At 45.2% G+C, this 115,343-nt stretch carries 92 protein-coding genes, 2 tRNA genes and 1 pseudogene (1 of these 95 cut by a window edge); 65 read left to right on the top strand and 30 right to left on the bottom strand.

Annotated features, from left to right (window positions below):
- The 6 genes from rpoD to VX730_02715 form a co-directional block, all read left to right on the top strand.
- A protein-coding gene (gene rpoD, locus VX730_02740) for an RNA polymerase sigma factor RpoD (protein MEC9291296.1) crosses the window boundary here: on the top strand, positions 1–920 show its end. 1,066 nt of this gene lie to the left of the window's left edge; the window shows 920 of its 1,986 coding nt (coding positions 1,067–1,986); the start codon falls outside the window, past its left edge; its stop codon occupies positions 918–920.
- A 151-nt stretch (positions 921–1,071) separates the two neighbouring features.
- Positions 1,072–2,355: an AI-2E family transporter gene (locus VX730_02735; protein MEC9291295.1), complete on the top strand. Its 1,284-nt coding sequence runs from the start codon at positions 1,072–1,074 to the stop codon at positions 2,353–2,355.
- A gap of 134 nt (positions 2,356–2,489) precedes the next feature.
- Positions 2,490–3,239 (top strand): electron transfer flavoprotein subunit beta/FixA family protein, encoded by a 750-nt coding sequence (locus tag VX730_02730; GenBank protein ID MEC9291294.1) that lies wholly within the window; start codon positions 2,490–2,492, stop codon positions 3,237–3,239.
- A complete protein-coding gene (locus VX730_02725) occupies positions 3,239–4,171 on the top strand; it encodes an FAD-binding protein (GenBank protein MEC9291293.1) in 933 nt (310 codons plus the stop codon). The genes VX730_02730 and VX730_02725 overlap by 1 nt, the downstream gene beginning before the upstream one ends.
- A 13-nt stretch (positions 4,172–4,184) precedes the next feature.
- Positions 4,185–5,810 (top strand): electron transfer flavoprotein-ubiquinone oxidoreductase, encoded by a 1,626-nt coding sequence (locus tag VX730_02720; GenBank protein ID MEC9291292.1) that lies wholly within the window; start codon positions 4,185–4,187, stop codon positions 5,808–5,810.
- 339 nt (positions 5,811–6,149) lie between these two features.
- Positions 6,150–6,404: a hypothetical protein gene (locus VX730_02715; GenBank protein MEC9291291.1), complete on the top strand. Its 255-nt coding sequence runs from the start codon at positions 6,150–6,152 to the stop codon at positions 6,402–6,404.
- 34 nt (positions 6,405–6,438) lie between these two features.
- Here the strand turns inward: VX730_02715 and VX730_02710 are convergent, their stop codons facing one another.
- The 5 genes from VX730_02710 to VX730_02690 form a co-directional block, all read right to left on the bottom strand.
- Positions 6,439–6,933 (bottom strand): CMP deaminase, encoded by a 495-nt coding sequence (locus tag VX730_02710; protein ID MEC9291290.1) that lies wholly within the window; start codon positions 6,931–6,933, stop codon positions 6,439–6,441.
- Positions 6,934–7,018: 85 nt separating this feature from the next.
- The gene (locus tag VX730_02705) at positions 7,019–7,660 is read right to left on the bottom strand and encodes a hypothetical protein (GenBank protein MEC9291289.1); all 642 of its coding nucleotides are present in this window, start codon (positions 7,658–7,660) and stop codon (positions 7,019–7,021) included.
- 11 nt (positions 7,661–7,671) lie between these two features.
- On the bottom strand, positions 7,672–8,841 hold the full coding sequence (locus tag VX730_02700; protein ID MEC9291288.1) for an acyl-CoA dehydrogenase: 1,170 nt from the start codon (positions 8,839–8,841) through the stop codon (positions 7,672–7,674).
- 84 nt (positions 8,842–8,925) lie between these two features.
- On the bottom strand, positions 8,926–18,018 hold the full coding sequence (locus tag VX730_02695; GenBank protein MEC9291287.1) for a tandem-95 repeat protein: 9,093 nt from the start codon (positions 18,016–18,018) through the stop codon (positions 8,926–8,928).
- Between the two features lie 95 nt (positions 18,019–18,113).
- The gene (locus VX730_02690; protein ID MEC9291286.1) at positions 18,114–18,593 is read right to left on the bottom strand and encodes a MaoC family dehydratase; all 480 of its coding nucleotides are present in this window, start codon (positions 18,591–18,593) and stop codon (positions 18,114–18,116) included.
- Between the two features lie 85 nt (positions 18,594–18,678).
- On the opposite strand from VX730_02690, the gene VX730_02685 reads away from it, so the two are divergent.
- The gene (locus VX730_02685) at positions 18,679–19,863 is read left to right on the top strand and encodes an acetyl-CoA C-acyltransferase (protein MEC9291285.1); all 1,185 of its coding nucleotides are present in this window, start codon (positions 18,679–18,681) and stop codon (positions 19,861–19,863) included.
- A gap of 187 nt (positions 19,864–20,050) precedes the next feature.
- On the opposite strand, the gene VX730_02680 is transcribed toward VX730_02685, so the two are convergent.
- The 3 genes from VX730_02680 to VX730_02670 form a co-directional block, all read right to left on the bottom strand.
- On the bottom strand, positions 20,051–21,040 hold the full coding sequence (locus VX730_02680) for a hypothetical protein (GenBank protein ID MEC9291284.1): 990 nt from the start codon (positions 21,038–21,040) through the stop codon (positions 20,051–20,053).
- A 156-nt stretch (positions 21,041–21,196) separates the two neighbouring features.
- The gene (locus tag VX730_02675; GenBank protein ID MEC9291283.1) at positions 21,197–28,690 is read right to left on the bottom strand and encodes an Ig-like domain-containing protein; all 7,494 of its coding nucleotides are present in this window, start codon (positions 28,688–28,690) and stop codon (positions 21,197–21,199) included.
- A gap of 282 nt (positions 28,691–28,972) precedes the next feature.
- Positions 28,973–30,298: a TolC family outer membrane protein gene (locus tag VX730_02670; GenBank protein ID MEC9291282.1), complete on the bottom strand. Its 1,326-nt coding sequence runs from the start codon at positions 30,296–30,298 to the stop codon at positions 28,973–28,975.
- A 244-nt stretch (positions 30,299–30,542) separates the two neighbouring features.
- Between VX730_02670 and VX730_02665 the strand changes: the two genes are divergently transcribed.
- From VX730_02665 to lpdA, 10 genes and pseudogenes are all read left to right on the top strand, one after another.
- Positions 30,543–32,744 (top strand): type I secretion system permease/ATPase, encoded by a 2,202-nt coding sequence (locus VX730_02665; protein MEC9291281.1) that lies wholly within the window; start codon positions 30,543–30,545, stop codon positions 32,742–32,744.
- Positions 32,745–32,757: 13 nt separating this feature from the next.
- A complete protein-coding gene (locus VX730_02660; protein MEC9291280.1) occupies positions 32,758–34,230 on the top strand; it encodes an HlyD family type I secretion periplasmic adaptor subunit in 1,473 nt (490 codons plus the stop codon).
- 8 nt (positions 34,231–34,238) lie between these two features.
- The gene (locus VX730_02655; GenBank protein MEC9291279.1) at positions 34,239–34,895 is read left to right on the top strand and encodes a transglutaminase-like cysteine peptidase; all 657 of its coding nucleotides are present in this window, start codon (positions 34,239–34,241) and stop codon (positions 34,893–34,895) included.
- 12 nt (positions 34,896–34,907) lie between these two features.
- Positions 34,908–36,533, top strand: coding sequence for an HD domain-containing phosphohydrolase (locus VX730_02650; GenBank protein ID MEC9291278.1), 1,626 nt, complete (start codon positions 34,908–34,910; stop codon positions 36,531–36,533).
- Between the two features lie 7 nt (positions 36,534–36,540).
- A complete protein-coding gene (pdhA, locus tag VX730_02645; GenBank protein ID MEC9291277.1) occupies positions 36,541–37,575 on the top strand; it encodes a pyruvate dehydrogenase (acetyl-transferring) E1 component subunit alpha in 1,035 nt (344 codons plus the stop codon).
- 11 nt (positions 37,576–37,586) lie between these two features.
- Positions 37,587–38,549, top strand: a pseudogene (locus VX730_02640) (pyruvate dehydrogenase complex E1 component subunit beta).
- Positions 38,549–39,853, top strand: coding sequence for an FAD-binding oxidoreductase (locus VX730_02635; protein MEC9291276.1), 1,305 nt, complete (start codon positions 38,549–38,551; stop codon positions 39,851–39,853). The pseudogene VX730_02640 and the gene VX730_02635 overlap by 1 nt, the downstream one beginning before the upstream one ends.
- A gap of 5 nt (positions 39,854–39,858) precedes the next feature.
- Positions 39,859–41,160, top strand: a complete 1,302-nt coding sequence (locus tag VX730_02630; GenBank protein ID MEC9291275.1) for a pyruvate dehydrogenase complex dihydrolipoamide acetyltransferase — start codon at positions 39,859–39,861, stop codon at positions 41,158–41,160.
- Positions 41,161–41,288: 128 nt separating this feature from the next.
- Complete coding sequence (locus tag VX730_02625) at positions 41,289–41,777, top strand: NUDIX domain-containing protein (protein ID MEC9291274.1); 489 nt, start codon at positions 41,289–41,291, stop codon at positions 41,775–41,777.
- Positions 41,778–41,782: 5 nt separating this feature from the next.
- Positions 41,783–43,186: a dihydrolipoyl dehydrogenase gene (lpdA, locus tag VX730_02620; protein MEC9291273.1), complete on the top strand. Its 1,404-nt coding sequence runs from the start codon at positions 41,783–41,785 to the stop codon at positions 43,184–43,186.
- A gap of 211 nt (positions 43,187–43,397) precedes the next feature.
- On the opposite strand, the gene VX730_02615 is transcribed toward lpdA, so the two are convergent.
- Both VX730_02615 and VX730_02610 read right to left on the bottom strand, forming a co-directional pair.
- Entirely contained in the window at positions 43,398–43,799 is a 402-nt protein-coding gene (locus tag VX730_02615; protein ID MEC9291272.1) for a response regulator, read from the bottom strand.
- Positions 43,786–44,178 (bottom strand): hypothetical protein, encoded by a 393-nt coding sequence (locus tag VX730_02610; GenBank protein MEC9291271.1) that lies wholly within the window; start codon positions 44,176–44,178, stop codon positions 43,786–43,788. Before VX730_02610 ends, VX730_02615 begins: the two co-directional genes overlap by 14 nt.
- 52 nt (positions 44,179–44,230) lie before the next feature.
- Here VX730_02610 and VX730_02605 point away from each other — a divergent pair, with 52 nt between their 5' ends.
- The 10 genes from VX730_02605 (at position 44,231) to VX730_02560 (ending at position 58,502) form a co-directional block, all read left to right on the top strand.
- Complete coding sequence (locus VX730_02605) at positions 44,231–46,603, top strand: PAS domain S-box protein (GenBank protein MEC9291270.1); 2,373 nt, start codon at positions 44,231–44,233, stop codon at positions 46,601–46,603.
- Between the two features lie 67 nt (positions 46,604–46,670).
- Positions 46,671–49,307, top strand: a complete 2,637-nt coding sequence (gene alaS, locus VX730_02600; protein ID MEC9291269.1) for an alanine--tRNA ligase — start codon at positions 46,671–46,673, stop codon at positions 49,305–49,307.
- 67 nt (positions 49,308–49,374) lie between these two features.
- Positions 49,375–50,658, top strand: coding sequence for a hypothetical protein (locus tag VX730_02595; GenBank protein MEC9291268.1), 1,284 nt, complete (start codon positions 49,375–49,377; stop codon positions 50,656–50,658).
- Positions 50,659–52,098 carry an NADP-dependent isocitrate dehydrogenase gene (locus VX730_02590; GenBank protein ID MEC9291267.1) on the top strand — a complete coding sequence of 480 codons (1,440 nt, stop codon included), beginning with the start codon at positions 50,659–50,661 and terminating at the stop codon, positions 52,096–52,098.
- A gap of 110 nt (positions 52,099–52,208) precedes the next feature.
- On the top strand, positions 52,209–52,715 hold the full coding sequence (pal, locus tag VX730_02585; GenBank protein ID MEC9291266.1) for a peptidoglycan-associated lipoprotein Pal: 507 nt from the start codon (positions 52,209–52,211) through the stop codon (positions 52,713–52,715).
- Between the two features lie 92 nt (positions 52,716–52,807).
- On the top strand, positions 52,808–53,626 hold the full coding sequence (gene ybgF, locus VX730_02580) for a tol-pal system protein YbgF (protein MEC9291265.1): 819 nt from the start codon (positions 52,808–52,810) through the stop codon (positions 53,624–53,626).
- The gene (gene tilS / locus VX730_02575) at positions 53,616–54,572 is read left to right on the top strand and encodes a tRNA lysidine(34) synthetase TilS (GenBank protein ID MEC9291264.1); all 957 of its coding nucleotides are present in this window, start codon (positions 53,616–53,618) and stop codon (positions 54,570–54,572) included. Before ybgF ends, tilS begins: the two co-directional genes overlap by 11 nt.
- A 220-nt stretch (positions 54,573–54,792) precedes the next feature.
- Positions 54,793–56,742 (top strand): ATP-dependent zinc metalloprotease FtsH, encoded by a 1,950-nt coding sequence (gene ftsH / locus VX730_02570; GenBank protein MEC9291263.1) that lies wholly within the window; start codon positions 54,793–54,795, stop codon positions 56,740–56,742.
- Positions 56,742–58,094: a phosphoglucosamine mutase gene (gene glmM, locus VX730_02565; protein ID MEC9291262.1), complete on the top strand. Its 1,353-nt coding sequence runs from the start codon at positions 56,742–56,744 to the stop codon at positions 58,092–58,094. The genes ftsH and glmM overlap by 1 nt, the downstream gene beginning before the upstream one ends.
- Positions 58,095–58,178: 84 nt before the next feature.
- Positions 58,179–58,502, top strand: coding sequence for a hypothetical protein (locus VX730_02560; GenBank protein ID MEC9291261.1), 324 nt, complete (start codon positions 58,179–58,181; stop codon positions 58,500–58,502).
- 47 nt (positions 58,503–58,549) lie between these two features.
- Here VX730_02560 and VX730_02555 read toward each other — a convergent pair whose 3' ends face one another.
- The gene (locus VX730_02555; protein ID MEC9291260.1) at positions 58,550–59,644 is read right to left on the bottom strand and encodes an LOG family protein; all 1,095 of its coding nucleotides are present in this window, start codon (positions 59,642–59,644) and stop codon (positions 58,550–58,552) included.
- Positions 59,645–59,962: 318 nt separating this feature from the next.
- Between VX730_02555 and VX730_02550 the strand changes: the two genes are divergently transcribed.
- The 5 genes from VX730_02550 to VX730_02530 all read left to right on the top strand — a co-directional run bounded on the left by VX730_02550 (position 59,963) and on the right by VX730_02530 (position 65,770).
- The gene (locus VX730_02550; GenBank protein MEC9291259.1) at positions 59,963–60,850 is read left to right on the top strand and encodes a DUF2497 domain-containing protein; all 888 of its coding nucleotides are present in this window, start codon (positions 59,963–59,965) and stop codon (positions 60,848–60,850) included.
- A 299-nt stretch (positions 60,851–61,149) separates the two neighbouring features.
- Positions 61,150–63,786 (top strand): valine--tRNA ligase, encoded by a 2,637-nt coding sequence (locus VX730_02545; GenBank protein ID MEC9291258.1) that lies wholly within the window; start codon positions 61,150–61,152, stop codon positions 63,784–63,786.
- Positions 63,787–63,806: 20 nt separating this feature from the next.
- Positions 63,807–64,634 (top strand): inositol monophosphatase family protein, encoded by an 828-nt coding sequence (locus tag VX730_02540; GenBank protein MEC9291257.1) that lies wholly within the window; start codon positions 63,807–63,809, stop codon positions 64,632–64,634.
- 123 nt (positions 64,635–64,757) lie between these two features.
- Entirely contained in the window at positions 64,758–65,093 is a 336-nt protein-coding gene (locus tag VX730_02535; GenBank protein MEC9291256.1) for a hypothetical protein, read from the top strand.
- Between the two features lie 125 nt (positions 65,094–65,218).
- Positions 65,219–65,770, top strand: a complete 552-nt coding sequence (locus VX730_02530; GenBank protein ID MEC9291255.1) for a hypothetical protein — start codon at positions 65,219–65,221, stop codon at positions 65,768–65,770.
- A 43-nt stretch (positions 65,771–65,813) separates the two neighbouring features.
- Here VX730_02530 and erpA read toward each other — a convergent pair whose 3' ends face one another.
- A complete protein-coding gene (gene erpA, locus VX730_02525; protein ID MEC9291254.1) occupies positions 65,814–66,188 on the bottom strand; it encodes an iron-sulfur cluster insertion protein ErpA in 375 nt (124 codons plus the stop codon).
- Positions 66,189–66,469: 281 nt separating this feature from the next.
- Here erpA and VX730_02520 point away from each other — a divergent pair, with 281 nt between their 5' ends.
- The 14 genes from VX730_02520 to VX730_02455 all read left to right on the top strand — a co-directional run bounded on the left by VX730_02520 (position 66,470) and on the right by VX730_02455 (position 78,530).
- The gene (locus tag VX730_02520) at positions 66,470–67,645 is read left to right on the top strand and encodes a deoxyguanosinetriphosphate triphosphohydrolase (GenBank protein ID MEC9291253.1); all 1,176 of its coding nucleotides are present in this window, start codon (positions 66,470–66,472) and stop codon (positions 67,643–67,645) included.
- Positions 67,646–67,676: 31 nt separating this feature from the next.
- Positions 67,677–69,380 (top strand): arginine--tRNA ligase, encoded by a 1,704-nt coding sequence (gene argS / locus VX730_02515; GenBank protein MEC9291252.1) that lies wholly within the window; start codon positions 67,677–67,679, stop codon positions 69,378–69,380.
- 74 nt (positions 69,381–69,454) lie between these two features.
- Complete coding sequence (locus tag VX730_02510; protein MEC9291251.1) at positions 69,455–70,285, top strand: SPOR domain-containing protein; 831 nt, start codon at positions 69,455–69,457, stop codon at positions 70,283–70,285.
- A complete protein-coding gene (locus VX730_02505) occupies positions 70,282–71,367 on the top strand; it encodes a glycoside hydrolase family 3 N-terminal domain-containing protein (protein MEC9291250.1) in 1,086 nt (361 codons plus the stop codon). Before VX730_02510 ends, VX730_02505 begins: the two co-directional genes overlap by 4 nt.
- A 158-nt stretch (positions 71,368–71,525) precedes the next feature.
- Positions 71,526–72,209, top strand: coding sequence for a site-2 protease family protein (locus tag VX730_02500; GenBank protein MEC9291249.1), 684 nt, complete (start codon positions 71,526–71,528; stop codon positions 72,207–72,209).
- Between the two features lie 10 nt (positions 72,210–72,219).
- The gene (locus VX730_02495) at positions 72,220–72,990 is read left to right on the top strand and encodes a YdcF family protein (GenBank protein ID MEC9291248.1); all 771 of its coding nucleotides are present in this window, start codon (positions 72,220–72,222) and stop codon (positions 72,988–72,990) included.
- Positions 72,991–73,017: 27 nt separating this feature from the next.
- Complete coding sequence (gene tatA / locus VX730_02490; GenBank protein MEC9291247.1) at positions 73,018–73,215, top strand: twin-arginine translocase TatA/TatE family subunit; 198 nt, start codon at positions 73,018–73,020, stop codon at positions 73,213–73,215.
- Between the two features lie 3 nt (positions 73,216–73,218).
- Positions 73,219–73,449, top strand: coding sequence for a twin-arginine translocase TatA/TatE family subunit (locus VX730_02485; GenBank protein ID MEC9291246.1), 231 nt, complete (start codon positions 73,219–73,221; stop codon positions 73,447–73,449).
- Entirely contained in the window at positions 73,449–74,207 is a 759-nt protein-coding gene (gene tatC / locus VX730_02480) for a twin-arginine translocase subunit TatC (GenBank protein ID MEC9291245.1), read from the top strand. Before VX730_02485 ends, tatC begins: the two co-directional genes overlap by 1 nt.
- A gap of 68 nt (positions 74,208–74,275) precedes the next feature.
- On the top strand, positions 74,276–75,544 hold the full coding sequence (gene serS, locus VX730_02475) for a serine--tRNA ligase (protein ID MEC9291244.1): 1,269 nt from the start codon (positions 74,276–74,278) through the stop codon (positions 75,542–75,544).
- Positions 75,545–75,547: 3 nt separating this feature from the next.
- Positions 75,548–76,219: a protein-L-isoaspartate(D-aspartate) O-methyltransferase gene (locus VX730_02470; GenBank protein MEC9291243.1), complete on the top strand. Its 672-nt coding sequence runs from the start codon at positions 75,548–75,550 to the stop codon at positions 76,217–76,219.
- Between the two features lie 12 nt (positions 76,220–76,231).
- Positions 76,232–76,819, top strand: coding sequence for a YqaA family protein (locus VX730_02465; GenBank protein MEC9291242.1), 588 nt, complete (start codon positions 76,232–76,234; stop codon positions 76,817–76,819).
- Between the two features lie 86 nt (positions 76,820–76,905).
- Entirely contained in the window at positions 76,906–78,111 is a 1,206-nt protein-coding gene (locus VX730_02460) for a peptidoglycan DD-metalloendopeptidase family protein (GenBank protein ID MEC9291241.1), read from the top strand.
- A gap of 122 nt (positions 78,112–78,233) precedes the next feature.
- A complete protein-coding gene (locus tag VX730_02455) occupies positions 78,234–78,530 on the top strand; it encodes a hypothetical protein (protein MEC9291240.1) in 297 nt (98 codons plus the stop codon).
- 40 nt (positions 78,531–78,570) lie between these two features.
- Here the strand turns inward: VX730_02455 and gltA are convergent, their stop codons facing one another.
- Positions 78,571–79,857: a citrate synthase gene (gltA, locus tag VX730_02450; GenBank protein ID MEC9291239.1), complete on the bottom strand. Its 1,287-nt coding sequence runs from the start codon at positions 79,855–79,857 to the stop codon at positions 78,571–78,573.
- Positions 79,858–79,939: 82 nt separating this feature from the next.
- Positions 79,940–80,644, bottom strand: coding sequence for a pirin family protein (locus VX730_02445; GenBank protein ID MEC9291238.1), 705 nt, complete (start codon positions 80,642–80,644; stop codon positions 79,940–79,942).
- 139 nt (positions 80,645–80,783) lie between these two features.
- On the opposite strand from VX730_02445, the gene sbmA reads away from it, so the two are divergent.
- The 6 genes from sbmA to VX730_02415 all read left to right on the top strand — a co-directional run bounded on the left by sbmA (position 80,784) and on the right by VX730_02415 (position 87,736).
- Entirely contained in the window at positions 80,784–82,034 is a 1,251-nt protein-coding gene (gene sbmA / locus VX730_02440; protein MEC9291237.1) for a peptide antibiotic transporter SbmA, read from the top strand.
- Between the two features lie 154 nt (positions 82,035–82,188).
- Positions 82,189–82,265 (top strand) — tRNA-Asp (locus VX730_02435).
- A 135-nt stretch (positions 82,266–82,400) separates the two neighbouring features.
- The gene (cysQ, locus tag VX730_02430) at positions 82,401–83,171 is read left to right on the top strand and encodes a 3'(2'),5'-bisphosphate nucleotidase CysQ (protein MEC9291236.1); all 771 of its coding nucleotides are present in this window, start codon (positions 82,401–82,403) and stop codon (positions 83,169–83,171) included.
- A 23-nt stretch (positions 83,172–83,194) separates the two neighbouring features.
- Positions 83,195–84,949 carry a bifunctional sulfate adenylyltransferase/adenylylsulfate kinase gene (locus VX730_02425; GenBank protein ID MEC9291235.1) on the top strand — a complete coding sequence of 585 codons (1,755 nt, stop codon included), beginning with the start codon at positions 83,195–83,197 and terminating at the stop codon, positions 84,947–84,949.
- A gap of 11 nt (positions 84,950–84,960) precedes the next feature.
- Positions 84,961–85,917: an SPFH domain-containing protein gene (locus VX730_02420; GenBank protein MEC9291234.1), complete on the top strand. Its 957-nt coding sequence runs from the start codon at positions 84,961–84,963 to the stop codon at positions 85,915–85,917.
- Between the two features lie 16 nt (positions 85,918–85,933).
- On the top strand, positions 85,934–87,736 hold the full coding sequence (locus VX730_02415; GenBank protein ID MEC9291233.1) for an ABC transporter ATP-binding protein: 1,803 nt from the start codon (positions 85,934–85,936) through the stop codon (positions 87,734–87,736).
- Positions 87,737–87,742: 6 nt separating this feature from the next.
- On the opposite strand, the gene VX730_02410 is transcribed toward VX730_02415, so the two are convergent.
- The 7 genes from VX730_02410 to gspG all read right to left on the bottom strand — a co-directional run bounded on the left by VX730_02410 (position 87,743) and on the right by gspG (position 92,559).
- Positions 87,743–88,240, bottom strand: a complete 498-nt coding sequence (locus VX730_02410) for an N-acetyltransferase (GenBank protein ID MEC9291232.1) — start codon at positions 88,238–88,240, stop codon at positions 87,743–87,745.
- A gap of 7 nt (positions 88,241–88,247) precedes the next feature.
- Positions 88,248–88,802, bottom strand: a complete 555-nt coding sequence (locus tag VX730_02405) for a hypothetical protein (protein ID MEC9291231.1) — start codon at positions 88,800–88,802, stop codon at positions 88,248–88,250.
- A gap of 1 nt (position 88,803) precedes the next feature.
- Positions 88,804–90,051 carry a hypothetical protein gene (locus tag VX730_02400; protein ID MEC9291230.1) on the bottom strand — a complete coding sequence of 416 codons (1,248 nt, stop codon included), beginning with the start codon at positions 90,049–90,051 and terminating at the stop codon, positions 88,804–88,806.
- 3 nt (positions 90,052–90,054) lie between these two features.
- Complete coding sequence (gene gspK, locus VX730_02395; GenBank protein ID MEC9291229.1) at positions 90,055–90,960, bottom strand: type II secretion system minor pseudopilin GspK; 906 nt, start codon at positions 90,958–90,960, stop codon at positions 90,055–90,057.
- On the bottom strand, positions 90,957–91,532 hold the full coding sequence (locus VX730_02390) for a type II secretion system protein (protein MEC9291228.1): 576 nt from the start codon (positions 91,530–91,532) through the stop codon (positions 90,957–90,959). Before VX730_02390 ends, gspK begins: the two co-directional genes overlap by 4 nt.
- Positions 91,529–92,011 (bottom strand): prepilin-type N-terminal cleavage/methylation domain-containing protein, encoded by a 483-nt coding sequence (locus VX730_02385; GenBank protein MEC9291227.1) that lies wholly within the window; start codon positions 92,009–92,011, stop codon positions 91,529–91,531. The genes VX730_02390 and VX730_02385 overlap by 4 nt, the downstream gene beginning before the upstream one ends.
- A 128-nt stretch (positions 92,012–92,139) precedes the next feature.
- Positions 92,140–92,559 (bottom strand): type II secretion system major pseudopilin GspG, encoded by a 420-nt coding sequence (gene gspG / locus VX730_02380; GenBank protein ID MEC9291226.1) that lies wholly within the window; start codon positions 92,557–92,559, stop codon positions 92,140–92,142.
- Between the two features lie 172 nt (positions 92,560–92,731).
- Here gspG and VX730_02375 point away from each other — a divergent pair, with 172 nt between their 5' ends.
- Positions 92,732–93,247 (top strand): NUDIX domain-containing protein, encoded by a 516-nt coding sequence (locus tag VX730_02375; GenBank protein ID MEC9291225.1) that lies wholly within the window; start codon positions 92,732–92,734, stop codon positions 93,245–93,247.
- Between the two features lie 41 nt (positions 93,248–93,288).
- On the opposite strand, the gene VX730_02370 is transcribed toward VX730_02375, so the two are convergent.
- The 6 genes from VX730_02370 to efp form a co-directional block, all read right to left on the bottom strand.
- Positions 93,289–94,539 carry a type II secretion system F family protein gene (locus VX730_02370; GenBank protein ID MEC9291224.1) on the bottom strand — a complete coding sequence of 417 codons (1,251 nt, stop codon included), beginning with the start codon at positions 94,537–94,539 and terminating at the stop codon, positions 93,289–93,291.
- 39 nt (positions 94,540–94,578) lie between these two features.
- Positions 94,579–95,091, bottom strand: coding sequence for a cyclic-phosphate processing receiver domain-containing protein (locus VX730_02365; GenBank protein ID MEC9291223.1), 513 nt, complete (start codon positions 95,089–95,091; stop codon positions 94,579–94,581).
- Between the two features lie 58 nt (positions 95,092–95,149).
- Positions 95,150–96,835 (bottom strand): ATPase, T2SS/T4P/T4SS family, encoded by a 1,686-nt coding sequence (locus VX730_02360; GenBank protein ID MEC9291222.1) that lies wholly within the window; start codon positions 96,833–96,835, stop codon positions 95,150–95,152.
- Between the two features lie 75 nt (positions 96,836–96,910).
- The gene (gene gspD, locus VX730_02355) at positions 96,911–99,055 is read right to left on the bottom strand and encodes a type II secretion system secretin GspD (GenBank protein MEC9291221.1); all 2,145 of its coding nucleotides are present in this window, start codon (positions 99,053–99,055) and stop codon (positions 96,911–96,913) included.
- Positions 99,056–99,201: 146 nt separating this feature from the next.
- On the bottom strand, positions 99,202–99,984 hold the full coding sequence (locus VX730_02350) for an inositol monophosphatase family protein (protein MEC9291220.1): 783 nt from the start codon (positions 99,982–99,984) through the stop codon (positions 99,202–99,204).
- Between the two features lie 42 nt (positions 99,985–100,026).
- Positions 100,027–100,587, bottom strand: a complete 561-nt coding sequence (gene efp / locus VX730_02345; protein ID MEC9291219.1) for an elongation factor P — start codon at positions 100,585–100,587, stop codon at positions 100,027–100,029.
- Positions 100,588–100,803: 216 nt separating this feature from the next.
- Here efp and VX730_02340 point away from each other — a divergent pair, with 216 nt between their 5' ends.
- Positions 100,804–101,631 carry a hypothetical protein gene (locus VX730_02340; protein ID MEC9291218.1) on the top strand — a complete coding sequence of 276 codons (828 nt, stop codon included), beginning with the start codon at positions 100,804–100,806 and terminating at the stop codon, positions 101,629–101,631.
- 54 nt (positions 101,632–101,685) lie between these two features.
- On the opposite strand, the gene VX730_02335 is transcribed toward VX730_02340, so the two are convergent.
- On the bottom strand, positions 101,686–103,434 hold the full coding sequence (locus VX730_02335; GenBank protein MEC9291217.1) for a trypsin-like peptidase domain-containing protein: 1,749 nt from the start codon (positions 103,432–103,434) through the stop codon (positions 101,686–101,688).
- A gap of 135 nt (positions 103,435–103,569) precedes the next feature.
- Positions 103,570–104,289, bottom strand: a complete 720-nt coding sequence (locus VX730_02330; GenBank protein ID MEC9291216.1) for an FkbM family methyltransferase — start codon at positions 104,287–104,289, stop codon at positions 103,570–103,572.
- A 103-nt stretch (positions 104,290–104,392) separates the two neighbouring features.
- Here VX730_02330 and VX730_02325 point away from each other — a divergent pair.
- Positions 104,393–104,469, top strand: a tRNA-Met gene (locus VX730_02325).
- 220 nt (positions 104,470–104,689) lie between these two features.
- Here VX730_02325 and VX730_02320 read toward each other — a convergent pair.
- A complete protein-coding gene (locus VX730_02320) occupies positions 104,690–104,839 on the bottom strand; it encodes a hypothetical protein (GenBank protein ID MEC9291215.1) in 150 nt (49 codons plus the stop codon).
- A 149-nt stretch (positions 104,840–104,988) separates the two neighbouring features.
- On the opposite strand from VX730_02320, the gene proS reads away from it, so the two are divergent.
- The 10 genes from proS (at position 104,989) to VX730_02270 (ending at position 115,300) form a co-directional block, all read left to right on the top strand.
- Positions 104,989–106,245 carry a proline--tRNA ligase gene (gene proS / locus VX730_02315; GenBank protein MEC9291214.1) on the top strand — a complete coding sequence of 419 codons (1,257 nt, stop codon included), beginning with the start codon at positions 104,989–104,991 and terminating at the stop codon, positions 106,243–106,245.
- 98 nt (positions 106,246–106,343) lie between these two features.
- The gene (locus VX730_02310; protein ID MEC9291213.1) at positions 106,344–106,775 is read left to right on the top strand and encodes a hypothetical protein; all 432 of its coding nucleotides are present in this window, start codon (positions 106,344–106,346) and stop codon (positions 106,773–106,775) included.
- 119 nt (positions 106,776–106,894) lie between these two features.
- Complete coding sequence (locus VX730_02305; GenBank protein MEC9291212.1) at positions 106,895–107,518, top strand: hypothetical protein; 624 nt, start codon at positions 106,895–106,897, stop codon at positions 107,516–107,518.
- Between the two features lie 76 nt (positions 107,519–107,594).
- Positions 107,595–108,836, top strand: a complete 1,242-nt coding sequence (locus tag VX730_02300; protein MEC9291211.1) for a lipoprotein-releasing ABC transporter permease subunit — start codon at positions 107,595–107,597, stop codon at positions 108,834–108,836.
- Positions 108,833–109,513, top strand: coding sequence for an ABC transporter ATP-binding protein (locus tag VX730_02295; protein ID MEC9291210.1), 681 nt, complete (start codon positions 108,833–108,835; stop codon positions 109,511–109,513). Before VX730_02300 ends, VX730_02295 begins: the two co-directional genes overlap by 4 nt.
- 94 nt (positions 109,514–109,607) lie before the next feature.
- On the top strand, positions 109,608–110,093 hold the full coding sequence (locus VX730_02290; protein MEC9291209.1) for an NUDIX domain-containing protein: 486 nt from the start codon (positions 109,608–109,610) through the stop codon (positions 110,091–110,093).
- Between the two features lie 146 nt (positions 110,094–110,239).
- Complete coding sequence (locus tag VX730_02285) at positions 110,240–110,731, top strand: NUDIX hydrolase (GenBank protein MEC9291208.1); 492 nt, start codon at positions 110,240–110,242, stop codon at positions 110,729–110,731.
- A gap of 2 nt (positions 110,732–110,733) precedes the next feature.
- Complete coding sequence (locus tag VX730_02280) at positions 110,734–111,183, top strand: NUDIX domain-containing protein (GenBank protein ID MEC9291207.1); 450 nt, start codon at positions 110,734–110,736, stop codon at positions 111,181–111,183.
- A 90-nt stretch (positions 111,184–111,273) separates the two neighbouring features.
- Positions 111,274–114,777, top strand: a complete 3,504-nt coding sequence (gene dnaE / locus VX730_02275; GenBank protein ID MEC9291206.1) for a DNA polymerase III subunit alpha — start codon at positions 111,274–111,276, stop codon at positions 114,775–114,777.
- A gap of 166 nt (positions 114,778–114,943) precedes the next feature.
- Positions 114,944–115,300 (top strand): NADH-quinone oxidoreductase subunit A, encoded by a 357-nt coding sequence (locus tag VX730_02270; protein ID MEC9291205.1) that lies wholly within the window; start codon positions 114,944–114,946, stop codon positions 115,298–115,300.
- Positions 115,301–115,343 lie beyond the last annotated feature (43 nt).

The following is a 115,343-nucleotide window of genomic DNA, read 5'->3' as shown; positions in this document are numbered from 1 at the left end:
ACATCGGTAACGAAGAGAACAACCCGTTTGCAGCTCTTGAAAAAGAGTACAAAGAGTTCTTTGCTGAGCACGGTGAACACGCTGAAGCTGAACGCCAAGAAGTTCTTAAAGCAGCACATGGCCTTGGCCTGAAAGTAGACGAATTTAAGCAACTTGTTGCTCGTGTACGTAAAGGTGAGCGTGAAGCACGTGTTGCGAAGAAAGAAATGATTGAAGCAAACCTTCGTCTTGTAATTTCTATCGCGAAGAAATACGTGAACCGTGGTCTACAGTTCCTTGATTTGATTCAGGAAGGGAACATTGGTCTTATGAAAGCGGTCGATAAGTTTGAATACCGCCGAGGATACAAGTTCTCGACATACGCAACATGGTGGATTCGTCAGGCGATTACACGTTCTATCGCTGACCAAGCCCGCACAATTCGTATTCCTGTGCACATGATTGAGACAATTAACAAGCTCAGCCGTACACAACGTGAAATGATGACTGAACTTGGCCGTGAGCCAACGCCAGAAGAGCTATCTGTGAAAATGCAGATGCCGGTGGAGAAGGTACGTAAAGTACAGAAGATCGCGAAAGAGCCGATTTCTCTTGAAACGCCAGTAGGTGATGAGGATGACTCAACACTTGGGGACTTCATTGAAGATACAAATGCGGTTCTGCCAATCGATGCAGCAGTACAAAAGAACCTACGTGACTCAACTACGCAGATTCTTGCAACACTGACGCCTCGTGAGGAGCGTGTGCTACGTATGCGTTTCGGTATTGGTATGTCAACAGATCACACACTTGAGGAAGTTGGTCAGCAGTTTAACGTAACACGTGAGCGTATTCGTCAGATTGAGGCGAAAGCGCTTAAGAAACTGCGCCACCCATCACGCGCAAGATCAATGAAATCTTACTCTGAAACTGAAGAGTAGTAGAGATCTCAGAAAAAGCTCCCAGAATTGGGAGCTTTTTTGTATTTAACCCTTGTAAATCATCTTCTTTCTCCCCATATAAAATACACTACGTAAACTTCCCTAAATTAGGGCTTCTCTTTTCTCTCTTATCCTTGAGGAGGATATATCAATGAAACCTTCACCATATCAGTGGGCAGGACTTATTGCCCTCGGTGTTTTGGCAGTGACTGCCTACAAGATGCCAACCATTCTGGTTGATATCATTTTCCTGTCATTCTTGGCGTATCTTGTGACGCCAATCGTGCGCGGGCTTTGCAGTGGCATTCCCATTGGGGGCTTTACTGTCCCTGTGGCAAATGTCAAAGTGCCTCGGCTATTTCAGCTGCGCATGTCCAAGAAACTCTCCATTCCGCTGTTGACCATCTTGATGCCTTTGCTCTTGATGGTCGGGCTGGGTGCGTATCTGGTCACTGTTGTTGGCAAGCTGGAAAGCTTGTTTGCAGGGCTGGGTGGGTTTTCTGAAGACACCCTTCGGCCTCTCATCAATGGCTGGATGCTCAGTGTTCAGGAGTATGTCAAAGGCACTCCTCTGGAGCGCATTGACATCAATGGTGTCACCAACTGGCTGGTAAATGTTCCGGCTTGGATTGGTGATATGCTGGTCGGCAACTTGAAAAACGTGCTTGGCATTGCACCAACCGTTGTGCACTGGGGCGTTTTCCTGATCATGCTGTGGATTGCCACGACTGAATGGGAAAAAGATGTTTCTCCCTTCATTGTGGAGTTTGTGCATCTGGTGACACCTGACAGCTGGGAAGGACCTGTGGATCGCACCTTTGCGAGCATTGATAATTCCTTGAAAAACCTGCTTGTGGGTTGGGCTAAAATTGGCCTGACTTTGGCAGCCATCATTATGGTGGTACTGTTGATTGCAGGCTTCAGTGTAACGATGGCAATCTTCCTTGGCTTGGTTGCAGGCTTTTTGTCGGTCGTGCCATTTATCGGGTCTTGGATTGCTCTGTCTGTGAGCCTTGTTGTGACCTTTGCAACGTTCTTGAACGAATCCTTGTACCCGTACATCGTTGTACTGGTTGGGGTTGGTGCTGTGAACTTTGTTCTGGAATCTAAAATCCTGACTCCGAAATATGTGGGCGATAGCCTGCGTGTTTGGAAAATTGGTGTGATCCTGGCTGTTATTGCTGGCGGTAAACTGTTTGGTGGTATTGGCTTTGTTGCCGCTCTGCCCATGCTGGCTGTCATCAAGGCGTTTGCAGTTGAAGGGATCTTGCAGATTTACTTCTATAAGCGCAAGCATGGCCACAAGCGTGGCAGCGACTTCTTCAAGCCGCTGATTGACCGTCACCATGACGCCCATCGTGTGCTGAAGCGCAAAATGTGGCAAAACCAACAGCAAGCGGCAGAAGAGAAGCAAACCTCTCCTGCTAAAGCATAATACTCGAAAATTGGAACAGCCCCTTAACGGGGGCTGTTTCTTTTTGCCTGGTGTTTGTAAAAACGACAGGACTTTTCCTCAAAATATGGTATGATACGCGCGTAAATTTAAATAAGAAAAGGGGAATCGTTCTCGTGAAAGCCCTCGTTGCGATTAAGCACACTATTAACGCTTACGTAAAACCGACCGTCAAGAATGACGGCTCTGGTGTTGACCTGTCTACGGTTAAAATGTCTATGAACCCATTTGATGAAATTGCTGTGGAAGAGGCGGTACGCCTTAAAGAAGCTGGTAAGATTGATGAAATTATTGTGGTTTCTATTGGTAAGGCAAACGTAACAGAAAGCCTGCGTAAAGCCCTTGGTATGGGTGCTGACCGCGGTATTCATGTGCTCACAGACGATGATATGCATCCCCTCGCTGTTGCGCGCGTACTCCGCGTACTTGTTGAGAAAGAAGGCACAGATGTTGTGCTTATGGGTAAGCAAGCGATTGATGGCGATAACAACCAAGCCTCTCAAATGCTTTCAGGTATGATGGGCTGGTCACAGGCTATGTTTGCTTCAAAAGTGGATATTACAGACGGTAAAGCCGAAGTCACACGTGAAGTAGATGGTGGTCTTGAAACGCTTTCAGTAAACCTTCCAACTGTAATTTCAACTGACCTTCGTTTGAATGAGCCACGTAACGTGACCCTTCCAAACCTAATGAAGGCGAAGCAAAAGCCAATTGAAGAGATGCCTCTTGCTGATCTTAACATTGATACAAAATCAAAAATCTCTGTACTGACTGTAGAAGAGCCAAAACCACGTGAAGGTGGTGTGAAGGTCACAAGCGTTGCAGAGCTGGTTCAAAAACTTAAAGATGAAGCGAGGGTGATCTAATGGCTGTACTTGTTATTGCGGAACACACTGGCGGTTCTCTTAAAACATCAACACATGCAACAATTGAAGCTGCCAGCATGCTCGGTGCAGTTTCTGTACTTGTTATGGGCGGTGAAGCTGTAGGTGCAGCTGAGGAAGCCTCAAAGCTAGAACATGTTGCTGAAGTGATGCTGATGGAAGCACCGCATCTTGAAAACCTTCTTGCAGAAGAGCTTGCTCCTCAAGTGGTTGAGCTTGCAGACAAGTTTGAGCATGTGTTGTTCCCTGCGACAACATTTGGTAAAAACCTTATGGGCCGTGTTGCGGGTATGATGGAAATTTCAGCGGTTTCTGATGTGATGGAAATTATTGATGATAAAACCTTTAAGCGTCCTACATATGCAGGTAACGCAATTGCGACTGTACAAACTGCAGAAACAAAAGTACTGGCGACGATTCGCCCAACAGCGTTTGAATCTGTTGGTGAAAGCGGGAAAGAAGCAACTGTCACAGTTATTGGCGCGCAGGCGCCTGTCGGCCTAAGTAGCTTTATGAAGGCAGAGCTTTCTGATAGCTCAAGACCTCAACTGGGTAGTGCAAAAGTGGTTGTCTCTGGTGGTCGTGGTCTTAAAGAAGCAGATAACTTTGGTATGCTAGAAGAGCTTGCAAGCAAGCTTGGTGGGGGTGCTGTTGGAGCAACACGCGCAGCGGTAGACCTTGGCTGGGTGCCAAATGACTATCAAGTTGGCCAAACAGGTAAGGTGGTTGCACCTGATATCTACTTTGCCGTGGGTATTTCAGGTGCGATTCAGCACCTTGCAGGTATGAAGGATTCAAAAGTAATTGTTGCGATCAACAAAGATGAGAATGCACCAATCTTTGATATTGCGACATATGGTTTGGTGGCAGATCTATTTGATGCCATTCCTGAGCTGATTAAGGAGCTATCGTAATCCCATGAGAGAGATGGCCTTCCGCAGCGATAGAGAGTTTATGCCATATGATGTGGTGATTGTTGGAGCAGGGCCTTCAGGATTGTCTGCTGCCATAAAAATCAAACAATTAAACTCAGAACTTAATGTATGTGTTTTAGAGAAGGGGAGCGAGGTCGGTTCGCACCTTCTGTCTGGCGCTGTATTTGAACCGCGTGCTCTAAATGAGCTGATTCCTGATTGGAAAGAGAAGGAAGCGCCGCTTAAAGTTCCTGTGACAAGTGATGCGTTTTACTTTATGACGAAGAAGCTTTCTGTGAGGCTTCCAACGCCTCCACAAATGAAGAACCATAATAACTATATTATCTCTCTTGGCATTTTTGCGCGCTGGTTGGCTCTGCAAGCTGAGCAGCTTGGCGTAGAGATCTTCCCAGGGTTTGCTGCTGCTGAAGTGCTTTACAATGAAGATGGCTCTGTTGCAGGTATTGCGACAGGGGACATGGGTATTGGTAAAGACGGCGAGAAGACAGAGAACTACGCTGCTGGTATGGAAATCCATGCACGGCAAACAATCTTTGCTGAAGGGTGCCGTGGTTCTTGTTCTAAAGAGATTATCTCTAAATTTGAGCTAGATAAAGACAGTGAGCCGCAAACTTACGGCCTTGGTGTGAAAGAGATTTGGGAAGTGAAGCCTGAAAATCATAATGAAGGCCATGCAATTCATACAATTGGTTGGCCGCTAGATACAAAAACTTATGGTGGTAGTTGGCTTTATCATATGGGTGATAACAAGGTTTCTGTTGGTTTTGTTGTGGGGCTTGATTATGAAAACCCAACGCTTTCTCCATTTGAGGAAATGCAACGTTTTAAGCATCACCCTAAAATTGCTAAAGTTTTAGAAGGTGGGCGCCGTATTAGCTATGGTGCAAGAACGCTTGTTGAAGGCGGCTTCCAAAGTTTACCTAAGCTTACATTTCCGGGCGGTGTGCTTGTTGGGGATAGTGCAGGTTTCCTAAATGTCGCTAAGATTAAGGGTAACCATACAGCGATGAAGAGCGGTATGCTTGCAGCCGAAGCTGTGGTTGAGCTACTTGCATCTGAAGAAGCTGGAAACGAGGCAACGTCTTACACAGATAAATATAAAGATTCATGGGTATATCGTGAACTTCACGGTGTACGTAACATTCGCCCAGGCTTTAAAAAAGGTCTTTTTGCTGGTCTTATTAACGCTGCAAAAGAAACGTATCTTTCAGGTAGTAAAAAAACGCTCTCTCATCATGCTGACCATGGTGCGACAAAGCCATTGAGTGCTGTTGAACCTATTGAGTATCCAAAGCCAGATAATAAGCTTAGCTTTGATCGTCTGTCTTCAGTGTTCCTTGCGGGAACATTTCATGAAGAAAATCAGCCTGCTCACTTGAAACTCAAAGATGAGAAGGTTGCGATTGATGTGAACTATAAAGAGTTTGGCTCACCTGAGACAAAGTATTGCCCTGCAGGCGTTTATGAAATTCTAGAAGAGGGCGAGGGTGGCCCTAAGCTGCAAATTAATGCGCAGAACTGCATCCATTGTAAAGCTTGCGATATTAAAGATCCTAAGCAGAACATCAACTGGACAACGCCGGAAGGTGCAGGTGGCCCTAACTACGGTGAAATGTAAAATTCTACTCTACAGATCTGCAAATGTATTTGCATGGCAGTGCTCGTGCTCATGTATCTTTAATACACATCGCTCTGCGCACTTTATGCCAACACATTTTCGATGGCTGTAGAGCGAACTTTATACTTAAATTTTTCCAAGATAGCTGAGCAAGTTTAATGGTTCTCTTGCCTGATTAAGCTATTCTTGCTATAAAACTGTATTCAATTCTATCTTACTGTTTCTTCAATCTTCAAAAGGAGAGCTTATGCCTAAGCATAAAGCCCGTTGGCATAGCCAACGCTAGGGCATAGGGGATAGCCCTTATGCCTGCTAGCGTTTATCTGAAAGGATAATGCTATGCCCCGTACTCGTGCTGAACGTCGCCATAATACGGCTAAATATAAAGCTAAGGCGCTTCGCCGTGAGAATGCTGTTCACCCTGAAGCTCGTCGTGAGTTGACGGATCGTGATATTGCAATTCTGGCCAATAATGCCACCATCTGCAGCTGCTGGATGTGTGGAAATCCGCGCCGTTATTATGGCAATGCGCCTCAGACTCTTCAGGAGATTCGTGCTAACGATTCTTTTAAAGATGTTCTCAGCGAGATGTAAAACGAAAAAATCCCCCGCAAATGCGGGGGATTTTTTAAATGTCGCGACTGGTGAGGAAGGTCACTTCAACGCCAGCCTCATCAAGAAGAGCAAAGACGCGTTTGAAACCTTCTTCCCATTTGGCGGCGTTGCCGTCAATGTAGAACTCGGTGAAGTCGTAATCAATGTACAAACGCTTGATACCTGAGCAAGCAATACCACGTGCACAATCAATACAAGGCATACACAAAGCAAACATGGTTGCGCCATTAAGGGCGAGCCCATATTTAGCCGAGTCATAAATTGCATTACGCTCAGCATGCTCAATCCAGTGATATTTCTCAGGACGGACAAGACGCTCAGCATCTTTAAGGATACCAAGGGGCATTGCATTTGCCTTAGAGACTTTTGTTTTCAGGTCTTTTGAAAGAATGATGGCAGTCATTTGTGTGTCAGGATCATCGCTCTTTTTTTGTAGGTCACGCAAAGCTTTCAGGTATGTATCTCTGATGCCTTTTTTAGCAACCACGGGAGTAGGTAGGGTAAACATAGGAGCAAAACTCCGTCTAAGGAAAAGGAATGAAGAGGAGTATGTGGAAATTGTATACCTGTAGAATGTTTGGGGTCAATAGTTTTTAGAAGTTTGCAGATTTTAAAGGTTTTAACTGGTTGAGGTACTGATAAGGTGTCCAGCCGCCCTTTGTGCAGTTCTCCATAGGGTTTTTAATAAACTTAGCGAGTGTTTTATTCTCAAAGCCGCCAGGGTATAGGCCTAGATGGTAAACACGTCCTTTGTGGTCACCAATTTTAGGGAAGTACTCAATGTAGTAGCGCTTATCTTTAAAGTCATGCAGCTGAGGAGAAAAGTATGTGTTGCCATCTGTGAGAGCGATGTAGCCATCTTCACCACAGTAGAACAGGTGATCAGCTTCACTTTTTGCGCGAGCGAGCTCTTGCTTTTGGTAACCGTAGAGCTCTTGCTTTTTAAGTGCTGTTTCCCAGTGCACATCGTAATGGAAAACAGTTAGGAAAGAGGCCATCGCAATAATTGTACAAGAGATAAACGCAAAGATATTGAAATAGAGAGAGGCCATAACTGCCCCCAGTACGGCAACAGGTCCAATAATAAGTACGGGTTTTGTAACCCATAGTTCATTCAGTTCAACACTGCTTGAAAAATAACCAAACCAAGTCCACGCACCCATAAAAATAAGAAATCCAAAGAGAGAGCCTGCAATGTGCAGAAACATTTTTGTGGTTGGGTGAACTGGTTTCATAAGCTTACATCCTACATAAAGGCTTGGATATCTGTGAGGGCACGTCCAATGATAAGAGCGTGAATGTCTGATGTGCCTTCATAGGTATTTACAGCTTCAAGGTTCATAAGGTGACGCATGACTTTGTATTCGTCACTTACACCATTACCGCCATGCATATCACGGGCAATGCGAGAAATTTCGAGTGCTTTACCGACATTGTTACGCTTTGCGTAGCTTGTCATGTTGTGATCATCTTTACCTTCATCTTTAAGACGGCCAAGCTGAAGCGCGAGTAGGCGACCAAGCGTAATTTCTGTACTCATATTTGCGAGTTTAAACTGGATAAGCTGTTTGCTTGCGAGAGGTTTGCCAAACTGTTGACGTTCAAGGCTGTAGTCACGTGCTGCATCAAAGCAGGCTTGCGCTGCACCCATTGAACCCCAGCTAATGCCGTAACGTGCGCTATTCAGGCAAGAGAATGGACCTTTCAGCCCTTTGATTTCAGGGAACTTGTTTTCTTCAGGAACAAATACATCTTCCATAACAATCATGCCTGTTTCACTTGCAAGGAGGCTTAGCTTGCCTTCCATGTGTGGTGCGCTGAGGCCTTTCATGCCTTTTTCAAGAACGAAACCGCGGATATCGCCCGCTTCATCTTTGGCCCAAACAACAAATACGTCAGCTACTGGGCTATTTGTAATCCAAGTTTTCTCACCATTTAGAATGTAGCCGCCATCAACCTTTTTCGCGTTTGAGCGCATTGATGCAGGATCAGAACCTGCGTCTGGTTCAGTGAGGCCAAAACATCCGATGAATTCACCGCTGGCAAGCTTTGGCAGATACTTTTGTTTCTGCTCTTCTGTACCAAATGTGTAAATTGGATGCATCACCAGTGAGCTTTGTACAGAGAGGAAAGAGCGGAAAGCGCTATCGCAGTACTCAACCTCAAAGTTTACAAGTCCGTAAGATACGTAGCCAAGACCCAGGCAACCATAGCCTTCAAGAGGAATACCGAAGAGACCCATTTCACCCATTTTAGGAGCCAGATCCATTGGGAATACACCTTTACGTGCAGCTTCAGTGACCACAGGCTCAAGCTCAGCCCTAACAAAATCACGTGTTGCATCACGTAGCAGACGTTCATCTTCCGTAAGAAGTGTATCAATCAGAAGGGGGTCTTGTGGGTTAAGAGCTGGCATATTGGGTCACCTATTTTTTTATTATTAGCCCATAATACCACGAAACCGCTTCAACAGAAGCGGTTTCGATTTGTTTGTATAAGGTTACGTTGTAATGATGTCGAGATCATCAGCTTCTAGGTTACGAGCAACATGCTCGAAGTGGAAGAATGTGATCTCAGTTGTACCATCGTTGTAGTTCAGCTCAGCCGTGTTACGCGCAGAGTAATCTAGAGATAGATTATCTAGGAACTCACTTTCACTCACGCCTAGGTCGTCAATGATTTCGCTCAGATCAATGCTGTCTTCACCCGCTTTGAAGCGTACAATTGTGTTTTCAGCTGCGTTTAGGTCATCAAGCTGGAAGGTGTCATCACCACGACCACCATGAAGATGGTCAAAGCCGACAGAAGCAACAAGAAGGTCAGCGCCGTTACCACCGTAAAGGATATCGCTGCCTTCGCCACCAAATAGAGTGTCGTCATCATTGTGGCCATACAGAGTATCGTTACCTGCATCACCTTCTAGGATATCGTTACCACGGCCACCGTTTAGCATGTCATTGCCTTGGCCACCTGAAATGAAGTCATCATCATTTTGGCCGTAGATCTGGTCATTGCCTTCACCGCCAAAGATTTGGTCTTCGCCGCTACCACCGTATAGGAGGTCATTACCGGCATCACCATAGACTTCATCATTACCAAGTTGAGCATAGATCTTATCGTCGCCTTCGCCACCTTGTGCAAGGTCGGCACCGTGGCCAAGTCTAATCACATCGTTACCTTCGCCGCCATGAATCCAGTCATTACCAGAGCCTGCGCGTAGATCATCATTACCAGCATTAGACCAGATAATATCATTACCAGATCCACCCGCAGCAAAGATGTCGCCATAAGTGTATACGTCGCTAGACATATCAAGCAGATCATCACCTTTACCCATGTAGAAGCGCTCGACGCCTTCAATCATTGGGACATCGTACTGACCATGTAGGAAGAGGGCATCACTTTGAGATGTTGCTAGAAGTCTATCTTCGCCTGCGCCGCCTTTAAAGATGTCGTTTGTGCGAGTCAGGCCGTCTAGTGTTACAAAGTCGCCTGTTGTTACGTTTTTCGCGCCGTACATTGCAGACCAAACACCATCAGCCTTGTAGCGAAGTTTATCATCGCCGTTTCCGCCATCTAGGATATCTGCGCCTTGGCCACCAATCAGAATATCGTTGCCGTCTAGGCCAAAGATTTGATCGTTACCAGCATGGCCGCGAAGTACATCACGTACTGCGCTACCCATAACGATGTCATCACCAGCACCTGCAGGGTAGATGAACTCATTGTAGAAGTTGAAGTCCATGTTACGCATGTCAATTGTGTTGGCATCAGCGTCACCGCGGATATGGATGCGTGACATGTTAATGTCTACGATCACATCATTGAAGTCGCTATCACCGCCGCCGCGTAGGTCTTCAAAGCTGAGGCGTGTATCGTTAATGCCTTGTGATTCAAGCATCACGTGGTTAATACCGTCACCATTTAGAGCTGAATTCGCAGAGTGGTATACGTTACCGTCTAGGGCAAATGTATTACCGTTGTCATCTGTGAACACCAGCTGAGGAGGTGTGCCATCATTTACGTTAGCAAAGGCATCGCCAGCAGCATTCAGGAAGTTAAGCTGACCATTTTCAAGATCGATACTATCGAAGCTGTCATTTTCACGGAAGCCGTTTGCAATAATGAAGAACTCTACATACTGACCTTCAGGAATAGTGATTGTTTCTGAGCTTACACCCGTAACAAGGTTACCACCACTACCTGCACGAGAGGCATTATCAAACACAATACCAACATTGTGAATGTTACCTGAGCCGTCAACTGTGTAGTAACCAAATGTATTTTTATAAGCTGCAGTTTCGCCTTGGAAGACAATCTCAACATCGTGCTCTGGAATTGGAAGAGCATCAATAGCTGGTGCGTCTGGAAGGCCGTTACTTGCCGTGTTGTAGAAGCGTGGGTCTAGATCACCAGTATCAAGGTTTTCAAGGTCATTGACTTTAATATCTAGAATAAGGTCATCAAAGTCTTTGTCCCCACCTTGCATTAGGTCTTCAAAACCAACGCGGATAGCACCATCGTCACCGTTTGTGAGTTTCACATGGTCAATGTCATCAGGGTTAAGAAGGTTGTTCTCAGGTGTAAGGAATACATGTCCGCGAACATCAATCTCATTTCCATTTGCGTCGGTATAAACAAGGATAGGGTCTGTTGCATCGTTAATGTTGGCTTTTTCACCATTTTCATCAACAAAGGCAATTGTACCTGTGTCTAGATCAATATGGTTGTCATAGCTTTGGTTAACACGCTCACCATTTGCAATAATGAAGAACTCTGCGTAGAGGCCTTCAGGCACAGTGATTGTTTCAACGCTTTGACCTGGAACAAGATCTCCACCGCTACCAACTTTAGATGAGTTCTCCCACACAAGGCCTGTTTCATGGATTGTGCCTTCAGCATCTACAAAGATATAACCGAAGCTGTTTTTGAATCCAGCACTTTCATCTATGAATGTAATGTCAATTGTGTGCTCATCTGTTGGAAGAGGGACAATGTCGCCCACTGGATCATCAACTGGGTTCACAACAATGTTCACAGTTTCAGTCACTGACTCAGTGCCGTCTGTGACTGTGTACGTAAATGTGTCATTACCGTTGTAATCGGCAGATGGTGTGTATGTGAATGTACCATCTGGGTTTTGCACGACAACGCCGTTAGTAGGCTGTGTGAAGCTTTCTACTGAGAGAGCGTCGCCATCAATGTCGCTATCGTTTGCAAGTACATCAAATGTTGCAGACGTATCTTCATCTAGAACAACATCATCTGATTGCGTTACAGGAACGTCATTCACTGGGTTAACAGTAATGTTCACCACTTCCATACGCTCTTCAGTGCCATCAGATACTGTGTAGATAAATGTATCTGAGCCGTTGAAGTCAGCATTTGGTGTGTAGCTGAATGTACCGTCTGGGTTTTGCACCACTGTACCGTTTGCACCTTGCGTGAAGGCTGTTACAGATAGGGCGTCACCATCAGGGTCGCTATCGTTTGCAAGGACATCAAATGTTGCTGATGTATCTTCATCAAGCACAACACCGTCTTCTACAGTTTGTGGGCCATCGTTTACAGGGTTCACAATCAGGTCAACTGTTTGTGTAACTGCAATAGCGCCGTCTGTTACTGTGTATGTGAAGCTATCGTTACCGTTAAAGTCTGCATTTGGCGTGAAGCTAAATGTGCTATCTGGGTTTTGCACCACTGTACCGTTAGCAGGTTGTGTGAAGCTTTCAACAGATAGAGCATCACCATCAACATCGCTGTCATTGGCCAGTACATCAAATGTTGCAACTGTATCTTCATCTAGAGTGATTGTATCTGGGCCAGCAACAGGTGCATCGTTAATTGGGTTAACGACAATGTTTACTGTTTCTGTGACCAGACTTGAGCCGTCAGATACTGTGTATGTGAATGTATCGTTACCGTTGTAGTCTGCAGCTGGCGTGTATGTGAATGTGCCATCTGGGTTTTGCACCACTGAGCCGTTAGCAGGCTGTGTGAAGCTATCTACAGAAAGTACGTCACCATCAAGGTCGCTATCATTGGCAAGAACATCAAATGTTGCAGACGTATCTTCATCAAGTACAACATCATCAGGCGCTGTAATAGGGGCGTCATTCACCTCATTTACAATGATAGAGACTGTCTCAGTCACAGAGCTTGTGCCATCTGTCACTGTGTAAGTGAAGCTATCGTTGCCGTTGAAGTCAGCATTTGGCGTGAACGTGAACGTACCGTCTGGATTTTGTACTACGTTACCATTTGCTGGCTGAGTAAAGCTTTCTAGGCTGATTGTGTCGCCATCAACGTCGTAATCATTTGCAAGTACATCAAATGTTGCTGTTGTATCTTCATCCAGTGTCACAACATCCGCAACTGTAATTGGCGCATCTAGAGAACCAATCACGTTGATTGTTGCAGTAGAGGCAGCTGTATCGATGCCGTCTGTTAGTGTGTAATCAAGTGTGATCTCAGCATTGTCGCCTTCGTCTAGGAAATCAAACAGGTTGTTTGTTTCGTTATCAAGGGCGAACTCACCCCCGGCATTAATGCTCAGGATACCTGTGTTACCTGTTGGTGTATGCGTAATACGGTAAGCCGCAGAAGCACCAAGAGATACAGGCTCTAGTTGGAAGTCTGCTGTAATATCGTTACCATTGTTAATGACACGAATATCACCCGTACCAATAACAGTTGCGTCAATTGGGCCGTCTGGGTTGTCAGTGTTATCAAGAACATTGACCATGAAGTCGTCATTCTCAGAAACTGTGATGCTTTCGTCTGCATCGCTCAGGTCATTCACTGGGTTCACAACAATGTTTACTGTTTCTGTGCGAGACTCAATGCCGTCAGTCACAGTGTAAGTGAAGCTGTCTGTTCCATTGAAGTTATCATTTGGTGTGAATGTAAGTGTGCCATCTGGGTTTTGTGCAATGACACCATTTGCAGGCTGTGTAAAGCTTTCTACAGAAAGTACATCACCATCAACGTCACCATCGTTTGCAAGAACATCAAATGTTGCTGTTGTATCTTCATCAAGAGTGATGTCATCAAGTGTTGTGTTTGGTGCATCATTAATTGGGTTTACAACAATGTTCACAGTTTCAGTAACTGATGCTCCATTGCCATCTGTTACTGTGTACGTAAAGCTATCGTTACCGTTGTAGTTTGCAGCCGGGTTGTATGTGAACGTACCGTCTGGGTTTTGAACCACTGAGCCGTTTGCAGGCTGTGTGAAGCTTTCAACAGATAGAGCGTCACCATCAGGGTCGCTATCATTGGCAAGCACGTCAAACGTTGCAGCTGTATCTTCATCCAGCACAACGTTATCAGCTTGTGTTACTGGCGCGTCATTAATAGCGTTTACAATAATATTAACTGTGGTTGTGTGTGTAAGAGAGCCATCAGTGACTGTGTATGTGAAACTATCAGAACCATTGAAGCCTGCAGCTGGTGTGTAGCTGAATGTACCGTCTGGGTTTTGCACTACGCTGCCGTTAGCAGGTTGTACAAAGCTTTCAACAGAGAGGGCGTCACCATCAACGTCGCTATCGTTTGCAAGAACATCAAATGTTGCTGATGTATCTTCATCTAGAACCACATCATCATGAGAGGCAACAGGCGCATCGTTAATAGGGTTTACTGTAATGTTTACAGTTTCCGTACGTGTTTCAATGCCGTCCGTTACAGTGTATGTAAAGCTATCAGAGCCGTTAAAGTTTCCATTTGGATTATATGTGAATGTCCCATCAGTGTTTTGTGTCAGGCTACCGTTTGCAGGGTTTGTGAATGTTGCAACAGAAAGCGCATCACCATCAGGGTCACTATCGTTTGCAAGAACATCAAACGTTGCAGACGTATCTTCATCCAGTACAATGTTATCAGCTTGAGTCTCAGGCGCATCGTTCACAGCGTTTACTGTAATGTTTACAGTGGCTGTATCTGTTAGACCGTCTGGGTCTGTAATTGTGTATGTGAATGTATCAATGCCATTAAAGCCGTCGTCTGGCGTGTAGCTTAGCGTACCATCTGGGTTCTGTACGAGAGAACCGTTTGCAGGTTGCGTGAAGCTATCTAGGCTAATTGCATCGCCATCAATATCATTATCGTTGCTTAGAACATCAAATGTAATAGCAGCTTCTTCATCTGTTTCGTAGTTGTTAATGATGGCGTTAGGCGCATCATTAATAGGGGCAACATCAATGTTTACAGTACCTGTGAATGAACCACCGTTACCGTCTGTAATTGTGTATGTGAAGCTATCTGCACCGTTGAAGTTGTTTGCAGGTGAGTAAACCACTTCACCATTCACAACTTGTACAGAACCACCTTGAGCTGAATCTGGGTGAACTGAGATAGACAGCGTGTCGCCATCTACGTCTGTTGCAAGAGCCAGTACATCTACAGTGATGTCTGTATCTTCATCTGTGTTCAGGTTAATGGCAGTATCTACAGTTGGGTCATCATTTACAGGGTCAACTGTAATGTTTACTGTTTCTGTACGCGTTAGCTGACCGTCCGTTACAGTATACGTAAATGTATCTGCACCGTTGTAGTTTGCAGTTGGTGTGTATGTGAATGAACCGTCTGGGTTTAGTGTCACAGCGCCGTTTGCAGGCTGCGTAAAGCTATCAATTGAAAGCGTGTCTCCGTCTACATCTGTATCGTTCAGAAGAACCTGGATATTGATGCTTTCATCTTCATTCACGCTGATATCATCAACAACAGTGACTGGCGCGTCATTTTCTGGGTTTACTTGTACAGTAACTGTTTCAGTTACTGTACCGCCATTACCGTCATTGGCAATGTATGTGAAGCTATCGTTACCGTGGAAGTCAGCATTTGGTGTGTATGTCACCGTACCTTCTGGGTTGATGGCAACTGTACCGTTGGCACCATCTGTCACAGATGAAACTGTGAGCGCGTCGCCGTCAGGGTCACTGTCATTGGCAAGAACATCAATAACAACACTGTTATCTTCTTGTGTTGTTGCAGAGTCAGACAGTGTAATTGGCGTATCGTTTTCTGGATCAACCGTAATATTTACATTTTCTACGCGAGAGGCCGTGCCATCCGTTACTGTGTACGTAAAACTATCGGTACCGTTAAAGTCTGGGGCAGGGGTGTACGTAAATGTACCATCTGGGTTTTGTACCAGTGTACCCTCAGTTGGAAGCGTGAAGCTTTCAAGTGTAATCGTATCGCCATCAACATCGCTGTCATTAGCCAGTACATCAAATGTAATGAAACTGTCTTCTTCTACAGTAATGTTATCTTCTACTGTATCTGGGGCATCATTGGCGGCATTAATTGTAATGTTTACAGTGGCAGTATCTTGGAACTCTCCGTCTGTAATTGTGTAGTCAAAGCTATCTACACCAAAATAGTTACCACTTGGCGTGTATGTAAATGTACCGTCTGGGTTTAGAACAACACTACCATTTGCAGGCTGGTCAAAGCTCACAATAGAAAGCGTGTCACCATCTACATCTCTATCGTTACCTAGAACGTCAATCGTAGCCGTTTCATCTTCATTAATCGTTGTGCCGTTGTTGCGTGCATCAGGGGCATCATTTACAGGTGTGACGTTAAAGTTAATCGTACCTGTCGCTTGTTGGCCCGCAGCATCTTCAATTGTGTATGAAATCGACTCTGAGCCGTTGAAGTTATTAAATGGCTCATATGTGAATGTACCATCACCATTGTCAATCAGGTTACCGTTGACAGGTGTATCAATTGCAACAAGGGTAATTGTATCACCCGGGTCTGTATCGTTACCCGTTGGGTTAAACGTAACTTCAGTGTCTTCATCTAGCGTGATGTTGTCATCTACGGCTACTGGAGGCAGGTTAGGGGCGATCAGTGTCTCTGTGTAGTTAGAGAACTGTGCGTAGTTAATGTTAATCAGTGTATCGCGGCCATCATTACCATCAGCTGTGTTGAGATCAAGTACAGTAAATGTACCATCACCGTTATCTGTGATTTCATAGTCTGTGAATACACCATTAAAGACAGCCGTGTTGACACCGCCAGCACCATTCAGTGTATCATTACCACCATTACCTTGAATAAAGTCATCGCCTTGCGTGGCTGTAATATTATCAGAGCTTGAACCACCATTAATAAAGTCTAGGCCAAGTACTGTCATACCTGATAAGTCAATATTACTGCTACCACGTGTTTCTAGAACGTCATAACCTGCACCCAGATCAAGAACTTCAATGCTATCCGCAGCATTTAGGAAGCGGACACGAACAAGTTCATTACCCGCAGTACCAATAATTTGGTCAAAACCTGCACCTCCATCAAAGTCATCACGTGCAGATGTGCTTGGGTCAATACCTTCTACAAGGAAGATATCATCACCATCCCCACCAGACATAGTATCCGAGCCTTCGCCACCGCGAATTACATCATTGCCAGATGTACCAATAATCGTATCCGAACCGCCAAGGCCATCAATAAGGCTGACACCATTAAGAGCCGTTGTAGAGAAATCTAGACGGTTACCGCCTGACGTGCCTTCAATAACATTTGTACCAGAACCAAGGTCAATGCTTTCAATACTATCTTCAGGGCGAAGCTCGCGCATGCGGAGAGTAAAGTTTTGTGTAGGGTCTTGTGTAATGATTTGGTCAAAGCCTGCGCCACCATCATACTCATTACTTTCACCACTTGTGTGAGAGGTCTTGAGAATAATAGTATCGTCACCATCTTCACCAAAAATACGTTTTGTACCAGAACCAGTGAGAATCGTATCTGCGTCAGATGTACCGTAGAATGTATCTGTGCCGCCATCACCTAGATCGTAAAACTCAATGTTACGAACTTCTATATTACGGAGGTCAAAGTTATCTGTGCCTGTATCGCCGCCACGGATCGTATCAATGCCGTCACCACCATCAATAACTTCAATAGATCGTGAATCATTAAGAGTTTGTACACCAATGGTATCATCACCAGAGCTACCAAGGATGGCATCTTCACCTACACCACCATTAATGTTATCAATACCGTTGTTATGTCCTTCATAGTAGAAGACATCATCACCACCGTTACCGTTCAGGATATCATCGTCTGCGCCACCAATCAGCATATTATCAGCGTTAGAACCGGTAATGTTATCGTTACCTTCAAGACCGTTTAGGATGTAAGGGATATCACTAAATTGTGGATCATCGGTAATACGGTTAATCACATCATCGCCAGATGTGCCGGTAAATCCAAAGTATGATGTATCAAATGTACTGTAGAACGATAGATAAAACTGGCTTTCACCAACGCCAGCACTTTCATTTGCAAAGTCGTAATAATAGCTACGAGCACCTGTAGGGTCACTTGTATAGTCTGTACCGTATAGTTTACGCATGAAGTTAACGCCAGGGAGGGCGTCATTAAGGGAGGCAGTTTCTTGGATTTCAGATGCATCAAACGTTGCAATGTCTTCAGTAGGGGCTCCATCTTCTAGAGCTGCAATCTCTTCGTTCTCTTCTTGCTTTGGAGATTCTGATTGAGAGGATACATTGACAGTCTCGCCTTCTGTCGTGATCTCATTACTCTCAATTACAATATCGTCTGGCGTCTTTGTGACCATAACGGGTTCCCTTACATCATGCTTATTTAATCGTTATACCTACCCTAGGTTTTATGCAGTTTAGCATGACTTTTCAAGCCATCAAACTGACAAAACTATCCTAAATATTTATCTAAATTTAAATTATGCTTTATTTTCTGCGGGATAGCCTTGACTGTCGCTGAACCGTCAATAATTTTGTTTCCTTCAGAATCCTCACACCACGTCAGGTAAGTGACAGTTTTTGATTCTTGACATATAGCTGACACTTCGGCCACTGCAGTGTAAGAGCTGTCAAGATAGACAGGCCTTAAAAATTCAATATTTTGAGAGAGATAGACTGTTCCAAGGCCTGGGCTTTCCATGCCGAAAATAGCACTGAATTGAGAGACAGAAATCATCCCGTGCGCAATCTGTGCTTTAAAGATCGTTTCCGCAGCGTACTCGGGGTCATGATGAACAGGGTTCCAGTCTCCACAAATCTTACTAAAAGCTTCCACCATTTCATAAGTGATGGTGTAAGGACGGCGGGTGGTTTGTCCGATCTCTAAATCATCAATTGTGAGGCAGTGTTTAGGGGATTCTTTCTTGTACATCTTTTCTCTCCTTTTACTGGTTCTATAGAGTAGGGGATCAAAGTGTGATAGGATAGCGCAAAATTAAAAAATGTAAGGGTTCTTCATGACAACTTCAGATATCTACATTGTAAGTACAGCCAGAACGCCAATGGGCAGTATGCAAGGCGCATTTAGCACTGTAACTGCAGCAGAGCTTGGTGCGGTTGCAATTGAAGCTGCGCTTGAAAAAGGCGGTGTATCTCCAGAGTCTGTGGATGAGGTGTTTATGGGGAATGTTCTTATGGCTGGTCAAGGCCAAGCACCTGCACGCCAAGCTGCTCTTGGAGCAGGTATTGCACAAGCAACGCCATGTACAACGCTTAATAAAATGTGTGGGAGTGGTCTTCAAGCTCTTATGACGGCTTGTGACACGCTCAAAGCTGGCCGCGGTGATGTAATTGTTGCGGGTGGTATGGAAAGCATGACAAATGCACCGTATCTGCTTCCTAAAGCGCGTAGTGGTATGCGTATGGGCCATGGACAGGTTATTGATAGTATGATGCTTGATGGCCTAACAGATGCTTACAGTGAAGGTACGCTTATGGGCCACTTTGCTGATAAAACAGCAGAAAAATATCAATTTACACGAGAAGACCAAGATGCATTTGCGCTTGAATCTCTAAGTCGTGCTAAAAAAGCTATTGAAGGCGGCGCATTTAAGGCGGAAATTGCTCCTGTTACAGTTAAAGGCCGCAAGGGCGACACTGTGGTTGATACAGATGAGGCGCCAAGCAAAGCAATGCCTGAAAAAATACCAAGCCTGAGACCTGCTTTTAACAAAGATGGTACGGTGACCGCTGCAAACGCCAGCTCAATCTCTGATGGTGCTGCAGTGGCGGTTCTTTGTGCTTCTGAAGGCCTTGAAAAGTATGGCCTGAAGCCAGTGGCAAAAGTGCTTGGATATAGCTCTCATGCCCATGAACCTGAGTGGTTTACAACTGCACCAGTACAGGCAATGCAGAAGTTAATGTCCAGCCTTAATATGTCTGTGAAAGATTTTGATTTGTTTGAAATTAATGAGGCGTTTTCTGTTGTGACTATGGCAGCTATGAAGGAAATAGGCATCCCGCATGACAGGGTAAATGTCAACGGTGGTGCTGTGGCCCTTGGGCACCCAATTGGTGCTTCTGGTGCGCGTATTCTCACAACACTTGTGCATGCTCTAAAAGCTGCTGGTAAAAAGCGCGGAATTGCTGCGTTATGTATTGGTGGTGGTGAAGCTGTTGCTATGGCTGTTGAACTTGTGTAGGTCAACCCAGCTCTGCTGCAAATGTTAGCTTATTGCGCTTCCTGTGCTCATGTACCCATAAGTACACTGCGCTCAGGTTCTCATAATCTATTCATTTTCGCTAATGCTGGATTAACCTTTATAGTTTAATCTATTACAAATACAAAAGAAGCCCCGTTAAGGGGCTTCTTTCAGTTTGTCGATTAGTTTAGCAGCCTGTTCCGCCGCCACTGCCGCCTCCAGTGCTGCGGAAGTGGTGTTCAGGAGGAGTTTCTTCTTTTTTGAGAAAACGTCCATCAGGGCCGCGTTTAGGGCCTTTCCCAGCAGTTTTTTTGCTGGCTGCCGATTTGCGCGGCTTGCGCTTGGTTTTCGGAGGAGCTTCTTCGCCAGACTTCTTTTCCGCTTCAGGCTCTTCCTTCACCGGAGTGGTGTCGTCAGCGTGCGGCGTGGCTTCAGGGTCCTGAGTGGGAGCTTCTTCCTTGCCCTCATTCTTTTCTTCTAGCCCAAATTCAGGACCAGGTTCGGGAATGTCTGTGGGTTCAGGAGGAGGCGCTAGCAGGTTGTCACCTTTATCCAAGGTAGGCCACGAGAGAGACTTTTTGCCATTCTCACTTGTGTTGATTTCAGGTGTGGCCACCTTAACTTCAGGGTGTTCCACACCAATCAGCTTGCCTGACTCATTTTTGAGCAGTTTAAACTGGCCTGTGATGGATACACGGTCCTTCACAAAGCGAACCGTTGCACCAGGCAGGGCAAGTAGGGCTTGGCCCAGCTTTTCCAAAGAGGTGTATTCGCCATTGTGGCGGCGAATTTTCTTTTCCAGCCAGCGCGCGACTTTGGGCTTTTGTTCTTTGTAGAACTCAAGGTCAAAGACACTGTTGGGAATGTTTTCCGGATGTTCAGTGGCCATGTGGTACAGAAAGTTCTGCGTTGCAGGGGTTGGCTGATAGCGCTTGCTATCCAGAATGCCTTTGTCTGCAAGGTAGTTCAGGCTGTCTGTGTTGTAGATTTCAATCTTTGTGATGCCCATAAAATACGCAATCACGTAGATTTGCAGACGCTGACCCAGCTCACCTTTTTCACGAGGGATGCTGTCCCATGTGGCTTGCATTTGGGAAAAGTTGGCCTTTGGGTCGTAACCGTCTGGCATTTTTGCATTGAAAACCCATTGAGGGATGGGGGTAATTTGCGTCGTCATAGGAATCCTCCAGGTGTAGACGTCAAAAAAGAGAGTAAAGATACAAGATGTCTATTTGTATACAAAGGGTGAGCTGATGTCAATAAAAGATTGATAGAAAAGGGTGATGTAGAACAAAAAAAAGGGCCGCTCTTGCGGCCCTTTAAGTTTTTGATTTTAAACAACGTCTGTCATTGTCTCGCCGTTTACAGTCAGGCCAAGCTCAATCAGGATTGTTCCTGTGTGGTTGCTGTCTGTGAATGACGCGTATGTCTGGTCACCAATCGTTACGTTATCGTTACGTTCAGTGAACTCAGTTGTTGTCACCGCATCACCATCATCACCAGAGATCACAAGCGTGTTTGAAGCCGTACTCAGAACATCGTCAAGTGATACGCTGAAGCCAACTAGAGAGTCACCTGTAAGGTCAATCTCATCGTAGTTATGGTCACTTGAACTTGTGTTCTCGTTCTGGAACCATACACTGTAGATGTCACGTGATGTTCCATCAGCGTACTCAACACTACTTGTGTGCGTAATTGTTTGGCCGTTGATCACCATTGGGTTTTCATTGCCAACTGCACCAAGTGACGTGATACCGTGGTCAGCAAGGCTGCTCAGCTCACCAGCATCAGAGATACCGTCACCGTTGTAGTCCTGCCATACTTGTAGGCTAGAGAACAGGCTGTCATCTTGGTTAATGACGCCATCACCGTTGTCATCAAGCTCAATAAGCTCAGTGAAACCGTCTTGTAGGCTGTTACCAAAGACTTCAGTTACATCATTAATGATGCCGTCACCGTTCCAGTCCATCGCAAGGATACCATCATCAGATGAAGCCCATGCTGTGTGCTCTGCTTGTCCGTCACCATCAACATCAAACATAGCGTTTGAGTCTTCTAGAGCGATAAGCTCAAGGCCGTCACCGTCTAGGTCAATGATAAGTGGGCAATCACCGCCGCCGTCACCGCCGCCGTCACCGCCAGGGTTCCAAGTGTTACGTACGTTTACTGTTACGGTTGCAATATCAGTACCACCGTGACCATCAGAGATTTCATATCTGAAAGTAACCGTGCGATCTGATGTTACAGAGCCTGCTGTGTAAATGATACGTCCGCCTGATACGTAAGCGCTACCAAAGTTTGGACCACTTACAATACGTGTGATGTGTAATGCATCGCCATCAGGGTCTGTATCGTTGTTTAGAACGCTAATCGCAATAGACTGGTTCTCGTTTACAGATACAGAGTCGTTACGTGCGTTCGGACCATCATTTACTGGTCTTACTTTGACTGTTACAGTTGCTGTATCACTGCCGCCGTTGCCATCAGAGATTCTGTAAGTGAATGTCTCTGTGCCGTTCCAGTTACGATCTGGACGGAACTGCATGCTGCCATCACTGCCAACAACCACTGTACCGCGTCCTACATCAATGTTTTGGTTGCCGCCAGTCAGTCTTACACCGTTGATGTGCGTAATATTTAGACTATCACCATCAATATCACGGTCATTCGCAAGAAGCTTTGATCCACCGTTGAGGTAAAGGGTTTGGTCTTCATTGATTGTGAAGCTATCATTCTTCGCATCAGGGCCATCGTTTACTGGTTTAACATTAATAGTTACGCGTGCAGAGTCTACACCCCCATTACCATCAGAGATTCGGTAGCTAAATGTTTCAGTACCATTCCAGTTTGCATCAGGCTGGAAGCGCATAGCACCAGCAGAAGTAATGATGACACGACCGTTACCCACATCAATTGTTTGTGCACTGCCTGTGAGTCTTACACCTTCAATATGAGTGATACGAAGCGTATCGCCGTCAGGGTCAGTATCATTCGCTAGAAGGTTCAGGTTTACTGACGTATCTTCGTTTGTTGTGTAGCTATCATTCTTCGCATCAGGGCCGTTGTTGCCTTCGCGTACAACAACTCTTACTGTTGCTGTATCAGAGCCACCGTTACCATCTGTAATGCGGTAGTTGAATGTTTCAGTACCAAACCAGCCGTTATCCGGTTGGAAGCGCATAGCACCCGTTGACGAGATAATGACACGACCGTTACCCACATCAATTGTTTGTGCGCCGCCAGTTAGGGCTGTGCCAGCAATATGTGTGATGCGGAGTGTATCGCCATCGATATCTGTGTCGTTCGCAAGCAGATTGATATTCACCGCAGTGTCTTCATCTGTTGTGTAGTTATCGTTGCGAGCATCTGGGCCGTCGTTTACTGCACATACTTCAACAGTTACGCGGGCAGTGTCTGTGCCACCATTACCGTCTGTAATTGTGTAGTTGAATGTTTCAATACCATTCCAGTTAGCATCTGGCTCAAAGCGCATAGCACCTGTTGATGAGATAATGACACGGCCATTACCCACATCAATTGTTTGTGCATTACCTGTTAGGGCTGTGCCATCAATGTGCGTGATGCGGAGTGTGTCGCCTTCAGGGTCAGTATCATTTGCCAGAAGGTTCAGGTTCACTGAGACATCTTCATCTGTTGTGTAGTTATCGTTGCGAGCATCTGGACCGTCGTTTACAGCTCTCACTGTTACACGTACAGTTGCAGTATCGCTGCCACCGTTGCCATCAGAGATCTGGTAGCTGAAGGCCTCAGTTCCATTCCAGCTGGCATCCGGTTGGAAGCGCATTGTGCCGTTAGACGCAATGATTACGCGACCGTTACCCACATCAATTGTTTGCGCGTTACCTGTTAGGGCTACACCATCAATATGTGTAATTGTGAGCGTATCGCCATCTGGGTCAGTATCGTTTGCCAGAAGGTTCAGGTTCACTGACGTATCTTCGTTTGTTGTGTAGTTATCGTTACGGGCATCAGGGCCATCGTTACGAGCGTCTACGTTTACACGAACTGTTGCAGTGTCTGTACCACCGTTACCATCTGAAACTTGGTAGTTGAATGTTTCAGTACCGTTCCAGTTTGCATCAGGGTGGAAGCGCATAGAACCGTTTGCAGCAATTTCTACGCGACCGTTACCTACATCAATTGACTGAGCGCCACCTGTTAGGGCTACACCAGCAATGTGTGTAATTGTTAGTGTGTCACCATCTACATCTGTATCGTTCGCTAGAAGGTCTAGGCCAACAGATGTGTCTTCGGCAGTTGTGTAGTTATCGTTACGAGCGTTTGGATCATCATTGACTGGGTTTACAGTAATGTTGACAAGCGCCGTATCTGTACCGCCGTTACCATCAGAGATGCTGTACTCAAGGACAACTGGACCGTTGTAGTTGAGGGCTGGTACGTACGTTACGTTACCTGCAGAATCAATTGTTGCTGTACCGCCACCGCTTACAACAGTTACACCTGTTACGTTCAGTGGGTCACCGTCAGGGTCACTGTCATTAGCAAGCAGTGTGCCTTCAGGAATCACAAGAACAGTGTCTTCGTTCATGACTGCTACGTCGTTTACAGCTGTTGGGCCATCGTTCACAGGGTTGATTGCCACAAAGATGTTTGCACTATCAGTGTTGCCATCCGGGTCTGTGATTGTGTACTCAAGCGTTGCTGAGCCGTTGTAACCTTGAGCAGGGGTGTAAGATACATCACCGTTTGCTAGGAGCTGTACTGTACCGCCGCCGCTTACAACGCGTACATTGGTAATTGTGAGTGTCATGCCCATGTCATCCACATCGTTCGCAAGGATTGTTGCGTTCGGGATGATTACAGTTGTGTCTTCATTAGTGCTAGTGAAGTCATCAACTGCATCAGGGTCGTTCTCAGGCGTTACTGTGATATTGATACGTGCTGTATCTGTACCACCGTTACCATCAGAGATGCTGTACTCAAGAACCGCAGGGCCGTGGTAATCAGCTGCTGGCGTGTAAGTTACGCTACCATCAGCGTTTAGTACCGCTGTACCACCACCTGAAAGAACGCTTACGCCAGTAATTGTGAGTGTGTCACCATCTGGGTCTGTGTCGTTTGCAAGGATGTTTGCAGCTGGAATTGTCAGTGCAGTATCTTCAGCAGTTGTGAAGCTATCATCGTTTGCATCAGGCGCATCATTAACAGGCGTTACGTTAATGTTGATGAAGGCACTATCAGAAGCTGTGCCATCAGTCATAACGTACTCAAGAACCGCAGGGCCGTTGTAGTCAGCCGCTGGTGTGTACGTTACGCTACCATCAGCATTCAGTACCGCTGTACCGCCACCGCTTACTACAATCACGCTTGTGATTGATAGAGGATCGCCTTCAGGGTCCGTATCGTTTGATAGGATCTGAGCAGATGTCATTGTAATTGCTGTATCTTCTGGCGTTGTGAAGGCATCATCGTTTGCCTGTGGACCATCATTTACAGATCTTACTGTTACGCGGATAATTGCTGTATCCGTTGCACCGTGCTCATCTTCAATTGTGTACTCAATTTCAGCAGGGCCGTGGTAATTGGCAGTAGGCGTGTAAGTTACGCTACCGTCTGCGTTGAGTACCGCTGTACCTTGGCCTGTTACCATGCGTACGCCAGTAATTGTGATCACATCGCCATCTACATCAAAGTCATTTGATAGGATATCAGCGTTTGAAATCGTGATTGGCGTGTCTTCATCTGTTGCTGCAGCGTCATCGTTTGCCACTGGCGCATCGTTTACAGGCAGAACGTCAATGTTAACAAGCGCAGTATCAGTACCGCCGTTGCCGTCGTTAATTGTGTATTCAAGAACAACAGGGCCGTTGTAGTTGAGGGCTGGTACGTATGTTACGTTACCTGAAGCATCTACAGTCGCTGTGCCGCCACCGCTTACAACAGTGACATGAGTTACTGTAAGAGGGTCGCCCTCTGGGTCAGTATCATTGGCCAGTAGGGTGCCTTCTGGAATGACAAGAACAGAATCTTCATTCATCACAGCAAAGTCATCAACAGCAACAGGGCCGTCGTTCACAGGTGTGACTGCAATGTAGATGTTTGCACTGTCTTCGTTACCGTTTGGATCTTGAATTGTGTACTCAAGAACAACTGGGCCATTGTAGTTTGGCGCTGGTGTGTAAGATACATCACCGTTTGCGAGTAGCGTTACGCTACCGCCGCCGCTTACAAGGCGTACTTCTGTAATTGTAAGAGCAAGACCCATATCATCCACATCGTTTGCAAGGATTGTTGCATTCGGGATTACAATTGTTGTGTCTTCTCGTGTTGTTGCGAAGTCATCAACTGCATCTGGATCATTCTCTGGTGTAACTGTGATGTTGATCAAAGCAGTATCTGTACTGCCATTGCCGTCATCAACTGTGTACTCAAGAACCGCAGGGCCGCTGTAGTTTGGCGCTGGCGTGTACGTTACACTGCCGTCAGCGTTAAGGGTAACACTACCTCCGCCTGATACAACGCTCACTGCTGTAATTGTAAGCGGGTCACCTTCAGGATCGTAATCGTTCGCAAGAATATTATCTGAAGGAATTGTGATCGGAGTGTCTTCTGGTGTTTCAGCGTAGTCATCAAGTGCTGAAATTGCATCGTTTACAGGAAGGACATCAATGTTAATGAAGGCACTATCAAAGTCGCCGTTTCCATCCGTTACTACGTACTCAAGAACCGCAGGGCCATTGTAGTTTAGCGCAGGTGTGTAAACCACGTCACCGTTGGGTTGAAGAATAGCACTACCACCACCAGATACAACGCGAACCGTTGTAATTGTGAGTGCGTCACCTTCAGGGTCAGAGTCATTACGCAGAATTTCAGCGTTAGAAATGCGTACAGGCACATCTTCATGAGTCACAGCGCTGTCATCTTCTGCTAGCGGTACATCGTTAATTGAAATCACATTGATATCAATCACGGCAGTATCCGATAGGCCATCAGTATCTGTAATTGTATATTCCAACTGAGCAGGGCCGTTATAGTTATGCAGTGGTGTGTATGTTACGCTACCATCTGCGTTCAGTACGGCTGTACCGCCACCAAACCTTACATTCACAGCAGTAATGTTAAATGTGTCACCTTCAAGCTCGTAGTCGTTCGCAAGGATTGTGCTTGCTGGAATTGTAATCGGCGTATCTTCGTCTGTTGCTGCAACATCATCGTTTGCAACTGGGCCGTCATTTGTGCCGTGAATTGTGATTGTTAGATTCGCTGTTGAGCTATCCTTACCATCAGTAGCGCGGTAAATGAAGGCATCTTGAATGCTATCGCCAGCTTTCATGTTGTTCACAGTAGGGTTGCTGTTATCAAGCTGGTATGAGTATGAGCCGTCACCATTCAGTGTAAGTGTACCGTAGTTAAGAACATAGATACCAGGGTTTGAAACAGTGATTGCATCACCTTCAACATCTGTATCGTTCGCAAGTACGTTACCTGTTACTGTGTCAGGTGTTGCGTTTTCAAAAATGCTGTTTACGTCATCTTGAAGAGCAGGAGCGTCATTTGTACCGTGAATTGTGATTGTTAGAACCGCTGTATCGTTCAGGTCGCCATCAGTCGCTTCATATGTGAAGCTATCTGATAGTGTATCGCCGTTGTCTAGGGCGTCTACAGTTGGGTTGCTGTTATCGAGTGTGTACGTGTATGTACCGTCAGCATTAATCACAAGTGTACCGTAGTTCAGGGTGTACGTGCCTGGGTTTACAACCGTGAGCACATCGCCATCTGGGTCAACGTCGTTATCAAGTACGTTACCAGATGTGAAGTTTGGTACTGCATCTTCTTTAATAGAAAGACTATTGTCGTTAGGGTCTACATCATTGTTTAGCTCAGGACCATCATTTGTACCTAGGATACGAATGTTTAGGTTTGCTGGAGACTGAAGCTGACCATCTGTTGCGCGGTATGTAAATGAATCTGTGAGCGTGTCACCATCATCTAGAGCGTTTACAGTTGGGTTGCTGTTGTCTAGGGCGTATGTGTACGTACCGTCTACGTTAATTGTAAGTGTACCGTAGTTCAGTGTGTAAGTCCCTGGGTTTGCTACACTCAGCGTATCACCATCTGGGTCTGTATCGTTGGCAAGTACGTTGCCTGAAACTGTGTTTGGTACAGCATCTTCTTTAACTGTGTGTGCATCACCTTCAGCGTTACCGCCGTTGTCATCCACAGCATCTGGAGCACGGTTAGGTGTTTCTAGTAGGCGTTCATCAGCTTGGCCAAACTCGCTATCAACGAGGAAATCGCCGATCACTTCGGCGTTAACTGTATTGGCAGAGAAAGAATCATTTGCAACTGGAGGAGGGGTGAAACCTGCACCACCAGCAGCACCAGCGGCTGGACCGGCTGCCGGCTCAATCTCGTTAATGTTTTCATCTGAGGCTGCCACTTGAGTACCGTTGCCGTTTGTAGCTTCTGGCGTCAACTGTGCAAGGAGGCTGTTTGCATCAACTGTTGCGCCTTCAGTAAGTTCGATAAATGTTGTGTTACCAGCATCTGTGCCTTGAAGCTTTGCAAAATCAAGAAGGTAAATATCAGGTTGCCCCTCTACAGAGATGATCAGGTTGTTACCGTCAACTTTGAAAGTTGCATCAGATGGATTAAAACCTGTCAGTTTAATGACATCGCCTGGTTCAACAGTGTATGCTTCGCTAGAGTTTCCTTTCGGAGCAGAAACTGTCAGAACATTTTTCGTCTGCGCAGCAGCCTGTTCTTCAGGTAGTCCGGCAAAGAGCTTTGTGCCTGTTTCAGTTGTTTCAAGCGCTTGATTCTCTTGGTTTTGTGTCGTTGACATTGTATTGGCCTCCTCAAAAAAATACTGTCATTATCCGCCAAAGTTTTAAGGCGGTATAAATGATGTAGGCGCATTTGTACAGATTTCAAGTCCCGTATACAAATAAAAACGTTGAATAATATAATTTTTTCCGTGAATCCACCGTCTTCATCACACCCTACATATTTGTGGGGTGGGTAAATAATTTTCTCTGACAATCTAACTGACAAAAATTGTAGACAATTTAAGGGCATAGAAAAAAGGGCGGATAAACCGCCCTTTTTGAGGTAAGAGATGCTCTGCTTAAGAGCGGTGCCCACCAACAGTGTTAGCAAGCTCACCTGATTGTGCAAGTACGTTGTACACTGCAAAATCAAGTGCGTATTTAGCGTTTACAAGTGCGCTACGTGCACCGTAGAACTCAATCTCAGAGTCGAGAAGGTCAAGCAAGCTACGCTGACCAATATCAAACTGCTCACTGTAAGCCTTACGTGTTGCATCAGATGCCATCACGTGTTGACTAAGTGGTTGGATACGCGTTCTTGCTGTTTCTAGGTTGTTCCAAGCAACATACATGCCTTCTTCAACGAGACGGCGATCTCTTTCTAGAGATTCACGGGCTTCTTGAACACGGCTTGCGCGCTCACGTACACGGGCACGGTCAGCACCACCGCTGTAAAGGTTGTAACGCATACGTACCATGGCTTGGTAGTTACGGTCAGTCCCTTTTTCGCTTTGGCCGCTTAGGTTGTGATCGTGTGATGCTTCTAGTTCAGCATCAAAACGAGGGTAGAAGCTTGCTTTAGCAGTTTGTTTCGCTGCTTTAGCTGCTTTAATGTCGTGCTGTGCACTACCAAGAGCTGGGTTGTTTGCAATAGCGCGAGCGATTGCATCATCAATAGTAGATGGTAGAACCTCAACTGGAGGAGTTGGCAGGCTCACGCCTTCTGGTAGTTTACCAACAACTTCTAGGTAGTTTGCCTTCGCGTTAGCAAGGTCACCTTCAGCTGCTTGTAGGTTTGCACGGATAAGAGCTACACGACCGTCGGCCTGACGAACGTCTGCCATGTTACCGCGGCCACCTTCAGCGCGTTGTTTAATTTGTTTCAGGTAACGTAGGTGCGTGTTGTAGTTATCTTTAGAGATAGCAACAAGCTCCATGTTACGAAGAACTTCAATGTATGCTTCAACAGCAGCAAGAGAAACAGTCTCTTCAACTTCCATTACGTTGTAACGTGCAGAGTTGAAGCGTTCTTTCTGTTGGCAGATTTCGCTGCTTGTTTCGTAACCATCAAAAAGCATTTGGCTCGCTGTTACGCTTGACTCGTAACGGTTCAGTGTACGGTGTGCATCACCATTTGTACCGTTTCGGCCTGCACGGTTACGTGTTGTGTTGTTCTCGCTGCGTTCAACACCGTAGCCTGCTGCTACGTCTAGGCTTGGCAGGTAGCCAGCTTTAGCAATGCGCCATTCGTGCTCAATAGAGTGCTTCTGGTTTTTTGCAATTTTAATATCTGGGTGGTTTTGTAGAGCCAGCTGGACAGCTTGGCCAAGAGTTTCAGTGTAGCCAGCAGGGCTCATGATCATAAGACCAGCACCTGCAAGCATTGCTTTAACTGTAAATTTCATTTTTTTTCTCTCTTACCTCGTTTAAGCAGTTGTATAAATACCTACAACTTATTGTGCCTTAAATAGTGGAACTCTTAAATCTTTACAAGTGTTTTTAAAGATTCCATACAGTTCTTAACATCTAAGAGTGTGTCTTTTATGTTTGTTTTATGCTTATGTCACGGGCAGCTGTCATGAATTTCTGGTCTTCTTTTATATGTTGAGTCATAATGAGCCAGTAATAATAAAAAAGTTTAGGTGACACGTGACAGACGCTACGTTAGAGCAACAAGAAGCTCTGGGTTCTATTGATGTGAAGCAAGAAGAAGCTGAAAAGGTTCAAGCGCCAGATTATCTACTGGCAGGACTTATGTATTTTGTGAAGCATTATAATAAGCTTTTCAATGCGGAATCTCTCACGGTCGGACTTCCTCTCCAAAATAACAAGCTTACGCCATTCTTGTTTGTACGTGCTGCAAAGCGCGCTGGTTTAAACGCGCGTGTGATTGATAGAAAGCTTGAAGAGCTTTCACGTCATGTGCTTCCAGCTCTTGTGATCTTAAAGGGTGAGGGTGACGAGGTTGGCCCTGCGTTTGTGCTTAAAGAAATGGGTGATCACGGTAGTGTTGTACTGGTAAACCCTGTAAGTGGTGAAGAAAAGCGCTTTGCAAGCCTTGAAGACTTTGCGCCTGTGTACTCTGGTACAATGATTATGGCGCGCCCAACAGCTGTACATGATTTTGTGACGGACGTATTTAGATCGGGTGAACGCTGGTTTAGAGATACGCTTTGGCAGTTTCGTTGGATTTACTTCCAAGTGGCCATTGCTGCTGTGGTGATTAACTTAATTGCAGTGGTCTCACCGCTCTTTGTGATGAACGTTTATGACCGCGTGGTACCAAACAACGCAATGGAAACACTAACTGTTCTTGCGCTTGGTATTGGTACAGCTTACGTGTTTGACTTTATATTAAAGGTGCTGCGAGGTTACTTTATTGATACAGCAGGGCGAGGGGCTGATATTTTACTGTCTGGTCAACTGTATCAGCAAGTTCTTAATATTCGTCTTGGTAAGCAAGGTTCATCAAGTGGTGCCTTTGCAAACCAGCTGCGTGAGTTTGAATCTCTTAGAGATTTCTTTACATCAGCAACGCTCACAACGCTGATTGATCTACCGTTTATTTTTGTCTTTATTGGTGTGATTGCCATTATTGGTGGCTGGGTCGCGCTAGTTCCTTTATTTGCAATTCCAATTGTTCTGTTTGTAAGCTTTACAGTGCAGTCTCCTATGAAGGCTATTATTCAACAGGCGATGCAAGACCTTGATGCAAAGCATGGTCACCTTGTTGAGACGATTAATGGCCTTGAAGCGATTAAAAGCCTGAACATGCAGAGTGTGATGCAGTCTCGTTGGGAGCAATCAGTTGGTGCTGTCGCTCGTGTTGGTCAGCGTACGCGTCTTCTTGCGTCTATTGGTCAAAACTTTGCTGGCTTTATTCAGCAGATGGTGACAGTCGGTATTGTGGTTGTTGGTGTGTTTATGATTAAAGGCGGTTACATGTCTGTGGGTGCGCTTGTGGCTTGTACACTTCTTGCGGGTCGTACAATGGCGCCACTTAGCCAAGCTGTTGCGCTTTATGCGCGCTATAACCAAGCCATGCAGTCTCTTGAAACATTGAACGGCATTATGGATATGGAAGTTGAACGCCCAGATGGTAAAAACTTTGTTTACCTTGGCGAGGCAACAGGCCAAGTTGAGTTTAAAGATGTGTCATTTGTTTACCCGAACTCTCCACTCGAGAGTGTGAAGGATATGAGCTTTAAGATTCAGCCGGGTGAAAAGGTGGCTGTGATTGGTCGTACAGGTTCTGGTAAGAGTTCGCTCCTACGTCTGATGCTTAACCTTTATAACCCAACGCAAGGGAGCATTCTGTTTGATGATCTTGAGATTCGTCAGGTAGACCCAGTGGAAGTACGTAAGAATATTGGTTACGTGCCACAAAACATTATTCTATTTAGTGGCACGCTGCGCCATAACATTATGTTGAGCGCACCGCATGCAACTCAGGAGCAACTGAAAGCCGCTGTAGAAATGAGTGGCGTGAATGAATTTGCAAGCAAACACCCTATGGGCCTTGATATGCCAGTGGGCGAACGTGGTGATAGTTTGTCTGGTGGTCAGCGTCAGGCGGTCTCTCTTGCGCGCGCAATTCTTAAAGAGCCTCCAATTCTTCTGCTTGATGAGCCAACAAGTGAAATGGATAACCGTACAGAAATGAAGCTTCTGGGCCATTTGAAGAAAGCGATTAAGGATAAGACAGTTGTTCTTGTGACGCACAAGTACACAATGCTTGATCTTGTGGACCGTGTCATTGTGATGGAAGATGGTCGTATTCTTGCGGACGGGCCTAAAGAAGACGTGCTGAAGAGCCTGTCTGGTAAAAACAAAACGACATTAAAGAAATAAGAAGAGAAAACAAATGTACTCATCTCGCATACCAGATGAACCTTTGAAGGACGATAAGCCAAAGAAGCTTTCTCGAAAAGAGAGAAAAAACAGCACGCTGGGCGGAGATCTTAAACCTGCAGGTCGTCCTGAAAAGGCATGGCGCGGTATCTTGAACTGGTTCTTCCCTGCAGCTTGGGAAGATGGCATCTTTATGGATGATGTGCGTCAAGCGACACTGCGTGGTGTGCACCCCATTGCTAACCGTTTGTTCTGGGCAATTGTCGCATTTTTTGTTTTCTTTATTGCTTGGGCGATGTTTGCAGAACTTGATGAAGTGACGCGCGGCCAAGGTAAGGTGATTCCATCAGGTGATACACAGACAGTACAAAACCTTGAGGGTGGTATTGTTAAAGAGATTCTTGTTGGGAATGGAGATATTGTGCAAAAGGGCGATATTCTTATTCGTATTGATGACACAGGGTTTGCGTCAACGCTTGGTGAGCGCCGCGCACGTATTTACACACTTATGGCGGCTGTGGCACGTTTAAATGCTGAGCTTGAAGGTGAGAAACCTAAGTGGCCTGCTGAAGTTGTAGAAGAGGCGCCACAGATTATTGAATCTGAAAATACGCTTTATCTTTCTCGCAAAGAAGAGATTCAGTCTGCTGTTGAAATTCTAACGCGTCAGGTTGAGCAAAAAGAACAAGAGCTTCGTGAAGCAAAGACAAAAGCAGGCCAGTCTCGTCGTTCATACCAAATTTCTAATGAAGAACTGCAAATGACAATTCCTTTAGAAGCTAAAGGCGTTGTATCTAAGGTGGATATTCTGCGTTTGAAGCGACAGGTGAACGATCTTCGTGGTGAAATGGAAGCTGCTAAGCTTGCTGTTCCAAGAGGAGAGGCGGCTGTTAAAGAAGCGAAACAGCGCGTGGAAGAGGCGGTTGCACGTAACCGTACAGAGTCTCTAACAGAGCTGACTGAGAAAAAAGATGAACTTGTTCGTTTGCAGGAAGCCGTAAAAGCTGTAGAAGATCAGGTAGACCGTACAACTGTGCGCTCTCCTGTGCATGGTACGGTGAAGCGTGTGCTTGTCAATACTGTAGGGCAGGTGATTCAGCCTGGTGTGGACATTGTTGAGGTGGTTCCGATTGAAGAGAACTTGGTGGTTGAGGCGCGTATTCGTCCGCAGGATGTAGCCTTCCTTCGTCCGAACCAAGATTCGCGTGTGAAGATTACAGCATATGACCCTTCTATTTACGGTAGCCTTGATGCAAAACTAATTCAAATTGCAGCGGATACGGTGCAGGATGAAAAGACAGGTGAGCCGTTTTATGAAATTCAGGTGAGAACAGATAAGGGCCATCTAGGTACAGAAGATAAGCCGCTCCCAATTATGCCAGGTATGGTGGCAACAGTTGAGATTTTAACGGGTAAGAAAACCGTTTGGAATTATATGATGAAACCATTTAATAAGATGCGTCAAAACGCATTAAGTGAACGATAGGTAAATTCGTGCGAAAAGCCATTCAGATTGGTGTATGTACAATAGGGCTCCTGTGTGGAGCTCTGCCTGCTTTTGCGGGCAATGGCCTATTTGGTACAATTGAGTTTAGAGCTAAGAGCCTTGCCGCTCTCCCAAAATGGACAACGGTTTTAAAGAAACTTGAAGAAGAAGAGGCTGATTTTTCCCAGTGTTTTGAGGATTCTCTCACATGTACAAGTGGTGAAATGCGCACATGGCGTGGTCGTATCCGCTCTTTGCAGGGCGAGGATACGCTAACTATGCTTCAAGAAGTGAATAAGTTTGCTAACCAGTGGCCTTATATTGAGGATATTACCAATTACGGTATTTCTGATTACTGGGCAACGCCTGAAGAGTTTATGCCAAATTCTGGTGACTGTGAGGATTATGCCATCTTTAAGTATGTCACTCTTAAGCGTTTGGGGGTTAATCCTGACGATATGCGCCTTGCTGTGGTAAAAGATACTGTGCGTAACATTGCGCACGCAGTGCTTGTCGTAAAATATGCAGATACTTTCTATGTAATGGATAGTTTGTTTGATGTTGTTTTACCTGACAGCCAAGTTATGCAATACTTGCCGTATTATTCGGTGAATGAAACAACCAGATGGGCGCATATTGTGCCAAGAGAAATGGGCCGAAAATAAAGGAGACTCCCTATGTCACAGGTATCATCACAAGTTGATATCACACTTAAAGGCATGCCAAAGAAAAACGCGTTTTACATGCCAATGGCTGCACTGATGCGTTGGGGTATGCTTGTTATGCTGGTTCTTATTTCTATTGGTGTATGGGCCGCTATGATGATTATTGGTGAGCGTGAGTTTGTTGTTCGTAAAGAAGTGATGACACGCGCTGAACTTCAAGTAGAAGCCAAAGCTGAAGTGATGGAAGCATGGCTTGAAGGTTTGTCTCGTGTGGGGGATCATATTGTTTCATCTGACTTGATCCAACTTTACGCTTCAGAAGCGATCCTGTCTGATAATAATGATTCAGTTGAGCAGTCTCTCTTGCAACAATTGCCTTACATGCAACAAGCCATGACAGACTATGCAGAACAAAACGGTCTGAACGGTGCGTTTGTTGTAGCAAGTGATGGTCGCGTGCTGATGGGTAGCCGCGAAGCAGGTACCGTCGGGGCACAGTATAAAGAGATTATTGCGAACAGCTTTGAAAAGGCTGAAGTTCAGTACTCAACACTACAAGATAATGATTTTGGCCTTGTTGTTGCGGTGACGAAGCCAATCCTGTCATTGGATGATGCTGCTAGCGGTCAAAGTGTAACAGCACTTCTGCTGAGTGAGTTTATTGTAGGGGATGATCTGAAGGAACTTCTAGACCTTGGTAAGCTCTCTTCTGAGGGGGAGCGTATGGGGTTCTACCAAGTTGGTACTGAAGGTCTTGAGCTTGTAAGCGTTGATAACCTGAGCGATGCAAAGCCTGTTTCTGATAAAATAGTATCTGATCACATGGTTGGTGTTGCGAAGCTTTCTACATTTAGACCTGTGCCAAGCTTGAATGATAACAAGCCTGTGTTTGCATCATTTACACCTGTTGAAAATGCACCGTTTGTACTGGGCTATGAAAACCTATCTGACATTGCACTTGCTCCACTGGCAGGCTTTAAGCGTACCATTTACCTTCTGACAACCATGATTGTGATTCTTGTGAGTGCTTTCCTGTTTGTGATGATTGGTCACCTGCTGGCAACGCGTAACCGTCAGCGTGTCCGTATTCAAGAGCAAGCTATGATGGCACTTGTGAAAGCTGTTGAAATTCGTGACCCATACCTATCAGGTCACCATGAGCGTGTGGCGCGCATGGCGCTGCGTGTTTCTAACGCCATGGGTATGAGCATTCCTGAGCGTTCAACACTCTTTTACAGTGCGCTGCTTTCAGGTGTTGGTAAGATCTTTGTACCTCAAGAGGTACTCACAAAGAAAGGTAAGCTCACAAAGACTGAGCTTGGCAAACTTCAACAGCACATCCCGCATGCCATGCGCGTGCTTGAGGATATCCACTTTGATTTCCCTGTTGCACCTGTGATTCAACAAATGTACGAGCGTATGGATGGTTCTGGCTACCCATACGGTGCTGAAGAAGCTGAAATTAACATGCTCTCACGTGTGCTTGGTGCTTGTGATGTGTTCTGTGCACTTACAAAACCACGCGCTTACCGTGAAGAGCTTTCAACACATGATGCTGTTGAACTGATGCGTGAAGAGCAAGAAAAGTTTGATGAACGTATTCTTGAGATGATTGAGAAACTTGCAAAAGAAGGATAAGACATACATGCCTGCAAAGCTTGCAAAGAAAACCTCAACGAAGTCTGTAAAACTTGTGAATAAAAAACCATTCACAAAAGATCAACTTCTTGATGTTTATAGCCAAATGTCGCTGCTGCGTCGTTTTGAGGAAAAAGCCGCAACAATGTACCAGCAAGGTAAAATTGGTGGATTCTGCCACCTGTACATCGGTCAAGAGGCTGTGATTACAGGTATTAAGGCTGCCAGCAACCCAGACGATGATCAGATTACATCTTACCGCTGCCATGCTCATGCAATTGCATGTGGTGTTGAGCCTGAAGCTGTGATGGCTGAGCTTATGGGTAAAGAGACAGGTATCTCTAAAGGTAAGGGCGGTAGCATGCACATGTTTGACCCTGAAAAACACTTCTGGGGTGGGCACGGTATTGTATCGGCTCAAGTGCCTCTAGGTGCTGGTCTGGCGTTTGCTGCCAAGTACCGCGGTGAAGACCGTGTATCTTTTGCTTACATTGGTGACGGCGCGATGAACGGCGGACAAGTTTACGAAACAATGAACATGGCAGCGCTGTGGGATCTTCCTGTGATTTTTGTGGTTGAGAACAACCAATACGCAATGGGAACGTCAACAAAGCGTGGTGCTGCAGGTGAATTTTACAAGCGTGGTGAGCCATTTGGGATTCCTGGTAAGCGCGTAGATGGTATGGACTTCTTTGAAGTGCATGCTGCAACAACAGAAGCTGTAAAGCATGTACGTTCAGGTAAAGGGCCGTACCTTCTTGAAATGGATACGTACCGCTACCGTGGCCACTCTATGAGTGACCCTGCAAAGTACCGTACACGTGAAGAAGTAGATTGCGTGAAGAAGGATCGCGACCCTATTGAAGCGCTTGGTGAAGTGCTGATGAGTGAGTACAGCGTGAAAGAAGCTGACCTTAAGGCACTTGATAAAGCCTCTAAAGAAACAGTGAATACTGCGACAGAAAACGCAATTAATGCATCAGAGCCTCAGCAACATGAAATGTGGACAGATGTGCTACCAGAAAACGGAGGGCAAGACTAATGGTTATGCAAACATATCGTGATGCTCTAAGAGATGGTATGGCAGAAGAAATGCGCACAGATAAAGACGTATTTCTGATGGGTGAAGAAGTTGCTGAGTACCAGGGTGCTTACAAATGTTCACAAGGTCTTCTAGAAGAGTTTGGTGATAAGCGCGTGATTGATACGCCAATTAGTGAGCTTGGTTTTGCGGGTATTGCTACGGGTGCTGCAATGGCAGGCCTTCGCCCTGTTGTTGAGTTTATGACATGGAACTTTGCCATGCTTGCTTGTGACCACATTATTAACAGTGCTGCTAAAACGCTCTACATGAGTGGTGGTATGGTGAAATGCCCAATCGTATTCCGTGGTCCTAACGGCGCGGCGTCACGTGTAGGCGCGCAGCACAGCCAAGACTATGCAAGCTGGTACGGTCATATTCCTGGCCTTAAGGTGGTTTGCCCCTCTAATGCAGCAGATGCAAAGGGCCTGATTAAAGCGGCGATTCGTGATGAGAGCCCAGTTGTTGTTCTTGAAAATGAGCTTCTCTACGGAAGTGAGTGGGACGTGCCAGAAGGTGACCACGTGACACCAATTGGTAAAGCCAACGTGATGAAAGAGGGCACAGATGTGACTCTAATTGGTTACTCAATTATGGCGATTAAAGCACTTGAAGCTGCAAAAGAACTTGAGAAAGAAGGTATTAGCGCTGAGGTGATTGACCTGCGTACGATCCGTCCACTTGATCAAGGCACAATTATTAACAGTGTGCGTAAAACAAACCGCGCCATTATTGTGGAAGAGAGTTGGCCTGCTTATGGTGTAGCGAGTGAAATTATTGCAACAATTAATGACAATGCATTTGATGACTTGGACGCTCCAGTTAAACGCCTAAGTGCTGCTGATGTTCCGCTTGCTTACGCGAAGAACCTAGAAGATATGGCGCTTCCTCAAGTGGAAACAATTAAAGACGCTGTGAAGGAGATGCTTGGCTAATGGCTCAGCAAGCAATACAGACTTGGTTTGAACTGACCACAGAAAATAAAGTTTCTTATGAATCTTTAGAGGTAGATGCTGCTGCTGATGTGGTGATTATTGGCGGTGGTATTACTGCTGTTTCAGCGGCTTATGCTGCTGCTGAAAAAGGCCAGAGCTGTATTATTCTTGAATCTTCTACCATTGCTTATGGCTCGACAGGGCGTATGGGCGGTCAGCTAACAGCAGGCTTTAACTGCTTCTTTGATGATCTTGTTGATATTGTAGGCCGCGGTAGCGCGATTGATATGTGGCAGCGTTCTATTGCTGCACGTGAAGAGATGATTGAACTTGCCGATACACTTGAGATTGACTGTGATATCTCAAGAGGGATTCTGGTTACTGCAAAGCATAACAAGTTTATTAAAATGCTTGAGAAGGCAGTGAGCCAGCTCAGCCTTTGGGTAAGTGAAGATCCAATTGAAATGCTTGATGAGAAAAAGGCTGCCATGCACCTTGGTTCTCAGTACTACGATAAGGTTGTGTATTACGCAAAATCTGCGTCGTTCCATCCAACAAAATACCTGTACGGCCTTGCAAAGGCTGCTGTTGATAAAGGTGTACGTATTTATGAATACTCACCAGTGAAGAGCATTAACACAGGGCAGGTGACAAGTATTACCCTTGAAAATGGTAAGCATGTTAAGGCTGGTAAAGTGATTGTCTGTGGTACCGCTTACATGAATAATGTTCAGCTGCCAAATAAAGCGCGTACAGTTGCAAAGCCTGTGTACCAAATTGTCAGTAAGCCAATGGACGAGAAAGTTCTACAGAGCTTGATGCCACTTAAGGACTCTGTCAAAGAGTTTGGCCCTCTTGGGGATAGTCTCTCGATTATGGGTAACCGCCTGATGATGATTGGCTCTGGCCGTATGTTTGCTGCGAAAGGTGAAAAACTTACCAATATTATTCAAAAGAAATGGCTAAAAGTCTTTCCTCAGCTCCATAACTTAGAAGTGGATTACATTTGGAACCACTACTCTGGTGTAGCGATGAACTTTATGCCTGTGTTTGAGAAAAAACACGAAGACGTATTTATTGCACATGGCCTTACTGGTCATGGTCAGGTGAGCATGTATCTGGCTGGTAAAACGCTTGCTGAAGCTGCGCTTGGAGATATGGATGCATTTGAGCAGTTCTCACGTATTGAACAGCTCAAGCTTATGCCGGTGACGCACCATGCGATTGCAAAAATGGATCTCGCTTACCGCAAATTTATGCAATATATTTATAACAGAGAAGAACAACAGAAAGCTGGAGAATAAACCTCATGCCGATTGATGTATTGATGCCGCAACTTTCGCCAACAATGACAGAAGGTCGTTTGGCAAACTGGATGGTGAAAGAAGGCGACAGCGTTAGCGCTGGTGACGTCATTGCTGAAGTGGAAACAGATAAAGCAACAATGGAAGTTGAGGCGACAGATGACGGTATTGTGCATAGCATTATCGGTAAAGCTGGAGTTGAAATTCTTGTGGGTACGCCAATTGCTGTGCTTAAAGAAGACGGAGAAAAAGTGGCAAAAGATTACACGCCAACATCTCAAGCTGCTGCGCCAGCCGTAGAAGAGAAGCCTGCTGAAGAAGCACCGAAGGCTGAAGAGGTAAAAGCTGCACCTGCACCTAAAAAGGCTGCAGCCCCAGTTGCGCCTGCTATGCCTAAAGTGGCAACTGTTTCAGCACCATCAAACTCAGGCCGTGTGAAGGCAAGCCCTGTCGCGCGTAAAATTGCTGAGCAGCGCGGTATTGATCTTTCAGCTGTACAGGGTAGTGGCCCTGGTGGACGTATTGTGAAATCAGATGTAGATGGTGCTGTTGTGCTCAAATCTGGCGGCTCTATGCCAATGGCACTACAAACTGCTGAGCCTCTAAATGCTGGTGTTGAGCCACATTCAATGATGCGTAAAACAATTGCAAACCGCTTGGTTGCAGCAAAGCAGGATGTTCCACACTTTTACCTTACGGTAGATGTGCAGATGGACGCATTAAATGAAGCACGTGCACAGCTAAATAACATGGCGACAAAAGATGAGAACGGTAAGCCGTCATACAAAATTTCGGTCAATGACTTTATTATCAAAGCAAGTGCTCTTGCACTGCGTGCGCACCCAGAAGCCAATGCAAGTTGGAGTGATGAAGGCCTTGTGCGCCACGGAAGTGTAGATGTAAGTGTTGCTGTTTCTATTGAAGGTGGTTTGATTACACCAATTCTAGCAAGTGCAGACGAGAAGGGGATTGTTGCCCTTTCTGGCGAAATGAAAGAGCTTGCAGGACTTGCGCGTTCTGGAAAACTTGCGCCTGAACAATACCAAGGCGGTACGTTTAGTGTGTCTAACTTGGGTATGTTTGGTATTAAGCACTTTGATGCCATTATTAACCCACCGCAAAGCTGTATTCTTGCGTGTGGTGCTGCTGAAGAGCGCCCTGTTGTAAAAGACGGTGCTATTGATGTGGCAAGCGTGATGACAATGACAATGTCTGTGGATCACCGTGTGGTTGATGGTGCGCTTGGTGCAGAGCTGATTGGTAAGATTAAGTTCTACCTTGAAAACCCAGTAACAATGTTTGCTTAAGGAGATAGCATCTGATGATGAAAGTACTTGTTCTTACACTTGCAGTGGTTAGCCTAACTGGCTGCGTACATAACTGTAATAAGTGCCATAAAATGGAACATGGCGAGCATTACAAGAAGTAAGTTTTTGTGAGCGAAAAGGTTGATGTGATTGATGAAACGGGGCAGGTGATACGGACTTGCCTTCGCAGTGAAGCTAAAGGACATTTCACACGCTGGATTCATGTGTACTTATTTGATTCAAGCGGTAATTGGATCTTGCAGCAGCGTTCACGTCATAAAAGCTTTCGACCAAACTTAATTGAATGTGCGGTTGGTGGCCAAGTGGCAGCTGGTGAAAGCTTTGATGAAGCGGCGCACCGCGAGCTTCAGGAAGAGCTCAATCTTGATATGCCTGTTGAGTTTGCTTTTGATTACTGGGGCGATTATGGGCAATGTGCCGTATTCCGCGCAGTTTATGATGGTGTACTTCCACAGCCAAACGCTGAAGAAGTTGAGCGTATCTTTAAGCTCAGTGAAGATGAAGTTGATTTTTTAATGGAAAAAACCCCGTTTGTTGTGATGCGTGGTTTTAGAGATTCATATGCTGTCTATCAGCAAAATAAAAATAAAGGATAAATACCATGTCTAAAGAATTTGATGTTGTTGTAGTTGGTGGTGGCCCTGGTGGTTACACAGCTGCGATTCGTGCGTCGCAACTTGGAAAACGTGTAGCTGTGGTTGAAAAAGAGCACCTTGGTGGCGTATGCCTAAACTGGGGTTGCATTCCAACAAAAGCACTTCTTAAAGCATCTGAGCTTTACACAGCAATGTCTCACGCAAGTGACTTTGGCTTTAAAGTTAAAGGTGTTGATGTAGATGTGAAGAAACTGATTAGCCGTAGCCGTGACGTAGCAGGTGGCCTATCTGGTGGTGTTGGTTTCCTGATGAAGAAAAATAAGATTGAAGTGATTGAAGGAACGGCTAAGTTCTCATCTAAAAACACACTGGATGTGACTGATAAAAAAGGCAAAACTTCAAGCGTGACCTTCACAAACGCAATTGTAGCAACAGGTGCGCGTGCGCGTCAGATTCCGGGTGTGCTAGAGGCAGATGGCAATACTGTTTGGACAGCGAAAGAGGCAATGGTTCCTGAGAAGCTGCCAAAGAGCCTGCTTGTGATTGGTGCTGGTGCCATTGGTGTTGAGTTTGCAAGTTTCTACAATGCGTTTGGTACAAAGGTAACAATTGTTGAAGCGCAAAACCGCATTACGCCAGCTGAAGATGCTGAAATTTCTAAGAGCCTAGAAAAATCTCTGAAGAAGCAGGGCATTGAAATTCTGACTGAAACAATGACAAAATCTCTGAAGGTTTCAAAGAAAGATGCAGAGGCTGCCCTAGAGATTAGGGGTAGTGTTAAAAAACAAAAATTTGAAAAAGTCCTGCTTGCGATTGGTGTTCAGGCAAACAGTGAAGGCCTTGGCCTTGAGGATGTTGGCGTGGGTATGAATGAGCGTGGTGACATTACAGTTGATGAATTCTACCGCACAACGCAAAACGGCATTTATGCAATTGGTGATGTTGTTGGCGCGCCTTGGCTTGCGCACGTTGCATCTCATGAAGGTGTCATTGCTGCTGAACATATTTCAGGTTTGAACCATGTGCATACAATGGACTACACAAACATTCCGGGCTGTACATATTGCACACCGCAAATTGGTAGCGTTGGCTTTACAGAAGAAAAAGCCAAAGAAGAAGGCTACAAGGTTAAAGTTGGCCGCTATAATTACCAAGCAAATGGTAAAGCACTTGCCATTGGTGAGAGCGAAGGCCTTGTAAAAACTGTCTTTGATGAGGAGACAGGTGAACTTCTTGGGGCCCACATTATTGGTGCCGAAGCAACAGAGATGATTAGTACATTTGTGATTGGTCGCCATCTTGAAACGACTGAAGAAGAGTTTGTGGCAGCTTGCTTGCCGCACCCAACTCTCAGTGAGATGCTTGGTGAATCTGTACTTGATAGTATGGGACGCGCTTTAAACGCTTAAAATTCTACTGTGAGTGGCTGCAAATAATTTTGAACTCCAGTGCTTAGCTTCATGTATTATCAATACACATCAGCTTGTACGCTTCGCTCAAAAGTTATTTTCGCTGACTCACAGCGAATTTGATAAGAAGTGGTAAGTGGCAAAAACATTCTTTAAAGATTTCATTATGTATAAAAAGCCCGCTATAGCGGGCTTTTTTAATGCTTTAAATTTATGCCTCTAGTGTGGAATACCAAAATGTGAAGAGGGCAATCACGTCCTTTTTGAAGACGTCATAGTCAAATGATTTAAACATAAAGCCGCGCGCACCAAGCTTGTAGCACTCTGTATGTGTTGTATCTACTAGACGGCCTGTCATCATTGTGACTGGGAAAGATGTTTCACCAAGTTCATTCAGTTTCATAAGAACTTGGTCGCCGTTATCTCCCGGCATATCGTAGTCAAGCAGAAGCAGGTCTGGGCGCTCTTTAATATTCTTAAGGCCTTCATAAAATTCATGAGCATCTTCAAATACTGTGAATTCAGGTTGGCAATCAGTCTTGCGGCAAGACCTTGTAATACGCTCAATGTCGTCTGGGTTATCATCAACAATCCATACGTTAAAACTTGGCACTTTTGAATGCTCCTACATCGTCTGATGGCATAAGAACGCCGTCTCTCCATAATGGGAGGAAGGTTTTATTAAGGTACTCATCACCGTCTAAAAATGCTTTAGGCAATTTGGCCCAAATACGGTGAGAGGCATACTGTGCATTTTCGCCTATCACAAACAAAGGGTTGTGAGGGCATTTTTTTATAATACTTTCAACCTGATCTTTGCTAGGCTCAACGAGAATAAGAATCGCATCAGCTGTTAAAAGAGTTAAATCTGGCCCTGAGAGAGGGAATATCAGATGTTCTAGAGATGTCTGTTGTGACCAATTGGCAGCGCATGCATGGTCATCATGCATCAAAACGTATTGTCTATTGTTCCAGTGATTTTGTGTCATCATGGAAATAGTATAGACTACCAGCAGTAGAAAATAAAATTAGACTATAAAAATAATGCCGAAAAATTCTCCTCTCCGTGAACATCCGTACTGGCGTGCTGTTCTAGATGCAACAGAAGATCTGATCTTTATTAAGGATAAAAACAGTATTATTGTCGATGCGAATGAAGCTTTCTTCGCATTGCATGAAGGCGGAGCAAAGTCTGTTATTGGTCAGACAACATTTGACGCTTACTCCGAAGAAGAGCAAGAGCGGTTTATTGCAAAAGACGAAGCTTCATTTATTGCAGGTCATGAGCGTTCGGATGTAGGGCTGCACAGTCCAAAGACAGGAGAGCTTCTTTATTACAGCGTTCAAAAAACACGTTTTGAGTTTGAGGGTAATATTTATCTGTTATGTGTTGGTCGAGATATTACGGAAGCGAAAAAGTATGCCCTTGCCATGGATGATGTGGCGGCCATTACTTCAGCCAACAAGCCAATGCATGAGAAAATGAATAAGCTTTTAGAAATTGGGAATACATATTTTGGAACCATGCATGCTTTTGTGACAAAGACAGAAAATGATGAGTGTGAAGTGCGCTTTGCACATAGTGATGGGGTAGCTCCAGGTGCTATTTTCCCTCATGGCGATACATTTTGTGGAACAGTTCTGAAACGTGAACGCCTTGTGCATGAACACGATACAGAAGGGACTGTGTTTATTGATGGTTGCAAGGTAGGGCTTGCATGCTATATCGGTATTCCTATTTATAATGGCGAAAAACTTTATGGTACGCTTGGCTTTTCTTCTGATAATAAAAGAAAGAAGGATTTCTCTGATCACGAAATCAAATTTATTAAACTCTTAAGAGAGAGAATTTCTTTTTATATTCAAGAAATGGAAAGAGAGAAGGAACTTCAAAAATCTCAAGAGATGTTTCAGCAAGCCCTTGAGGGTGCTGCTCATGGTATGGCCATAGTAGATTTGAATGGTCGATGGCTTAAAGTGAACAAGTCTCTTTGTCAGATGTTTGACTATGATGAAAAAGAGTTCATGGATATGGATTTCCAGCAGCTCACTTACTCTGAGGATCTTGAGCTTGATCTGAAACTTGTGAATGATTGCATTACAGGTAAACGTGATAAATACAGCATGGAAAAGCGCTACATTAGAAAAGGTGGTGAAGTGATTTGGGGACATTTATCTGTTGCCATTGTGCGAGATGATACTGGAAACCCAATGTTCTTTATTTCACAGATTCAAGATATTAATGCACGTCATCAATATGAAACTCAAATGATTGAAATGAGCGCGCAACTTCACGCCATTCTTGATACTGCAGAAGACGGTATTATTACCGTTGATGGGTTTGGGAATATTAAGTCATTCAACAGAGCTGCTGAGCGCATGTTTGGCTTTAAGGCCGTTGAGGCGATTGGTGAAAGCGTGATGACAATGTTGACGCCGAAAGATGCAAAATACATGGCAGAGCGCATTCAGGCATATTTTGAAACGGGTGAAAAGGAAATGATTGGCACTGCGCGAGATGTAACGGGGTTGAGCAAGAATGGAACACATGTGCCAATGGAAGTCACTTTGAGTGAGATTTATAATCGTGGACAAGACAATGCTTTGTATTCCGCGATTCTTCGGGATGTAAGCCTTCGCATTGAGTACGAGAAAAACTTAGAGCGCTATAATCTTGAATTGAAACGCTCAAATGAAGAGCTTGAGAACTTTGCTCGTGTCGCTTCTCATGACCTTCGAGAGCCGCTTCGAGGCATTTATAACTTCTCTCAATTTATGAAAGAGGACTATGAAGACGAGCTTGATGATGCAGGTATGGACCGCTTAGATTCAATCATGAAGATGACAAAGCGTATGGAGGGCATTCTTTCTGGTTTGTTTGATTACGCAAAAATCGGGCGTATGGAAGACTCTATTAAACTCTTAGACCTTGAAGAGGTTGTTTGGAATATCCGTCTTGATAATCAACGCTCTATGATTGAGAACAACGCTTCAATTAAATTTGAAGGTCAAAAAGAGATTACTTCTTATGCGGTTCTAATGGATTTGGTACTGCGCAACCTTATTACGAATGGTTTGAAATATAACCTAAATGAAACACCTGAAGTTGTTGTTAAGCATAAAGAAGAGGTGGGCGTGCATTTAATTACTGTTTCTGATAACGGTGTAGGGATTCCAGAAGAACATATTGAAACAGCCTTTCAGCCCTTTAAGCGCTTGCAGTCTCGTGATAGTGAATTTGGCGAAGGAAGTGGGATGGGCCTTGCATTTGTGCAGAAAGCAGTTGCGAATATGGGCGGCTATGTTAAAGTTTCCTCTACTGTTGGGGAAGGGACAACGTTTACACTTTGTCTTCCACAAACACCTATCGGAACGGATGGCGCTGAAAACATTTGCTGGCTTGGCGCGCCGAGATAGGTGTTTATCTGTTTCAATTCCCTTGTACAGTGATTAACTAAAATCATAAATGAAAAGAGTATAGGTCATGCAGACAGGTGCAGATATCCGTAGAGAATTCTTGAAATTCTTTGAAGAGCAGGGACATGAAATTGTTCCAAGTAGTTCACTTGTACCCAGTAACGACCCAACCCTGATGTTCACAAACTCAGGAATGGTTCAGTTTAAAAACATGTTTACTGGTGTCGAAAAACGCGGATACACACGAGCCGCCAGCTCTCAACGTTGTGTGCGTGCCGGTGGTAAGCACAATGACCTAGAAAACGTAGGGCATACAGCCCGTCACCACACATTCTTTGAAATGCTAGGTAACTTCTCATTTGGAGACTACTTTAAAGAAGAGTCTATCACTTGGGCATGGCAGCTTCTTACAGAGCGCCTGAACCTAGATCCATCTAAAATGTGCGTAACGATTTATCACGATGATGATGAAGCGTTTGACATTTGGAACAAGAAGATTGGTGTGGCTGATAAAGATATTATTCGCATTGCTACATCAGATAACTTCTGGACAATGGGGGATACAGGACCGTGTGGCCCATGTACCGAGGTGTTTTACGACCTTGGCGCAGATGTACCAGGAGACCGCCCGGGTACGCCAGATGAAGACGGCGACCGTTTTATGGAAATCTGGAACCTTGTTTTCACACAGTTTGATCTTCAGCCGAATGGTGACAAGCTTCCACTTGCGATGAAGAACATTGATACTGGTGCCGGTCTTGAGCGTCTGATGTGTGTGGCACAGGGCGTAAAGAGTAACTACGACACTGATATTTTCCAATCTATCATCCAAAAAGCTGGTCAGCTTTCAGGTGTCACATATGGGCGGGACACAGAGAGCGATGTAAGCCTGCGTGTGCTCGCAGACCACCTGCGTGCCATGACATTCCTGCTTGTGGATGGTGTGATGCCAAGTAACGAAGGCCGCGGTTACGTACTGCGTCGTATTATGCGTCGTGCTATGCGTCATGGTCATCTTCTTGGTGTAAATAAGCCATTTATTAACAAACTTGTACCGACACTTGTTGATGTGATGGGTGAGGCTTATCCTGAACTGACTCGTGCGGCGCCAATGGCGAAGGATGTAATTGAACTTGAAGAGAATCGTTTTAGTAAAACTCTGTCTCAAGGTCTAAAGATTCTTGATGAAGAAAGTAACGGCCTGAAAGAAGGTGACACGCTTGCTGGTGAAGTAGCCTTTAAGCTTTATGATACATACGGCTTCCCAATGGACCTAACTGCGGATGTGCTTAAATCTCGCGGTGTAACGGTTGATGAAGAAGGTTTTGCAAACTCTATGCAGGCTCAAAAAGAGCGTGCGCGTAGTGCTGGCATGGGTGGAACTGGTCAAACGGCCCTTGCTGATGTTTGGTACGAGCTAAAAGACAAGGTTGAAGCGACTGAGTTCCTTGGTTACACAGGGACAGAAGCTGAGTCTCAAGTGGTTGCACTTGTTAAGGATGACGCATCAGTAGAGACAATGAATGCTGGCGATAAAGGTTTCCTTGTTGTGGGTCAAACGCCTTTCTACGCTGAGTCTGGTGGTCAAGTTGGTGACACAGGTGTCGTGACATTTGAAGGCGGCTCTGTGAAAGTGACAGATACACAGAAAGTGTTAGACGGTATGTTCATCCATAGCATTACTGTTGAGTCTGGTTCTCTTTCTGTAGGCACTGACCTTTTGATGAACGTTGATGCAGAACGCCGTAAAGCAATTGTATCAAACCACTCTGCAACGCACTTGATGCACAAAGCTCTACAAGAGACGCTTGGTGATCACGTGTTCCAGAAAGGTTCTGTTGTAAGTGAAGACCGTCTGCGTTTTGACTTCTCGCAACCAAAAGCGATGACAGCTGAGGAAATCACAAAAATTGAAGACCGTGTAAACGGTATGATTCGTGCGAACCTGCCGGTAGAAACACGTGTGATGGATAAAGATAAAGCGGTTGAAATGGGCGCTATGGCACTCTTCGGTGAAAAGTACGACGACGATGTCCGTGTTGTGTTTATGGGCGATGAGGCTGTTATGGAATCTGTTGAGCTGTGTGGTGGTACTCACGTGAAGCGCACAGGTGATATTGGTCTGTTTAAGCTCACATCTGAAAGTGCAATTAGTGCAGGTGTACGCCGCGTAGAAGCTGTAACAGGTGAGGGCGCATTTAACCTTCTGCGTGGTTACGAGCAAAACATGAAGAAGATGGCTGACTCACTCAAAACATCTGTAGGTGAACTGCCTGAGCGTATTGCAGCACTGCAAGCTGATAAAAAGAAGCTAGAAGCCGATCTTAAGGAAGCGAAGAAAGGTGGCGGTAATGCTGGCGCTGACCTAACATCATCTGCTGAAGATATTGGCGGCATGAAGTTTGTGAGTTCTGTGCTTGATTCTATTGAGCCGGCGCTTCTACGTGAAATGGTTGATGACCTTAAAAACCGTATTGGGAGTGGTGTGGTCGTTCTTGCGACTGAAAATGATGGCAAGTCCACATTTGTTGCAGGTGTCACACAAGACTTGACTCAAAAAGTAAAAGCAGGAGATCTGGTAAATGCTGCTGCTGCAACGGTTGGTGGTAAAGGTGGCGGTCGCCCAGATATGGCGATGGCTGGCGGTAAATCCGGTGATCTCACAGCCGCAATTCATGCAGCGAGAGATTGTCTAGCACAATAAAACACTTGAGCGAGGCTTCGGCCTCGCTTATGCTTTTGGGCGATAACAATAAAAGAATAGAGCTCTTTTGATACGTAAACATACTTTATATCTTGGACTTATGGGCGCAGCGCTATCTGGCTGTGGCTCACATTACATGTACCCTGACTATAATGATCTGATCTCACTTGGTGATTTTAGATCTTATGTAGAGCATACGCGTAAGTATGCCCCATGTAAGTGGGAAAGCCGCGGGCAGGTGGGAACACGTGTTCAGTATGATTATGGGTGTCATGGTGGCCCTTGGAATACGTCAACGTTGCTTGTTAATCAAACGCAGCAAGAAGTGGATCAGGTTCGTGTACTTTGGCGTGAACGTCCTGACAGTCCAACCATTAAAGATGATATTCGTATCGCAAATGAGTTTCTTCTTTCAGCACTCCTTTATGCAACGCCAGAGGCTGCAGGAAGTATTCAGCAAACATTCTTTAAGCGCATAAACAAACAGATTCAATACGGACCGCTTAATGTTGTGCTCACAACAGAGGAGCAAGACCGTGGTGAGTGGCTACACCGTATGGTGATTACAGACACAAGGCCTATTGGTCAACGTCCAGCTTATGCTGGCTTCCATGGTGTAAAGCAACGTCCAGTGTACCATTACCCAGGGCATTACCGTCAGCTTGTTAAATCTGTGCCACAAAAGCAGATGGAACTGACGCATTACACACATTTGAATGAAAAGCATGATCCGTACGCGACAGATATTCCTGGTCCTGCGCTTCAACCAACAACGCCGGCGGCAGCACCAGATACGGCAGAGGCTATTAATAAAATTCGTCGCCCTGTACAGCCTGTAGAAATTACAGAATCTCGTGATCTTGCACGCGGTGTAGAAGCGCATACTGAAAGCGTTGCCGAGCAAATTATGCAGGTGAGAGAAGGGGCGCATCATGACCAAGCCTTGGAGCGTCAGCCGATTGGTAAGCCTATCATGGTGGAAAAACCAATTCAGCGTGAAACTGTTGTACGTACAGAAGATGTGCAAATTGCACCAGCTGTGCAGCAGCATCCTGTGCGCGAAAATACACCAGTTGAAACAGGAAGCCGTGAAGATCGTTTAAGAAACATTCTTCTGCAAGCTGCTGATAGCACAGAAAAAGCGGCAGAAGCTGAAAAGACGAAAAAGCCTGTAAACTACATTTACGATGAAGAAGCTTACCTAAAAGATATTGAGGACGAAGTGTACCGCCAAATGAAAGGGCAGTATGAGGATTCAAAATCTACAGGTAATGGTTGGGATGACCTAAAGGGGATTCGTGAAGGTTTAGAGATTATGGAATTTAACATGTCAGATGAAGGGGGACTATAAGTGTCAAATCTAGTACCAATTACAGTTGCAGAAGGGGACGGTATCGGCCCAGAAATTATGGCAGCAACAATGAAAATTATTGAAGCTGCGGGTGCGCGTATTGATCCTGAGTATGTAACGATTGGTGAGAAGAAGTTTCTTTCTGGCTTTAACAACGGTATTGGTGAAGAGACGTGGGAATCTATCGCACGTACAAAAGTTTTCCTTAAAGCGCCAATTACAACGCCACAAGGTGGTGGTTACAAAAGTGTAAACGTAACGCTCCGTAAATCACTTGGCTTATTTGCAAACGTACGTCCGGTAAAAACGTACCAGCCATATGTTGGCAGTAAGCACGAAGATATCGATATGGTGATTGTGCGTGAAAACGAAGAGGATCTATACTCTGGTGTTGAGTACCGTCAAACACGTGACACGTGCCACAGTGTGAAACTTCTGTCTCGTTCTGGTAGTGAGCTTATTATTCGTTACGCATTTGAGTACGCACGTGCGCATGGCCGTAAAAAGGTAACTTGCCTGATTAAAGATAACATCATGAAAATCTCTGATGGTCTTTTCCACAAAGTGTTTAAGCTGATTGCAGCTGAGTACCCAGAAATTGAAGCAAACGCAATTATTGTAGATATCGGTATGGCACTTGTGGCTGACCGCCCTGAAGATTTTGATGTTCTTGTAACGCTGAACCTTTACGGTGATATCGTAAGTGATATTGCAAGCCAAATTGCAGGCTCTGTTGGTCTTGCTGGTTCATTTAACATGGGTCAAAAGTGCGCGATGTTTGAAGCGGTACACGGAAGTGCACCAGACATTGCTGGTAAAGGCATTGCAAACCCGTCTGGTCTTCTAAACAGTGCAATTTTGATGCTGCACCATATTGGTCAGAGCGATATTGCAACTAAAGTTGAAAATGCATGGCTATGTGCCCTAGAAGACGGTGCACACACTGGCGATATTGCAAAAGATAAATCTAAGGCACTCACAACTGAGCAATTTGCAGATGCTGTGATTGAGCGTTTTGGTAAAGAACCCAAAGAACTGAAATGTGTTGAGCAGATGGAGCGTAACTTCAACATGCCAACGCACGCACAGCGCACAATCTCTAAGCGTCATAAAGAGCTTGTAGGTGTGGATGTGTACCTCGATTGGCGCGGACAAGATGCATGTGAAATTGGTGGTAAGGTTGAAAGTGCTTCAACTGATGCACTTAAATTCTCTGCAATGTCAAGCCGCGGTGTAAAAGTTTACCCTGGTCCATGCGAGACTGAACTTGTGAGCGATTTATGGCGCTGCCGTTTTCGTGCCACAGGGGGTAAGGCGAAAAGCTCGGACATCAATGCACTACTAAGTGAGTTAGAAAACAACGGACTAGAGTGGGTAAAGGTAGAGAATCTCTATACTTTTGATGATGAAGATGGTTTTAGTGTGCTGCAAGGGGAATAGAATCCCTTTGCATACCTTTTCTAAAAAGGCTTGCATATGCATAGGCTTATGTTAATGTGGCACCTAATGGTTTCGCAAATATGGTGATAACGGTAAAGAAAGATATAAAAATGCTTAAAAATTTCGTACTTATGGCTGGTGCAGTTGTTGTACTTTCAGGTTGCTCAGCGTGCTCAAACGTTGAAGATGAGCCAGTAGGTGCTAGCGCAACTAACCTTCCAACTGTTCACGATGGTGACTACGCTGATACTATGGTTGTAGACACGAACCGTGACATGAAGATGGCTGCTAACTACAAAATGGTTAACTTCGGTTACGACTCTTCAACTCTAAGCTCAGAAGCTCGCAAGAACCTAAACATGTTCGCTAGCCACGCTAAAAAAGCTGGCATCAAGAACGTTGTTGTTGAAGGCCACTGTGATGAGCGCGGTACTCGTGAATACAACCTTGCTCTAGGTGAGCGTCGTGCAAACAGCGTGAAGCGTTACCTTGTAGGTCTTGGTATGGATTCTAAGATGATTAGCACAGTAAGCTTTGGTAAAGAGCGTCCAATGGACACTGCTCACAACGCTGCAGCTTGGGCGAAAAACCGCCGTGCTATGCTTGTTACAAAATAATTTGTAGCACAACGCATTTAGAAAAGGGCTTGTCATAACAAGCCCTTTTTTGTATCGTCATCTTACATCTGCTGATACAAGGATAAAAAATAATGAAAAATAAGATTCTAGCTATTTCACTTGGTTTGCTTGCTACTACAGCAGCTTACGGACAAGATGCTAACACGGAACGTTTGGAACAGCGTCTTATGGTGCTAGAGCAAAAACTCTTTTCAAACACAAATTCTACTGGTGACGCTGCGCCAAGTGGTTCGCTACTTGCTGATTTTGAGGCACGTCTACAAATTCTAGAAGAAGAATCTCGCCAGGTTTACGGTGCAGTAGAAGAGCTTGGTAATACGGTTAAAGGTCTTGCGGAAAAGCTAGAAAAGCTTGCTGAAGATAATGATTTACGCCTTCAGGATATTGAGAACGCAATTGCGGGAAAAATGATGTTGAAGAAAACCATGGAAAGTAAGCATGGTGGCACGAGTGATGAAATCTCTGAGCTTCTAAATGCTAACATTGATGCAGAACCTGAAATGAAGAAGACATCTAAGCTTTCAGCAAAAGAGCTTTTTGATAAAGGTTATGACGCGATTACACGTGCATCATACGCGGATGCTTTGACTTCATTTAAGGAATTTACAGAAGTTTATCCTGACGATGAAATGGCAGGGGAAGCGTTCTACTGGCTTGGTGAAGTGTACTTGGTACAAGATAACCCAGAGAAGGCGGCTGTTGCTTTTTCTACAGGTCTAACAAAAGCACCAAGTGGTGAGAAGGCCTCTTCAAATCTCCTGAAGATGGGCTACGCTTTCAAGCAACTTGAGCAAGCTGACATGGCGCGCGGGTCATGGCAGAAACTTGTAGAAGATTATCCAAACAGCGAGGAAGCTGACGAGGCGAGACAGGAGCTTGATGCCCTTTAAGTCTCTCACAGATAAGCTTATTCAGTTTGCGCCACCTGAACAGAAGGTGGCGCTTGCTGTTTCTGGTGGCGGGGATTCTGTGGCCATGCTCCATTTGGCTTTGGAAGTTCTTCCCGTAGAAAAGCTTGTTGTTTTTCATGTGAACCATGGCCTTAGGAGTGAGGCAATTGATGAGGCGAAATTTGTAGAAAGTCTCTGTGCAGAGCATAATGTCTCCTTTTATAAAAGAGAGCTTTCTCATCTCTCTAAGGATCAAACAAATCTGCAAGCACATGGCAGGGTCTCTCGTTATGAATCTTTCAGGGAAATGGCAGAGGACGCCTCTGTGCAGCATGTATGGTTGGCGCATACCAAAGATGATGTGGCTGAAACATTCCTGATGCGTCTGAATAAAGGGGCAGGGGTTAAGGGCCTAAGTGCCATGGCTGAAAGCTTTGAGCGTTACGGTTTAAGTTTTACTCGCCCATTGTTAGATGTAAGCCGCAATGAACTGCGTGAGTATTTATCGTCTGGGCCATATAAATGGTGTGAAGATCCAAGTAATGAGGATGAGTCTTTCTTAAGAATTAAGATGAGAAAATTTCTTCAAGATTCTGAAAATAATGTTTTAAATTCTGATTCTCTTGTGGCGAGTGCCCACTCAGTTGCGCGCGCAAACAATGCATTAGAGCAGTGGGCGGAGCAGTTTTGGAAGGCTTCAGTCAGCCATATGAAAGCAGAGTGCACCTTCCATATGAATGAGTTTTTAGAGCTTCCGCTTGAGATTCAGTTCCGCGTGATTGATCAGTGCGTGAACTGGGGCGGAGAGCCTTATCCGCCAAGAACAGAGAAAAAGCAGCGTTTGATAGGGGCGCTTTCTACTGGAAAAGCAAAGCGTACTCTCGGCGGTATTGTCTTTGAATCTAACGAGTACGGAATCTGTACTATTTCTCGCGAAAACGGGTGACAAATAGTTGCATCTAGGGGCCTGCAGGGCTATGATGCAAGGAACACATTAGGTTACTAAACCAAATGTGCTGGGGCATGTATTGCCACAGCCACGCGTGAGCATTTAGCAAAACCGCGCTTTTGCGCCAATGCGAGCGATGTGTTTTCAATAAATAGCCTCCTTCAGGTATTTATTGGAAAAATATAATAATAACATTACACACGAAGGAGTTTGATCTTTGAATCAGTTCGGTAAAAATGCTCTAGGCTGGGCGGCTTTTGCGCTTGCAGCTCTATTGCTTTTCAATATTTCACAAAACAGTGCAATGAACCAAAATGAGGTGAGTTACTCTGAGTTTCTTGGTCTTGTCGAGTCTCGCACTCTGAGCGGTGTTGAAATTCAAGGTGATAAGCTGATTGGTACAGCTGCATCTGGTGAAAAAGTTTCAACAACAGCGCCAAGAGATAACGAACTTGTGAAGCAGCTCCGTGAGAATGGTGTGAACATTAAGGTGGATAACAGTGCGAATCAGCCATCAATTCTTACGGCGATTCTTGTGAACTCAATTCCACTTGTAATCTTTATTGTGATTTTCATGTTCCTGATGAAGCAAGTACAGGGCGGCGGTAAGGCGATGAGCTTTGGTAAATCTCGTGCCACAATGCTGAACCAAAACGACCAGCGCGTGACATTTGATGACGTGGCTGGTGTGGATGAGGCCAAAGAAGAACTTGCTGAAGTTGTGGACTTCCTAAAAGACCCAACAAAATACACAAAACTTGGTGGTAAGATTCCAAAGGGTGTGCTTCTTGTGGGCCCTCCAGGAACAGGTAAAACGCTTCTTGCACGTTCTGTTGCAGGTGAGGCGGGTGTCCCGTTCTTTACGATTTCAGGTTCAGACTTTGTAGAAATGTTTGTTGGTGTCGGTGCGGCGCGTGTACGTGACCTATTTGAACAAGGTAAAAAGAACGCACCTTGCATTATCTTTATTGATGAGATTGATGCGGTTGGTCGTCACCGTGGTGCAGGTCTTGGTGGTGGTAACGATGAGCGTGAGCAAACGCTTAACCAAATGCTTGTTGAGATGGACGGCTTTAGTGCAAACGAGGGCGTGATTCTGATTGCGGCAACAAACCGCCCAGACGTACTTGACCCTGCGCTTCTACGTCCTGGTCGTTTTGACCGTCAAGTGACTGTGCCTCTACCAGACATTAAGGGCCGTACCATGATCCTTGACGTACACATGCAGAAGATTCCTGCGGCAAGTGACGTGGATGCTGAGGTTATTGCACGTGGTACACCGGGCTTTAGTGGTGCTGACCTTGCAAACCTTGTGAATGAAGCAGCGCTGATGGCTGCACGTCGTAACAAGCGTCTTGTGGATATGGATGATTTTGAGTCTGCAAAAGATAAAGTGATGATGGGGCCTGAGCGTCGTAGTGCGGTGATGACGGACGATCAGAAGAAGACAACGGCTTACCACGAGGCAGGCCACGCGATTCTTGGCCTTTACCTTGAAGGCCCAACAGATCCTCTGCATAAGGTGACAATCATTCCACGCGGCCGCGCGCTGGGTGTAACGATGAGCCTTCCTTCAGAAGATAAAGTGACATACGACAAGAAATACCTAGAAAACCAAATTGCGATGCTGATGGGTGGTCGTATTGCGGAAGATATTATTCTTGGCCAGTTTACAACGGGCGCAAGTAACGATATTGAGCGTGCGACAGGTCTTGCCCGTAAGATGGTATGTAGCTGGGGTATGAGTAAGCTTGGTCCAATTAACTACGGTGAGAATGAATCAGACGTATTCCTAGGTCGTGATCTTGGGTCTCGTAAAAACATGAGTGAGCGTATGGCGAGCGAAGTGGATGAGACGATTGAAACAATCATTCATGAACAGTATGACGTTGCTGAGAAACTTCTTAAGAAACATGAGAAGAAGCTTCATGACCTTGCTGACGCACTTCTTGAGCATGAGACGCTTGATGGTGACCAAGTCAAAGACTTGTTTGCTGGTAAGAAGATTATCGCTAAGAAGGCGCCAAGCACACGCAAGAAGAAAACAGCTGACACGGCTGAAGGCGAGAAGAAAGCTCCAGCAAAGAAAGCGGCTCCGAAGAAAACAGCAGCTAAAAAAGCACCTGCTAAAAAGCCTGCTGCAAAGAAAGAGAGTGAGGACAAATAATGTCTCGTAAATATTTTGGAACAGACGGTATCCGCGGTACAGCCAATGAAGGGTTTATGACGCCTGACTTGGCTCTACGTGTCGGGCAGGCGGCTGGTCATTATTTTAAACGTAAAAGCCATCACCCGAAGCCAACAGTACTGATTGGTAAGGATGTGCGCCTAAGCGGTTATATGTTTGAGTATGCGCTTGTGGCAGGCTTTACCAGTGTTGGGTTTAACTGTTTGCTTGTTGGCCCCATGCCAACGCCAGCAGTGGCTTACCTGACGCGTAGTATGCGCGCTGACCTTGGTGTGATGATTTCTGCTTCACACAATCCGTTCCAAGATAATGGGATTAAGCTGTTTGGCCCTGATGGGTTTAAGCTGAGTGATGCAAATGAAACTGAGCTAGAAGCCTTGATTGATGATATGCCGCCCGTGCTTGCGGCCCCTGACCAAATTGGTAAAGCGGTACGTATTGATGATGCGACAGGCCGTTACATGGAGTTCTGTAAGAATAGTGTAGATGGCAATCTTGATCTGACAGGTATGCGCATTGTTGTGGACGCCGCCAATGGTGCCACTTACAAAGTTGCGAGCAAACTCTTCTGGGAACTTGGTGCGCAGGTGATTCGCCTGGGTACTGAGCCAGATGGGTTCAACATTAACCGTGAATGTGGTGCGCTGCACCCTGAGAATATGGCGTCTCATATTAAAGCTCATGGTGCAGATATTGGTATTGCTCTTGATGGTGATGGAGACCGTCTCATTATTTGTGATGAAAAAGGTCAGGTAATTGATGGCGACCAAATTATGGCTGCTGTAGGGTCGTATATGCATAAGCATGGCCTGCTCAAAGGGGGCGGTGTTGTTGCGACGCAAATGAGTAACATGGGACTTGAGAAGCATTTGAATGATAACGGCCTTGAGCTGGTTCGTACACAAGTGGGTGACCGCTACGTTATGGAAGCGATGCGTCGTGATGGTTACAACTTTGGTGGTGAAGCAAGTGGTCACCTGATCCTTTCTGATTATGCTACAACAGGTGATGGCCTTCTGGCTGCGCTTAAATTCCTAGAAGTAATGAAGACAGAAGGCGCAAGAGCCTCTGTACTTGGTTCAACATTTAAAGCATTCCCGCAGAAGATGAATAATATTCGCCTTGCAAACTTTGATGCTGCTGCTGAACTGATGAACAGCGATAAGACACGCACAGCTGTGGAAGCTGCTGAAAAGGAGCTTGCAGGTAAAGGTCGTGTGCTTGTGCGTAAGTCTGGGACTGAGCCGCTTGTTCGTGTGATGGTGGAAGCAGAGGACATGGCGCTTGTGGATGGGAAGCTTGGTCAGCTGACGGAGCAAATTCAGGGATAAGCTTTTTTCCTTGTATGCAATGAATTGAAAGGATAGATTGAGGGAAACTTCATCTATCCTTTTTCTGTTTTTTGGAGGCCTGTTATGGGTATCTATATTTTTATGTTGCTTGGCTCATTCCTGATAGGCGTAATGACTGCGTATAACTTTATGGTTGGGGCGCCGATCATTGCTTTGGTCATTGGTATTCCTATGACTCTCTTTTTGTTTGTGATGTCTATTATCGGAATTCGCCTGCGGATGCGTATAAATGCTTCTTCCAAACGTTTTGAAGAATCTCATAAACGTATGGAGGTGCGGATGAGAGAGCAGGGGTATAACCCGACTGAAGCAGAGATGGAAGCTGCTGCAAAAAAAGTACGTCAAACACTTGATGAAATTGCAGCCCAGAGCAAACCAAAAGATTAATCGATATAAAAAAGCCCGCACATGCGGGCTTTTTGCTGTTTTGTAACCTACTTACGGTTTTCACCAACTTTGTTACGCTTAGGGCGTGGAGGTGGTGGTGTCAGCTCATCGCGATCTTGCCTACGTGTTGAACTCTCAATGTTTTCACGGTTGAGAGATCGGATGAGGCGGTATAGGTCTACCGGCTTATCACGCTGCGCTTGCATAATAAGGCGAGGAAGGTGAGCGATATCTGGCTCGTTCTTTTCAACGTCCAGTGCTTCACTTTCTTGTAGACCATATTCACCAAGGAAGTCCTTGTACTCTTCACGGATATCATCCAGAAGCGCCTTCGGAATTGGGCTGTTCAAGCGAATGATTACCTTATCCTTGTAGTAGCGCAGAGAGTGGTATCTACGGTAGAAGTTATTAATGTAGTCCGCCGCATCAGCCACGTCATGGAAATGACGGAACAGGTACATATCTTCTGGACTAATTGTGCCGTTAGCAAGGAGGCCTTCTTTTACAAACTCAATCCATTTTTCCCAGTAGTTGCTGCCTTCGTGATCCATAAGGACAATCGGCTGAGGCATTGCACGGCCTGTTTGGATAAGTGTGAGGGCTTCAAAGCCTTCATCCATTGTGCCAACACCGCCTGGGAAGAGGATAATCGCATCCGCTTCACGTACAAAGGTAAGCTTACGGTTAAAGAAGTAGCGGTACGTAATCAGGTACGGGCTATCTTGAATAAACTCGTTTGCACTTTGCTCAAATGGTAGATCAATGTTTAGACCAATGGCGTGGTCTTTACCTGCGCCTTCATTACCGGCAGCCATAATACCTGGGCCTGCGCCTGTAATCACCATGTAGTCAAGATCAGCCATCTGTTTAGAAAACTCTTTACATAGAATGTAATCTGGATGGTCTGGTTTTGTACGTGCTGAACCAAAAATGGAAACCTTTGGTCTCGTACGGATTGGATCAAAGACTTTGGCAGTATGTGCCAGCTCTAATACGACGTTGCTAATAAATTTTTTGTCGTAACCTGTTAGGTCCCCATCTGTGAGAAGTTTAGCTACTTCTTCAGCTGTTTTCTTTGGAAGGGGTTGGTTACCATCGATAAGTTCTTCGATGTTATTGTTATGATGAATGTTTTTCTTCACGTTATTCTTAACCTTTCATAGGTTGATCTTCTTACATTTTCTTATATTGTTTCATTATACATTATCCTTTATGATAGATGGAGAAAATCTGTGTGCTTGCATTACAGAGAGTTGCTTTGGACAACTTTTTAGTTTTTTTTCAGAACTCAAGTAGTTACAGCTACTCAGCGCCTGTCAAAAAAATAAAAACTTATTCCAAACAAGTTAGGCAAAGCCTAATCATTCTCTTGTAAGGCAACCCACACGCTAAAAACACTGGCATTAGCGTTTTGTTTTTGATACTTTAATGCCAAATAATAAGAATTTAGATAAAAGCCCATGACAAATAACCCTGTTGAACCTACGGATGAGTCTATTGAGGACATTCTGTCTTCGATTCGTGAAACTGTTGAAGAAGAGACAACTAGAGAAGATGATGATCTAGATCCTGAGGCGCTTGCCGAGGAAATGCTTGCTGAGCAAATTGAGGAAGATGCGCCTGAAGAAGATGCATCTCCTGCTATTCCTGAAGGTGATATTGATGAAAGTCTTATGAGTGCAACAGAGGTTGATGGTGGTACATCTGATGATACTTCTGCTGCATTTGAAGAAGATATGCACCCTGTTGCTGAAAATGAAGACGTAGATGATGCTATTGCCGAGGAAGCTGCTGCTGTAGCTGCAGCGGCATCTGGTGACGCACCTGCTGATGATGCCATGGATGGTCTTATGAGCGAAACTTCTGTAGAAGAAGCTGCTTCCGCAGATTCTGGTGTTAGCGAAGACGATGTTCTTGATCTTGTCGATGAGATTGGATCTGAAGAATCAAGTGCAGATGATGACTTTGTAGATGTGGATCACTTTGAACAAACAGGCGAAACAAAGCCTGCAAACACAAGTGATGTAGAAGAAGCGCAGGAATCTTACAAGGCGGCAGAAGCTGAAGAAGATATGTCTGAGGTTCTAGATGATATTGGTGCTGAAGAAATTTCTGATGAAGCTGTGCTTGCTGCCTTTAAAGGAGCTACTGCAGGTGCGGGAGTTGCGGCTGCGCAGTATAAGCATCTCAATGCTCTGCCAAGTGCAGAAGGTCTGCAAGTTGGTTTTCCAATGGAAGTGTTGGCTGAAGCACTGCGTCCTCTCGTAAAAGGTTGGATTCAGAACAACCTTCCAGAAATTGTAGAGCGTCTTGTAAAGGAAGAGCTAGAAAAGCTCGCTGACAAATAAAACTCTACTGCTAGGTGCTGCAAATTCTTCTGTAGTGCAGGGTTCGTCCTCATGTATATTTTATACACATCGTCCTGCACTCTTCCTACAGAAGAATTTTCGCTAACCTATCAGCGAATTTTTATCTTTATGCTTCTTCTTATTTTTCAAAATGAGCTTTCGGCAAGATTCAGCGAAATTTAAGTATATTGCTTTTTAATAAAATCCCTGAAAATACAGTAAAAAAAGCCTGATTTTTTCTGATAAATCGGCTATTCTTTTCGTGTTTTAAACCTATTTAATGACAAGGAAGTGGAAAAGTGGCACTCGATAAACATTATGAAGCGTCTAGCGTAGAGCAAAAGCTCTATGCAAACTGGGAATCTGACAACTGTTTTGAACCAGAAGTCTCAGGCGACAAGAACCCTTACGCGATTATGATGCCACCTCCAAACGTCACAGGGACACTTCACGTCGGGCACGCTCTCGATAATACACTTCCAGATATGCTTGTACGTCGTGCACGTATGAAAGGCTTTGATGCGCTGTACCAACCAGGCACAGACCATGCCTCTATTGCTGTACACGTTGTTCTAGACCGCCAATTTAAGGATGAAGGCACAAACCGTTTTGAAATGGGTCGTGAAAAATTCCTTGAGCGTGCTTGGGCATGGAAAGATCACTCTCACAGCACAATCGCCTCACAAATGCGCCGCCTGGGTGTGTCATGTGCATGGCAGCGTGAGCGTTTTACAATGGATGAAGGTCTAAGTAAGGCTGTTGAGCATATCTTTATTGAACTCCACAAGCGTGACCTGATTTACCGTGGCCAACGCCTTGTAAACTGGGATCCAAACATGCAGACTTCTGTGAGTGATCTGGAAGTGAAGCACAAAGAGGTGAACGGTCATCTATGGCACTTCACATACCCATTTGCTGATGGCGGTGAGTACAACGGTGAAAAGGGCATTAACATTGCCACAACACGCCCAGAAACAATTCTTGCGGACGGTGCGATCGCTATTAACCCGAAAGATCCACGTGCAGGCGACCTTGTTGGCCGTATGGTAACGGTTCCAATCGTAAATCGTGAGATTCCAATTATTGCTGATGATTATGTTGATCCTGAGTTTGGTTCAGGGATGGTGAAGATTACAGCCGCGCATGACTTTAATGATTTTGAAGTTTACAAGCGACATAAAGATAGTGTGCATATCCCATTGATTAATCTGATGACACATGAGGCAAAAATGAACGAGAACTGCCCTGAAGGTTACGTGGGTATGGACCGTTTTGATGCACGTAAAAAGGTGATTGAAGACTTTAAAGAGCTTGGCCTATTTGTAAAAGAAGAAGAGCACATGCACGGCGTTCCGCATGCTGAGCGTGATGATACAATTCTTGAGCCATATCTTTCAAATCAGTGGTTTGTGAAGGGTGAACCCCTTGCGAAAAAATGTCTGCAAGCCGCAGATGATGGCGAAGTGAACTTTGTAAACCCACGTGATGAAAAAGTTTACCGCCACTGGCTGAATAATATTCAAGACTGGTGTATCTCTCGTCAGCTTTGGTGGGGGCACCGTATCCCTGCTTGGTATAAAGGCGAAGAGATTAAAGTACAGGCTGAGTGCCCAGGCGCAGGCTGGGAGCAGGATAACGATGTACTTGATACGTGGTTTTCAAGTGCGCTATGGCCAATGAGCACGCTGGGCTGGCCTGAGAAAACACCTGAGTTTGATAAGTTCTTCCCACAAGAAGCGATTATGCCAGGTCGTGACATTTTATTCTTCTGGATTATCCGTATGATGATGATGGCGAAAGAGTTTACAGGTAAATCTCCGTTTAAGACGATTTACACGCACGCTATGATTCTGGATGAAAAAGGCCAGAAGATGAGTAAGTCTAAGGGGAACGTCATGAACCCTCTAGATCTGATGGATAAATTTGGTACAGATGCCATGCGTTATACGCTTGTGAACCAATCTGCTATTGGCCAAGACATTAAACTTGGTGAGCACATGGTAGAGCAGGGGCGTAACTTCTGTACGAAGATCTGGAATGCTTCTCGTTTTGCAGAGATGAACGGCATTCAGCTTGGTAACGAAGCAGAAGGTTTTGCGCAGGCAAAACACCCTGTGAACCTGTGGATGTGCAGCGTTCTGAAAGAAACAATTGGTGAAATTGAAGAGGCCTTTGATGGGTACCGCTTCAATGATGTGGGTGGCAAGCTTTACCACCTGATGTGGAGCACATTCTGTGACTGGTACCTAGAGTTGATTAAGCCACTTGTAAACGGTGACGATGAAGCGCTTAAGGCAGAAACCAAAGCTGTTGCTGGTGCCGTACTAACAAGCATCCTTAAAGTGCTACATCCAATGATGCCTTACATTACTGAGAAGCTATGGCAAGACATGGACGGTGCGACAGAAGGTTACCTGATGCAAGCGGCATGGCCGAAAGTTGATGAAATTCCATCTGATGAAACATCTAAGACAGATATTAACTGGCTTGTGAATGTGGTTGGTGCCATCCGTACGGCTCGTAGTGAGATGAAAGTTGCGCCTAAGGTAGATGTGACAGCACGTGTGAAAGGGGCTGATGCAACTGCTGAAGCACGTTTTGAGAAGTTTGCTTCAATGCTTGCCTTCCTCACGAAGACATCTGGTTTTGAAAGTACGTCTGAAGCTGCTGCGAAGACAGAAGTGGTTGCTGTTGCTGAAGGTCTTGAGATTCTCCTTAACATGGACGGTATCGTAGACTTTGCTGCTGAGAAAGAGCGCCTTGAGAAAGAGATCGAGAAAGCTGAAAAAGAGCTGTCTAAGATTGAGGGTATGCTTGGGAATGAAAGCTTTGTGGCCCGTGCACCAGAGCATGTAGTGACTGAGCAACAGACGAAGCGCGACGCGTTAATGGCTGATCTTAAAAGTCTTAAGTCAACAATTGAAGCACGTTTCTAAATATTAAAGGAGAAGGTGCCATGTCTCAGGTAGATATTAAAGTTTGCGAAGAAGCAATGACTAAATTTCTACTGGAAGCTGGCGCCTTTGCTCTTGAAAAACAAGATGGTATTGAGACTATGTATAAGGGCGGTACAGACGCCCTGACTGAGTCTGACCTTGCCATTTCTAAGATGGCACAGAAACTGCCATGCCTTGAGCTGGACAATGTAACCCTTATTGATGAGGAAAGCATTGGTGAGCGTACGCCAAAAGATGTATTTGAAAGTAGTGAATATCAGTGGGTCGTTGATCCTATAGATGGGACTGCTGGATATGCGATGGGACGCTTCCTTTGGGGTATTTTTATTGCGCTTTACAAAAATGGTGAGCCACTTATGGCAGGCCTATGTATGCCAGCTATTGGCAAACTTCTTTTGAGTACTGAAAACGGTATAGAAAATGTAAACATTGCAACGGGGCACTCTGAGCCAGTAACGCTTAAAAAGCATGAACTTACCTCTCAAGTTTTTGTAGAGAGCGATCGTTTTAAAGGGCGTGATTGGCAAAGTGACAGTGCTGTAAATGGTGTGTGGGTGAATTCGCCTGAATCCTCTGCGCAGGGAACATACTCAGTATGTGCAGGCCAATCTGCAGGCATGACATTCACAAAAAGCCACTCTTTTTGGGATGTTGCGGTAGCTATTGCTTTTGCAAAGCATACTGATTTTAATATTCAATCTTTATCTACTGGCAAGCCTTTAGGTAGGTTGAGTTCAGAATATTTTCAGAACAATTGGAAGCTAACAGATAACTGGTTGCTCTCTCACCCAGAAAACTACTCTACTATTAAAGACGCTATTTTCTAAAACTCTTGTTTTATTGACATTTAGGGCTGCTTTTTTGCGCTTATTGTTGACAGTCTCTTGAATTTATTGCTATACCGAGCGGTCTTTTTATCTTTTTACGTTTTTCTACAGAAGGGGTCTGTTATGGATCAAGACATACTGACTTATCTTGTTTTGGGAGCAGCTGGTATTCTTCTGGTGATTTTGTTTGGTGCACGTCGTCGTAAGGCGCGCCAAAAAGCACTGGAAAACCTGCCAAAGACTGAGCCGTGGAGTCCACCTGAATTTACCAACCCTGCAAAGGAGTACACGGTAAATGGGGTGCGCTATACCTACCTTGGGAGCTCGCGTGTTGCAGGTCATGAGTATCGCAATCACCAAACAGGCAAATTTATTCGGTTTACTCAGCTCTGGAAGAGTTTGAGCAGAAAGGATAAAGATGCCTACATGGAAGAGAACCCGACATACCGTCCGGAATAATCGAAAAGAAAGCAGCCTTCCGGCTGCTTTTTTACACTTGATATTGGGGCCAATGATCCCCATATATGAAATAGATCACAAAGATCTTACGTTCTTTTTACTTTATCAAACCTTGGGAGGTTGAGATGGAACTTTTTGCGTTGGCGGGTCTTGTTGCTGGTGGTGTCGCTTTGGCAGTGTTTACTGCAAAATCGGCTTCGGCTGGTGATGTGAAGGCGCAGCCTTCTGCTGGAAATCCAGTGAAAACTACGACCTCTGAAGTGAAGGCTGCGGCTCCTAAAGAGAGAAAGCCGGTGCCCTTTGTTCGCGTAGAAGGATGCATTTTCTGGCGTGCGAAGACGGTAGATGGTTATGATTTCTATCAGTCTTCTTCATATTCTGGAGGGAGTGTTAATATTCAGGTTCTTTGGTGGATTATGAATGATCAGGAACAGGAGGAGTATATGCGCCGCAATCCGAGCTTTGTGCCAGACCAATCCTTTGAGGAGGAGGCCTGCGAACTGGAGAGCATGTTTATGGGTGCGGGAAGTGCAAGGCCAGCCCCTCGACAGGCTGACTGTTCCTGCAAGAAGACATCTTCTGCGGTTCCTGACCTCTCTGGCGGCATTCTGAATGACCCTGTTGGCTTTGCTGTTGCAACAAAAGTTTACAGCGGCGGCTATGGTGGTGACTGGTAATTTAAATCGAAAAGAAAGCAGCCTTCGGGCTGCTTTTCTACGTTTAAATACTAAAGCTTGTGCCGCAGCCGCAGCTGGTTTTGGCATTTGGATTTTTAATAATGAACTGGCTGGCTTCTAGTGTATCGATGTAATCAATCGTTGAGCCTTTAATAAAATTAAAGCTGTTCGGATCAATTACAACTTTGGCAGGACCGTTTTCTACGGTGATATCCTCAGGTGACGTGCTGCTGTCTAGCTTGAAGTTATAGCTGTAGCCACTGCAACCGCCACCAGTAATGTTGATGCGCAGAACTGTGCCTTCAGGCTCATCTGAAAGGAGCTTCTCAATACGGCTTGCGGCCATGTCGCTAATGCGTACAGAAGGGGCATCATCTTGTGATGGTGGTGTAGGTTCATCAAATGCAATTTTTACCATAAAGCTTTTCCATAATTCTACTCATACTTGCTGCAAATCATGCCTTTATCTGCTTCCGCTACTCATGCACATAGGAGTGCACTGCGTTGCGGTTCCTTAAAGCCATTATTTTCGCTACGTTTGAGCGAACTCTGAAAGAGCTTTAAGTGCAGTAACATTTTTTGCCTTGTTACAGTATGTACGTTATACTGCAAAACGTATTTTAGGGGTTGATAAAGTACTTATTTCGTCCCACTTAATAATCACTGTAGTGAAAATTAATAAGCAAGGCAAGAGCACGCATGGCAAAACATAAAGCAGACAATAGAGATTTAGCACCTTACGCATGTCTTTGGAAGAACTCTAAAGGGCGTGATTTTAGCGAACCAGAGTCGCAAGATCGCACACCGTATCAAAGAGACCGTGACCGTGTGATCCACAGTGAAGCGTTCCGCCGTCTGCAACATAAAACACAAGTTTACTTTAACGTGACGGTAACAGACCATATCCGTACACGCCTGACACACTCTCTAGAAGTTGCACAAATTGCTCGCACAGCTTGCCGCACGCTTCACCTTGATGAAGACCTTGGTGAAATGATTGCCTTGTCTCATGATCTTGGTCACCCACCATTTGGCCATGCAGGGGAAGAGGCACTTGATGAATGCATGGAAGGCCTTGGCGGTTTTAACCATAATATCCAAGCTATGCGTATTGTTCGTAAGCTTGAAAACCGCTACTGCGCGTTTGATGGCTTGAACCTGACTTGGGAATCTCTTGAAGGGATTTCTAAGCACAATGGCCCTCTCGAAGGCGTTGAAGCTGAAAACCCATTGATGAGTGATATGGACCCGACAAAGCACTGTTCACTTGAAGGGCAACTTGCTGCTATTGCTGATGATATTGCCTACAACCACCATGACCTTGATGACGGTTTGCACACAGGCATGCTGACATTCCGTCAAATTATGGACGGCCTACCATACTTTGCACGTATGTATGACCGTGTACAGAGCAGTTACCCAAGTGCAGATGAAAGCCGTTTGTTTAAGGAGACAATTAAGCAGTCTATTAGCTTGCATGTACAAGATCTCCTCAAAACAACGCAGCACAACATTACCAAAGCGAAGATTCAAACTGTTGATGATGTGCGTAATGCTGGACAAATGGTGGTGGGTGTAAGCCCTAAAATGGCTGAGAACATGAAAGAGATGAAAACCTTCATGTACGCGAATGTTTACCGTAACCGTCATATTAATGCAGAGAACTTCCGTGCATTCCAAATTGTGAAGGATCTGTTTGATGCGCACATGAACCATAAAAAGCTTCTACCGCCTAAGGTTTTGGCACGCTTGAAAGATGATGATAGCGATGCTGCAAAAGCACTTGCGGTTGCTGATTATATCAGTATGATGACTGACCGTAGTGCAGTGCGTGAGCATGCGCGTCTCTACGGTAGCTACATGCTTCAAATTTAAGAAAATTTTATAACAGAAAGACAGAAGAAACGTGAGTTCTTTGTACCATACGTTAAAAAGCCAGCTGGTAAATGATATTGCTGGCCTTTACCCAGATATAGATGCATCTAATGTAACGCTTGAGCAGCCAAAAGATGCCTCTCATGGTGACTTTGCAACCAATGCTGCAATGGTTCTGACACGACTTGTGGGCAAGCCTCCACGTGATATTGCTTCTGACCTTAAGGGTAAAATGGAAGCTTGGGACCAAGTTGAATCTGTAGAGATTGCCGGCCCGGGCTTTATTAACATGAAGCTGAAACCTGAAGCGATCTTTGGTCAGATGGATGTCATCATTGATGGCGTTGAAGATTTTGGTGCTTCAAAAATGGGTGCAGGCCAAAAGGTGATGGTTGAGTTCTGTAGTGCCAACCCAACAGGCCCAATTCATGCCGGTCACATGCGTGGCACAATCTTTGGGGATGTGCTTTCTCGCATTTTAGATAGAACAGGCTTTGATGTGTGGCGTGAATACCTGATTAATGATGCAGGTCGCCAGATTCGTACCCTCGTAAACTCTGTATGGCTGCGTTACCGTGAGCTATTTGGTGAGAATGTAGAGATTCCTGATGATGCGTACCCTGGCGATTACGTGATTGAGATTGCTGAAAAGCTAAAAGCGGCTGAAGGCGACAAGTGGACGAAGGAAACAGATTTTGAGGCGGTGCTTCTGGGTATTCGCGCATTTTGCGTAGATGCGATGATGAGTGAGATTAAGAAGGATCTTACAGACCTAAACATTGCAGCATTTGATGAGTTTTACAGCGAGTACAAAATGCAGCAAACAGGCCTACCTGAAAAAATTATGGAAGAACTTCGCGAGAAGGGGCTTGTGTTTGATGGCATTCTACCGCCACCAAAAGGTAAAATTGTAGATGACTACGAGCCGGAGGAGCTTCCGCTGTTTAAGTCTTCTGAGTTTGGTGACGATAGTGACCGTCCAATGAAGAACTCACGCGGTGAGTTTACATACTTCGGTGCTGACCTTGCTTACCACACAGATAAACTCAACCGCGGCCATGAACGCCTGATTAATGTTTGGGGTGCGGACCATGGTGGTGCGGTGAAACGCCTTACAAGTGCACTCACAGCTGTGACTGGTAACAAAAAAGCGCTTGAAATTAAGTTGATGCAAATGGTGCGTTTTGTGAAAAACGGTGAACCTGTGAAGATGAGTAAACGTGCAGGTAACTTTATTACGCTGCGCCAAATTTTGGATGATGTTGGCCCTGACGCTGCGCGTTTTTGGTTTATGAACCGTAAGCCAGAAACTCAGTTTGATTTTGACCTTGGTAAGGCTATTGAGAAGAACAATGAGAACCCTGTGTTCTACGTTCAGTACGCTCATACACGTATGTGCAGCGTATTCCGTCAAAGGCAAGAAATGGGTATTGAGCTCCATGCATCAGTAGATGTAAACACGCTCACACATGAGAAAGAGCTGACCTTGATGAAGCACTTGATGATGTATCCTCTACACCTAGAGAAGGCGGCAAGTGCTGGTGAACCGCACCGTTTAGCGGCTTACGCGTATGATCTCGCATCTCAGTTCCACAGCTGGTATGACAGTGTACGTTTCTTAGATGAAAAAGATGTTACAGCGACAACGGCTCGTTTAAAGCTTGTTGAAACCGCACGTGAAGTTCTGCGTGACTCGCTTGGTTTAATGGGCGTGAGTGCACCTGAGAAGATGTAAGCTGTTGAAAGCATTTTGTGTTAGACTTTTGTAATTAGATATTTATGCTTGGTAAGAGCAATAAGGAAAAGAAGATGAAAAAGAAGAAAAAATCTTACGATATGGGCGGTGGCCTGCTTAAGCCAATGATTGGTATTGGGACAGTTGTCTCGCTTGTTGCATTGGTTTGGTACGCGGCAGCCAATAAAGATGCCATCATGGCAGAAGATATCACTCCAGGGCTTATAGCAGCTCCGAAGACACCTCTTAAAGAGCGTGTTGAAGGAGAAACGGGCGCGCATGTGCCATATCAAGATATGGCAGTCTTTGACCTTCTTAAGACAACAAATCCTGTTGAAAAAGCCGGTAACGAAATTACTTGTGCAACAACACCAGACGGCCAAGTGCGTTGTGGTGAAGAGCTTGCAAAGGCTGAAGCACGCGTGAACACGATGATTGAGCATGCGAAGAATGAAGAAGTGACATCTCTACAAGATGTGCAGAAACTTCCGCCAAAGCAGCCGAAAAAAGAGTTTAACCTGACAGAAACAACAGTCGACCCTATGGCGGCGCTGATTGCTCAGGAAACAAAAACAGTGGCGAAGCCTAAACCTGTAGCAGCACCAAAAACATCACCTAAGCCAGTTCAGACTGCTGTGAAAACAGTGACGCCGACATCTGGAAACTGGGGTGTTCAGCTTGCATCATTCGGTTCTGAAGCAGATGCAAATAAGGCGATTAAAACATTTACAAGTAAGCATGGCTCACTTTTAAGTGATCTTAAACCTTTTGTTGAAAAAGCTTCTGTAAAGGGCCGAAATGTTTACCGTGTTAAGTTTTTTGGGGCTGAATCATCTTCTGCTGCACAGAGCCTTTGTAACAAGTTAAGTGCGAAAGGACAGGGTTGCTTCAAGGTGAAGTCATGAGCCCCAACTCTGTAGAGGCGAAAAAGCCTCGTCCAATTATTATGGCCATTCCAGATCCTGTGCTCACTGATGAGGTGAGGGCAGTGATTGAAGATGTGCGTCCTATGGGTTTTATTCTGTTTAACCGTAAGCAGAAGGGCAATAACTGTGTGAGTGCTGATCAGGTTGGTAAGCTTGTTTCAGATCTTGCAGAGCTGTCTCCAACAAATCCTCCTCTTATTTTTATTGACCAAGAAGGCGGCCGTGTGGCGCGTATCCGTTGGGATGTTGTGCTTCCACCTGCGTCTGATTTTGGTAAGGCATATGACGTGAATCCTGAAGAAGCGCTAGAATGGGCGCGCCTTGGTGGGTTCATCTCAGCAGTGCAGCTGTCTCGTTACGGTATCACGGCAAACTGTGCGCCTGTGGCTGATGTTGCACATGACATTATGCACAACGTGATTGGGGATCGTGCGTATCATACTGATCCTGCAGTTGTCTCTAAGCTCTGCTCAGCCGTAATTAGTGGCCATATGGCTGGCGGCGTTTGGCCTGTGATTAAGCATGCACCAGGTCACGGCCGTGCGGCTGTCGATTCTCACGTGGAACTGCCTGTGGTGAATGCGAGCGCGGAAGAGCTAGACGTTGATGCTCTACCGTTTAAAGAAAATGCTATGTGCCCATTTGTCATGACGGCGCACATTGAATATCCGGCTTTAGATAAGGCTTGCGCGACAAATTCTCAGCATATTTTACAGAATGTGATTCAGAAAGAGTGGGGCATGAGAGGGCTTATTGTGAGTGATGATGTTGGTATGGACGCGCTTGAAGGCACTGTGCCTGAGCGCATTACAAATGCACTGAATGCGGGCTGTGATCTTGTACTTGAGTGCTCTGCTGATATTGAAACAATGAAGACACTTACAGCTGTGCCAGAAGCCTCAGAAGAGTTGATGCAAAAGCTTGAAAAGCTTCCAAGCCTTGTGCGTGCAGATGGGGAGACTGTCAAAGAGTCTCTGACACGTTATCTTGTACTCACTGAAAAATACACAGCAACTAAAACTGCTGGTAGCGATCCGACATTATATAGTTCTTCGGCATAACAGGGCGAAGAGCTATGCTGCGGCACTGTTGGCGCAGCCACGCGCGGAACCCAAGTAAAACCGCGTTTTTTACGCTCGGGTGAGCGCAGTGTTTTCAAAAGATAATTTTTTAAAATTACTTTTTGAAATAATTATAATATGGCTTAGGAGGCCGATCCATGAATATTGATATTCAAGCATTTATCCAATTTCTATCAGTTGGAGCGATTCCAATTCTTCTTGCAATTACACTGCATGAAGCTGGGCATGCTTACGCAGCACTTAAACAAGGCGATAAAACAGCTTGGATGCTGGGTCGTGTAAGCTTTAACCCAATTCGCCATATTGATCCTATTGGTACACTCGCTATCCCAATGGCACTTTTGGTTGTAGGCGCGCCTTTCTTATTTGGGTATGCAAAGCCAGTACCTGTGAACTTTAGAAACTTAAAGGATACACTCTGGAGCCCAATTATTGTGGCCATTTGTGGCCCTCTGGCAAACTTGATTTTGATTCTTGCAACCGTTGCAGTGATGTATTGCATTGAATTTGTGCCTTCAAGTGGAGCGAAGCAGTGGCTCATTCAAAGTTGTCTCATGTCTTTGCAGATTAATGTGGTGCTTATGATCTTTAACCTTATTCCAATTTTGCCACTCGATGGTGGCCGTATTCTAAGTGCTGTGCTGAAAGGGCCGATTGGTTACTGGTATGCGTCAACCGAGCGTTACGGTATGTTTGTGCTACTGGGTCTTATTATGATTCCAGTGGGTGGGCAGCCGATTTTGTGGCAAGTGATGGGCCCAATTATGCAGCAGGTATTTGCAGTGATTTCTGTGCTTGCACCACGCATTGTGCTGGGGTAGTCTACCGTCCATGAAAGATGTAATTACCGCACTGATTTTGCCTCCAGGCCTGTTTTTGGTTCTGATGGTTCTCGCGCTTATTTTCTGGCGTAAAAAGGCTCTTGGCCGCGTTTTCCTTATCATGAGCATTGGATTGTTTTGGATTTTCTCGACAGAAGCTTTTGGCCGTTTTCTTTCAACAGCGATTATCGCGAATGTAGAAACAGAACGCTTTAACGATGTGGATACAGAAGAGGTTGACCTGATTGTTGTGCTGACTGGCGGTATGCGTTACGTAGGCGATGTTGGCTGGCAGCCTCGTCATGAAAGCTACAAGCGTGGTGCCGTTGCACTCACACTGCAAAACCATCTTGGTAGCCGTGTGCCTGTTATGCTGAGTGGTGGCCATACAGAAGGCCTTAAACATCCATCAGAAGCAGCGGTGCTTAAAGCACAGTTTGATACACTGCGTGCTCAAGTTACACCTGTTGTACTAGAAGAAGCGTCTACAAATACTTATGAGAGTGCTTTGCAGATTGCACATGAAGTGCGTACACGTAATGTGCGTCGCTTTTTCCTTGTGACAGATGAGGTCCATATGGCGCGCGCGCTTGCAACGTATCGTGGTCGTGGTTTGGATCCTATTCCTTTCCCAGTGTTTACTTTGGAGCGTGGCCCTGCAAAACTTTCTCACTTCTTCCCATCAGTTTATGGTATTAACATTACGCACGATGCGCTGTATGAGGTGTTGGGTATTATGAAATACGCCCTTACAGATAAACTACGTCTTGCTGATTTATAAAGATTTTAAATAATAAGGATAAAAACTATGTTCGGACTTGGAGCAACTGAGCTCATCATCATTCTATTGATTGTACTCGTACTCTTTGGCGCTGGTAAGCTGCCACGTGTGATGTCTGATTTTGGTAAGGGGATTAAGTCTTTCAAAGAAGGCGTAAATGGCAAAGAGCCTGCGGAAGATGATATCGAAGATAAGCCAACTAAAAAAACAAACAAGAAAAAATAAGTCATGTTTGGCGTTGGGCTTCTTGAACTTGGTTTAATTATGGTTGTGGCTCTGCTTGTGGTTGGGCCGAGGCACATGCCAGAAGCACTACGCATGTTGGGACAGACAGTCAGAAGTGTTCAGGCCTTTTGGGCAGATATTAAAAATGCTCTGAATGCTGAGCCTGAAACGTTAGAGGGGCCACAAATGGAGCCTCTCGATAAGAAAAAAGACGGAGAGGAGAAGCCTCTCTAATGGATAAATCTCCTTTTGATGCTCTTGTTGAGCACCTTTTAGAACTCAGAAAACGTATGATGTACGCCATGCTCACGCTTACCCTTGGCTTTGGCGTGTTTTACGCATTTAAGCAGCCACTATTTCAGGCGCTTACTGAGCCCTTAAAGCAAGCACAAGGCGGTGAACTTCAAATGATCTTTACAGCAGTGCCTGAACTGTTTGTAACGTATTTGAAGATGTGTTTCTTCTGTAGTTTGTTTGTGACGCTTCCAATGCTTCTTTGGCAGTTGTGGCGCTTTATTGCGCCAGGGCTTTACAAAAATGAAGCTGAAATTCTTTGGCCGTTTTTGGTGGCAACGCCGTTTATGTTTTACCTCGGTGGAGCGTTTAGCTTTTTCCTTGTGATGCCTATTGCGGTGCCGTTCTTCTTTGGGTTTGCAGGTGAGGGGCTTGCTGCACTTCCATCGGTTAAAGAATACCTTGGGTTTTTCCTGAAAATGACCTTTGCCTTCGGCCTTGCGTTTGAGCTTCCTGTTCTGCTGGTGCTTCTCAGCGTATTTGGTGTGGTGAGCCTTCAAACACTTAAGTGGTTCAGACGCTACGCAGTTGTGGTTATTTTTATTGCGGCTGCCGTGCTTACGCCACCAGACCCAGCCTCTCAGCTGATGTTGGCTGTACCGCTTTTGGTTCTCTATGAAATTAGCCTGATTCTGTGTCGTATTTTATCCTCGAAAAAAGAGAAATCTTCCGAGTTAAACTCTAGTCAGCCTGAGTAAAACTTGTTATAGTTTTCACCGCAGAAATGCATCTTAAACAAAACCTAAAAAATGAAAGAGTGAGATCTATGTTAGATATCCGTTGGATTCGTGAAAATCCCCAAGAGTTTGACCGCATTAATGGCCGTAGAGGACATTCGGTTTCATCCTCGGATATTCTTGCGCTAGACGAGAAGCGTCGTGAAGTGATGACAGATCTTCAAGCACTACAAAGCAAACGTAACGATCTTTCTAAGCAGGTTGGGCAGCTAAAAGCAAAAGGCGAAGATGCGGCAGAGCTAATGGCTGAAGTACAGGCTATTGGTCCACAAATGAAAGATTTAGAAGACAAAGAGCGTGAAGCTGAGCAAGCCTTTATGGCTGTGCTAAGTGCTGTGCCGAACCTTGTGGAAGACTCTATTCCAGATGGTGACGATGAAGAGCACAACGTTGAAGTACGAAAATGGGGCGAGCCAAAGTCTATGACAAACCCTAAGCATCACTACGAGCTTGGTGAAGAGCTAGACGGCATGCGCTTTGATATTAGCGCGAAGATGTCTGGTAGCCGCTTTGCTTGGATGCAAGGTGACCTTGCCCGTCTCGAGCGTGCGCTTGGTAACTTTATGCTTGATCTTCACACTCGTGAGTTTGGCTTTACAGAAGTGATGCCTCCAATGCTTGTGAACGATGAAACAGCTTACGGAACAGGGCAGCTACCTAAGTTCTCTGATGATCTGTTCCAAACAACGGATGGTCGCTGGCTTCTGCCAACAGCTGAAGTTCCAGTAACGAACTTTGCTGCCGGCAAAATGTTCAAAGAAGAAGAGCTTCCATTCAAGTTTGCCGCTTGGACTCAATGTTTCCGTCGTGAAGCGGGTAGTGCAGGTAAAGACACACGTGGTTACATCCGCATGCACCAGTTTGGTAAGGTGGAAATGGTTCAGCTTGTTCACCCTGAAAAGAGTGATGAAGCTCTTGAATTCATGACATCTTGTGCGGAAGAGGTACTGAAGCGCCTTGAGCTGCCATACCGTGTGATTACACTTTGCACAGGTGATATTGGCTTTGGTGCACGCAAAACTTACGATGTTGAAGTTTGGGTGCCAGCTCAAGAAACATACCGTGAAATCTCATCATGCTCAAACTGTGGTGACTTCCAGGCGCGTCGTATGAAGGCACGCTTTAAGGATGTTGACGGTAATACACGCTTTATCCACACATTGAACGGTTCAGGTATCGCAACAGGTCGTGCACTTGTCGCGGTTATGGAAAACTATCAGCAACAAGATGGCAGCATCATTGTTCCTGACGCTCTTGTACCGTACATGGGTGGCCAAACTGTGATTGAGGCGAAATAACACATGCGCGTTCCAGCACAGTACGCTATTACTCAGGCTCTTCGCGACCAGATGGTTGATAATCTGGCGAAAGAGGGTGTGAAGGATACCTCTGTGCTGGACGTTATGCGTGCATTGCCACGCGAAATCTTCCTAGATATGGGCTTTAGAAGTGATGCTTATAAAAACAGCGCGCTTCCAATTGGTGAAAGCCAAACCATTTCTCAGCCACTTGTTGTGGCCTGCATGACGGCGGCGCTGGAACTCAAAAAATCTCATAAAGTTTTAGAAATCGGTACAGGGTCGGGCTATCAAGCTGCGATTTTGTCTCGTTTGGTACGTAGGCTCTTTAGTATTGAGCGCCATGCATCTTTGAGCCATGTAGCTAACCAGCGCTTTGAGGCGCTTGGTATTTTTAACGTGGTGACAAAGGTGGGTGATGGTACGCTCGGCTGGAAGGAGCAAGCGCCATTTGACCGTATTATGGTGACAGCTGCGTCTCCAACTGTGCCGCAGTCTCTGCTGGATCAGCTGACTGTTGGCGGTATTCTTGTGATTCCTGTTGGAGATTCACGTGATGACCTGCAAACATTGATGCGTTACACACGTACAGAAACTGGTTTTGAAGAAAAGAATTTAGGCGTTGTCCGCTTTGTGCCACTCATTGGCGCAGAGGGCGTGCCAGAAGCAAGGTAGGAAACAGGGACTATGTTAAAAGAAATCTACGCAAAAGTTGTATATCTTGCAAACCACCCACATGCGCCGTTTTGGCTGTTTATGATTGCGTTTGTAGAATCTTCAGTTTTCCCAATTCCACCAGATGTTCTACTTATTCCAATGGTTATCATTAACCGTGATAAAGCTTTCCACTATGCAATGCTCTGTACTGCAGGTTCTGTGCTTGGTGGTATTTTGGGTTACATGATTGGTTACGCTGGCTACGACTTTGTGGGCCAATACGTTGTATCCTTCTATGGGCTTGAGCATAAGTTTGATACATTGCAGGACTGGTACGCAGAGTACGATATTTATATCGTAGCTGTAGCAGGTTTCTCACCAATTCCTTATAAAGTATTTACAATTTTTAGTGGATTGCTACATGCCAATATCTTTAGCTTTATTATTGCGTCTCTACTTTCACGTGGTGCGAGGTTCTTCCTGATCGCTTGGCTACTGTGGCGCGGAGGACCCAGTTTTAAAGAATGGATTGAAAAAAACCTTTATCCAATCACCATTGCGGGCTCTATTGTTTTGATTTTGGGGATTGTCTTGGTAAAATTCTTATTAAGAGCATAGAAAATCTATGCGCTTGGGGGCGCCGATTTTCTAAAATATAAAAATAATAACGCTGCATAAAAGTGCAGGGGTACTGGGGAAGAAGAATGATAAAACGTAACATTGTACTTGGGCTATCAATTTTAGCATCAACAGGGCTAACAGCTTGTATGACACAAGATCCTGCACCTGTGATTACAGGGCGTTTGTCTCCTTACCCATCTCCAACTTCTACTGTGATTGAGCCAAAGGTTGTGAACACAATTGCAATGCCAAGTGTAACGGCTTCTCCTGTAACGGAAACTGCAAAGTCATACCATATTGTTGAGCGCGGTGAAGGCTTGTACGGTATTGCTAAGAAGTACGGCTCCTCTGTAGATTCTATTATGGCAGCGAATGATATTACTGATCCTGGTGCTCTTATGGTGGGTCAGTCTCTTGAGATTCCTGGTACGACAGCAACAACGTCTACTTCTGGTCGTTACAGCCTGACAGCTAAGTACGGTACTGAAACAGAAACAAAACCTGTAACAATGACTAAACCAGTTGTAACTGAGACAACGGTTGCAACGACTCAGCCAAAAGCAACAGGCGGCTGGACATCTAAGCACGTTGTGCAAAAGGGTGAGAACGCTTACCGTATCGCACTTAAGTACGGCACAAGCCTCAACACACTTCTTTCTAAAAATGGTCTAACGCAAGGGCAGGGACTAAACGTTGGTCAAGCTCTGACTGTACCGAGCAAAGGTATTGATCAAATGACAACTGCGCTGGCTGTATCTCCGGGCCATGCTGATTACGGAAAAACGCCAAACGGTCGCGGCAATGTAGCTGTTGCTCTTAAGAGTGTTTCTAAAGAAAAGCCAAAGCCAGTTCGAAAGGCGGAAACAAACTCTATTAAGCGTAGCCCAATGATGGCAAGCGGTATCCCTGCTAAGGGTATGATGTGGCCTGCTGAAGGGACATTGATTAAGCGCTTTGGTACAAAGAAAGATGGTGTGAAGCACACAGGTATTAACGTGAAGCTTCCGAAAGGTTCTCCAATTTACGCTGCAGATGCAGGTACGGTGATTTATGCAGACGATGGTCTGAAGTCATACGGTAACCTTGTTCTGATTCAGCACCGTGGTGGTATCGTAACGGCTTATGGTCATAACGATACAAACAAGGTAACAAAAGGTGAGAGAGTGAAGAAAGGCCAAGTGGTGGCACTTGCTGGTACATCTGGTGGTGTAGATACAGCTCAACTACACTTTGAAGTACGTAAGAACGCAACGCCAGTGAACCCGCTGAGCATGCTTCCGAAGAAGTAAGCTTCAAATATTTCAGAGAAAGCCCTGCGGGGCTTTTTCTTTTGCCTTGACTGTGCTGTATACAATTGATATTTTAACTGAGAATTCTATCTTTTCTTTCTATTTTCAAAAGGGGAAACCTGATGAACATCAATGGTGTTGAATTCTTCTGGGGTAAAGATTTTCTGCCGGAAGGTAAAGTTTTTAAGCCGATTGGTATGGTACAGCACAGTGCTGCTGGCTATTTAACTTCTGTGCCCAAACATATGGAAGAGATTAATGAAACCCTTGCTGGACAGGCTGTTGAAATGCGATGTAATGCAGTTATTCTTCAAAACCGCACAGATGTAACAGGTGGTGCTGGTTCAAATAGCAGCAAGGTGATTCAAAGTGCGACAACCATAACTGGAACGGCAGGGATCTTGGTTGCTAAAGAGTAGCCCTCTCATTTGAGAGGGCTTTACTATGTAGAGGACTGGCTTACTTGCGCTTGCTCAGCTCTACATAATCACGTTTGTCAGCACCTGTGTAAAGCTGACGAGGACGACCAATCTTTTGTGTTGGTTCACCCATCATTTCCATCCAGTGAGAAATCCAGCCAACTGTACGAGATAGAGCAAAGATTGCTGTGAATAGGCTCGTTGGGATACCAATGGCGCGCATAATAATACCGCTGTAGAAGTCTACGTTCGGGTAAAGTTTGCGGTCTACAAAGTATGGGTCGCTTAGAGCAATTTCTTCAAGTTTCATCGCAACGTCTAGCATTGGGTCTTCAACACCAAGTGCTTCCAGAACTTCATGACATGTATCACGCATGATAGTTGCGCGAGGGTCAAAGTTTTTGTACACGCGGTGACCGAAGCCCATCAGGCGTGTGCTGTTGTTTTTGTCTTTTACTTTTTCCATGTATGCTGGAATGTTCTCAACTGAGCCAATTTCAGCAAGCATCTTCAGTACGGCTTCGTTTGCACCACCATGAGCAGGGCCCCATAGGCAGGCAATACCACTTGAGATACATGCAAACGGGTTTGCGCCAGATGAGCCAGCAAGGCGTACAGTCGATGTTGATGCGTTTTGCTCGTGGTCAGCATGAAGCATAAAGATCTTGTCCATTGCTTTCGCAACAATTGGATTTGGTGTGTACTCTTCAGCTGGTACAGAAAACATCATGTTGAGGAAGTTTTCTGAGTAGTTGTATTTGTTTTGTGGGTACACAAATGGAAGGCCTTGGTTGTAGCGGTATGTCATCGCAACAAGTGTTGGCATTTTCGCAATCAGGCGGTGTGCACTGATTTGGCGATGCTTAGGATCGTTAATGTCTAGTGAGTCGTGGTAGAAAGAGCTAAGTGCACCAACCACACCAACAAGGATAGACATTGGGTGAGCATCACGACGGAACCCACGGAAGAAGTACTGAAGCTGGTCATTCACCATTGTGTGCTCAGTAATGATTTTTTCAAACTCAGCTGCTTGCTTTTTATCAGGGAGTTCGCCATGCATAAGAAGGTAGCAAACTTCAATGTGGTTTGATTTTTCAGCAAGTTGCTCAATTGGGTAACCGCGGTACATAAGGACACCTTTGTCACCATCAATGTAAGTGATTGCACTTTGGCAGGCCGCTGTACTCATAAAGCCTGGGTCGTATGTAAACATGCCTGTGTCTTTGTAAAGCGCTTGTACGTCAAGTACGTCTGGCCCTACAGAGCCACTATATCTATTAAGAGTTATTGTTTCTGAATCTTTCTTCTGAATCACTTCTGCTGACATGTTTATTATCCTTATTCTAAAAATATGTATTTGCCTCTGCTTGTGTAGCAGGGCTAAAAATCAAACCTGACAGTAGTTTACGCTACTTTTCAGGTTGGATAAACACAAGAGCCTGAGTTTTAGAATTGTTTGTGAACGTTAAAAGTCCAGACTGTGACACAATTAACCCATCTCCAGTGCTTAAGTGTTTGCCTGCAACAGTTGTTTCGCCAGTTGCCATATGAATGTAGGCATTATGCCCTTCAGGCACGTTCAATGAAACATCAGATGAACCATCTGCTGCAACGCCGTAAATCTCAATATCCTGCTTAATTTGGATGTCTGCTTGGCCTGATCCACTTACAAGCAACGTTGCTGCATTCATACGTTTTTCTACAGGTACGCTAATTTGTTTGTACTCTGGTGTTGTACCCAGCATGTTAGGCAGAACCCAAATTTGTAGAAAGTGTACGCCCTCAGTTTGCGAGGCGTTGTACTCACTGTGCGTAACACCAGAGCCGGCGCTCATATATTGTACATCGCCAGCTTTAATGGTGCTGCCATTGCCCATGCTATCTTTGTGGGCGAGGGCACCTTCAAGCACATATGTGATGATCTCTGCATTTTGGTGTGGATGGGTACCAAAGCCTTCACCTGGTGCCACTTTATCATCATTAATCACACGCAGATTTTTATGGTTCATGTGTTTACTATCAAAGTACTCACCAAAGCTAAAAGTGTGGGCGCTTTTTAGCCATCCAAAGTTTGTATGTCCTCTTTCTGTTGAGGGTCTGAAAGTTGTTTTCATTTCATCTCCTTATCTTTTGTTCGAATATATTGAACTATATATTATGGTGACGAACACTGTCAACCCCACTAAAATTTCTGACAGCAATTTTAAGCTTGTGGTACTCTACACACCATTAATTTTAAGGAATAATAAAAATATGTTTCATTCATTCTTTCCAAGCCCAAGGTGGTTCTTTGCTTCATGGATTATTTGGAGTGCACTTGCTGTCTTTGTTTGGTATAGCTACGGTATGGAGTGGGGAGTAACACTTGGTTTTAATGCTCCAGAGCAGCCAGTGATTGGCCTTGGTCACTTTGTAACGCCAGATTTTCAATGGTTTTATTTGTTTTGCTTTATGTGTTGGCTGTTGCCAACGTTGGTTTGGCGTAAAATATCAAACCATCCCTGGTTTTGGTGGAGTGTTGGTGGTTCTGCGCTGATTATTTTCAAAACATATTTTAGTGTTCAAGTCAGTGTTGCCATTAACAATTGGCGACGTCCATTTTTTGACTGTGTTCAAAAAGCGCTTGGGAGTGATTCAGAAGGGCTTCAATGTACAGGGACAGGGGCTGATGGCGCCATTCTCGCGGCGGATATTTATAGCCTTATTGGTATTTTTGCAGAGATTGCGTTTGTCTTTATCTTTGTGTTCGTGCTCTCTCGATTCTTTATTAGTCATTATATTTTCCGCTGGCGTACAGCAATGACAAACTTCTACACAAGTAAGTGGGAGTATGTGCGCGGCGTTGAGGGTGCAGCTCAGCGTGTACAAGAAGATACCATGCGTTTTGCAGCCATTGTAGAAGGTCTTGGTGTTGCGATTGTAGATAGTATTATGACACTCTTTGCTTTCCTGCCGTTACTGCTTGGCCTATCTGAGTATGTAAGCGAACTCCCTGTTGTGGGTGAGGTGGCAAATGCACTGTTCTGGGCAGCGCTTTTCTGGTCTCTCTTTGGTACTGTTCTGCTTGCTCTTGCAGGTATTAAACTTCCAGGCTTGGAATTCCATAACCAACGTGTGGAAGCGGCTTACCGTAAAGAGCTTGTGTATGGTGAGGATAACGCCACACGTGCTGAAGCGATGACGCTGCGAGAGCTTTTTGGGGATGTGCGTAAAAACTACTTCCGCCTATACTTCCATTACATGTACTTTAATGTTTTCAGGAGTATGTATATTCAGGCTGATAATATCTTTGCGTATCTGATTCTGATTCCAACAATTGTTGCAGCAACCATTACCTTTGGTTTGCTTCAACAGATTCTTACAGCCTTTGGGCAGGTGTCGAGCTCATTCCAGTATTTGGTGAATAGCTGGACAACTATTGTTGAACTTTTGAGTATTCATAAACGCCTTAAAGGCTTTGAGCGCCAAATTGAAGAGAATGAGGCGGCAGCTTTTATAGAGTAAAAAGCAGAATGCCTAAAAAATAGTCTCCTAAGTTTTGGCTTGGGAGGCTGTTTTTATTAGGGTTTTTAAAAAATACTTAAAAAAAGTGAAAAATGTGTATTTTCGGGCTTGACGTATACAAGAGATACTCGTAAATTGCGCTTACTTTGATTGCGGGGGTGTAGCTCAGTTGGTTAGAGTGTCGGCCTGTCACGCCGAAGGTCGCGAGTTCAAGTCTCGTCACTCCCGCCACTTAAAGTAAATTTCTAGCCAAGTAACAGGCAAAAAAATCCAAACAGATTACGAGAAATCAAACTGCATAATTCGCATGCTGTTTTTTTGTGTTTGTGCTACTTTATTTGGGCCTAATAAAAAGAAGATGACTCAATGAATCTAACACGTACACAGGCAGAGACTCTGCTTGAGATTACTCTGGCTGCAGGCCTTAAAATTCTTGAATATTACAAAGACGATAACCTTGCGGTTGAAAGCAAAGAGGATGACAGTCCTGTAACGCTTGCGGATAAAGCAGGTAACGATGTGATTGAGCAGGCACTTGCACAGCATTTTCCAGATATCTTTATTGTGAGTGAGGAGAACGCAGAAAGCCATGCGGCAGATGCGGTTGGTGAGACATTCTTTCTTGTCGATCCGCTTGATGGCACAAAAGAGTTTATTAATAAGCGTGACCAGTTCACGGTCAATATTGGTGTTGTGCATAAAGGGCAGCCGATTGGTGGCGTGGTGCATGCGCCAGCCTTGAATGAAAGTTTTGTAGCCTGTGATGAGGGTGCTTTTAAAGTGATTGATGGCACATGGTCTGAGATTTCTGTGCGTGAAGTACCGGAAAGTGGCCTAACGGCTGTGGTGAGTAAAAACCACTTGGATGAAAAAACAGTTTCTTACATGGAAGCCTTTACAGTGGCAGAGCGTAAAAGTTATGGCTCAAGCCTTAAGTTTTGCCGTGTTGCAGAAGGTGAAGCAGACATTTACCCACGTTTTGGTCGTACGATGGAGTGGGATACTGCAGCAGCTCACGCAGTGCTCCTGAAAGCTGGCGGCGCCATGGTAGAGCCAGATGGCACAGCCTTTGTATATGGTAAGGACGGTCTAGATAACCCTCGCGGGTTTATTGCTGCGGGCAAAGTACAAATTTAATAAGAAGAAAAAAGGTCAAAGCAATGACACTGGTTAAACCTCATGGTGGAACTTTGGTAAATGGCTATGCAGGCCATAATGCATCTGAGCTGAAAACAATTGCAGCAGTACACAGTAAAACGGTCACGCTCACGCGTAAGCAGCTGTGTGATGTTGAAATGATTTTGAATGGCGCGTTTTCTCCGCTGACAACATTTATGAATGAAGCAGATTACACAAGTGTGCTCCATGATATGCGCCTAAGCGATGGCACTGTTTGGCCTATGCCAATTTGCCTTGATGTTAGCGAAGAGTTTGCAGCAAGCATTGAAATGGGGGAGCGTATTGCGCTACGTGACCATGAAGGTTTACTTATTGGTCTTCTTCAAGTAGATGAAAAGTTTAAAGCCGATAAAGCGCGAGAAGCTGAACTTGTATTTGGGACAACAAGTACAGCGCACCCTGCTGTGGCAGCGATGCAGGAAGAGGGCGCGGTTTACCTTTCTGGTGAACTTCTTGGTGTGGATGCACCTGCACATTATGATTTTGCGCATATTCGCCGCACACCAGCTGAAGTCCGTGCCGAGTTTGAAGAAAAGGGCTGGAGCGATGTCGTTGCTTTCCAAACCCGCAACCCAATGCACCGTGCACACTTTGAACTCACAAAACGTGCTATGGAAGAGGATGGCTTGAATCTGCTTGTTCACCCTGTTGTGGGTGTAACAAAGCCGGGTGATATTGATTACTTTACACGTACACGCTGCTATGAGCATGTGATGGAAAATTACCCAGAGGGTGAGGCGATGCTCAGTCTTCTGCCACTTGCGATGCGTATGGGTGGCCCGCGTGAGGCACTCTGGCATGCCATTATTCGTAAGAACTACGGCTGTAATCACTTTATTGTTGGTCGCGATCATGCTGGCCCTGGTAAGGATGAAAATGGTCAAGACTTCTACGGCCCATATGACGCACAGGACCTTGTGCGTGAATACGCAGAAGAAATTGGCGTAACGATGGTACCTTTCCAAGAGATGCTCTATGTACCGTCTGAACATGCTTACATTCCACGTGATGAAGTCGGCGAGCGCGAGAGTGAAAATATTTCAGGCACGGCTTTTCGTAAAATGCTTGCTGAAGGAGCGCATGTGCCAGAGTGGTTCTCATTCCCAGAAGTTCTCAAGGAGTTGAGAAAAACCATGAAGCCTTTACATGAGCGCGGCTTTACTGTGTTCTTTACAGGGCTTTCTGGTTCAGGAAAATCAACAGTCGCAAATGCTCTACTCAACAAGTTTATGGAAATGGGTGGGCGCAGCGTAACGCTCCTTGATGGTGATATTGTGCGTACGCACCTTTCAAGCGAGCTTGGTTTTAGTAAAGAACACCGCGAAATTAACATTACGCGCATTGGCTTTGTTGCCAGTGAAATTACCAAGGCAGGTGGTATTGCTCTGTGTGCACCAATTGCGCCATATGCAAGTACGCGTGCGACTGTTCGCGATATGATTAGCAGTGTCGGTGGCTTTTTAGAAGTGCATATTTCAACACCGCTTGAGGTGTGTGAGCAGCGTGACCGTAAAGGTCTTTATGCGAAAGCGCGCGCAGGCATTATTAAAAACTTCACAGGAATTAGTGATCCGTATGAGGCGCCAAAGAATCCTGAACTTGCAATTGACACGAGTGGCCTTCAACCAGATGAAGCGGCTGATAAAATTATTGCTGAGCTTAAATGTATGGGCTACATTCTTGGGGGTGAGGGCGCAGAATGCTCTCCTGAAGAACAAGCCTCTCAGCAAGCATAAGGAGAAAAATAATGGGCTATGCAATTTGGATGGGTGTAGCGGTCGTAGTATGTTTTTACATTCTACCGAGCGTGATTATCATTACACCGGGTAAACGAGCAAAAATTTTAGAAACACTCGGTAAGCCGCATCGTGCAGCACGTATGCCGGGCTTTAGTGTAAAGCTTCCTTGGCCTCTAACAGCTGTTGTGGGCACAATTAACCTGCAGCTCCAAGAAATTGGCGCTGATGTTTCAGTAAAAACAAAAGATAACGCTTTCATGACACTTCCTGTAAAAGTGCAATACCGCGCAAGCAGTGAGCCTGAAGGCGCTGTGAAAGCACATTATGAGCTTGAAGATCCTGAAGAGCAGATTAAGAGTTACGTACTTAACAATGTACGTCAAACAGCATCAAGCATGGATATGATTGACCTGTACCAAAACCGCGACGCGATTGAGAAGCAAGTACGTGACACACTGCAAGAGCGTTTTGCAAAATTTGGTTATATCATTGAAAACGTACTTGTGGATGAGCCTCAACCAAGTGTTGAAGTACGTGACGCCTTTAACCGTGTTATTGCCTCTCAGCGTGAAAAAGAGGCGGCTGAGAACATTGCAGAAGCCAAGCGTATTGAGCTTGTTGGTATTGCAAAGGCTGAGAAAGAGTCTAAGAAGCTACAAGGTGAAGGTATTGCGGAAATGCGTGAAGCGATCTCTCGTGGTATGAGTGCAGCAATGAACGAGCTTGTGAACGCTGGCTTGAATGCTGACCAAGCACTTGGTCTACTTATGGACACAAACCGTTTGGATACCCTTGGCGGTGCCGCACAGCATGGCAACATGGTGTTGATGGACATGAACGGTGGTAACCGTATTGCAGAAACAATGGCAGCTGTAGCCTCTGTTGATGGCGCAACAAAAGCAAAGACAGCAGCTAAGAAAACGACAACAGCAAAAAAGAAAGCTGCTGACGGCCCTTGGGCATAATATATAAAGGATAGGCATGTTACCAAAAGCGCTACAAATCAATATTGAGGATACTCGCTCACTGAAAGAGCTTCCCAATAGTGTGTGGCGCTTTTTTGCCGTCCTATCTGGCCCTTATAAATGGCCATTGATTCTTCTGTTTAGTCTGCACAGTATCTCATATGTGCTGATTTCTATTATTCCGCTGTTTATTAAGTACATTGTGGATGGTTTTGCAGCCTCTACACCTGAAACTGTATGGCAAAACCTTGGACCAACACTGCTGGTTGGTTTTGTGCTTTGTATTCTTTTACAGCCTATTTTGATGCGTATTGCTGGTTTTTATAAAGGTTACTGCATGCCGCGTATGGCTGGCTCTATCCGTACTGAAATTGCAGCTTATATGCAAAACCATAGTTGGACGTATTATCAGAATGACTTTGCAGGGCGCCTCAGCTCTAAGGTGACAGAAACCCCTAAAGCCATTCGCCGTGTGTGGAATAACGCGGTTGACCCCGTTATTGGTAGCTTTACCAACTTTGTGAGCTCTCTTGTGCTTGCCTTTATGGCTCATGAAGTGTTTGGGTTTTTATACATTGCTTGGATTCTTGTTTTTGCTTTCTTTACAATGAAGTTTGTACCAACTGTGCAGAAGCTTTCTAATACAGCTTCGGATACAGGAAGTATTATGCAAGGGCGCTTTGTGGATGTGATTAGTAACATTCTGCTGGTGAAGCTATTTGCTCGTAAGTCCTACGAAATGGTTCACTTGAAAAGTACCATCCATGATACAGCGCATGCCTATAATGTCTTTAACTATAAAATTGAATGGTTCTGGGCTTTTCTTGAAATCATGAGCGTGATCTTCATTGCGATCTGTACGGTATTTTGTGTGTATGGCTGGCAGCATGGTTGGCTGACAACTGGAGATGTGGCTATGCTTCTGCCTCTTGTTGTAACAACAGTAAACTATGCATGGTGGCTCTCTGGAATTCTAACAGAGGTGTTTGAAAACATTGGTGTGGTAGAAGAAGGGATGCAAGCAATTGTACGCCCACAAAAACATGCAGATGGACAAGAAGAGTCACTGGATGTAAGCGGTGGTGAAATTGTTTTTGAAGATGTGAGCTTTGGCTATAAGACTGATAATGAAGTATTGGACGGCTTTAAGTTAACCATTCCTGCTGGGCAAAAGGTTGGGTTGGTTGGTCATTCTGGCGCTGGTAAAACAACGCTTGTGAACTTGCTACTTGGTTTATTTGATGTCTCTAAAGGTGAAATCACCATTGATGGGCAAAACGTTGCAGGGGTAACAGAAGAGTCTCTGAGAGAAAACATTAGCCTTATTCCTCAAGATACGACGCTGTTCCATAGAACTCTATTTGAGAATATTTCATACGGGCGCCCGGATGCATCACCTGAAGATGTGCAAGATGCTGCTGCCAAAGCTTATGCGAGCGAGTTTATTGGCTCACTTGATAAAGGTTATCAATCTATGGTGGGTGAGCGTGGTTTGAAGCTTTCTGGTGGACAGCGCCAGCGTATTGCTATGGCACGCGCGATCCTTAAGGATGCGCCAATTCTCATTTTAGATGAAGCGACAAGTGCGCTCGATAGTGCCAGTGAGCGCTACATTCAGAAGAGTCTTGAAACTTTGATGGAGGACAAAACTGTGATTGCTGTGGCGCATAGACTTTCAACCCTTGCGCAGATGGACCGTATTCTGGTTATGGATAACGGCCAAATTGTAGAAGACGGTAGCCATAAGCAGTTACTTGCCAAGAAAGGTGCTTATGCAAGGCTTTGGGCTATGCAATCTGAAGGGTTTTTACCTGAATAAAGAGCTTTATGATACCTCAAAAGCGGGGCTGTAAGTGACCTTGCCTTGTGGGGCGTTGTGAGTAAAGCTAAGAGCAAGAAAATATTCAGCAGGTACGCCATCAAGAATTAAATCGGGATTGTTTTGAAATCCAAATTTACTATAAAAGGCAGGCTCTCCAAGTAATACGCAGCCTTCAGCATTTAGCTTTTTTAACTCTTCCAACCCATGCTTAATGAGTACTGAGCCTATACCTTTGTTTTGCTCTGATGGAACTGTTGCAATAGGGCCCAAGCCGTACCAATTCTGAAAGTGTCCTGAAACTTGAACAGGGGAAAAGGCAATATGTCCAATGATGTTTCCATTGTGTTCTGCGACAAAGCTGAGAGTTAAGTCTTTTAAGTTTCGAAGCTCATCTACAATTTCAGCCTCTCTTTGGTCACTATATGGCACATTTTTAAAAGCATTTTTAATGACCTCAGAAATAAGGGGAATGTCTTGATGTGTCTCTGGTCTAATAATCATGTGCTGATTATAGCTCCCAAGCAACAACGCGCGCGCTGAGAATGCCTTCACCTTTGCTTGGCTGCTTATTCATAGAAAGCTCTTTAACATCGAGAATGCTACGGTATGTAATGGCATGTAGGAAGGGTGTAAGGCTTGCCATATCAATTTCTTCAAACTCAATTGTAAGGCCTTGTGTGCGGCCTGACTCTGTTTCTTTTGAGAGTGGCGTAATGCGGCTAATGCGGCCAAAAACTTTAGCTTCTTTGGCTAGGCGTTCAACCTGCTTCAGCGGGCTTTCTTCTTTACGCTTTGTATCAGAGCCTTCATCTAGGCCAACAAGCTTACGCTCAAGGGCGTAGATTTGCCCTGAAAGCTCACGCAGAGCACGCAGCTCTTTTTTGTTTTGGCTCAGGTCTTCTTTGCCGTCTTCAAGAGTTTCCATTCCAGTAGGAATAAGCGCACTCCAAATTACAAGAGTACATGTGAGTGAAGCCCCAAGCTTAAACACAGGGTGTCTGAGGAAGCTGTTGGCGTCTTTGGCTTTGAGTTTTTTAAGCTCAGCGAGAACCTTATCTTTCATCTTATGACTCCTGATCTACATTGGCTGTAAGGATAAAGGTTGCTTTACCTCCAGCGTTTAATTTGACATCTTTTACAGATGCGTCCCATTCAGGGAAGCTTTCTTCAACAATCGTTTCTAGCATATCAACTTGGCTTAGGCCTGCAACGGCGCCATTCATACTGAGAGATGTTCCTGAAAGCTGGAAGCGTTCGAGTGTCAGTGTGAGTTCTGAAGCGTTTACGTTATTTTGGAAGGCAAGAAGGTTCTCAAGGAGGACATCTTCACGGCCAACAACTGTCCCTGTCATCACGGCAAGCTCATTGGCTCTACGAGACATTTGCAGTGGTGCTTCTACCATTGGTGTGTCAGGGAGTGCTTCGTTAAATACTGTTTCAATGGCACCATCATAAGCAGCATTACTCCTCTCAATTTTCATACTAATGGCTGTTTGTAAAGCCACAAGAATAAGGCCAGAGACAATAGCAACACGCAGAGGCCACTTGAGCCCTTGTGAAAGAGCTGTAAGCGCTTTAATGCTATTTGGGTCCCATACATTAAGCATTGGTGACTTTTCGCCTTCAGTTAAGGCATGGTAGAAACCGTGTACAAGCGGACTTTCTTCTGTTTTAACAGTTTTAAGTTCTGCGCCTTCAGGGGCTGTCACCTTACGTGTGGTGAGGTTAACAACGGTTACGTCTTTTAAATTCGCTGTCCAAGCTTGCAGCGTTTGTTTGATATCTGGAAGGGGAGCCTTTTTAGCAATATGGCGAAACTCAATAAGCTGCTTTTCTGGCGTAAAGAGGCTGACTGTTACGCCTTCACCTTCTGGTGCCACAACAATGCTGTGAGTTTTACCTGTTGCATAGTGCATTGCACCCATCGCCATTGGAACCACATGAACCACTGGAGAGATATGTGCACCTGCTTCATTTACAAAGGCTTGAAGTTGCTCTTCTTCGAGAGAGAAGCTTGAAAATTGACCTTTTTGGAGTGCTGCTGGGACAATCAGGCTTCTTAGTTTTGTTTTCTTAAACAGGCTTTGATGAAGCATACCTGGAAGAATTTTGTAGAGCTTAGCCATTTCGCCAAATGGTTTTGGGTGGCTACGACGAATGAAGTCTGCACTTGGGGCCATAAATACAGCGCGGCGACCAGAGCCTGAAATATTGAGACTCTCTTTTTTCTCAAGCGGTCGTGTATCCCCTTCAGGGAATCTTGCGTGCGTTTGGTTGTTTTCTTTCCAGAGAATATATGTATTAAGCGTCATGTATTATAGCCAATTGATTTTTAAAACTTTAAAGTTGAGTTCATCTCTCCAAACAAGAGCTTCTAAGCCAACATAGGCCTCATTGTAACGCACCTCAGAGCGTACCGTAAAGTATTCTGTGCTGACACCGAAAGAAAGGGTGTTCGGTGCTTTTTTTAAGCCCACATCTTTTAAGAATTCACTGAGGGTTTCATATGGGGCACGGCTTCTAGATTTGATCGCTTGATCTAAGCCTTCTGCAGAAGTAAGAGCAGCTTTTAAAAGGTGAGGGGACGCGATGTTGACATTCACTTCCATTGCGCCAGGAATAAGAGAAAAGTGTTGGTAAGCTTTACGTTTTAGCTTTTCTGGTATGCCTTGAATAAGTGCAAAGTCAGCGTAGCCTTCAATGTAGTCATTACGTGGAATGAATGGAATGTCCTCTCCAGCATAGTCCCATGCTTCTGCGCCTGAGCTACGTGTTTCATTGTCAGCATCAATATAGTCAATCACAGGGTCTAAATTAAATGAAGGCAGGTTGGCGTTGGATGTATAGCGACGAAGCATCTCTTGATAAGGTTCATCACTGCTTGCATAACCAATCACCTGATTCAGGCTTGGGACCGCTGCTGCATCTTGAATCTGAATAAAGATATTTCCGCCTTCAATCGGAAAATCTCGACCGGAAGTGTAGCTATACCAACGGTCTTGCATGTTATCTGTATCGCTGTTTCTGCCGTCCCGTTTAAGCTCATATATAATGAGATCTAAGCCTGAAAGAGCCATTTGCCTTGCTTCAGTATGGAGAAGGGAGGCCGCCAGCAAGCGCGTGTTATTTGTAGAATTTTGAAAGGCCACACTTAAAAGTGATGAAAGCATCGCGAGAAGAAGCAATACATAAATGAGAACACCGCCATAGTTATATTTCATAGGCGTTCTCCATGGCCTGTTAGAATCGGTACTGTGCGGTACCATTCTTCACCATTAGCATCTGTAATCGTAAGCTTAACACCGAGTGGTGATTTACGTTCGTTATTCCAAAGAGGTAGGAATGTATGTGCATTTCTATGTCCAAAGAAAACCAAAGGTTTCTCTTCAGGGTTTGGTGCACTCCATAGAATACTTGTAATAGGGTTTACACCGAGGGAAAGAGGGCGGATTGTGCGCTTAAGAGATGTGACACCATCTTCTGTTTCAACTGTGTATTTGATGGCATGCAAGCTCCCATGAGGGACAAGACTATCCACATCATCTTTCATAATATGGAAACTCAACTCTGTATCAGCCAGTGAGGCATAGTCTGATTTATAGGCATAGACATCCTGACTAAATTGCTCAAGTGCAACATGAATGTTAAGCGCTTCAGTGCGCGCTTGTTCTGCATGGCCAACACCACGGGAAACTTGCCAAAGTACGCCTCCAATAGCCGTCATGAGGATACTTGTGAGGGCAAGTACCACAAGAAGCTCCATAAGGGTAAAGCCAGCTTTATGTATCCTCATGGCTTCACCTTGTCATAAGGCATAATGCTTGGCGCCGTGGCAGTGCCGTTAAATGCGAGTACATTGCCTTTATAAACAAAATGGATGACAGAGCTACGGCCATCTGGCTCAAAGCGTAAGCTGTATGGAGCTTCGTCTCCTGTTGCGCTATAAATTTCAAAACCAGATGCAATTTTAAAGGTTTCTTTAGGATCTACTTTTTCTTCGCCAAGTGTGGTCTCTTCATAAAAGCGACCTGCATAGACATCAACAGTACTGTTTTCATTGATAATAAGAGTAATACGCTCACTCTCACGTAGAGCTTGAGCGCGGTAAGTAGAGAGTTCATCTCTCAGTTTAGTGAGGCGTGTTGCTTCCTCGCTTGGAGGTGAGAAACTTAAATACGGCAGTGTGAAAGAGCTTAAAACAGCTAAAACAGAAAGCACGACCAATAGTTCTATAAGAGTAAAACCGTGTCTAAAATGGTTTCTTTGGGCAATAAAAAACGCCTTACGTTGCTGAAGTACTGGAGTGTACTCTGCGCTCCTTAAGGCGTTTTTTCTCATCCCAAAGCGCACAAGTTTGTGCTGAAACTCATTTTTAGTGCTTTGGTTTTGCATTTTAGTCTTTAGTTTTTAATGTCAGCGTTTTCGTCTTCGCCGCCTTTTTTACCGTCAGCGCCGTAGCTGATGAGGTCATAGTCATTTTTGATACCTGGAGAGAGGTAAATGTAATCGTTGCCCCAAGGGTCAACAGGCATGCTCTTCATGTAGCCGCCATCTTTCCAGTTTTTAGGTGTTGGCTTGCTTGTTGGCTTTTCTACCAGTGCTTTGAGGCCTTGTTGTGTTGTTGGGTATTTAAAGTTATCCAACTTGTACATATCAAGAGCGTCACTAATTGCTTTGATTTGTGTGTGTGCTTGCGTCACGCGAGCCTTTTCTGGTTGGTCCAAAAACTTAGGGGCAACAAAAGCGCCTAGTACTGTTAAAATAACAATAACAACAAGAAGTTCCATGAGTGTGAAACCAGAGTTATGAGAGTTTTGCATCGCTGTCAAAAGCCTTATTTTTATTCTAGAATTTTTAAGTCCTTGCATCATATGCGACAGGTGTGGATTGTGCAAGAGTTGAAATTGAGTTTAAGCATACCAATAATATAGCTAACGCTCTATATCTTATGGGGCAAGAAATCTTTATTTTTTACCGAGAGAGGATAGCCCTATGGCTAAGAAACGCTACTTTGGTGAGCAAGGTGATGTTGCCGTTCGTGTCGATGGAAAGCTTTTTATACATCGTTGTGCATATTTTATTGTGCAGGATGGTAAGATGCTGCTGAGTTACGCTGAGGAAGATGAAAATCCACACTATTTTATTCCAGGAGGAAAGGTTAAGTGTGGAATGGATACTCAAGCCAGTGTGATTCGGGAAATTCTTGAAGAAACAGGCATTGATGTCCCGGCAGACAATGTGTCTATGGCTGTGCACAGCGAGCGCTTTTTTAAGCACAAGCAAACAGGCATGCAAGGCCATGAAGTTTGTACCATGTTTCGGGTGAAGCTCCCAAAAGGGAGCTGTGTACCTAAGCGTGAGCGAGATGGAGGAAAGTTCCTCTTTTGCTGGGTTCCTGTTGAAGAGTTGGCAACGTTGAACTTTCGTGAAAGTTACATCTTTCAGCAAGTGAAAGACATCTCCCAAGGCATTCACCATGTGATTCACCGTGAGGCGATGGACCAATAAAACGAAAAGAAAGCCCCCACTTAAGGGGGCTTTTGAGTGTTCTAGAGGCCCATGCCGCTGTTCATTTCAAACAGTGGCATGAGGACAGCCATCATAATGAAGGCAACCATTCCCCCCACAAGAAGTAGAAGGATTGGCTGTAAAAGAGCCATTTGAGTTTTGATTTGTGCGCGAAGCTCGCTTGATGTGAATTCAGCAACGCGGCCAAGCATTTTATCAAGCTTACCCGTACTTTCTCCAACCTGAGCCATGTTAACAAGGAACGGGTTAAACACTTCTGTCTTTTCAAGAGACTCAGCAAGAGATTCACCTTCGCTGACTTCTTTTGAAACCTCTTCAAGGGCATTGCGGTACGGCAGGAAAGGGGTAATGGTTTTACTAATTGCTAGTGCGGTTGTGAGAGGAACCCCTGCACTTGTAAGAGCGCTGAGTGTGCCACTAAAGCGCGCATGAGCAAGACGTTTACCCATTGTACCAAACATTGGCATACCAAGTGCCAGCTTGTGCCAAAATAGGCGCATACCTTTGATGCGCTTATTCATAATAGCAATAAGGCTACCAACACATAAAAGAGTGAGGGCTGTTGCTGCACCATAAGCACCAATGCCGCCACTTAGAGACATAAGGAATTGTGTCGCCGCTGGGAGAGCTTGGTCGCTCTGCGTATACATATCTGTAATGTTTGGCACAACACTGTGCAGAAGGTAAATAACCACAGCAACACCTGCAAAAAGGACAAATAGTGGGTAGGTCAGGGCGCCACGCACATCGCTCATAAGAGCGCGGCGCTCTTCCATCATTGTGGCAAGTTCTTCAAGCACGTTTCCAAGTGTACCTGTGCTTTCACCAGCATGGATCATGTTTACCATTAGGTCAGAGAATGTTTTAGGGTGCGCGCCAAGAGCCTCAGAGAGCGTGCCACCTTCGTTCACATGTTTACGGATATCACGCAAAATACGAATGAGGGCTTGTTTACCGCCTTGGGCAATGAGGATATCTAGTGCTTTGATCAGAGGGACATCTGCGCTGATCAGTGTTGCAAATTGACGAAGGAAAATCACCAGAGTTTCACCGTCTACACGGGCTGGCATAATTTCAATATTCATCAAATCACGGAGGTTTAAACTTTTAAGAGAGTCAAAGCTGATACCTTGACCAGTCTCACGAATATCTGCCACAAATAGGCCTTGGCCGGCGAGGGCGCGCTTTGCTGCGTCCAAGCTATCAGCTTCAGTTTCTCCGCGTAGGGTTTCACCTACATCATTAAAGGCAGTATATTTAAAATGTGACATGCAGGCATGATAAACAAGCCTGCATAAAATGTAAAATGCTTATCGCTCTGGATCAGGTTCTGAGAAGAGGGAGGTATAGAGCTCTTCCTTAGAGACTTCAGTTTCTTCTTTAGAAATGAGGTGAGGGTTTTCACCCCTTTGGTTGAGATCATGATATTTAATAACCGTGCGTGCAAGCCGAATCATCTCGGGTTTTTGTTCACTATTTTTAGTATGAAAAACGAGGACATCTGGTGGGGTAAAGCCTCTGTGGACAACTTTATCTTTGAGTTGGCGCATGACTTCTACACCTTCTTGTTCAGGTGTTTCGCCTTGTAGGTCGTTATCAAGAGAGATAACGCCAACTTCGCCTTCATTTTCTTCTAGAAAAGCGATGGTTTCCTCAGGCCAGTAATGGCGCTCAAAGCCTTCTGGCTCTTTTCGTTCATCATCAAGGAAAGCGCATTTCTTTTCAAGGGCTTCTTCCAGTGTGACATCACCTGAGGTTTCAATGATAACAGTGTCATCGTAACGCTGAACAATTTTAAAAGCTTCTTCTGGTGTATATGGCACGCGTATTTACTCCTATTGATAGGAATAGATATAAGTATTGATTTTAAGATTACAAGGGTTACTGAATACGTGTAACGCGCATCACTTCTTCAAGAGTGGTTTCACCACGCGCTGCTTTAAGTAGACCTTCTTGGTAAAGTGTGAGCATGCCTTCAGACTGAGCGGCGTCACGGATTTCAGTGTCGTTACCACCAGCTTGAATAATGCTGCGTACTTTATCTGTTACACTGAGAATTTCAAAAATACCACTACGGCCAGAGTAACCTGTTGGGCAGTCATCACTTGGGGCTGCGTCAAATAGAGTAATCTCTTTTGGGCGTACATCTTTAGGAAGTGCGTCAAAGAGCTTTTTCGTTTCAGCATCCAGCGCGCGAGGCACCTTAGTTGTCGGGTGTAACAGGCGTACCATACGCTGAGCCACCACACCACGTAGAGATGATGCAACAAGGAAAGGTTCAATACCCATTTCAATAAGACGGGTGAGGGTGCTTGGTGCATCGTTTGTGTGAATTGTTGAGAGAACCAAGTGACCAGTGAGAGAAGCTTCAACGGCAATCTCTGCTGTTTCAAGGTCACGTGTTTCACCAACCACAACCACGTCAGGGTCTTGACGAAGAATAGAACGGAGGCCAGCGGCGAATGTCATGCCGATTTTGGCGTTCACTGGAATTTGGCCAAGGCCTTCAAGCTCGTACTCGACAGGGTCTTCAACAGTCACAATGTTTTTATCTGGTGTATTGATATGTTGCAAGCCTGCATAAAGCGTAGATGTTTTACCTGAACCTGTTGGACCACTCACCAGCATAATACCGTTTGCAAGGCCGAAGAAGCCTTCCATTTGTGCTTGTTGTTCAGGGCGCAGGCCAATGGCATCAAGCGCGCGGATACCGTCTTGCTGACCAAGGAGACGTAGTACAATACGTTCACCATGTTGTGTTGGCAGTGTTGAGATACGGATGTCTGTATCTTTACCACCGATACGAATCTTGAAACGACCATCCTGTGGTAGGCGTTTTTCAGCAATATCAAGGTGCGCCATGACCTTTAGGCGGGCACTCATTGCAGCGTGTAGTTTCGCTGAAGGCGTAATCACTGTGTGCATCACACCATCAACACGGAAGCGTACGCTTACTTGTTTGGCAGATGGTTCAATGTGAATATCTGATGCACCTTCTTTAGCGGCTTGCATCAGGATTGAGTTAATCAGTTTAATAATAGGGGCGTCATGCTGGCTATCAAGTAGATCCTCAGGTTCACCCAGAGCAGATGCCATACTTTGCAGGTCTGTAGACTCTTCTTCGGTGCCTTTCACAGCATCTTTTGCACTTGTGGCTGTCTTATCCCAAAGTGTGTTGATGTAAGCTGTAAGCTCTTCTGGGGCTGCATATGTAAGCGTAATCTCTTTACCTGTTGTGCGGGCATAGTCATCAGCAATCTGCATTGCTTTTGTTGGGTCTGATACCGCAGCAATAATTGAGCCGTCTGTTTTCTGTTCAATAGGGAGGAAGAGATTCGTTTTTGCAACGCCAAGGTTTAGGTCACCTAGGAGAGCTTCTTCAATATCTTTTGCTTTAGGGAGCTTGGCTTCTTTAAGTCCAAAATACTTAGCTGTAGAGGTATTAAGCGCTTTTGCATTTACACCTGATTCAAGTGCTTGTTTACGAACTTCAGAGAAAGAGAGGTCGCCAGAAATGGCTAGACTGTCGTCTTGTAAATCATGAGCAATAAAAGTGCTGTATGTCATGAGTCTCTCCCTATTTATACAGTTATGTATAACAAAGGACTACGTCCTTGCCAACTGTAAATTGTATTCAATAAATTAAAGTCCTGAGTCAATCGCTTGAGGCATTGCCAGTTTTAGGTTCACACTATCAATACGTGTCTCATCAACAGAGGCAAGAGGCTCGCCGCCTACAAATGGACTTTGCTTTTTAGGTGCCATCGTTGGCGTATCTGTAATGACTTCAAACTCTTCAATGCTAGGCTCTACATTGACTTCTTTCTCTTCAACTTCCATTGCTGGTTTTGTATCGCGCAGTTCTTCAGGGATGATGTCCGCTTCACCAATGTCAGTACGCTCAAGCATTTTTGTACCGCCGTAAGTGTTTTGCTTCTGCATTACACGCATCTTCTTGTATTTCTCAGAAGTAATGCCGTCCATTTGGTCGTAAGTACCAATGATGTGCGGTTTGATAAAGACCATCAGGTTTGTTTTGTTGTTTGTGAGAGATGTGTTCTTGAAAGCTTCACCAATACCGAACAGACCACCGAGGCAAGGGACTTGCTGTACGTTGTCTGATTGTTCTTCTTGGATAAGACCACCTAGAGCAACCATGTTACCATTTGGCACCATAACAACAGTGCTGAGGCTACGCTTACGCGTTGTGATATCTGCAGCTTCACCGTTTGTTGGGTTTACAGATGAAATCTCTTGGTACAGGTTCAGGCGAACATAACCGTTATCACTAATTTGTGGTTTTACACGTAGGTTAATACCAACGTCTTGGCGCTCAATTGTTTGGAACGGGTTGTTGTTGTTACCGTCTGTTGTGTAGCTACCTGTTACGAAAGGTACGTTTTGACCCACAACAATCTCAGCTTCTTGGTTATCCATGGTCATGAGTTGAGGTGTCGATAGGATGTTTACATCGTTTTCAGCTTGTAGAGCTGTTACGAGGGCACCAATGTTTGCGTACTCAGTTCCTTGGAAAGTAATGCTGGCACCAGCAAGACCCATAGAGAAACCTGTTGGCAGAGCAAGTGGGTTTTCTGATAGCGCGTTGAGGCTACCGAAGTTTTGACCACCAAATGGCACAAGACCACCTTGAGAGCCAAGGTTATCAGCACTACGCCATTCTACACCAAATTGGTTAGAAATACTTTCACTCACTTCCATAACAAGGGCTTCGATGTATACCTGGAGGCGAGGGATATCAAGTTTATTTACAATGTTTTTAAGAAGTGACATATCAGAAGGTTCAGCTGAAAGCACAAGAGCGTTTGTGCTCACGTCTGCTACAACACTTACAGGGCCTTTAAAGGCAGCAACAGCTTTAAGAGCTGAGGCTGTTGATGACGCTGATTTGCTTTCTGCATCTTCTGTTTTTTCAATTAAATCGTTTAGAACTTCAGCCATGTCTGATGCATCAGCATGCTTGAGGTACATAATATCTAGAGAACGCACATTCTTTTGCGCTTCTACATCAATGCGTTTAAGCACGCGACGTACATCTTGCATTGTGCTCGCATCAGCTGAAACAATAAGAAGGTTTTGAGCTGGCTCAGGGATAATGCTAATTGGGTTTTCAGCGTTCCCAGAGAAGATACGGTCCATAATATTAGCAGCTGTGCTTGCTTCTACATGCTTAAGAGGCAGCATTTCAACGCTACCGCCAGCGCTTGCTTTATCAAGCTCAGCAACAATCATTTGAATGCGCTTAACGTGGCTGTAAGCGTCCGTTACCATCAATAGGTTGGCAGGGCCGTAGCTTGTCATCGCACCACTTGAAGACAGCATTGGCTTCAGGATTTCAATGAGACTTTTTGCGTTACCAGCTTCAGGCTTAAGTACGCGTGTCACAATGTCGCTCTCAGAAGAAGGTTCGTCTTCTGTAACAGGCGTTGCGCTTGAACCTACTTTAGAGGCAGGAACAATTTGCTTTACATCACCTGCAGGAACAATGGCATAACCGCTTGCTAGAAGGAGGTTTGCGAAGATATCCATCGCTTGCTTACGGTCAACTTCCTTCGGGCTAATGACTGTAACTTTGCCAATAACTTTGTTATCGACAATGTAGTTTTCACCACTGATTTCAGCCATAAAGCGAATCAGACTACGGATATCCACATCTTCAAAGTCTAGGGAAATTTTATTGTCGCCCACTTCATTTTGTGCTGTAGAGAAGTTATACGGTGCAAGCAGAATAGAAACTGCAAGTAAAGCATGAACTGTTTTTTTCAACATATTGAAATCTTTTTTATTGTGGCCTTTTTGAGGCTGGTTCTTGTTTTGCAAAACAGGAGAACTCTAACGGAAATAGGGGCAGGGGACAAGGAAAAAGCCCTGCTGATACAGCAGGGCTTTAAGTCGTTACCTAAATAGGTGATGCATTACTGCACAAGTTCAAGAAGTGACTTGTGGCAAGTCAGGTTAGATGCCACGATTGTTTCACTGTCTTTAGTCACAGCGTCACCGTCTTTATCTGTCACAACACCTGCAGACTCTTTAATCACAAGGTCTGCGAAGAGGTTAATTTCTGGCGCAAGGTGTTCACCAATGAAGCCATCAATCTTACCAGAGGCACACTGAAGGATATCGTGAATGGCGTTACCAGTAATACGTAGGCCGAACTCATGATCTTGAATATGTTTTGCGTAAGACATACCTTTGCTATCACCACGGCGTGTTGGAGAACTCCAAAGGTTAACAATGCTTGAAGGTGTAAGCTCTTTCGCAGCGTTTACGCGAAGGCGGTAAACTGGCCCTGAGCCACTTGTACCTTTTTCAATTGTGTATGTTTCGTCTTCAAGAGGGTAGTAAACCATTGCGCTGAATGGTGTACCGTCTTTAATGAATAGGAACATCATGCACACTGGTGAAAGGCCGTGCATAAAGTTATCAACACCACCAGTCATGTGGATTGCCCAGCATGTACCTTGATCTGGAATCGGCGCAAGGTCACGAATCACAATTGGCGTTGATGGGTAAGCATTTTTAATTTCTTTAGCAGCAAGAAGTTCTAGCTTTTTCAGTGCTTCTAGTGCTTCTTCACGTGCGCCGTCACCTTTGGCTTGCATACGTTCTACTTCACCAAACTCGCGGCGGTAGATGGGAGCCAGCTTACGGCAGATTGTGTCCGTAATGTTAATTTGCGGCGATAGATATGTTGACATGGGGTTTGTCTCCTAACTTAAAAATAAATCTATTAAAATATATTATGCGCGACCGACGTAAGTGCCGTCTGCTGTGCTGACTACGATGCGAATACCAGCTTCAACAAATGGAGGAACCATAACTGTTTCGCCGTTTTCTACCTTAGAAGGCTTGTAAGATGATGACGCTGTTTGGCCTTTAACCACTGCGTCTGCTTCAATCACTTCCATTTCTACTTGGGCAGGAAGTTCAACACCAATTGGGTTACCTTCATGCATTTCAATAGAAACAACCATTTCTTCTTGAAGCCACACTTTACCATCACCGATGACATCGTATGGCAGTGTAATTTGTTCGTAGTTTTCGTTATCCATGAATGTCAGTGCTTCACCATCATCATAAAGGTATTGCATTGGGCGTTGCTCAAGGCGAGCACGCTCAACTTTGTCTTCACTTCTGAAACGCTCGTTGAGTTTCGTACCTGTTTGGATGTTCTTCATCTCTACCTGTGCAAAAGCACCGCCTTTACCAGGCTTGACGTGACCAACCTTGTGGACTTGCCATAGGCCGTTTTGGTATTCGAGAACATTTCCCGGACGAATTTCATTCGCGTTGATTTTCATAAGTTTAAAACCTTTATTTACTAAACACACATGTGTTGGTTTGTTTTTTGCACCGTCTTTCGTTAGACTGTCGCTTTAAATAATAATATACACCTCTCTAGGTAAGGATGATACAGAATGTTGTCAAGCACCCATCTTAAAAAAATCAGATCTTTCATTGCTTTTACTCTTTTTGCGAGTGTTTTTTTGCACTTAGAGGCAAATGCTCTGTCAAAAGTGGTCTTTGTAGATGATAAGAGTAATGAAATTGAAATGAATATTGACCACACAGGGAATGTGCACTTGGTGAATACACCTGTGGCTGGTGATTTTTACTATAAGAAATCTTCAGAGGAGTTTATTTTCCGTTTAGAGGGTATGGAGCAGTTTTATCGTTTGCCTATTTCTAAACTGAAACCAGAAAAAGCGTCGCTCTCTAAAGTAAAGAGTCAAGATCGTCGCATTACAGATACGCAAGTTTGGGATATTTCTTCTAAAGGTAATATATGCGGTATTGTTAAATCGAGTAAGAGTATGGTGAAAGACCTTAAACTTACTTTAGGGGATATGGTTTCTATTAATAATGCTTTTGCTTATATCCTTGGAGAAGACCTTAGAAAGAACCCTTGCCTGAACTACATTATTACAAAAGCAGTGGCAGAGGAAGTTGGCTTTCCAATTTATCTGAGCACCAATCATGGTACAACTCTTCTTAGGGAAGAACGTCTTTTGGAGTATGGTCGCCGTGTGCTTTTACCAAAAGGAGCTATCCTTGCAACAGATGAGGAGATGCAAGATATCTACTTGCATCAATTACCTGAAGCTGCGAGAGATTTGTACATGTCTGTTGGGAATGGAAGAAGCTCTAACCCTAAAATGCGCCTTTCTGCCATTAGAAAATCTATGGCTATGGTAAAAAGTGGTGAGTGGAAGCCAAAAGAAGAAGTGCAAAAATCCTTTAAGGAAGAAATGGAAGAGTTGTCTCGTGCGGCGACACAGACTCCTATCGTGACTCCTGATAAAAGAGAATCACCGAAAACAGGGTTTGGTGGTATTTCTAACTAACCTTATTGTTGATATAAAAAAATAGGCCGCAGATGCGGCCTATTTTTATCGATTTTAGTTACCGGTTGCAGGCGGAGTCCAGTTATCCAGATCCGGTGCTTCGGTATAAGCTTCAGGCTGAGCGTACAGCACAATGTTGTTGCTGTTGTTGCTGATGCCATGCTCTGCGTACAGGGCCTGAAGGTCAGCTTCAGACAGTTCAAGTGCGCTGCCTGTTACGGTTGTTGCCGTAATTTCAGCATTGCGCAGGATCGTGATAGACAGAACGACGGGCTTGCCGCCGGCACCACGAATATACGCTTCCAGAGCATCTGCACGCGCATTCGGTGCGACGCCAACGATGCTGCTCAGATCCAGGCGAGCTTGACCTTGTGCTTTCACGCCAGTGATTGCCCACTGCACGCTACCGTCAACTTTGATTTTGACGATGCGCTGGCGGCCATCAATGACACGACGCGAAGGTGCCAGATTTTCAGAAGTTGTGCTCGGCTCCATGTTCAGGCGATGTGCCGGGCCCATGGCTGCAACATCAGTGATGAGAACACCACCATGTTCGGGTGCATCTTGCAGAGTCCAACCCATCAGGTCATCATAAGCTTCAGCTTCAGGTGCGGTATAGTCCGATTCCCAGACATTACGTACGGGGATGGTCATTTCCACAACTTCAACCGTGCCATCGGCTTGTTCACGCAGAATGCGTGCATGAGCACCAATATTGGGCTCGGCCGACCAGACTTGCATGATGATACGGTTTTGGCTGGTGATCAGCGTGCCGTCAACATGCGTGATGATGTCACCTTCTTGGATGCCAGCTTCAGCTGCAGGTGTGTCAGGCATAACTTTGCTGACCAAAACACCGCCCGGAATATCCATGATTGCGGCTTCCGACTTGGAAATGCCACCGATCTGAATACCGATTTGGTTTACTTGCATTTGACCGTAGCGGTACATGTTGTTCAGGAACAAGCGCACCAGATCACTGCGAACAGCAAAGGCCAGACCGTTGTTTTCACGTTGGCGAGACAGGATTGACGTGTTAATGCCAATCACTTCACCATTTTGGTCAAACAGCGGGCCACCAGAGTTACCCGGGTTTACCGAGGCATCAGTCTGGAGCATCGGCCAAGTGCCAAGAGTCATACGCGAGGTATGGCTCACAGTACCTGTGGTTACCGACCATGTTTGGCTCATTGGGTTACCAACAGCAACAGCGGTTTCGCCAACCTGAACCAGAGTGTGGTCCGTGATGACGGGCGCCCATGCTGCACCATTACAATGGTCCAGTTGAATCAGAGCCAAGTCGAAGTCTTGGGTCTTGTCGCCGGGGTAGCCAATGATGGTTGCGCTGACATTTTCAATCTGCGGCGTACCATCGGTCAGCCAGCCATTGATAAAGCTCACATTCACAAAATCGGCGCCTTCAATCACGTGGTGATTGGTCAGGGCCCAGCAGTTGATGTTATCAATGATAACGCCAGAACCACTCGAGCCTTGCTCGGTAGTTGCGCTGCTGTTTTGCAGATAAATGGTTGCTTCTTCCATGCGGCGAATGCGTTCCAGATAGCCCAGAGAGGGTTCAACGGTGCTTTCGCTCAGTTGGAGCTCAGGGTGCAGCCACATGGTGTAATCAAAGCGCGGCGTGGTGCCACGCAGGCGGTTCAGCATGTCATCAGTTACGTTGGTCCGTGTCGAATGTGCTTCCTGCAAGGTTGCACCAGTCGTCAGGCCGTCAGCATGCAGAGCAAGGGGCGACGTGGTGCCAATTGCCAGTGCAGCAATTGCTGCAAAACGAGTCAGTTTCATTGGAAAACTCCATGAAAAAGGGTGAGATTAAGGAGGAAGAAATCCTCACTTAAATGTAAGACAGATTTATATGATCCCTAAAAGGGTACCATCTGGAAAGTTGTATGCAAAATAAAAACTTTGAAAAAAGTGTATTTATTTAGAAAAGAGGTAATCGTGACGGCTGAGTTGCTTAATGATTTTGTAACCTTTTTCTTCTAAAAAGGCTGTAATTCCGTCTTTATCCCAGCATTCAATAAGCATGTATTTGAAGTTGTAGGTATCAAAGTCGACTCCTTTAAGAACTTCAAGTTCTGCTCCCTCAACGTCAAGAGAGAGAAGGTCTACTGTCTTTGGAGCGTTTGCGTCCTTTAAGAGAGAGGTGAGGGTGTAAGCTTTTGCGCCAAACGTAAAGTTTGTCTCGTGAGACTTCATCACGTTTAAGCCTTTTTGGGCATGTGCTTCAGCGTCATCTCTGCCTGAAAGCTCTTTAGAGATGGTCATTAGGTCGCTATAAATAAGTTCAACAAACTGTTCTTTATAGTCAAACCCTACACATGCTCCGCACACGAAGTGGTTTTTCTCGCTGCGATTACGGACACACTCTAAAAATTTACTTGGGATTGGTTCAATCAGAAGGCCGTTCCAACCTTTATGCTTTTCAAAATGAGCTGTGTTCGCTTGAGTGATGCCATCGTTTGCGCCGAGCTCAACAAAGTAGCCGTTTTCATAATCAATAAACTCAAGGAGCTGTTGATCCAGCTTATTTAGGCTATAGAATTTACCTTTACCAATGCGTTTTAGGTAAAAAGCAAGACGAGGGGGGAAGATATAATCTTCCATCCTTTTCATAAAGACTTTAAAGCGCATCATCATGTGGGCTAGTGTACGCAAGTGAGCGCGCAGGGCAAGAAATAATTTTTTCCCAAAAAAGGGCTTGCCAGAACATAAAATTCATTATAAAAACATCATCACCCGTGGCGGGGTAGCTCAGTTGGTTAGAGCAGCGGAATCATAATCCGAAGGTCGTGAGTTCAAGTCTCTCTCCCGCTACCATAAAAGAAAGCTCCCTATGGTCAGGGGGCTTTCTTTTATTTTATAGGTATATTCCACAAAAAAGAACCCCTGAATCAACAGGGGTCTTCTTTAACAAAATCGCTTCGTGAAAGTTAAATCAACTTCGTATCATGGTGCTGTCCTCCTCTTCAGCAGCGTCGGCCCCGTGGGAATCGTTCCTTTTGGGGGCTGGTTTTCCATTTGAAAGAAGTGATCTCCTTTAGTTGTTGTGGGTGCGTTCCTGGCGAACGGCCGCATTGTGCGCCGCGATCTCCGCCGAGGAAAGTTGGGTTGTTGCGCTTCCGTTCATGAGCCAAAAAGGCAGTTTCTTGGGCGCAGGATTGGGTGTGCTTTGTGCAGTCTGTGCCATAAGTCCACTCCTGTTGAAAACTGAAAACATAGTCGTTGATAAGAAAGGTATGGTTGTGCTCTTGGCTTTTTTCAAGTGCTACCTTGCATTTTTTAGGGGGGAGGGATATTTTAATGGCAATGTTAACCAAATAAAGAAATTTGACCCTTATGAAACTCAGTCAATATTTTATACCAACCCTTCGTGAAAACCCAGCGGATGCGCAGGTTCCAAGCCACCGTCTTATGCTACGTGCGGGTATGCTTCGTCCCGTGGCAAGTGGGGTTTACACGTGGCTTCCCTTTGGGCTGAAGGTACGAGATATTGTTGCAAAGGTTGTGCGTGAAGAAATGGACGCATCAGGCGCAAATGAGATTTTCATGCCGATGGTTCAACCTGCTTCACTTTGGCAGGAAACTGGCCGTTGGGACAAAATGGATGCTGAGCTTTGCCGTATCCAAGACCGTCACGAAAACAACTTCTGCCTTGGCCCAACTCATGAAGAGGTGGTGACAGATGTTGTGCGCCGTAGTGTGAACTCGTACAAACAGCTTCCGGTTATGCTTTATCAGATTCAAAGTAAGTTTCGTGATGAGGTTCGCCCTCGTTTTGGTGTAATGCGTGGTCGTGAGTTTATGATGAAGGACTGCTATAGCTTTGACGTAGACGAAGAAAGCGCAATGAACAGCTACAACACAATGAAGGATGCATACCACCGTATCTTTAAGCGCCTTGGCCTTGATTACCGTGTGGTGAAAGCTGACTCTGGTGCCATTGGTGGTGATCTGAGTGAAGAGTTCCAAGTGATTGCGGAAACTGGTGAAGATGAACTTGTGTTTGATAAAGAGGGCGATTACGCCGTCAACGTTGAAAAGCACGATCCTGAGACATGTGGTGTGCCTGCTGAACGCCTTGAAACAAAGCGTGGTATTGAAGTCGGTAATATCTTTTACTTAGGTGATACGTACTCTAAGCCAATGAAAGCTGTGGTGAAACATAGTGATGGCTCTGAGCGTCCTGCAATTATGGGCTGCTACGGTATTGGTATTTGCCGTACAGTGGCTGCTGCGATTGAGCAGAACCATGATGAGAATGGTATTATCTGGCCAGAAGAAATGGCGCCATACCAGATTGGTCTGATGAACTTACGTGTAAGCGACGAAGCTTGCTCTGAAACAGCTGACAAACTTTACGATAGCTTCCGTGCGCAAGGGTTTGACGTGCTATACGATGATCGTGATGAGCCTGCTGGTGCGAAGTTCACAAGTATGGATTTGATTGGCCTGCCTTGGCAGTGCACAATTGGCCCGCGTGGTGTGAAGGAAGGCAAAGCTGAATGGAAAAACCGTAAGACAGATGAGCGCTTTGAGCTTCCTATCGGTGAGCTTCCAGAAGCCTTGCAAGTCAAAGCAAAAGCGGCAGCATAGTCACACAGCTTTAAGAAGAGGGCGCAAGGGCGCCCTTTTTTGTTGCTCTTATATATTGGTAGTGCCTAAAATATAGGCATTTAATGGAGGGGATTTACATGAAAGCTCTATTTTTAGCGTCAGCGCTGGTACTTGTAACGGCTTCACCTGCTATGGCAGATCGTGTGGCAGAAGTTGGCGTATGGGATTGTGTGATGAACAACGTTGGAGATTCCGAAGATATGGCATATGCCCATAGAGCGCAGAGCACAATTTATACAATAGGGCATGATATCCACTTTAAAGAAGCTGTACCCACGCCAGGCTATTCTGCAACGGTAGAAAGTACGCTGCAGGGTGAGAGGCAGAATTATTACGGTATTCAGTTTGATGTAGAATGGCAAGCGCCAGCGGGTATGGCAGCCATGGTTATTGCAGAAGCAGGTTATAATGTTATGGTGCCCAATGATGTAGAGAGCTTTGCTGTTAAAATCAAAAAGCCATTTAACTATGGGCCTAAAAAAATCGTCTGTTATAAATCTAAGTCATGAAAAAAGGGAGCTGAAAAGCTCCTTTTTATTTGACGGTGTTTTTTCGGTCGTATACAAAGGGTTGATTTTGATCTGTTTTGTATCTTTTTTCATGTTTTCTAACGTAAGGAGTTTGTCTGATGCAGGCGTTCTTAAAGGGCTCTTACTGGGTTGTGCGAGCAATTAATCTCATATTGCTTCTCAGCTTTGGAGCCTTCCTTGTTTTTACTCCTGACGTTGCACAGGATGGCTGGGGATTTTTTAAGATTCTTGGCTTGGTGCTGTTCAACTGGTGGGCCATTACAATATATGCTGTGATGACTGGCGTTCTTCTTGCGACCTGGCGTTATGCTGAAATTGTGAAATTTACGCAAAAAGAAGGACCGGGAGCCTTGCTAGGTGGCTTGGTTGGCGCTACTGCGACAGGCGCTTTTTTGACTCTTGCGCAGTCTAGCGGTGATGTTGATACAATTGGGCAAACCTTTCAGATGTTCACAGGGATGTGGGTTGTGGCTTTGGCTGCTTTGGTTGCACGTTTTACCATTTACTTTCCGCTGAAGAAGGCTTACGAAGACAAGTATACGGATCAGGTGCGTGTTGCGATTGCGCAGCGTGAATCTATGATTTTCTTTGACGCTGATAAGTTGAAAGTCCTTGAGTTTGATGAGCTTGTTAGCTTGGAAAGCCAACTTGATGCTTACGAAAAAACCGCTGAAAAGCAGCAAAAGCGTAAAGATAAAATTGCCGAAGTCATTGGCAAGTAATCGATTTTGAAACCACCCCAGCTTAGGGGGTGGTTTTCTTTTGCCCTAAAACATCCTTTGGCCTATGATGCCCTTTATGAAGAATTTAACGCTCCAACCTCATGTAATCTTACGTTACCTCTCAGCTCGTCGCGGGTTTGTGAAGGTGGTAACAGGCTTTTCTCTTCTTGGTATTTTTCTTGGTGTTGCCGCACTTATTGTTGTGATGAGTGTGATGGCGGGGTTCCGTGAAGAACTACTCAGCCGTATCCTTGGTATGACTGGTCATATTAATGTCAATGTACAAAATATGACAATTGCTGAAGGGAAGGCGGCGCGCGCTGACCTTATGGGCGTAGAGGGCATGACATCTGTGCAAATGTACACGCAAGCGCAGGGTATGGTAGTGCGTGGTGGGAATGTGTCTGGTATCTTGGTACGTGGAATTGACCCGGAGTTCAAATACGGCCAAGAGCTTCTATTTGACTCAATTGTAGAGGGTGATCTTTACCACCTTGCAAAACCAAACACGGTTTCTATTGGTGAGTCTCTTGCGAAAAAACTTGGTGTAGGTGTTGGTGATAGCGTGACGCTGATGTCTCCACGTGGTACACCAACAATCGCTGGCTTTGTGCCACGCATGCAGCGTATGGAAGTTGCGGCTATTTTTGATGTCGGTTTTACACTCTACAACAATGGCTGGATGTTGATGAGCCTTGAGACTGTTGGTAAGTTCTTTGGTGTAGGCGATAAAATTGGCGGTTTTGAAATTCGAGTGACAACACCTGACGAACTGCTTCCGTATGATGAAAAAATTCGTGCGGTGACAGGTGAAGATGTCTTTATTTCTGGTTGGAATACAGTCAATAAACAATTCTTTGAAGCGCTACAGGTGGAGAAAGTGGTGATGTTTGTCATCCTCTCTCTGGTTATTATTGTGGCAGCTTTCAATATTATTACAGGGCAAACCATGCTTGTAGGAAGCAAGCGCAGCGACATCGCAATCCTCAGAACTATGGGCGCGCCGCGTAAAAAGATTCTAGGCATCTTCTTCTGGAACGGCCTTCTACTTGGTGGGGTAGGGACACTTGCAGGTATTGGTGCTGGCCTTGCGATTGCGTATAACTTGCAGAGCATTGTTGCCTTTCTTGAAACCATGCTTGGTGTTTCTATCTTTAGTGGAGAAGCTTACTATCTTACTGAAATTCCTGTCGTTATTGTTTGGGCAGATATTGTGAGTGTGAGCCTTATGAGTATGGTACTTACACTCCTTGCATGCTTGTACCCTGCTTGGCGTGCGGCAAAAACAGATCCTGTGGAGGTGTTACGTAGCCTATGAGTCGTGTTCTAGATATTAAAGCTGTAAGCAAAACATATGGTACAGGTAATGGTGAACTGACTGTGCTTTCTGGTGCTGACCTGATTTTGAACAAAGGTGAGCGTGTGGCGATTGTTGGTCAGAGTGGGAGTGGTAAAAGTACGCTTCTACATATTGCAGGCCTTCTTGATGCGCCAACTGCTGGTGAAGTGATGCTGAACGGTGTTTCAGTGAATGCTTTTTCTGACCGTAAACGCAGTGCTGTGCGTAACAGTACGTTTGGCTTTATTTACCAAACACACCACCTTATGCCTGACTTTACAGCCCTTGAAAATGTGATGATGCCAGCGCGTATTGCAGGTATGAGCCAGAAAGCTGCACTCACACGTGCTCATGAACTTCTTGCAAAAGTTGGTCTTGCGCACCGTTTGGAGCACCGCCCGTCAGAGCTAAGTGGGGGTGAGGGGCAGCGCGTAGCCATTGCACGTGCGCTTATGAATAAGCCTGAAGTTTTGCTTGCTGATGAACCAACAGGAAGTCTAGACCCTGAAAACGCAGATAGCGTATTTGAGCTGTTTGAATCACTTGTAAAAGAAGAGGGGATGGCGCTACTTATGGTGACCCATAACCCTGAGCTTGCTTCAAGATGTGACCGTGTTCTAAATCTTGATCATGGACATTTAACTGAGTCCGTATAATTCTTTTGACGTGAGATTTTATTAGGGGTATTACTGCCTCTTCTATTTTTGAACCTATCTGTCCCTTTTTTACCCAAGCAGAGGAGTTTTGCTTATGTCAGAGACCCCCATTGTATTTGGTGCACAGTTCAGTGCTGCAGTGTGGATTGAAAACAGTCGAGGTGAATTGCTTTTGCAGCAACGCAGCAGCAGTGAACCGAATTTCCCAAACACATGGTGTTTGCCTGGTGGCACAGTTCCTAAGGATGTGAACGCCAGAAGTGTTGTTGTGCATCGTTTGATGGATGAGCTGGGCCTGGGAACCGTGAACGTGCCAGCTGAATCCTTCCGTAAGGATTGGGTGGCTGATGGTTACGGCAATTACGCCAGCTTTACGCTGTTTGTGCTTCGCTTTCCCATGGAACTTGGCGAGTTCCGCTGGCGCGATCATATTATGGTGCCGTCTGTGGGCTTCTTTGATCAAAAATCATTGATTGTCATGAAAGAAGAAGGCTCGTTGCATCCTGCAACGGCTTATGCCGTTGGGGAACTGGTTGAAGGTGAAAGCTGGATGCCACTTTTGAAGAATTATCAAAAGTAAAATGAATCGAAAATTAAGCACGCCTTCGGGCGTGCTTTTGCTTTTCAGTAAGTTCTGAAAACGGAGGCTTCGTTGACAGCATGAGGCATTCCTTGTAGAACAGAGTTGTAAACATATCTGTTTTACTTTTTCCTATGGAGTCTAATATGGCAAAACATCCTGTTGTTATTGGCGCTATGTCGTCTGCTGGCATTTTGATTGGAAACGAAGATGGTAAACTTCTTTTGCAGCTGAGAGGCTTTGATGAAGAAGAGTTTGCTGGGACTTGGTCTTTCCCCGGTGGGCGGATGCTGGATGCGTCTGATCATCCTGATGCTACGGTATTGGTAAAACTGCTAGAAGATCTGGGTTTTTCATCAGATCCTTGGCGTATGGGCATTGTAGATCAAGTGACTGTGGTCAATGGTGTTTATGAACCTGCAAAGCTTACTTTGCTGCGTTATTCTGTTCCGGTTAATTCTGTTGAACTTGGCCGCTATGAACATATGGCACCGGCATGGGGCTTTTTTACTTTTGAAGACGTTGTCATGATGCGTGAAACAGGGCTGTTGCACCCTACCACTGCGTTTGCGGTAGAGCATATTCAGCGTGTAAAAGCAGAGCAGGGCCGTTGCCTTCTGACTGGAGGGCAAGATTAATCATGAATATTTATCCGTTCATTCATGGTCAACGAGCTGGCGCGCTTGTTTGGGTGCGTAACTACGAAGGAAAGGTTCTGTTTCAGTTTCGGGATTCTAACCCTCGCATTTCACCATTGCAGTTTTCGCTTTGGGGCGGTGCTATTGAAGAAGGTGAATCTCCTGAACTGGCAGCATCCCGTGAGCTTTTTGAAGAGCTTGGGATGCAAACAGCAATCAATCCGTTTTCTGATATGCACAAAATGATGGTGACAAGCCAGTATGGTGATGTTCCATCATACCTTTGTGAATTGAGCCGACCTGTAAGTTGGTCCAATTTTAGGGTGTATGAAGGCGCAGGCGCTGCGTTTTTTACGCTGTCAGAGGTACGTGCGCTAGAAGCTACTGGTATTTTGGCCCCCATTGCAAGCCTGTGGGTTGAATATATGGCCAGTAAACAGCTTTTTAGCTGAGTAAATCGAAGCAAAAGAAATGCGCCTATTTTAGGCGCATTTTTCCTTTTTTAATTCACAGAATACGGGGGCTGCGCTACACTGCGGCTTATGAACTCCAGTAACAAAAAGCCATTCATTCATCTTAATGCGCACAGTACGTATTCTCTTCTTGATGGCATGATGCCAACCAAGAAACTTGCTGGCTGGGCTGTGGATAACAATATGCCTGCGCTTGGGGTAACAGACACCAACAATATGTTTGGTGCCATTGATATGAGTTTTGCCTTTAAGGATGCGGGTGTGCAGCCAATTTTTGGCACGCAACTGGGGATTCGTAGGCCGGATCAAGAAGGTTTTTTGAAAGACGCTGGGCGTCTCACTTTTCACGTTCAAAACGAAGAAGGCTGGCGTAATATCTGTATCCTAATCTCTAAGGCATACATTGATAAAGATCCTGCGGAACTTCCAAATATTCCACTCGATGTACTTAAGGCGCACTCAAATGGCTTGCTCTGTATGACAGGTGGTGCACAGATTTCTCCAATCACAGGGCTTGTTGAAGCAGGCCAAGTTGATAAGGCTGAAGCTTTCCTTAAAGAACTTCATGGTATTTTTGATGATCGTCTGTATGTAGAGCTCCAACGTCACGGCCTTGCCCGCGAAGAAATGATGGAGCCACATCTGAGTGAGTGGGCGTACAAGCATGGCCTGCCATTGGTAGCAACAAACGATAGCCGTTTCTTTAAGCCTGAACATTTAGAGCCGTTTGAAGTGATGCTTTCAATTGGTTCGGGAAGTGTGATGAGTGACCCTGAGCGTCCGAAAACAACGCCGCACCATTACCTGAAATCAGCTGAAGAAATGTGTGAACTCTTTGCAGATGTGCCTGAAGCTACCCAGCAAACAAATGTGATTGCTCAGCGCTGTGCATACTGGATGCCTGTTGGCACATATTACATGCCAGCTTGGCCGCGTAAAGACGACGACCCAAGTGTTGAAGACATTATGCGTAATGAAGCCGAGAAAGGCTTCCGCTTCCGTATGGATGAGTACGTTCTTCCGTTTATTGAGAGTGAGGAAGAAAAGAAGAAGACTGAAGCATTTTACCGAGACCGTCTTGAGTTTGAGATTAAAACCATTAACCACATGGGTTACCCAGGGTACTTCCTCATTACCTCTGACTTCATTAGGTGGAGTAAAGAAAACGATATTCCTGTAGGGCCAGGTCGTGGTTCTGGTGCCGGTTCGCTTGTGGCGTATTGCCTGGATATTACCGACGTAGATCCAATCCGTTGGGACCTCTATTTTGAGCGTTTCCTAAACCCTGAACGTGTCAGCCTGCCTGACTTTGATGTCGATTTTTGTCCTGAAGGTCGTGAAGACGTTATTGCGTATGTGCGTGATAAGTACGGTGCGGAAAACGTATCTCAGATTATTACTTTTGGTACCTTGAAAGCGCGTGCTTGTATTCGTGATGTGGGCCGTGTTCTTGAAATGGGCTTTGGTACAGTCAGTGGTATTGCAGGGTTTATTCCGGAAGGTCCTGCGAGTATTCCAATTGAGCAAGCCCTTGTTGAAGAAGAAAAGCTGAAAGACTTGTATGACACAGATGAAGATGTGAAGCTTCTTCTGGATATGGCCATGGACCTTGAGGGCGCTTACCGTCACGCTTCAACACACGCCGCGGGTATTCACATTGCAGATCGCCCAATTAACGCTATTGCTCCACTATTTAAAGATCCTCGCTCAGACATGCAGGTAACAGCTTTTGACTGGGGTAAAGCGGAGGCTGCTGGTCTTGTAAAGTTTGACTTCCTTGGTCTGAAAACGCTGACCGTGGTGAACTACGCCATTAAGGATATTAAAAAGAACCACGGTGTTGAGATTGATCCGCTGAAGATTCCGTTTGAGGATGATCCAACCTTTAAGCTTCTGCAAGATGGCCATACGATTGGCGTATTCCAGGTTGAGTCTCGTGGTATGACAGAATACCTGAAGAAAATTTACCCGGATAAATTCCAGTACCTATCAGATATTATTGCCCTGTACCGCCCGGGTCCGCTGGCCAGTGGCATGGTGGAAGACTTTATTGAGTGTCGTCACGGACGCCAAGAGGCTGTGTATCCACACCCAGCTCTAGAGCCTGTTCTTAAAGAGACATTTGGTGTGCCTGTGTATCAGGAGCAGATTATGAAGATGGCACAGGTGATGGCAGGCTACACGCTTGGTGGAGCTGATATGTTGCGTCGTGCCATGGGTAAAAAGAAACCTGAGGAAATGGAAAAGCAGAAGGCCATTTTCCTTAAAGGCTGTAAAGAAGTTCACGGTGTTGGTGAGAAAGAAGCCTCTGAGATTTTCGCGCTTATGGAAGGTTTCGCAGCCTACGGTTTCAACAAAGCTCACACGATTGCTTATGCCCTTGTGAGTTGGCAAACGGCTTACCTGAAAGCCAATTACCCGCTTGAGTTTATGGCCGCGTCTATGACACTTGATCGCGGTAATAGCGAGAAGGTTCTTAAGTTTAAAGCTGAGCTCCAGCGTATGGATGTGACGCTTCAGCCGCCATGCATTAACCATAGTTCCGTGTTCTTTACGGTTGCTGCGCAGGCTGGCGGTAAAGATAGTGATGGAACAGAACATAAAAACGGTGCGATCCGTTTTGCCCTTGGTGCGATTAAAGGGGTAGGGGACGAAGCTATGCAGGCGCTTGTTGAAGAGCGTGAAAAGAATGGCCCTTACAAAGATATTTATGACTTTGTTGAGCGTCAAAACCCTGAGTTTTGTAACCGCCGTATTGTTGAAGCGCTTGCAAAAGCGGGTGCATTTGATGAAATTTATGATAACCGTGCAGAAGTTGCTGCAAACGTAAATGTTCTGCTTGGTTTGATGCAAAGCACCTTTGAGCAAAAGAACAGTGATCAAACAAACTTATTTGGCCTAGGCGGAGATGATGATAGTGATTCAGTGAGCCTGTCACGCCCTACACTTGAAAAAACAAATCAATGGGATAAGTTTGAAAAGTTAAAGCAAGAGCTTAGCTCTCTTGGTTTCTATCTGAGTTCGCACCCGCTAGAAGCTTATAACGATGTTTTGAAGAATGTAGATGGACTTATTGAGATCTCTACATTGGAAGAAAAAGCAACAGCTGGTGGTGTGATTGTGAAGGTGGCAGGGGTTATTGCTGCTAAGCGTATCCGTAAAACCAAAACAGGTAAACGCATGGCGATTCTTCATCTATCTGACCGTTCTGGGCAGGATGAAATCGCTGTATTCCCAGAGTCTTATGAAGCCTATGCAGATTTGATTGATGCGAACGTGCCTCTGCTTGCGCACTTGAGTGTGGCGCTTGAAGATGACCGTTTGCGTGTCAGTGTGGAGCGTCTAGAAAACCTAGAAGATGTGGCGCAAGGCCCATCTGAGATTGAGATTGTGCTACGTGATGTGGATGCAGCTAAAGTTCTGAAAGAATACATGGAGCCACTGTCATCTGGCCGTACTAAGCCGTTACTTAAAGTGCAGGTACCGGGTAGGGGGCAAGTGCATCTTAAGCTTAATAAGGGTATTAAGGTTACCAAGCCATTCCTTGCCAAAGCAGAAACGCTTGTTCAATAAAAAAGCTCCTGAGATGGGAGCTTTCTTTTTAGATGATGCAAAAATATCAATGTGTTGCGAGCGACTGCTGAAAAAACACCCAAAATTACAAGGAGCTTTCCTTGTGGTTGCGGATGATTTGGAGTATAAAAGATGCGTATAAAAATAAAAAATGAAGCGATGAGGCATGATTGCTGAATATTTTCCAGTTCTGTTGTTCTTAATTCTCGCAACAGGAATTGCTTTAGTTATGTTGGCTATCCCGTTTGTGGCTGGGCCAAAACGACCATCTGACCAAAAAATGTCTCCATATGAATGTGGTTTTGAAGCGTTCGACAGTGCACGTCGTCGTTTTGATGTACGCTTTTATCTGGTAGCCATTCTTTTTATTGTATTTGACCTTGAAGTGGCCTTTCTTTTCCCTTGGGCAATGAGCTTTGGGAACATTGGCTTGATTGGTTTTTGGAGCATGATGGCCTTTCTAACTGTGCTAACTGTTGGCTTTATTTATGAGTGGAAAAAAGGCGCCCTTGAGTGGGAGTAGGCCTTTTATAAAAGGATTTTAATATGTCAAACATCATAACAAA

This window comes from Pseudomonadota bacterium (assembly GCA_036141575.1).
Lineage (GTDB): Bacteria > Pseudomonadota > Alphaproteobacteria > UBA2136 > JAPKEQ01 > JAPKEQ01.
Note: the sequence above shows the minus strand (reverse complement) of the source record. Positions and strands in the feature narration are given on the sequence as shown.

Coding starts and splice junctions, on each gene's coding strand:
- VX730_02320 (MEC9291215.1), bottom strand. CDS start 104,839: ATGGCACAGACTGCACAAAGCACACCCAATCCTGCGCCCAAGAAACTG.
- VX730_02390 (MEC9291228.1), bottom strand. CDS start 91,532: ATGAGGATACATAAAGCTGGCTTTACCCTTATGGAGCTTCTTGTGGTA.
- VX730_02685 (MEC9291285.1), top strand. CDS start 18,679: ATGACAACTTCAGATATCTACATTGTAAGTACAGCCAGAACGCCAATG.
- tatC (MEC9291245.1), top strand. CDS start 73,449: ATGGATAAATCTCCTTTTGATGCTCTTGTTGAGCACCTTTTAGAACTC.
- VX730_02540 (MEC9291257.1), top strand. CDS start 63,807: ATGTCTCAGGTAGATATTAAAGTTTGCGAAGAAGCAATGACTAAATTT.
- VX730_02280 (MEC9291207.1), top strand. CDS start 110,734: ATGAATATTTATCCGTTCATTCATGGTCAACGAGCTGGCGCGCTTGTT.
- VX730_02460 (MEC9291241.1), top strand. CDS start 76,906: ATGATAAAACGTAACATTGTACTTGGGCTATCAATTTTAGCATCAACA.
- VX730_02700 (MEC9291288.1), bottom strand. CDS start 8,841: ATGCCAGCTCTTAACCCACAAGACCCCCTTCTGATTGATACACTTCTT.
- pal (MEC9291266.1), top strand. CDS start 52,209: ATGCTTAAAAATTTCGTACTTATGGCTGGTGCAGTTGTTGTACTTTCA.
- VX730_02560 (MEC9291261.1), top strand. CDS start 58,179: ATGGGTATCTATATTTTTATGTTGCTTGGCTCATTCCTGATAGGCGTA.
- VX730_02505 (MEC9291250.1), top strand. CDS start 70,282: ATGAGCCCCAACTCTGTAGAGGCGAAAAAGCCTCGTCCAATTATTATG.
- VX730_02300 (MEC9291211.1), top strand. CDS start 107,595: ATGAAGAATTTAACGCTCCAACCTCATGTAATCTTACGTTACCTCTCA.
- VX730_02285 (MEC9291208.1), top strand. CDS start 110,240: ATGGCAAAACATCCTGTTGTTATTGGCGCTATGTCGTCTGCTGGCATT.
- VX730_02690 (MEC9291286.1), bottom strand. CDS start 18,593: ATGTACAAGAAAGAATCCCCTAAACACTGCCTCACAATTGATGATTTA.
- VX730_02360 (MEC9291222.1), bottom strand. CDS start 96,835: ATGACATACAGCACTTTTATTGCTCATGATTTACAAGACGACAGTCTA.
- VX730_02695 (MEC9291287.1), bottom strand. CDS start 18,018: ATGGTCACAAAGACGCCAGACGATATTGTAATTGAGAGTAATGAGATC.
- gspG (MEC9291226.1), bottom strand. CDS start 92,559: ATGCAAAACTCTCATAACTCTGGTTTCACACTCATGGAACTTCTTGTT.
- gspD (MEC9291221.1), bottom strand. CDS start 99,055: ATGTTGAAAAAAACAGTTCATGCTTTACTTGCAGTTTCTATTCTGCTT.
- VX730_02335 (MEC9291217.1), bottom strand. CDS start 103,434: ATGAAACTGACTCGTTTTGCAGCAATTGCTGCACTGGCAATTGGCACC.
- VX730_02330 (MEC9291216.1), bottom strand. CDS start 104,289: ATGATGATGCGCTTTAAAGTCTTTATGAAAAGGATGGAAGATTATATC.
- VX730_02290 (MEC9291209.1), top strand. CDS start 109,608: ATGTCAGAGACCCCCATTGTATTTGGTGCACAGTTCAGTGCTGCAGTG.
- VX730_02445 (MEC9291238.1), bottom strand. CDS start 80,644: ATGAAAACAACTTTCAGACCCTCAACAGAAAGAGGACATACAAACTTT.
- VX730_02485 (MEC9291246.1), top strand. CDS start 73,219: ATGTTTGGCGTTGGGCTTCTTGAACTTGGTTTAATTATGGTTGTGGCT.
- VX730_02350 (MEC9291220.1), bottom strand. CDS start 99,984: ATGTCAACATATCTATCGCCGCAAATTAACATTACGGACACAATCTGC.
- lpdA (MEC9291273.1), top strand. CDS start 41,783: ATGTCTAAAGAATTTGATGTTGTTGTAGTTGGTGGTGGCCCTGGTGGT.
- glmM (MEC9291262.1), top strand. CDS start 56,742: ATGTCTCGTAAATATTTTGGAACAGACGGTATCCGCGGTACAGCCAAT.
- VX730_02470 (MEC9291243.1), top strand. CDS start 75,548: ATGCGCGTTCCAGCACAGTACGCTATTACTCAGGCTCTTCGCGACCAG.
- alaS (MEC9291269.1), top strand. CDS start 46,671: ATGCAGACAGGTGCAGATATCCGTAGAGAATTCTTGAAATTCTTTGAA.
- VX730_02705 (MEC9291289.1), bottom strand. CDS start 7,660: ATGAAACCAGTTCACCCAACCACAAAAATGTTTCTGCACATTGCAGGC.
- VX730_02425 (MEC9291235.1), top strand. CDS start 83,195: ATGACACTGGTTAAACCTCATGGTGGAACTTTGGTAAATGGCTATGCA.
- VX730_02715 (MEC9291291.1), top strand. CDS start 6,150: ATGCCCCGTACTCGTGCTGAACGTCGCCATAATACGGCTAAATATAAA.
- VX730_02725 (MEC9291293.1), top strand. CDS start 3,239: ATGGCTGTACTTGTTATTGCGGAACACACTGGCGGTTCTCTTAAAACA.
- tatA (MEC9291247.1), top strand. CDS start 73,018: ATGTTCGGACTTGGAGCAACTGAGCTCATCATCATTCTATTGATTGTA.
- gspK (MEC9291229.1), bottom strand. CDS start 90,960: ATGAAATATAACTATGGCGGTGTTCTCATTTATGTATTGCTTCTTCTC.
- VX730_02535 (MEC9291256.1), top strand. CDS start 64,758: ATGGATCAAGACATACTGACTTATCTTGTTTTGGGAGCAGCTGGTATT.
- pdhA (MEC9291277.1), top strand. CDS start 36,541: ATGCCTGCAAAGCTTGCAAAGAAAACCTCAACGAAGTCTGTAAAACTT.
- serS (MEC9291244.1), top strand. CDS start 74,276: ATGTTAGATATCCGTTGGATTCGTGAAAATCCCCAAGAGTTTGACCGC.
- VX730_02295 (MEC9291210.1), top strand. CDS start 108,833: ATGAGTCGTGTTCTAGATATTAAAGCTGTAAGCAAAACATATGGTACA.
- VX730_02375 (MEC9291225.1), top strand. CDS start 92,732: ATGGCTAAGAAACGCTACTTTGGTGAGCAAGGTGATGTTGCCGTTCGT.
- VX730_02530 (MEC9291255.1), top strand. CDS start 65,219: ATGGAACTTTTTGCGTTGGCGGGTCTTGTTGCTGGTGGTGTCGCTTTG.
- VX730_02405 (MEC9291231.1), bottom strand. CDS start 88,802: ATGAAAGATAAGGTTCTCGCTGAGCTTAAAAAACTCAAAGCCAAAGAC.
- VX730_02400 (MEC9291230.1), bottom strand. CDS start 90,051: ATGACGCTTAATACATATATTCTCTGGAAAGAAAACAACCAAACGCAC.
- VX730_02635 (MEC9291276.1), top strand. CDS start 38,549: ATGGCTCAGCAAGCAATACAGACTTGGTTTGAACTGACCACAGAAAAT.
- VX730_02410 (MEC9291232.1), bottom strand. CDS start 88,240: ATGATTATTAGACCAGAGACACATCAAGACATTCCCCTTATTTCTGAG.
- VX730_02415 (MEC9291233.1), top strand. CDS start 85,934: ATGTTACCAAAAGCGCTACAAATCAATATTGAGGATACTCGCTCACTG.
- VX730_02735 (MEC9291295.1), top strand. CDS start 1,072: ATGAAACCTTCACCATATCAGTGGGCAGGACTTATTGCCCTCGGTGTT.
- VX730_02520 (MEC9291253.1), top strand. CDS start 66,470: ATGGCAAAACATAAAGCAGACAATAGAGATTTAGCACCTTACGCATGT.
- VX730_02420 (MEC9291234.1), top strand. CDS start 84,961: ATGGGCTATGCAATTTGGATGGGTGTAGCGGTCGTAGTATGTTTTTAC.
- VX730_02500 (MEC9291249.1), top strand. CDS start 71,526: ATGAATATTGATATTCAAGCATTTATCCAATTTCTATCAGTTGGAGCG.
- VX730_02550 (MEC9291259.1), top strand. CDS start 59,963: ATGACAAATAACCCTGTTGAACCTACGGATGAGTCTATTGAGGACATT.
- VX730_02270 (MEC9291205.1), top strand. CDS start 114,944: ATGATTGCTGAATATTTTCCAGTTCTGTTGTTCTTAATTCTCGCAACA.
- VX730_02305 (MEC9291212.1), top strand. CDS start 106,895: ATGCAGGCGTTCTTAAAGGGCTCTTACTGGGTTGTGCGAGCAATTAAT.
- VX730_02680 (MEC9291284.1), bottom strand. CDS start 21,040: ATGACGACGCAAATTACCCCCATCCCTCAATGGGTTTTCAATGCAAAA.
- VX730_02605 (MEC9291270.1), top strand. CDS start 44,231: ATGCCGAAAAATTCTCCTCTCCGTGAACATCCGTACTGGCGTGCTGTT.
- VX730_02610 (MEC9291271.1), bottom strand. CDS start 44,178: ATGATGACACAAAATCACTGGAACAATAGACAATACGTTTTGATGCAT.
- tilS (MEC9291264.1), top strand. CDS start 53,616: ATGCCCTTTAAGTCTCTCACAGATAAGCTTATTCAGTTTGCGCCACCT.
- dnaE (MEC9291206.1), top strand. CDS start 111,274: ATGAACTCCAGTAACAAAAAGCCATTCATTCATCTTAATGCGCACAGT.
- VX730_02675 (MEC9291283.1), bottom strand. CDS start 28,690: ATGTCAACGACACAAAACCAAGAGAATCAAGCGCTTGAAACAACTGAA.
- VX730_02370 (MEC9291224.1), bottom strand. CDS start 94,539: ATGTCACATTTTAAATATACTGCCTTTAATGATGTAGGTGAAACCCTA.
- efp (MEC9291219.1), bottom strand. CDS start 100,587: ATGAAAATCAACGCGAATGAAATTCGTCCGGGAAATGTTCTCGAATAC.
- VX730_02650 (MEC9291278.1), top strand. CDS start 34,908: ATGTCACAGGTATCATCACAAGTTGATATCACACTTAAAGGCATGCCA.
- erpA (MEC9291254.1), bottom strand. CDS start 66,188: ATGGTAAAAATTGCATTTGATGAACCTACACCACCATCACAAGATGAT.
- proS (MEC9291214.1), top strand. CDS start 104,989: ATGAAACTCAGTCAATATTTTATACCAACCCTTCGTGAAAACCCAGCG.
- VX730_02510 (MEC9291251.1), top strand. CDS start 69,455: ATGAAAAAGAAGAAAAAATCTTACGATATGGGCGGTGGCCTGCTTAAG.
- VX730_02310 (MEC9291213.1), top strand. CDS start 106,344: ATGAAAGCTCTATTTTTAGCGTCAGCGCTGGTACTTGTAACGGCTTCA.
- VX730_02670 (MEC9291282.1), bottom strand. CDS start 30,298: ATGAAATTTACAGTTAAAGCAATGCTTGCAGGTGCTGGTCTTATGATC.
- VX730_02495 (MEC9291248.1), top strand. CDS start 72,220: ATGAAAGATGTAATTACCGCACTGATTTTGCCTCCAGGCCTGTTTTTG.
- VX730_02710 (MEC9291290.1), bottom strand. CDS start 6,933: ATGTTTACCCTACCTACTCCCGTGGTTGCTAAAAAAGGCATCAGAGAT.
- VX730_02465 (MEC9291242.1), top strand. CDS start 76,232: ATGTTAAAAGAAATCTACGCAAAAGTTGTATATCTTGCAAACCACCCA.
- gltA (MEC9291239.1), bottom strand. CDS start 79,857: ATGTCAGCAGAAGTGATTCAGAAGAAAGATTCAGAAACAATAACTCTT.
- VX730_02660 (MEC9291280.1), top strand. CDS start 32,758: ATGTACTCATCTCGCATACCAGATGAACCTTTGAAGGACGATAAGCCA.
- ybgF (MEC9291265.1), top strand. CDS start 52,808: ATGAAAAATAAGATTCTAGCTATTTCACTTGGTTTGCTTGCTACTACA.
- VX730_02455 (MEC9291240.1), top strand. CDS start 78,234: ATGAACATCAATGGTGTTGAATTCTTCTGGGGTAAAGATTTTCTGCCG.
- VX730_02630 (MEC9291275.1), top strand. CDS start 39,859: ATGCCGATTGATGTATTGATGCCGCAACTTTCGCCAACAATGACAGAA.
- cysQ (MEC9291236.1), top strand. CDS start 82,401: ATGAATCTAACACGTACACAGGCAGAGACTCTGCTTGAGATTACTCTG.
- VX730_02720 (MEC9291292.1), top strand. CDS start 4,185: ATGGCCTTCCGCAGCGATAGAGAGTTTATGCCATATGATGTGGTGATT.
- sbmA (MEC9291237.1), top strand. CDS start 80,784: ATGTTTCATTCATTCTTTCCAAGCCCAAGGTGGTTCTTTGCTTCATGG.